82 protein-coding genes and 5 pseudogenes (2 of these 87 running past the window's edge) are annotated in these 115343 nt (G+C 42.8%); 36 read left to right on the top strand and 51 right to left on the bottom strand.

Features of this window, described 5'->3' with window-relative positions; genetic code table 11:
- The 7 genes from leuS to FD716_RS02880 form a co-directional block, all read left to right on the top strand.
- Nucleotides 1–1875: the 3' portion of a leucine--tRNA ligase gene (gene leuS / locus FD716_RS02910; protein WP_139850872.1), read on the top strand. It extends 750 nt beyond the left edge of the window; 1875 of the gene's 2625 nt are visible here — the last part of the coding sequence; its start codon lies off the left edge, out of view; it ends in the stop codon at nt 1873–1875.
- Between the two features lie 59 nt (nt 1876–1934).
- Nucleotides 1935–2471, top strand: a complete 537-nt coding sequence (locus tag FD716_RS02905) for an LPS-assembly lipoprotein LptE (RefSeq protein WP_139850871.1) — start codon at nt 1935–1937, stop codon at nt 2469–2471.
- A gap of 56 nt (nt 2472–2527) precedes the next feature.
- Nucleotides 2528–3526, top strand: coding sequence for a DNA polymerase III subunit delta (holA, locus tag FD716_RS02900; RefSeq protein WP_139850870.1), 999 nt, complete (start codon nt 2528–2530; stop codon nt 3524–3526).
- Between the two features lie 110 nt (nt 3527–3636).
- Nucleotides 3637–4989 (top strand): efflux RND transporter periplasmic adaptor subunit, encoded by a 1353-nt coding sequence (locus tag FD716_RS02895; RefSeq protein WP_139850869.1) that lies wholly within the window; start codon nt 3637–3639, stop codon nt 4987–4989.
- Between the two features lie 2 nt (nt 4990–4991).
- Entirely contained in the window at nt 4992–6968 is a 1977-nt protein-coding gene (locus FD716_RS02890; RefSeq protein WP_139850868.1) for a MacB family efflux pump subunit, read from the top strand.
- Nucleotides 6969–6990: 22 nt separating this feature from the next.
- Nucleotides 6991–8424, top strand: coding sequence for an efflux transporter outer membrane subunit (locus FD716_RS02885; protein WP_139850867.1), 1434 nt, complete (start codon nt 6991–6993; stop codon nt 8422–8424).
- A 70-nt stretch (nt 8425–8494) separates the two neighbouring features.
- Entirely contained in the window at nt 8495–9403 is a 909-nt protein-coding gene (locus FD716_RS02880) for a polysaccharide deacetylase family protein (protein ID WP_139850866.1), read from the top strand.
- Nucleotides 9404–9480: 77 nt separating this feature from the next.
- Here FD716_RS02880 and FD716_RS19020 read toward each other — a convergent pair.
- The 3 pseudogenes from FD716_RS19020 to FD716_RS19390 all read right to left on the bottom strand — a co-directional run.
- Nucleotides 9481–9858 (bottom strand): annotated as a pseudogene (locus FD716_RS19020) (YadA-like family protein); the annotation flags it as partial.
- Nucleotides 9859–10592: 734 nt separating this feature from the next.
- Nucleotides 10593–11723, bottom strand: a pseudogene (locus FD716_RS19395) (YadA-like family protein); the annotation flags it as partial.
- 402 nt (nt 11724–12125) lie between these two features.
- Nucleotides 12126–14141 (bottom strand): annotated as a pseudogene (locus FD716_RS19390) (ESPR-type extended signal peptide-containing protein); the annotation flags it as partial.
- Between the two features lie 885 nt (nt 14142–15026).
- Between FD716_RS19390 and putP the strand changes: the two are divergent.
- Nucleotides 15027–16526 carry a sodium/proline symporter PutP gene (gene putP / locus FD716_RS02865; RefSeq protein WP_139850863.1) on the top strand — a complete coding sequence of 500 codons (1500 nt, stop codon included), beginning with the start codon at nt 15027–15029 and terminating at the stop codon, nt 16524–16526.
- Between the two features lie 108 nt (nt 16527–16634).
- Here the strand turns inward: putP and FD716_RS02860 are convergent, their stop codons facing one another.
- Entirely contained in the window at nt 16635–17123 is a 489-nt protein-coding gene (locus FD716_RS02860; protein ID WP_139850862.1) for an Lrp/AsnC ligand binding domain-containing protein, read from the bottom strand.
- A 120-nt stretch (nt 17124–17243) separates the two neighbouring features.
- Here FD716_RS02860 and putA point away from each other — a divergent pair, with 120 nt between their 5' ends.
- The gene (putA, locus tag FD716_RS02855; RefSeq protein WP_139850861.1) at nt 17244–20990 is read left to right on the top strand and encodes a trifunctional transcriptional regulator/proline dehydrogenase/L-glutamate gamma-semialdehyde dehydrogenase; all 3747 of its coding nucleotides are present in this window, start codon (nt 17244–17246) and stop codon (nt 20988–20990) included.
- Between the two features lie 239 nt (nt 20991–21229).
- On the opposite strand, the gene FD716_RS02850 is transcribed toward putA, so the two are convergent.
- Complete coding sequence (locus FD716_RS02850) at nt 21230–21970, bottom strand: hypothetical protein (protein ID WP_139853595.1); 741 nt, start codon at nt 21968–21970, stop codon at nt 21230–21232.
- Between the two features lie 636 nt (nt 21971–22606).
- Between FD716_RS02850 and FD716_RS02845 the strand changes: the two genes are divergently transcribed.
- A complete protein-coding gene (locus FD716_RS02845; protein WP_139850860.1) occupies nt 22607–23815 on the top strand; it encodes a coiled-coil domain-containing protein in 1209 nt (402 codons plus the stop codon).
- Nucleotides 23816–23933: 118 nt separating this feature from the next.
- Here FD716_RS02845 and FD716_RS02840 read toward each other — a convergent pair whose 3' ends face one another.
- The 3 genes from FD716_RS02840 to orn all read right to left on the bottom strand — a co-directional run bounded on the left by FD716_RS02840 (nt 23934) and on the right by orn (nt 26400).
- Nucleotides 23934–24737, bottom strand: coding sequence for an enoyl-ACP reductase FabI (locus tag FD716_RS02840; RefSeq protein ID WP_139850859.1), 804 nt, complete (start codon nt 24735–24737; stop codon nt 23934–23936).
- Between the two features lie 180 nt (nt 24738–24917).
- Entirely contained in the window at nt 24918–25649 is a 732-nt protein-coding gene (locus FD716_RS02835) for a Bax inhibitor-1/YccA family protein (RefSeq protein ID WP_139850858.1), read from the bottom strand.
- Nucleotides 25650–25842: 193 nt separating this feature from the next.
- On the bottom strand, nt 25843–26400 hold the full coding sequence (gene orn, locus FD716_RS02830; RefSeq protein ID WP_139850857.1) for an oligoribonuclease: 558 nt from the start codon (nt 26398–26400) through the stop codon (nt 25843–25845).
- Nucleotides 26401–26534: 134 nt separating this feature from the next.
- Here orn and rsgA point away from each other — a divergent pair, with 134 nt between their 5' ends.
- The 4 genes from rsgA (at nt 26535) to secB (ending at nt 28859) form a co-directional block, all read left to right on the top strand.
- The gene (gene rsgA / locus FD716_RS02825; protein ID WP_139850856.1) at nt 26535–27593 is read left to right on the top strand and encodes a ribosome small subunit-dependent GTPase A; all 1059 of its coding nucleotides are present in this window, start codon (nt 26535–26537) and stop codon (nt 27591–27593) included.
- 92 nt (nt 27594–27685) lie between these two features.
- Nucleotides 27686–28099: a rhodanese-like domain-containing protein gene (locus FD716_RS02820; protein ID WP_139850855.1), complete on the top strand. Its 414-nt coding sequence runs from the start codon at nt 27686–27688 to the stop codon at nt 28097–28099.
- Between the two features lie 12 nt (nt 28100–28111).
- Nucleotides 28112–28366, top strand: a complete 255-nt coding sequence (gene grxC, locus FD716_RS02815; protein WP_139850854.1) for a glutaredoxin 3 — start codon at nt 28112–28114, stop codon at nt 28364–28366.
- 37 nt (nt 28367–28403) lie between these two features.
- Nucleotides 28404–28859, top strand: coding sequence for a protein-export chaperone SecB (gene secB, locus FD716_RS02810; protein WP_139850853.1), 456 nt, complete (start codon nt 28404–28406; stop codon nt 28857–28859).
- A 137-nt stretch (nt 28860–28996) separates the two neighbouring features.
- Here secB and FD716_RS02805 read toward each other — a convergent pair whose 3' ends face one another.
- The 3 genes from FD716_RS02805 to coaBC form a co-directional block, all read right to left on the bottom strand.
- Nucleotides 28997–29629, bottom strand: a complete 633-nt coding sequence (locus tag FD716_RS02805; protein WP_139850852.1) for an alpha-ketoglutarate-dependent dioxygenase AlkB family protein — start codon at nt 29627–29629, stop codon at nt 28997–28999.
- Nucleotides 29630–29648: 19 nt separating this feature from the next.
- Nucleotides 29649–30521 (bottom strand): bifunctional transcriptional activator/DNA repair enzyme AdaA, encoded by an 873-nt coding sequence (locus tag FD716_RS02800; RefSeq protein ID WP_139850851.1) that lies wholly within the window; start codon nt 30519–30521, stop codon nt 29649–29651.
- Nucleotides 30522–30936: 415 nt separating this feature from the next.
- Entirely contained in the window at nt 30937–32202 is a 1266-nt protein-coding gene (coaBC, locus tag FD716_RS02795) for a bifunctional phosphopantothenoylcysteine decarboxylase/phosphopantothenate--cysteine ligase CoaBC (protein WP_139850850.1), read from the bottom strand.
- Nucleotides 32203–32481: 279 nt separating this feature from the next.
- Here coaBC and FD716_RS02790 point away from each other — a divergent pair, with 279 nt between their 5' ends.
- Nucleotides 32482–33393, top strand: a complete 912-nt coding sequence (locus FD716_RS02790; protein ID WP_139850849.1) for a bestrophin family protein — start codon at nt 32482–32484, stop codon at nt 33391–33393.
- 10 nt (nt 33394–33403) lie between these two features.
- Here the strand turns inward: FD716_RS02790 and FD716_RS02785 are convergent, their stop codons facing one another.
- The gene (locus FD716_RS02785; protein ID WP_139850848.1) at nt 33404–34255 is read right to left on the bottom strand and encodes a PHP domain-containing protein; all 852 of its coding nucleotides are present in this window, start codon (nt 34253–34255) and stop codon (nt 33404–33406) included.
- 45 nt (nt 34256–34300) lie between these two features.
- Here FD716_RS02785 and FD716_RS02780 point away from each other — a divergent pair, with 45 nt between their 5' ends.
- From FD716_RS02780 to FD716_RS02740, 9 genes are all read left to right on the top strand, one after another.
- A complete protein-coding gene (locus FD716_RS02780) occupies nt 34301–34912 on the top strand; it encodes an inner membrane-spanning protein YciB (protein ID WP_139850847.1) in 612 nt (203 codons plus the stop codon).
- Between the two features lie 22 nt (nt 34913–34934).
- A complete protein-coding gene (locus FD716_RS02775; RefSeq protein WP_139850846.1) occupies nt 34935–35237 on the top strand; it encodes a YciI family protein in 303 nt (100 codons plus the stop codon).
- A 4-nt stretch (nt 35238–35241) separates the two neighbouring features.
- Nucleotides 35242–35694: a hypothetical protein gene (locus FD716_RS02770; RefSeq protein ID WP_139850845.1), complete on the top strand. Its 453-nt coding sequence runs from the start codon at nt 35242–35244 to the stop codon at nt 35692–35694.
- Between the two features lie 34 nt (nt 35695–35728).
- On the top strand, nt 35729–37744 hold the full coding sequence (mnmC, locus tag FD716_RS02765; protein WP_139850844.1) for an FAD-dependent 5-carboxymethylaminomethyl-2-thiouridine(34) oxidoreductase MnmC: 2016 nt from the start codon (nt 35729–35731) through the stop codon (nt 37742–37744).
- Between the two features lie 284 nt (nt 37745–38028).
- Complete coding sequence (gene tgt / locus FD716_RS02760) at nt 38029–39156, top strand: tRNA guanosine(34) transglycosylase Tgt (RefSeq protein ID WP_139850843.1); 1128 nt, start codon at nt 38029–38031, stop codon at nt 39154–39156.
- Between the two features lie 104 nt (nt 39157–39260).
- Complete coding sequence (yajC, locus tag FD716_RS02755) at nt 39261–39593, top strand: preprotein translocase subunit YajC (RefSeq protein ID WP_139850842.1); 333 nt, start codon at nt 39261–39263, stop codon at nt 39591–39593.
- Between the two features lie 53 nt (nt 39594–39646).
- Nucleotides 39647–41542 carry a protein translocase subunit SecD gene (gene secD, locus FD716_RS02750; protein ID WP_139850841.1) on the top strand — a complete coding sequence of 632 codons (1896 nt, stop codon included), beginning with the start codon at nt 39647–39649 and terminating at the stop codon, nt 41540–41542.
- 10 nt (nt 41543–41552) lie between these two features.
- Complete coding sequence (gene secF, locus FD716_RS02745) at nt 41553–42515, top strand: protein translocase subunit SecF (protein WP_139850840.1); 963 nt, start codon at nt 41553–41555, stop codon at nt 42513–42515.
- Between the two features lie 205 nt (nt 42516–42720).
- Entirely contained in the window at nt 42721–43137 is a 417-nt protein-coding gene (locus FD716_RS02740; RefSeq protein WP_139850839.1) for a hypothetical protein, read from the top strand.
- A 41-nt stretch (nt 43138–43178) separates the two neighbouring features.
- On the opposite strand, the gene FD716_RS02735 is transcribed toward FD716_RS02740, so the two are convergent.
- The 21 genes from FD716_RS02735 to FD716_RS02635 all read right to left on the bottom strand — a co-directional run bounded on the left by FD716_RS02735 (nt 43179) and on the right by FD716_RS02635 (nt 66281).
- On the bottom strand, nt 43179–43826 hold the full coding sequence (locus tag FD716_RS02735; RefSeq protein ID WP_139850838.1) for a 4'-phosphopantetheinyl transferase family protein: 648 nt from the start codon (nt 43824–43826) through the stop codon (nt 43179–43181).
- A gap of 95 nt (nt 43827–43921) precedes the next feature.
- Entirely contained in the window at nt 43922–45331 is a 1410-nt protein-coding gene (gene der / locus FD716_RS02730) for a ribosome biogenesis GTPase Der (protein ID WP_139850837.1), read from the bottom strand.
- 437 nt (nt 45332–45768) lie between these two features.
- A complete protein-coding gene (bamB, locus tag FD716_RS02725) occupies nt 45769–46917 on the bottom strand; it encodes an outer membrane protein assembly factor BamB (RefSeq protein ID WP_139850836.1) in 1149 nt (382 codons plus the stop codon).
- A complete protein-coding gene (locus FD716_RS02720) occupies nt 46917–47618 on the bottom strand; it encodes a YfgM family protein (protein WP_139850835.1) in 702 nt (233 codons plus the stop codon). Before FD716_RS02720 ends, bamB begins: the two co-directional genes overlap by 1 nt.
- Before the next feature lie 30 nt (nt 47619–47648).
- Entirely contained in the window at nt 47649–48944 is a 1296-nt protein-coding gene (gene hisS / locus FD716_RS02715) for a histidine--tRNA ligase (protein ID WP_139850834.1), read from the bottom strand.
- Nucleotides 48941–50056: a flavodoxin-dependent (E)-4-hydroxy-3-methylbut-2-enyl-diphosphate synthase gene (gene ispG / locus FD716_RS02710; protein WP_139850833.1), complete on the bottom strand. Its 1116-nt coding sequence runs from the start codon at nt 50054–50056 to the stop codon at nt 48941–48943. Before ispG ends, hisS begins: the two co-directional genes overlap by 4 nt.
- Before the next feature lie 22 nt (nt 50057–50078).
- The gene (locus FD716_RS02705; RefSeq protein WP_139850832.1) at nt 50079–50870 is read right to left on the bottom strand and encodes a helix-turn-helix domain-containing protein; all 792 of its coding nucleotides are present in this window, start codon (nt 50868–50870) and stop codon (nt 50079–50081) included.
- Nucleotides 50861–51664 carry a type IV pilus biogenesis/stability protein PilW gene (pilW, locus tag FD716_RS02700; protein ID WP_139853594.1) on the bottom strand — a complete coding sequence of 268 codons (804 nt, stop codon included), beginning with the start codon at nt 51662–51664 and terminating at the stop codon, nt 50861–50863. Before pilW ends, FD716_RS02705 begins: the two co-directional genes overlap by 10 nt.
- 22 nt (nt 51665–51686) lie before the next feature.
- Nucleotides 51687–52931 carry a 23S rRNA (adenine(2503)-C(2))-methyltransferase RlmN gene (gene rlmN / locus FD716_RS02695; RefSeq protein ID WP_139850831.1) on the bottom strand — a complete coding sequence of 415 codons (1245 nt, stop codon included), beginning with the start codon at nt 52929–52931 and terminating at the stop codon, nt 51687–51689.
- A 145-nt stretch (nt 52932–53076) separates the two neighbouring features.
- Nucleotides 53077–53508 carry a nucleoside-diphosphate kinase gene (gene ndk, locus FD716_RS02690; protein WP_139850830.1) on the bottom strand — a complete coding sequence of 144 codons (432 nt, stop codon included), beginning with the start codon at nt 53506–53508 and terminating at the stop codon, nt 53077–53079.
- 104 nt (nt 53509–53612) lie between these two features.
- A complete protein-coding gene (gene iscX / locus FD716_RS02685; RefSeq protein ID WP_139850829.1) occupies nt 53613–53813 on the bottom strand; it encodes a Fe-S cluster assembly protein IscX in 201 nt (66 codons plus the stop codon).
- A gap of 137 nt (nt 53814–53950) precedes the next feature.
- Nucleotides 53951–54502, bottom strand: a complete 552-nt coding sequence (locus FD716_RS02680; RefSeq protein WP_139850828.1) for a phosphatase PAP2 family protein — start codon at nt 54500–54502, stop codon at nt 53951–53953.
- A 30-nt stretch (nt 54503–54532) separates the two neighbouring features.
- Entirely contained in the window at nt 54533–55816 is a 1284-nt protein-coding gene (locus FD716_RS02675; RefSeq protein ID WP_139850827.1) for a glycosyltransferase family 4 protein, read from the bottom strand.
- 277 nt (nt 55817–56093) lie between these two features.
- Nucleotides 56094–56876: a hypothetical protein gene (locus tag FD716_RS02670; protein WP_139850826.1), complete on the bottom strand. Its 783-nt coding sequence runs from the start codon at nt 56874–56876 to the stop codon at nt 56094–56096.
- Nucleotides 56848–57645: a tRNA threonylcarbamoyladenosine dehydratase gene (locus FD716_RS02665; RefSeq protein ID WP_139850825.1), complete on the bottom strand. Its 798-nt coding sequence runs from the start codon at nt 57643–57645 to the stop codon at nt 56848–56850. The genes FD716_RS02670 and FD716_RS02665 overlap by 29 nt, the downstream gene beginning before the upstream one ends.
- 211 nt (nt 57646–57856) lie before the next feature.
- A complete protein-coding gene (locus tag FD716_RS02660) occupies nt 57857–58639 on the bottom strand; it encodes a hypothetical protein (RefSeq protein WP_139850824.1) in 783 nt (260 codons plus the stop codon).
- A 161-nt stretch (nt 58640–58800) separates the two neighbouring features.
- Nucleotides 58801–61554: an aconitate hydratase AcnA gene (acnA, locus tag FD716_RS02655; protein ID WP_139850823.1), complete on the bottom strand. Its 2754-nt coding sequence runs from the start codon at nt 61552–61554 to the stop codon at nt 58801–58803.
- A 138-nt stretch (nt 61555–61692) separates the two neighbouring features.
- Complete coding sequence (locus FD716_RS02650; RefSeq protein WP_139850822.1) at nt 61693–62517, bottom strand: TatD family hydrolase; 825 nt, start codon at nt 62515–62517, stop codon at nt 61693–61695.
- A gap of 61 nt (nt 62518–62578) precedes the next feature.
- On the bottom strand, nt 62579–63550 hold the full coding sequence (locus FD716_RS02645) for an RsiV family protein (RefSeq protein WP_139850821.1): 972 nt from the start codon (nt 63548–63550) through the stop codon (nt 62579–62581).
- Between the two features lie 104 nt (nt 63551–63654).
- Nucleotides 63655–64524 (bottom strand): hypothetical protein, encoded by an 870-nt coding sequence (locus tag FD716_RS02640; RefSeq protein WP_139850820.1) that lies wholly within the window; start codon nt 64522–64524, stop codon nt 63655–63657.
- A gap of 167 nt (nt 64525–64691) precedes the next feature.
- Entirely contained in the window at nt 64692–66281 is a 1590-nt protein-coding gene (locus FD716_RS02635; protein WP_139850819.1) for a peptide chain release factor 3, read from the bottom strand.
- 203 nt (nt 66282–66484) lie between these two features.
- Here FD716_RS02635 and FD716_RS02630 point away from each other — a divergent pair, with 203 nt between their 5' ends.
- Nucleotides 66485–68128, top strand: coding sequence for a purine-cytosine permease family protein (locus FD716_RS02630; RefSeq protein ID WP_228714899.1), 1644 nt, complete (start codon nt 66485–66487; stop codon nt 68126–68128).
- Between the two features lie 95 nt (nt 68129–68223).
- Here FD716_RS02630 and FD716_RS19475 read toward each other — a convergent pair.
- Both FD716_RS19475 and FD716_RS02620 read right to left on the bottom strand, forming a co-directional pair.
- A pseudogene (locus FD716_RS19475) lies at nt 68224–78675 on the bottom strand (Ig-like domain-containing protein); the annotation flags it as partial.
- Between the two features lie 1146 nt (nt 78676–79821).
- Nucleotides 79822–82020 carry a carboxy terminal-processing peptidase gene (locus FD716_RS02620; RefSeq protein ID WP_139850817.1) on the bottom strand — a complete coding sequence of 733 codons (2199 nt, stop codon included), beginning with the start codon at nt 82018–82020 and terminating at the stop codon, nt 79822–79824.
- A 200-nt stretch (nt 82021–82220) separates the two neighbouring features.
- Here FD716_RS02620 and nagZ point away from each other — a divergent pair, with 200 nt between their 5' ends.
- The gene (nagZ, locus tag FD716_RS02615; protein WP_139850816.1) at nt 82221–83249 is read left to right on the top strand and encodes a beta-N-acetylhexosaminidase; all 1029 of its coding nucleotides are present in this window, start codon (nt 82221–82223) and stop codon (nt 83247–83249) included.
- Between the two features lie 108 nt (nt 83250–83357).
- Here nagZ and FD716_RS02610 read toward each other — a convergent pair whose 3' ends face one another.
- Entirely contained in the window at nt 83358–84680 is a 1323-nt protein-coding gene (locus tag FD716_RS02610) for an alpha/beta fold hydrolase (RefSeq protein WP_139850815.1), read from the bottom strand.
- Nucleotides 84681–84985: 305 nt separating this feature from the next.
- Here FD716_RS02610 and FD716_RS02605 point away from each other — a divergent pair, with 305 nt between their 5' ends.
- From FD716_RS02605 to pta, 3 genes are all read left to right on the top strand, one after another.
- Nucleotides 84986–86266: a glutamate-5-semialdehyde dehydrogenase gene (locus tag FD716_RS02605; RefSeq protein WP_139850814.1), complete on the top strand. Its 1281-nt coding sequence runs from the start codon at nt 84986–84988 to the stop codon at nt 86264–86266.
- 414 nt (nt 86267–86680) lie between these two features.
- Complete coding sequence (locus tag FD716_RS02600; protein WP_139850813.1) at nt 86681–87862, top strand: acetate/propionate family kinase; 1182 nt, start codon at nt 86681–86683, stop codon at nt 87860–87862.
- Nucleotides 87863–87967: 105 nt separating this feature from the next.
- Nucleotides 87968–90109, top strand: a complete 2142-nt coding sequence (gene pta / locus FD716_RS02595) for a phosphate acetyltransferase (protein ID WP_139850812.1) — start codon at nt 87968–87970, stop codon at nt 90107–90109.
- Nucleotides 90110–90245: 136 nt separating this feature from the next.
- Here pta and FD716_RS02590 read toward each other — a convergent pair whose 3' ends face one another.
- The gene (locus FD716_RS02590; protein ID WP_139850811.1) at nt 90246–91016 is read right to left on the bottom strand and encodes an AraC family transcriptional regulator; all 771 of its coding nucleotides are present in this window, start codon (nt 91014–91016) and stop codon (nt 90246–90248) included.
- A gap of 107 nt (nt 91017–91123) precedes the next feature.
- Here FD716_RS02590 and FD716_RS02585 point away from each other — a divergent pair, with 107 nt between their 5' ends.
- The 4 genes from FD716_RS02585 to FD716_RS02570 all read left to right on the top strand — a co-directional run bounded on the left by FD716_RS02585 (nt 91124) and on the right by FD716_RS02570 (nt 96453).
- Nucleotides 91124–92341 (top strand): MFS transporter, encoded by a 1218-nt coding sequence (locus FD716_RS02585; protein ID WP_139850810.1) that lies wholly within the window; start codon nt 91124–91126, stop codon nt 92339–92341.
- Nucleotides 92342–92568: 227 nt separating this feature from the next.
- A complete protein-coding gene (locus FD716_RS02580) occupies nt 92569–94056 on the top strand; it encodes an MBOAT family O-acyltransferase (protein ID WP_323808185.1) in 1488 nt (495 codons plus the stop codon).
- Nucleotides 94043–95143 (top strand): SGNH/GDSL hydrolase family protein, encoded by a 1101-nt coding sequence (locus FD716_RS02575; protein ID WP_139850808.1) that lies wholly within the window; start codon nt 94043–94045, stop codon nt 95141–95143. Before FD716_RS02580 ends, FD716_RS02575 begins: the two co-directional genes overlap by 14 nt.
- A 23-nt stretch (nt 95144–95166) precedes the next feature.
- Nucleotides 95167–96453 (top strand): SGNH/GDSL hydrolase family protein, encoded by a 1287-nt coding sequence (locus tag FD716_RS02570; protein WP_139850807.1) that lies wholly within the window; start codon nt 95167–95169, stop codon nt 96451–96453.
- 117 nt (nt 96454–96570) lie between these two features.
- Here FD716_RS02570 and FD716_RS02565 read toward each other — a convergent pair whose 3' ends face one another.
- From FD716_RS02565 to FD716_RS02550, 4 genes and pseudogenes are all read right to left on the bottom strand, one after another.
- Nucleotides 96571–97944, bottom strand: a complete 1374-nt coding sequence (locus FD716_RS02565; protein WP_139850806.1) for a GntP family permease — start codon at nt 97942–97944, stop codon at nt 96571–96573.
- 118 nt (nt 97945–98062) lie between these two features.
- Nucleotides 98063–98239, bottom strand: a complete 177-nt coding sequence (locus tag FD716_RS02560) for a DUF1302 family protein (RefSeq protein WP_267285301.1) — start codon at nt 98237–98239, stop codon at nt 98063–98065.
- Between the two features lie 70 nt (nt 98240–98309).
- Nucleotides 98310–99401 (bottom strand): annotated as a pseudogene (locus tag FD716_RS02555) (IS4-like element ISAba1 family transposase).
- A 46-nt stretch (nt 99402–99447) separates the two neighbouring features.
- Entirely contained in the window at nt 99448–101058 is a 1611-nt protein-coding gene (locus tag FD716_RS02550) for a DUF1302 domain-containing protein (RefSeq protein WP_171476982.1), read from the bottom strand.
- A gap of 108 nt (nt 101059–101166) precedes the next feature.
- Here FD716_RS02550 and FD716_RS02545 point away from each other — a divergent pair, with 108 nt between their 5' ends.
- Nucleotides 101167–102126: a LysR family transcriptional regulator gene (locus FD716_RS02545; protein WP_171476981.1), complete on the top strand. Its 960-nt coding sequence runs from the start codon at nt 101167–101169 to the stop codon at nt 102124–102126.
- Nucleotides 102127–102224: 98 nt separating this feature from the next.
- Here the strand turns inward: FD716_RS02545 and FD716_RS02540 are convergent, their stop codons facing one another.
- The 7 genes from FD716_RS02540 to FD716_RS02510 form a co-directional block, all read right to left on the bottom strand.
- On the bottom strand, nt 102225–104159 hold the full coding sequence (locus FD716_RS02540) for an amidohydrolase (RefSeq protein WP_139850802.1): 1935 nt from the start codon (nt 104157–104159) through the stop codon (nt 102225–102227).
- A 43-nt stretch (nt 104160–104202) separates the two neighbouring features.
- Nucleotides 104203–106098, bottom strand: a complete 1896-nt coding sequence (locus FD716_RS02535; protein WP_139850801.1) for an acyl-CoA synthetase — start codon at nt 106096–106098, stop codon at nt 104203–104205.
- Nucleotides 106099–106473: 375 nt separating this feature from the next.
- Entirely contained in the window at nt 106474–107256 is a 783-nt protein-coding gene (locus tag FD716_RS02530; RefSeq protein ID WP_139850800.1) for a tetratricopeptide repeat protein, read from the bottom strand.
- Between the two features lie 23 nt (nt 107257–107279).
- Nucleotides 107280–108173, bottom strand: a complete 894-nt coding sequence (locus FD716_RS02525) for a tetratricopeptide repeat protein (protein WP_139850799.1) — start codon at nt 108171–108173, stop codon at nt 107280–107282.
- A 93-nt stretch (nt 108174–108266) separates the two neighbouring features.
- Nucleotides 108267–108689 (bottom strand): hypothetical protein, encoded by a 423-nt coding sequence (locus FD716_RS02520; RefSeq protein ID WP_228714898.1) that lies wholly within the window; start codon nt 108687–108689, stop codon nt 108267–108269.
- A gap of 2 nt (nt 108690–108691) precedes the next feature.
- Nucleotides 108692–110095, bottom strand: a complete 1404-nt coding sequence (locus FD716_RS02515) for a hypothetical protein (protein ID WP_139850798.1) — start codon at nt 110093–110095, stop codon at nt 108692–108694.
- Between the two features lie 3 nt (nt 110096–110098).
- Nucleotides 110099–110464, bottom strand: coding sequence for a hypothetical protein (locus FD716_RS02510; RefSeq protein ID WP_139850797.1), 366 nt, complete (start codon nt 110462–110464; stop codon nt 110099–110101).
- A gap of 67 nt (nt 110465–110531) precedes the next feature.
- Here FD716_RS02510 and FD716_RS02505 point away from each other — a divergent pair, with 67 nt between their 5' ends.
- Nucleotides 110532–111185, top strand: coding sequence for a hypothetical protein (locus FD716_RS02505; RefSeq protein ID WP_139850796.1), 654 nt, complete (start codon nt 110532–110534; stop codon nt 111183–111185).
- A 31-nt stretch (nt 111186–111216) separates the two neighbouring features.
- Here FD716_RS02505 and FD716_RS02500 read toward each other — a convergent pair whose 3' ends face one another.
- Nucleotides 111217–111828, bottom strand: coding sequence for a class I SAM-dependent methyltransferase (locus FD716_RS02500; protein ID WP_139850795.1), 612 nt, complete (start codon nt 111826–111828; stop codon nt 111217–111219).
- A gap of 226 nt (nt 111829–112054) precedes the next feature.
- On the opposite strand from FD716_RS02500, the gene FD716_RS02495 reads away from it, so the two are divergent.
- The gene (locus tag FD716_RS02495; protein ID WP_139850794.1) at nt 112055–113581 is read left to right on the top strand and encodes a fumarate hydratase; all 1527 of its coding nucleotides are present in this window, start codon (nt 112055–112057) and stop codon (nt 113579–113581) included.
- Between the two features lie 172 nt (nt 113582–113753).
- Here the strand turns inward: FD716_RS02495 and FD716_RS02490 are convergent, their stop codons facing one another.
- Nucleotides 113754–114530, bottom strand: a complete 777-nt coding sequence (locus FD716_RS02490; protein ID WP_139850793.1) for a hypothetical protein — start codon at nt 114528–114530, stop codon at nt 113754–113756.
- A 166-nt stretch (nt 114531–114696) separates the two neighbouring features.
- On the bottom strand, nt 114697–115343 hold the 3' portion of the coding sequence (locus tag FD716_RS02485; protein ID WP_139850792.1) for a hypothetical protein. 28 nt of this gene lie beyond the right edge of the window; only the last 647 of its 675 coding nucleotides appear in the window; its start codon lies beyond the right edge, outside the window — the gene reads right to left on this strand; it ends in the stop codon at nt 114697–114699.

Raw genomic sequence — 115343 nt, 5'->3', positions numbered from 1 at the left:
GACTTAACGGTTTATACCACACGTGGCGATACCCTTATGGGCGCAACTTATGTGGCGGTTGCAGCGGAACATCCAATGGCCATGAAAGCGGCCGAAAGCAATAGCACACTTAAAGCCTTTATCGAAGAGTGCCGCATGGGCTCGGTGGCTGAGGCTGATTTAGCCACCACTGAGAAAAAAGGCATGGCCACTGGCCTGTTTGTGAAACATCCAATCACTGGTGCTGAGTTACCGGTTTGGATCGCCAACTACGTTCTTATGTCTTATGGTTCTGGTGCGGTCATGGCAGTACCTGCACATGACGAACGTGATTTTGAGTTTGCCAATAAATATGGCCTCACCATCCAACAAGTGATTGATGCGAAAGGTGCTGATGACAGCGACTTTGACAGCAGCACTTGGCAAGAATGGTATGGTTCAAAACAAGGTAAATTGGTCAACTCTGCTGAATTTGACGGCCTCGATTTTGAAGCGGCTTATGCTGCGATCTTGGCCAAACTTGAAGCCAACAATGTCGGCAACAGCAAAGTCCAATTCCGCCTACGCGACTGGGGTGTTTCACGTCAGCGCTATTGGGGCTGTCCAATTCCAATGATCAACTGTGAAAAATGTGGCCAAGTGCCTGTTCCAGAAGATCAACTTCCAGTAATTTTACCGACCGATGTAGTGCCAGATGGTTCAGGCAATCCATTGAACAAAATGCCTGAGTTCTATGAAACTCAGTGCCCAAGTTGTGGTGGCGATGCCCGTCGTGAAACCGATACACTCGATACCTTTGTTGAATCCTCTTGGTACTATGCACGCTTTGCATCTCCAGACTTCCAAGGAGGTTTGGTTAAACCAGAAGCAGTACAAAGCTGGTTACCAGTCAACCAATATATTGGTGGTGTAGAACACGCTATCTTGCATTTACTGTATGCACGCTTCTTCCATAAACTGATGCGCGACGAAGGTGTGGTGCAAGGCAATGAACCATTTACCAACCTGCTAACCCAAGGCATGGTTTTAGCAGATACTTTCTACCGTGAAGAAGCGTCAGGTAAAAAGACGTGGTTCAACCCAGCAGATATCGACCTTGAGCGCGATGAAAAAGGCCGTAGTCTTTCTGCACGTTACATCCCAGATGGTCAACCAGTGGTAATTGGTGGCCAAGAGAAAATGTCGAAATCCAAAAATAACGGCATTGATCCACAATCCATTATTGAACAATACGGTGCAGATACCGCACGTGTCTTTATGATGTTTGCCGCACCACCGGATCAATCTTTAGAATGGTCAGATGCTGGGGTTGAAGGCTCAAACCGTTTCTTAAAACGCGTTTGGCGTCTTGTAACAGGCTTCTTGGCGAAAAACTCAGATGCGACCGTGATTGACATTGCGAACCTGTCTAAAGATGCGCAAGATTTACGTCGTAAAACCCATGAAACCATTCATAAAGTGGGTGATGATATTGAACGTCGTTATGCGTTTAATACCGCGATCGCAGCACAAATGGAATTGCTCAACAGCATCAATAAATTTGAAGCAAAAACTGAGCAAGATCTTGCTGTTACACGTGAATCAATCATAAGTTTACTGGTAATGCTTGCCCCATTTGCGCCGCATATGGCACAAGTGCTCTTGGCAGAATTTGGCCAAGACCTAACCCAAGTTCTGTTCCCAACGGTAGATGAGCGTGCGCTTACCCGCAATACGCAAACCATCGTGGTGCAAGTTAATGGTAAACTTCGCGGTAAATTAGAAGTGGCTGTTGATATCAGTAAAGATGAATTGCTGGCCTTGGCCAAAGCCTTGCCAGAAGTTCAACAATTTTTGACTGGGCCGAGCAAAAAAGAAATTGTAGTCCCAAATAAATTAGTTAATTTAGTGGTTTAATCGATTGGCTTAAGCCATCGAAATCACTTTTTTGCTAAATTTACTCAAGAGGAAATAGTATGCACTTGGTTCAACGTATTGCGGCAATCGTGTTAACGCTCGGACTAAGTGCAGGCTTGGTCGGCTGTGGCTTCCATTTACAAGGAACCAATCCAGCGGCCACCCCTTTGGTCTACACTAAATTGCAGTTGGTGTTACCCGCGAACGCCACAGCACTCGAAAATAAACTCAGCGTGTATTTAACGGCTGCTGGGGTACAAATGAGCAATTCCAATGATGCTTATATACTGCGCGTATTGGACTATACCCCGCGTCGTATAGAGCTCAATGGTAAATTGGTTGAAACACTATTACGTCTCTCTGTAACCTTTCAAATTGAAGATCGTGAAGGTCATCCAATTACTGAGCCACGGACTTTGAATGCATCACGTAGCTACCAATACGATGTGGCAACGGTCAATACCGATGATCAAGAAAATCGTTATTTAAATCAGATTTTAGTCGATGATATTGCCCAGCAAATCACCCGACAAATTTCTGCCAATCGCCTGCCAAAAGCCAGCACCAGCAATACTAAACAACCTGCTAGCCAGTAAGTAACAGTCAGTCTCGTCTGTTGTCGTGAAACCTGTTTTGTCTCAAGGGCATCTGTATGAAAATTGATTATGTACAAGCACTCAAACGCGTTGAAGCTGCGCATGGTGCTTGGATCATACACGGTCAAGAACCGCTGCTTGAACAAAATTTACTCCAACTGTTTCGCGAATACTGGCAACAACAGAATATCGAGCGACAACGCTTTGATTTACACAATGCCAGTGACTGGAAAAATGTTTTTTCAGCACTGAATAGCTTGTCTTTATTTTCTGAAAAATTGGCAATTGAAGTACATGGCAACATCAAGCCAGATGCCAATGGCATTAAGCAACTCAAGCATTTTTTACAACAAGATGAGCAGAACTTACTGCTGATTGTGATGCCGAAACAAGATGCCAGCAGCCTCAAATCCAACTTTATACAAGTGGTTGAAGCCAATGGCATGCTTGTTACCCTAGCAGCCAACTATCCGCAAGACCGTCAACGTATTCTGGGGATTGAAGCTGAAAAACTGAATATTCAGCTTGATCAAGATGCATGGCTGTGGCTTGAGCAGCATCATGAACACAACTTATTGGCGGCTAAAAATAGTTTAATGCGCGCTGCTGACACCTTCCCTGATGAAAAAAAAATTACGATTGAGCATTTATTACAGTGTTCACAAGATCAATCTCGCTATAGCAGTTTTGATTTAAGCGATGCTTTTATTGCTGGTCATTTAGCCCAATCCATTAAAATCCTACAGTACTTAATTGAATCTGGTGAAGCACCCAGTTTAATTTTATGGACCATTAGCAAAGATATGCGCATTTTAATGCAGCTCTACGAACAGCCACACAATGCTGTGCAACTTGGGCTATGGAAAAACAAAATTTCACAGTACCAACAAGCACTTAGAAGATTTAACCCACAGAGTTTTTTGGCTTGGCCAAGTCTATTACTACGGGTTGATGCTGCGATTAAGGGCATGAGTGAAGAAAACCCAGAACACCTCTTACAACAATGTATTGCCGCACTGTGTGGGCAGCCCTTATTTATCACTGAAACCCTTTAGAGCCTTTGATATCAAGCCCTTGTTTATATATTAAAAAATTCACGCTTTATCCTTAATTCAACTCTATAATTTGATCAATTTTTCAATTTGAATGAACAATCATACCCACTATGCCAAAAATAAAACCAATCAAAATCGCCATTATAACGGTCTGCATTGTCATTGTGGCTGCGGTAGCTTGGGCAATATTCAAACCTACAGACCAACAGCCTGCATATATTACGGCCGAAGTAACCCGAGGTGATATTGAAAACTCAGTGCTTGCAACCGGTGGCTTACAAGCCACCAAAATTGTTAGTGTTGGTGCGCAGGTCTCTGGGCAGGTCAAAAAAATGTATGTCCAATTGGGTGAGCAAGTTAAACAAGGTCAGTTAATTGCTCAAATTGATTCAATCCCACAACAAAATGATTTAAAAAAGGCCGAAGCCAATATTAAAAATCAACAAGCACAATTGATGGTAAAAAAAGCCAACTTAGCCAAAGTTGCGGCTGAATATAATCGTCAAAAAAATATGTTTGCCCAAGATGCCACCTCTCGTGCTGAATATGAAAGTGCACTCGCTGCTTTTAAAACAGCAGAAGCGGATATCGCTGCGATGAATGCGCTGATTGATCAATCTTATTTAAGTATGGCAACGACCAAAGAGAACTTAGGCTATACCAGTATCGTGGCCCCGATGAATGGAACCGTGGTTGCGATTGTGACTGAAGAAGGTCAAACCGTGAACGCCAATCAAAGTGCACCAACCATTGTGAAATTAGCACAATTGGACACCATGACCATTAAGGCACAAATTTCTGAAGCCGATGTGATGAAAGTGCATGAAGGACAAAAAGTTTATTTCACCACTTTGGGGGATAGTGAAAAGAAACGTTATGCGACTTTACGTCAAGTTGAACCAGCCCCTGAATCGATTAAAACAGAAACTGGCAACACTTCAACCAGCGCTTCGTCAAATGCAGCGATTTACTACAATGCTTTATTTGATGTGCCCAATGAAGATGGAAAATTACGCATCAATATGACAGCGCAAGTCTATATTATTTTGGCCGAAGCCAAAAATGTATTGATGGTTCCTTCTGCCTCGCTTCAAAAAACCAATCGTGGACAACGCGGTGGAAACGCGGGTGCTGCTCCAAATAAAGCAGCAAATCCAAGCGCAGCATCTGGCTCGGCACCTTCCGATAAAAATGAAAATGCACAAGATCGTCCAGTGCGCATCGAACTGACAGCTGCAGAAAAAGCCTTAGTTGATCAAGGTCTTGCATCTGTCGCAATGGTTCGTGTTTTACAGGATGATGGCACAGCTCAACGTGTGCAAATTTTGGTTGGTCTAAACAATCGGATCAATGCACAAGTATTACGTGGTTTAAAACAAGGTCAAAAAGTGATTATTGCGGATGGTTCTGACTCATCCAATGATGCAGCAAAACGTAGCCGCGGTGGCTCAGTGAGACTTTAAGCATGAATCAGCAAAATCAACCTCTACTTGAGGTCAGTCAACTGGTTCGTGAATTCCCTGCGGGTGAGTCTACGATTCAGATTTTAAAAGGCATTGATCTAAAAATTTATGCGGGTGAATTGGTGGCGATTGTTGGCCAATCTGGTTCTGGTAAATCGACCCTCATGAATATTTTAGGCTGTTTAGACAGACCTACATCGGGTAGTTATCAAGTGAATGGTCGTGAGACCCGCGAACTTGAACCCGATGAGTTGGCACATTTACGTCGCGAATATTTTGGTTTTATTTTCCAGCGCTATCACTTACTCGGTGACTTAAGTGCTGCTGGAAACGTTGAGGTTCCCGCCATTTATGCTGGAATTGATGCGACGGAACGTCATCAACGTTCTCGCCAAATCTTAACTGATCTTGGTCTAGCAGATAAAACTCAAAACCGCCCGAATCAACTTTCTGGTGGACAGCAACAGCGGGTATCTATTGCCCGAGCTTTGATGAATGGTGGTGATGTTATTTTAGCCGATGAGCCTACAGGGGCATTGGATAAAAACAGCGGCTTTGAAGTGATGCGTATTTTACGTGAACTCAATGCCAAGGGACATACCATTATCTTGGTGACCCATGATATGAATGTGGCCAAAAATGCCACGCGTATCATCGAGATCAGCGATGGGAATATCATCTCAGACCAACCCAACACGCCTGACCATCAAGCCCCCATTGAGGTTGCAGCCGATGCGTTACCAGGCAAACAGAAAAAAGCCTCCGCTTGGCGCTCTTTTATCGATCGTTTTAGTGAAGCATTTCGGATGGCGCTATTAGCCATGAATGCGCATCGGATGCGTACCTTCCTGACCATGCTGGGGATTATTATTGGGATCGCTTCGGTGGTTTCTGTGGTGGCGCTCGGCAATGGCTCTCAAAAGAAAATTTTAGAAGATATTAGTAGCTTAGGCACCAACACCATCACCATTTTCCAAGGCCGCGGCTTTGGTGATAACTCCAAAACGGCTCAAGCCAAAACCCTCATTCCCGCAGATGCAGAAGCCTTGGCGGAACAACCCTATGTGGAGGGTGTCAGTCCAGCAGTCAATAGTTCTGCCACTGCACGCTATAAGGAAATTGAAGCAGCGACCACCATCAATGGGGTCAGTGAAGACTTTTTCTATGTCCGTGGACTACAGTTCACCTCTGGGCAAGGATTTGATAAACAAAGTATTCGTGAACGCGCACAAGATGTGGTGATTGATTCCAATACCAAAGCGACGTTCTTCCCCGATGGCAGTGATCCTGTTGGACAAGTAATTTTACTGGGGAGCGTACCGAGTCGCGTGATTGGTGTATTAGATGCACAGAAAGGAATGTTTAACTCAGACAGCCTAAATGTGTATTTACCCTACTCAACGGTGATGAGTCGTATGCTTGGACAGTCCAATGTTCGCAGTATCATTGTGCGGGTCAAAGATCAATATTCGAGTGCGGCAGCAGAAAATGCGATTATCTCGCTATTAGAGCAACGTCATGGTGCCCAAGATGTTTTCACCCAAAACTCAGACAGTATTCGTGAAACCATTGAGCAAACCACCGCAACGCTGACGCTATTGGTTTCTGCAATTGCAGTGATTTCGTTGGTGGTGGGTGGAATTGGGGTGATGAATATTATGCTGGTCTCCGTGACCGAGCGTACCCAAGAAATTGGGGTCCGTATGGCAGTCGGTGCGCGACAAAGCGATATTTTGCAGCAGTTTCTGATCGAAGCCATTTTGGTGTGTATTTTAGGTGGGGTCTTAGGAGTGCTGTTATCACTGGGGATTGGTCAACTGATTAATCACCTTGCGCAAGGCAGTTTCCAAATGGCCTACTCCACCACATCGATTGTGACAGCCTTTGTCTGTTCAACCTTGATTGGTATTGTCTTCGGATTTATTCCAGCACGTAACGCAGCGCAACTTGATCCTGTAGATGCACTATCCAGAGAATAAGCGAGAGAATAAGGAATTGAATATGCGACATCAGATGACCAAACTGGCCAGTGCCTTGCTCCTCACGCAAGTCTTGGTCGGCTGTGCTGCAATGGTAAAAACGCCTTATCAAGCACCGCAACTCACCGTACCAGAACAATTTGCCTTTGATCGTACACACGCTGCGGCCTTAAAAGATCAAACGTATGCTGATCAATGGTGGACCTTATTTAACGATCCAGAACTGAATGCTTTGGTGCAACAAGTCATTGAGCGCAATGCAGACCTCGTTGTTGCAGGAATTAATTTGCAACAAGCTTGGCTCAAAGCAGGATTGGCCAAAAACCAACAAGGCATTCGAGTCGGCAATGCAACTTTCTCTACAGGTCATCAATTTGAACTAGATGGCGGTGGCCATCAAGATACTGGTTTTAATATTGGTTATCCTGGCCTGAGCTATCAGATTGATCTATTTGGTAAATTAGCGCGACAAACCGAATCAGCCAAATGGGCAGCTGAAGCCACAGCGGAAGATTTACAAGCCACGGGTCAGACCTTAATTGCCACCACTGCAAACTTATATTGGCAGTTGGGCTATTTAAACGAAAGCTACCGCACTGCCCAACAAAGCCTTGCAACCACTGAACGACTCTATCAATTGGTGAATACGCAATACACAGCTGGTGCAGTGTCAGGTTTAGAAATGACCCAAGCGGCGCAAGCCGTACAAAGCCAAAAAGCCAATTTAAGCCAGATTCAACAAAAACGGGTTGAAACTCGAACCGGCTTGGCGGTGTTGTTGCAGATTCCAGTGCAACAGTTGAATATCAAAGAACCACAAAACCTACCGCAAGTCAGCCTACCGCAAATTGCAGCGGGCTTACCGGCTGAGATTTTGTCCCGTCGTCCAGACTTACGCGCAGCTGAATCGCGCTTAAAAGGCACTTTGGCTGATAAAGATGCCACCAAAGCCAGTTATTATCCTTCAATCTCACTTACAGGTAACTTAACTACCGGTGTTGGGATTGGCAGCAGTAGTTCTTTATCGAATATCATTAAAAACCCAGTAGCGACCTTAGGCGCAGGTTTAACCCTGCCCTTTTTTCAATACAATGATATGAAAAAGAACATCAAGATTAGCAACTTAGAGTACGAAAAAGCCATCGCACGCTATCGTCAGACTTTATATCAAGCCTTTGCCGATACTGAAAATGCCTTATCTGCACGTACCGAACTCGACAAACAAGTCGGCTTGCAGCAGCGCAATGTCGAGTTGGCGGAAAAAACCGAACGCCTAACCGATGTCCGTTATCGCAATGGTGCAATTCCGTTAAAAAATCTACTTGATGCACAAACCACCACCCGTAATGCACGACTGGCCTTGGTACAAACCAAGCAAAATCAATATACAGCCTATGTAACCTTAATGCAGGCCTTAGGGGGCAGCCCAATTAAGCAACTCCCCAAGCCCGTCTAAAGAAAAAAGCCCAGCCGATAGACTGGGCTTTTAGTAAGATATCGAATGATTTTTTAAATAGAGCAACTTTATGCTTAAGCAAATAATCCTGAGTCTCTGTCTCAGTATCTCGAATTTAGCGATCGCAAAAAGCCTCGCTTTAAGCTTTGATGATGGCTTAGATCCAACCGTGAACATGGCCGCCAGACAAATAAACAATGATATTTTGAGCGCTTTAAAACAAAATAAAATATCTGCAATTGTTTATCCGAGTGTGAGTAAAATCGGTGGGCAAGCAGGACTAGATATTATTGCGGAATGGGGTAAACAAGGTCACCGCATTGGTAATCACAGCAATCTTCACCAAAGCCTCAATAAAGATGAGGTCACGTTGCCGAATTATTTAAACGATATGCAACAAGCACATCAAACCTTTTCCAGCTTAAAGGGCTTTGTCCCACGTTATCGTTTTCCTTTTCTAAAAGAAGGCAATACCCAAGCCAAACGAGATGGGGTACGCCAGTGGCTCAGCACGCATCATTATCAACCTGGTGCGGTTAGCATTGATGCCAGTGATTGGTATTACAACCAACTCTTTTTGAAATATCAGCAAGCAAATGATCAAGAAAGCCTAAATAAACTCAAACAGGCTTATATTGCACATTTACTGGATCGAGCTAATTATTATGATCAGTTGGCTTTAAAAACACTGGGGCGATCACCACAGCATGTCTTACTTCTGCATGTCAGAGCAATGAATGCGGCATGGTTAGATGAGGTTATTCAAGCCTTTCAACAACAGGGCTGGAACTTTATTGACAGTGATACTGCCTATCAAGATCCAGTTTATAAGCTACAACTCCAAGTATTACCCGCCGGTGAAAGTATACTCTGGAGTATTGCCAAGGTTTATGGCGTTGAAAACCTACGATACCCTGCTGAAGATGCACCCTATGAATACGCAAATTTGCAGAAATTCGGTTTAAATATCGAACAATAATGAGTGTTAAAAAAACAGTGTTTTAAAAAAGCCCTTAAGGGCTTTTTTTACAGACAATACTCACGCTCGATCCTCCTTTAATCAATCACCCCACTCACCCCGATCCGCACACTTGGATCACCTTGTGATGCTGTGGCAACCCCACCGCTGATCGACCACATCCCATTGTCTGAAGTTTTGCGTAATGTCATACCGACTGCACGACCATTGTCATGATAAGCCGTCCCAGCTGAATAAGTGTACTTGCCTGCAACAAATGGGGCAGCCTCTAGCGCCAAGGCGGCCGCAATCCCCGCATTCGTCTTTTGCGCTACATCATGAATATGCGCATTGCTACGTCGAAAAGCACGGTCTAAACCATCACTGACCGTATCCACTTTTTGATTTAAAGCGAAGTTCGCTTGATCTAGCGCATAGGTTGTCGTGCCAACCTGCTCATACTTATCCGAACCAATGCGCTCATTTGATCCATTGCGTATTCCATTACCCACAGCACTTACAAGTGTGGTATTCCTATGCGTTGATTCTGCAAAACTCTCGGTAACACTCAAGAATATTGCAGCCAACAACAGCACAAGTTTCGTAACACAGCTTACTCTCCCTTTTTCTAATGAAATTAAACAACTACGCTCAGCTTGAGTCTTTATTAAAATATTTTGAGATGTTTTTATTTGATATGAAGTCAGCTTAAAAATAGCAATCTTGATATCGATCACTCGATTTAAAATTATTTTATAAATTGTATTCACTTATTCTCGCCCTCTCTTTAATTGTTATTTAAGAAAATGAAGCGAACCAAACGATGAAGAAGCACATAAATTAAGCTAAGTGAATCGATCTACATTGTCTATAAATCAGGTCAATAAAACCTATATTTAGCACAAAATAAATACAATCCATTTTATTCAAAATAGATAATCACAACCGTATAAATTTTCAAAATAGGATTATCTCGCACGATAAGCAGTAGTGTTATTTAAAATTATTACGCATTAAAAATGCTATTTAAATTATTCTAAAAGGGCTTATTAAATAACAATGATGGACATAGATTCATATGTCCAACAAACCAACGACTTCTCTGCACGGGCCAATAAAAAGCCGCTCCAGTAGATAAATGGAGCGGCTTTTTATTATCAAATAAATAAAGTAACGGCTTACTTCATTTATAACTGAGTGGGTTTAGGGTTTAGTTAATTACACCACTGACACCAATACGTACACTTGCATCCCCTTGTGTTGCAGCCGCAATACCACCTGTGACTGACCAACGACCATTATTCGAAGTCTTACGCAAGGTCACACCAATGGCACTTTCACCGCCATGATAAGCAGCGCCAGCAGAATAAGTATATTTACCCGCAATAAATGGTGCCGATTCTAAAGCCATCGCAGCAGCAATACCTGCATTGGCCTTTTTCTCGACACTATCAATACGGTCATTGGTACTACGAAATGCGTTTTCTAAACGGTCACTAACGTTGTCAATCTTACTATTTAGACCTTGATTTGCTTGATCTAATGCAGAAATTGCAGAGCCAACATCCTTATGTTTATCTGCGCCAACTTGATAGGTTGGTGCATTAAACTCACCTGTTGTGCTATCAAAACTCGCACCACCACCAAGTGAGCTCATAATTGCCTGATTGGTTGTATTCAATTGACTACCGTTCACAGCATCCTTCGAATCCTTCTGCACCGCACCATTGGCAACACCCGTTACGACTCGGTCGCCCGCAGTTCCAGACATATCAACTTTATTGCCGCCAGTCTCTTTTCCGACGGTAATCGTTGCATCTTTATCTGCTTGCTGTACAACCCCCAATTTACCACTGGCAAGGTCTTGCTTGATACCACCAATATCATTTTGCATCGTACCAAGGTCTTTCTGAATATCACCAATCGCAGAAGTATTCCCGTCAATCTTCGCTTGTAGATCATCTCGAATCCCAGCAACTTGACTACCATTTACCGCATCTTTTGATCCAGCTTCAACTTTACCTTCAGCAACATTGCTGATTAAAGTGCCGTCACCACCGTTGTCCGCGAGGGTTACCTTGCCATCTTTGTCATAAGTCACAGCATTGATTGATTCACCTGTATCATCAACCAAACCAGAATCGGTGAGGAGTTTGTCTAACTGACCTTTATTCACCGCGTCATGATCGGCTACACCATCTTTGAGATTACTAATAATCGTATTATTGGCATTAATGCCTGTTGCACTAATACTTGGGCCACCATTTGCAAAAGATAAACCTGCTGAAGTAATTAAAGTATTACCAACCGTTAATCCAGCTGCATTTAGCGTATTGGCACCAATCGTCAAGCCACTATTATCAGCCAACGTTACTTTGCCATCTTTGTCATAAGTCACAGCATTGATTGATTCACCTGCATCATCAACCAAACCAGAATCGGTGAGGAGTTTATCTAACTGACCTTTGTTCACTGCTTCATGAGCGGCTTCACCATCTTTGAGATTGCTAATAACCGTATTATTGGCATTAATGCCTGTTGCACTAATACTTGGGCCACCATTTGCAAAAGATAAACCTGCTGAAGTAATTAAAGTATTACCAACCGTTAATCCAGCTGCATTTAGCGTATTGGCACCAATCGTCAAGCCACTATTATCAGCCAACGTTACTTTGCCATCTTTGTCATAAGTCACAGCATTAATTGATTCACCTGTATCACCAACCAAACCAGAGTCAGTGAGGAGTTTGTCTAACTGACCTTTATTCACCGCGTCATGAGCGGCTTCACCATCTTTGAGATTGCTAATAACCGTATTATTGGCATTAATGCCTGTTGCACTAATACTTGGGCCACCATTTGCAAAAGACAAACCAGCTGAAGTAATTAAAGTATTACCAACCGTTAATCCAGCTGCATTTAGCGTATTGGCACCAATCGTCAAGCCACTATTATTAGCCAACGTTACTTTGCCATCTTTGTCATAAGTCACAGCATTGATTGATTCACCTGTATCACCAACCAAACCAGAATCGGTGAGGAGTTTATCTAACTGACCTTTGTTCACTGCTTCATGAGCGGCTTCACCATCTTTGAGATTACTAATAACCGTATTATTGGCATTAATGCCTGTTGCACTAATACTTGGGCCACCAGCAATTGATAAGCCATTACTGCTCAATGTACTCTCACCGACCACTATGCTGTTTTTAACATTCAGATTATTTGCAAGATCAAATTTAAAGTTAGTACCATCTTGAGTAATCACGATATTTTTATCGGTATTGCTGTAATCAATTACGGCATCTTTGGCAACTTTGGCAGCACCAATAGCATTAGCTGAAACGCTAAATACACCATCGTTCACATTTTGGTTCAGCTTAGAAATATCAGCGGTATTGGTCGTTACACGAGCACCCACCGCGGTAATATCTTCAGCATTTTTGCCAATTGCTGTTTTATTATTTGCGATATCCGTCTCATTGGTCGTTACACGAGCACCCACCGCAGTAATATCTTCAGCATTTTTGCCAATTGCTGTTTTATTGTTTGCGATATCCGTCTCATTGGTCGTTACACGAGCACCCACCGCAGTAATATCTTCAGAATTTTTGCCAATTGCTGTTTTATTGCTTGCGATATCCGTCTCATTGGTCGTTACACGAGCACCCACCGCGGTAATATCATCAGCATTTTTGCCGATTGCTGTTTTATTGCTTGCAATATCCGTCTCATTGGTCGTTACACGAGCACCCACCGCAGTAATATCTTCAGCATTTTTGCCAATTGCTGTTTTATTGTTTGCGATATCCGTCTCATTGGTCGTTGCCCGCGTATCAAGTGCGGTAACTGCATCCTCGACACCCACGACTTCTTTTCCACCAACACTATACTTTGGCGCAGTTATCTGACCATCGGCAAGCACTACTGCACCACCGCCTAAAGCAGCAGCAACGTTTTTATTGGCTTGGAATAATTGTTGACCTGTCATTGCATCCGTTGAATTTTCATTCACTGAACCACTCGCAATATTGGTAATCTTACGTTGAAGTGTCGCATTACCAAAAGATACTGAGTTTTCTGCTGTTGCTACCGAAGCATTACCAATCGCGATACTATTATTTCCATTCGCAACTGCAGAGCGCCCAATTGCAATTGCAGAACTTCCAACCCCTTGTGCACCGCGACCAATTGCAACGCCTTCGTCATTTGCCAGCGCATTACGACCAAGAGCGACTGCATTTTTTCCTCCAGTCGCAAGCAAACCAAGTACAGTTGCACCCAAATTGGCATAAGATGAGTTACCAATAGCAATCGCTCCTACAGTACCGCCATCAACAGATAGTGCACCACTACCAATCGCAATACCTGCACCTCCCGCGCTTGCATTAGTACCTAACCAAAGTGGGCCTCCAACAGTAACTCTATTATCGCTGTCTACTCCCAAATGATTATTTGTGAGTTGTTGCCAGAATTCTATATTTTCAACAAAAAAAGTACCTGTTTTGGCTGTATCTGTAGAAGCAGCAATAGTCTCAGGTGCTGCAAAGCTCTGCACAGAAATCAGTGCAAATGCAGCGAATAAAGCCGTCGTTTTGGCAATAGAGCCTATTTTTTCTTTTTGTATTGATTGATTGTTTATTTCAGCAAGGCTGACAACAGTAGAACGCGAAGATTTCACTTTACCTTTGGCTAATTCAGAAACAGCAAGCCACGTACCTAATGCAACATTCCAAATTACTTTGTATACTTTATTCATGAATATTCACCTATTTTTATAAAAACCTAAGACTAAAATATTGAGAATTACTTCACAATAATAAATATAATGTAGTAAAGGTTAACATAAAAAGCACAAAAATAAAGTCTACCTCTCAGCAAAAAAAAGTAGATGCAGAAGAAAATTCAGCGCTATACAAAAAAATATTCAGTTTTTTTTGCTTATCATTATCATTGAGCAACAACAAAAAAATAAAACCAACTTAATATTTTTATCTAATATTCAATTAATTAAACTGGATCTATTGCTCCATTTTTCCCATTTCTATCTAAATTTTTAAAAAGTTTCGTTGTTCTTTTTTTTCAAAAATTCTCGCTATTCCTGTTACAAAACTTTTTCATTTGATTTTGAGGAATACGCCCCAAACGGAAGCTGTTATAAAATATTTTTCATCTAAATTTATATAAATTTGTTCTAGAAAAAAACCACATCACTCATTCTCAGTAAAAGCCTACTGCATTTTATTTTTCACCTTAGGCGCTACATTCCCCCACATCTCTGGATCAATTCAAAATGGCCTCATGCTCGCGCACTGTTTTTCAAGCGACGCACAAAATAATGCAGCGAGATTCACACGCTTAAACACTCAACCTAAATTACTGCACTGATTTTTTTCTTGGTGATGCTACTTAAAAAAAGAACTAACGTTTCATGCAATAGTAATAATCTATTAATTCAATCTCTTATTTGTTGTACACTCTGCCAATGTAACCAATTGTACAAAAAGCTACAAAAGTAGTGATTAATCATCTAACAAAAATCACATCTTTTTTTTTGGATAATGTGGTTGAATCGCCCCCTTAACCCACTGAACATAAAAATAAAATCTCGCCGAATAGATTTAAATGGATACAAGGATTTTTTATGGACTATCTCAACCCGACCGTTGTAACGTTCTTATTTTATATCGTTGCGATGGTCTGCATCGGTTTATATGCCTATCAAAGAACCACCAACTTCTCTGATTATATTTTAGGGGGACGAAGCTTAGGAAGTTTCGTCACAGCACTTTCAGCAGGTGCATCTGACATGAGTGGTTGGTTGCTCATGGGCTTACCAGGTGCAATCTTTATTACGGGTTTATCTGAATCTTGGATTGCGATTGGTTTAATTGTTGGTGCATGGCTGAACTGGTATTTGGTCGCTGGACGTCTACGCGTACATACTGAAATTCAAAACAATGCACTAACCCTGCCGGATTATTTTACGGGTCGTTTTGGTGATAAGAAAAAGATCTTACGCATCATTTCGGCACTGGTCATCTTGATCTTCTTTGCGATTTACTGTGCTTCTGGCATGGTCGCAGGTGCACGCTTATTTGAAAGTATTTTCGGTATGTCCTACACCACGGCATTATGGGTGAGTGCAATTGCAACCATGAGCTATGTCTGTATTGGTGGATTTTTAGCAATTAGTTGGACGGATACCTTCCAAGCTGGCTTAATGATTTTTGCCCTACTGCTCGCGCCAATTATGACTTATCTTGCACTAGGCGATACAGGACAAGTTACGCAAATCATTGAAGTTGCTCGTCCACATGCATCGAATATGTTTACAGGGATTAGCACTATTGCCATTATTTCGTCATTGGCATGGGGCCTTGGTTATTTTGGCCAACCGCATATTCTCATTCGTTTCATGGCGGCTGATTCAGTCCGTTCAATTCCGAATGCACGACGCATTGGTATGGCATGGATGATTCTTTGCCTCGGTGGTGCTGTCGCTGTGGGATATATCGGGATTGCCTATTTCCAACTGCATCCTGAACTGGCTGCAGCAGTGACACAAAACCCAGAAACGGTGTTTATGGAACTGACCAAAATCCTGTTTAATCCATGGATTGCAGGTGTGGTTCTCGCGGCTATTTTAGCCGCAGTAATGAGTACCTTAAGCTGCCAATTATTGGTCTGCTCAACCACCCTTACCGAAGATTTATACAAGGCCTTTTTACGTAAAGATGCCTCACAAAATGAATTGGTTTGGGTCGGTCGCTTGATGGTATTGGCAATTGCTGTTCTTGCCATTAGCTTAGCCATGAATCCAGAAAGTAAAGTTCTAGGCTTGGTTTCTTATGCTTGGGCAGGCTTTGGTGCTGCATTTGGACCACTGATCTTGCTTTCATTGTTCTGGAAACGCATGACCTTAAACGGTGCTTTGGTTGGGATGATCGTTGGTGCTTTAACCGTGATCATCTGGAAAAACACCATGTCAGCTGTCGGTCTTTATGAAATTGTTCCTGGTTTTATTTTATCGTTCATCAGCATCATTGTGGTGAGTTTGATGGATAAAGCACCAAGTGAAGAAGTGACTGAACGCTTTGAAACTGCTGAACAGCTTTATGATCATGAAATGAAAAATCTATAACGAATAATGTCTTAAAACCCATAACAACAAAGGCGCTGAATGCGCCTTTGTTGTATCTGTAGGTGCTATCGACCATCTAACACCCGATCAACGCATCGGTTAAAACGCTTATTTCAGCTTGGTCGGTAAACTCAATTGCCCGCTGTCTTTGATCATTTCCATGACAGGATAACTGCGTGTTTCCTTAATTCCAGGCAATTTCCATAAGATCTGCCCTGAAATACGGCGAAAGGCTTCCATATTTTCACAACGAATTTTAACTAAAAAATCAAAGCCACCGCTCACCATATGACAGGCCATGATCTCAGGAAAATGCAGCACGGCATCTGAAAATGACTCCAAAATATTCGGTGTGGTTTTATCTAAGAGTATTTCCACAAAAACCACAAAACTTGCATTCAACAGCTCTGGATTTAACTTGGCTTCATAACCCAAAATATAGCCTTCATTGGTCAGCTTTTGTACGCGTGCCAACACGGCGGTTGCCGAGAGATTCACTTCTCCAGCAAGTTTTAAATTAGAAATTTTTCCATCTTTCTGCAAGATGTCTAAAATTTTTAAATCGGTTCGATCTAACGTTGAAATCTGGCTACTCATACGAATTATTCTCTAAAAATCACTCAAATTATAGTGAGTTATTCGGCATTATTTCTGTGATGATAAATTATATAAGGTTGAAACCTCAACAAAAATATTTGCCCGTCACAGGACGTTGACATGAATATGACCGATACCCTCCCCCAGCCCGTTTCAGCACCATGCTATGACTACATCACTGAATTTAAAGAAAAATCAGATTATGAGGTTGCCATAAATACCGCATGGCGACGTGCTGAACCTGAATGCGTTGAAAATTTACTTGAACAAACCGTGATTGATGAGGCGCTGAGTCAGAAAATTTATGATTTAGCCTTTAATTTGGCACATGGCTTACGGGAACGTAAAAGTTCTGCGGGTAAAGCAGGGATCGTTCAAGGTTTGCTGCAAGAGTTTTCCTTGTCCTCTCAGGAAGGAATTGCCCTAATGTGTCTTGCGGAAGCGTTATTACGAATTCCAGACCGCGCAACACGTGACTTATTGATTCGAGACAAAATTAATCAGGGCAGTTGGAAAGAACATTTGGGTCAAAGTCACTTGATGTTCGTCAATGCTGCCGCTTGGGGCTTAATGCTTACTGGCAAACTGATGGAAACCCCAAAGCAAACCAGTCTGACCAGTATTTTAACCTCGCTTTTGGCACGTACCAGCAAGGGTATTATTCGTAAAGCCGTCGATGTGGCAATGCGTATGATGGGTGAGCAATTTGTGACAGGCGAAACCATTGCAGAAGCCTTAAACAATGCCAAAACCTTAGAAAATAAAGGCTTTCGCTACTCTTACGATATGCTGGGCGAAGCTGCGTTGACAGCATATGATGCTGATCGCTACTTTGACGATTACACCCAAGCCATCCATGCAATTGGCAAAGCCGCACAAGACAAAGATATTTATAGTGGTCCGGGTATTTCCATCAAGCTTTCTGCACTGCATCCGCGTTATCAACGTGCACAAATTGCGCGTGTACACGATGAACTGTATGGAAAAATTTTAGAATTGGCGATCTTAGCCAAAGACTACAATATTGGTTTAAATATTGATGCAGAAGAAGCAGATCGCCTTGAACTGTCTTTAGAACTGCTCGAACGTCTATGTTTTGAACCTGCATTGGCAGATTGGAAAGGCATTGGTTTTGTAATCCAGTCCTATCAAAAACGTTGTTTCTATGTGGTTGATTATATAGTTGATCTAGCAAAACGCAGCCAAAAACGCTTGATGATTCGCCTTGTCAAAGGTGCTTATTGGGATAGCGAAATTAAAAAAGCTCAAATCGATGGCATGACGGATTATCCCGTGTTTACCCGTAAGGTACATACTGATTTATCTTATATTGCCTGTGCGAAAAAACTGTTGGCAGCACCAGAACAGATCTACCCACAATTTGCTACACACAATGCGCAAACGCTGGCGACGATTTATCAACTTGCTCAACCACAACACTATTATGAAGGGCAATACGAATTCCAATGTCTACATGGCATGGGAGAACCTTTGTATGAACAAGTGGTTGGAAAGATTACAGATCAAAAACTAGGAGTTCCGTGTCGTATTTATGCCCCTGTGGGTAATCACGAAACACTACTGGCTTATTTGGTGCGTCGCCTTTTGGAAAATGGTGCCAATACCTCTTTCGTCAATCGGATTGCAGACAAAACCTTAAAAATTGAAGATCTAATCGAAGATCCGATTCATGAAATTCTGCAGACGGCGGAAATCACAGGAAAAATTGGCGAGAAACACCATGCAATTCCATTACCACAAGATCTGATTGAGCCCGTGCGGGAAAACTCATCTGGGATTGACCTTGCCGATGACACCGCATTAGCACAGCTCAATCAACTGGCGATCTCATTATCCCAACAGCAATGGCAGAGTCAGCCACTGCTTGGTCATACCGATCCAATTGATTTGTCAAACTTAACCGCACAAACCATTATCAATCCTGCAAGTCAGTACGATATTGTCGGTATTGTGCATGAAGCTGAAACACAGCATGTCGATATCGCACTCGATCAAGCTGCGAGTGCATTGCAAAGCTGGCAATTAACTTCAAATCTAGAACGTGCCAATAAATTATTGAATGCTGCGGATCTCATGGAAGCCCGTATGCCAAACTTGATGGTACTCCTATGCCGAGAAGCAGGGAAAACCTTTTCAAACGGTATTGCAGAAGTCCGAGAAGCAGTTGATTTCCTGCGTTACTATGCAGAACAGATAAAAACGATTGAAAACTCAAGCATTCATGCTTTGGGAACGGTGCTGTGTATCAGCCCGTGGAATTTCCCTTTGGCAATTTTCTCTGGGCAAATTGCCGCAGCGTTGGCAGCAGGAAACTGCGTAATTGCCAAACCTGCTGAACAAACTCCGCTGATTGCAGCCGAAGCTGTGAAAATTTTGTGGGAAGCTGGTATTCCAAAATCAGTGCTGCAACTTTTACCCGGTCGTGGGGAAACCGTTGGTGCACAATTAAGCCAAGATGACCGTATTCAAGCGATTATGTTTACAGGTTCAACTGAAGTTGCCAAGATTCTACAAAAAACCGTCGCACAACGTTTAAGCCCAAGTGGTCAGCCTATTCCGCTCATTGCAGAAACGGGTGGGCAAAATGCCATGATCGTGGACTCCTCTGCACTCACCGAACAAGCGGTGATTGATGCGGTTAGCTCGGCCTTTGATAGTGCGGGACAGCGTTGTTCAGCACTGCGTATTTTATGTGTTCAAGAAGACAATGCCGAGCATTTGATTAACATGCTCAAAGGGGCGATGCAACAGCTCACCCTTGGCAATCCAATTCACTTGACCACCGATGTTGGCCCAGTGATAGACCTCGAAGCACAAAGCAATATCGCCAAACATATCGAACAGATGCGAGCCAAAGGCTATCCTGTACATCAATTAATGCACAACCAAGATAATCAAGCACTTACATCAGGTACCTTTATTCAGCCAACACTGATTGAGCTTCCAAACCTCAAGGATTTGAAACGCGAAGTGTTTGGGCCTGTCTTGCATATTATCCGCTATAAATATGGTGAGTTAGAGCAGCTGATTGCGCAAATTAATCAAACAGGTTATGGCCTCACCATGGGGCTACATACCCGTATTGATGAAACCATTCAGACCGTGATTAGCCAATCGGAAGTCGGCAATTTATATATCAACCGCAACATTGTTGGTGCGGTGGTCGGTGTACAACCCTTTGGTGGTGAAGGCCTTTCTGGTACGGGTCCTAAAGCCGGTGGCCCAATGTATCTGTATCGCCTGATGCAGCACAATCCATCTGCTTTACAGTCTCCTTTTGGCAGTGTGCAAGATTTAGCTGTAGAACCAAGCCCAGCTCCACTTTATCAAAGCTTTATGAAATGGGCCGCGCAGCATTATCCTCAGCATCCACTGACTAAGTTATCTGCGCCATTGGGTATTTATGAATTGCCTGGCCCAACGGGAGAAAGTAATCAATATGCCGTTGTCCCACGTAAAATCACTCTCTCGATTGCAACCGATGCGAATGCGCAACTGCAACAATTGGCCGCCATCTATGCCGTTGGTAGCCAACCCGTCGTTATGCACGATAACTCATTCATCTTGAAGAACATTCAGAGCATGCCTGAAGCCCTACGTCAAAGCTTGCAGGTCATCAAAGACCTTGAAACCGGTGATTTTGACGCAGTACTGTTTCAAGGTGAACAAGCCGAGTTATTCGCCCTGCAACAGCAGATCGCACAACGTAAAGGTGCGATTGTGGGTATTACTCGGCTAGAAGTCGGTCAGCATATTCCTTTAGAGCGACTGTTGATTGAACGTGCGATTAGTATCAATACTGCTGCTGCGGGTGGTAATGCCAGTTTGATGACGTTGCAAAGTTAATCGTTAGAGTATAAAGAGTAGCTTTAAAAAATCGGTGCAATGGCATCGATTTTTTTGCCTTTGAATCTTAATGATGTATGAGGGGTATGACTGGATAAATTGATAGCTTAAATGGTAATGCTCCCCTTAAATAGTTAACTTAAAAGTAGAAAATTAAATTCGAAATTTGATTTAATACAAAATCTCTTATGCGAAGTCTGGCCCTTTAAAGGATTGGTCACATTTAGTTAAAAATAAATTTAAAATAGAAACCAAGCTTTTTGGGGAATAGTCCCAGTGTATGCAGGACTAACGTTAATTGATCCTTGACCTTTTTCGCATTCTTGTACACGCCATTCACTAGGATGAAAACGTGCATTAGGCCCATCTGGTTCAGGTTTACCGAATTCTTTACTAATATCATAATCAATCAATGGAATTTCAAGTAGTACTAAGTCACTACGAGAACAAGCTATTGTAGGATTTTCTGTGTCGTAAACCCATTCACCATAACCATTGTTTCCATCAGGTTCAAAGCGTACTACCGGGCCTATATGCTGATCTCGCGCTAATTCCATCCTAGGAGGTTTCATCGCATTTACCCAAATACCTGCGACTTTTACTGGATGAGGAAAACGTACTGCCTCTAACCCTCTTAAACTTAGCGGTAATTGTGACTCACCGTTATCAAAGGGATCATAACGACTAATCAAACTTCCTTTAGGAATCAATAGTTCTCCATATTGAGTATCGTGAGATAAGACGAAATGCCTGCGGCTCTCCTTATAATGTTGCTTAACTTCAAACTCATAATCTATTGATGCAAACATATAAAATAAATAACCAGTCCAAAGATCACAGATCAATGCCAATAGCGTAATCACTAAAGTCTTTTTCGAAAAAAATTTTACAGCGTTTTTCCTACTTTCTAGCCAAAAGAATAGAACGCTCATCAAAAGCCATAATGTCAGTAAAACACCAATAAATGGAGTAATAAACAACAAAAAAAATTGAAAAAAAGAGAATAGCGGTACTGGTATCATAATTTTTTTAAACCTTCAACCTCATATTTTTCAAGGACTTCCCGCTAAGAAAATCACATATGTGTATATTCTAAGAGTGGTCATTTATACTTGGGAATAACATAGAAATACATTACCAATAAGCTAAATTATTTTTAATGTACTCGGAATTTTCCTCATTATCGATGATCAAGTTATCCTTATAGATCTCTTGCATTACTTTTAATAATTGTTGCTTCTCTGGTAATGCTCCCCTTAAATAGTTAACTTGAAAGTAGAAAATTAAATTCGAAATCTGATTTAACTTAAAATCTCTTATGCGGAACGATTCTGTAAGTCCAAAGTAAAAATTTCTGTTTTAGAATTCGAATATAGCAGCATATACCAAACGTATTTCACAGCGTAGCGCTTTTTAACAGGCTGAGCTAAAAGAGATAACGCTAAGCGTTGCCTAATAGTGAAGCTTGCCGAATGAGAACATAGCGAAAGCCCTCCTCCATCTGAATTTAGAATATATTCCGCACATAGGATGAGGGTAAGTGGCTTAAAAGGCAGCTCTGATCGGATGCAGCTTTGTTATACTGACAAGCTGATTGATAGGCCAATTGACTCAAAATGAAATTGCAAAAAAGTATCATTGAAACAGAAGAAAAAATTTCACCTCAGCAGAAAAAATTCCAGCGTCTAAGCCAAAAAATAGTGCAACAAAAAGCACATTTAGCAGAATGGTTGCTTGCTCAAAAAACCATTCAAGCACGTGCTCAAGCGGAACTACTACCCGCCTATCAACAGTTACGCCAAATTATCTTTCAACAAATCGAGCAACTGCTAAAGCAAAAAAAACAAAAAATGACCAAAGCTCAACTTGCCAAACTAGATGCAAAAATTGAACAACTCGCCTTACCACTTTGGCAATCCCAGCAAATGTCTGAACAGCAAAATAGCTTTTTATCTGCGCTGTTAAAAGCCTACGGTCATGATGTTGAAATGTATCAAGAAAAGGCTGATGCTGAGCAAGGTTTTGCACATGACGCTGAGTACAGTTTTGAGCAAGACGTTGAGCAAGATATTGAAAACCTGAGTGAAGCTGAATTCTTTCAATTAGAAATTGCCGAACTCAAAATATCACTCTGTGCTGAATATGATTTGGAAATAGATTTTTTTGATTTTGATGCAGATGATCTCGATGATTTTATGCAAAAATTTCTGGATAAACTGCAACAGCAAGAACAACTCGAGTTCTTAAAGCATTTTGATGCTCAAGAACGTCAACAGCTTGAACGAGAAATGCAGCGTGAAAAAGCCAAAGCTGAAAAAATTGTACAACAGCGGGCACAAGCCAAAAAAAATGCAGTGCAGTCAATGAAAGGCATCTATTTAAAAATAGTCGCCTTGATTCACCCTGACCGTGAGCAAGATCAACACAAGAAACAAGAAAAGACCTCGTTATTACAACAGGTCAATCAAGCCTATGAAGGCCGTGATTTATTGGCCTTATTGGCCTTCCAAGTCGAACTAGGACAGCAACAAAATCAGCTTTTAGCCAATCAGCAGCTAAAAGCCTACAACTTGGTTTTAGAAGAGCAACTTGAAAAACTAAGCATAGACATTGAGGATGTGATTGACTCTTTTAATTGGAGTAATCATCGAAGTATGCGTTCGAACTGTAAGCCTAAAGTCAATGATCTCTATGAAAACTATGAGCAAAACTGGTTGGCGGTCCGCGAGGAAATAAAAAGAACAGAACATGTTTTAGCTGTGTACAAGGATATCAACATCTTAAAAGAACTGATGCGGAGTCGAGATCTCTGGGAGATGCATTAAGTTATTGTTGTCATTTCAACTTGATTGTTTGCAAACCATGACGAGATATTCCCACCTTTTAGATATAAAAAATCGATACCTAAGCATCGATTTTTTTAATCAAAAAACTAAACTGCGTTTAGTCTTCGAACATCAGTTCGGCGCTCATACCAACAGTGTTGAAACCAGAATCAACGTACATGATTTCACCAGTGATCCCATTTGCCCATGGTGAGCAGAGGAACAATGCCGCATTACCGACATCTTCAATGGTCACGTTGCGTTTCAGTGGTGAAACTTTTTCGTTTACATCTAACATTTTACGGAATGATTTAATCCCAGAAGCTGCCAAAGTACGGATTGGGCCAGCAGAAATTGCATTTACACGAATACCTTCAGCACCCAAGCTCGACGCCAAATAGCGAACGCTGGCTTCAAGTGAAGCTTTGGCCATACCCATCACGTTATAGTTCGGCATAACACGCTCAGAACCTTGATACGTCAGGGTTAATAAGCAACCTTGGCGTGCAAGTAGCAATGGTTTTGCGGCACGCGCCATCGCGACAAAGCTATACGCGCTGATATCGTGTGCAATACGAAAACCGTCACGATCGGTTACGTCAGTAAAGTCGCCATCTAAAGTATGTGCAGGTGCGAAGCCAATTGAATGAACAACGCCATCTAAGCCATCCCAGTGCTGTGCAAGATCAACAAAAGTTTGTTCAATTTCAGCATCAACTGCAACATCACACGCAAAAACTAAGGTCGAATTAAACTGAGCGGCAAAATCGTCTACACGTTTTTTTAATTTTTCATTCGGGTAAGTAAAGGCAAGCTCTGCCCCTTCACGATGCAACGCTTGTGCAATACCAAAAGCAATTGAAAGTTTACTTGCAACGCCCGCGATGAGGAATCGTTTTCCAGCTAAAAGACCTTGTGCCATATTTTATTTACTCAAATTCGTTTTAAAGCATCATGCCAAGTTTATGCGCATTTCTAAATTGCATAATGCACCTTTTTTCAATTCTTTCGGATTTTCTTTGAAAAACATGAAAATTGTTGCTGCAAAAAAAAATCGCACTCAGAAGAAGCGCGATTTGATCAGCTGTTGCAAATGCCAAGCTTAGTCATCTGAAAGCAAGCTAAGCAAACGTAGGAATGAATAATACATCCATACCAATGTTGCCAATAATGCAATACCACATAACCATTCAAAAGCTTTCGGTGCACGTTGTGCAGCGGCAGTTTCAATCATATCAAAATCTAAAATTAGATTTAAAGATGCAATCACAGCAACAAAAGCCGCGAAGCCAATGCCTAACCAGTTACTTTCAAAAAGAAAAGGGATGCTTGAAGAAAAAGCCAAGCTCATTACAAATTGCACCACAAAAACCAGCGCAATCGCAATCGTTGCAGACATCACGACCGCTTTAAATTTCTCAGTAGCACGAATGATTTTGAATCGGTATAGACCAAACATCACCAACGTTGTCACAAAGGTTGCCAACAGTGCTTGTAAAGGAATACCTGGATATTTCACTTGGAAAATCACCGAAATACCACCTAAAAAAGCACCTTCAAACAACGCATAAGGAATCGCGAGCATACGGGCTGTATTGGGTTTAAACGTCGCAATAAGCGCTAAAATTAAACCACCAATTGCGCCAACCATTGCACCAGCATAAGCCAATGAAATATTCATGGTGAGGAAGCTATATACAAATAAACCGAGTCCAACCACAGCAGCAATTACCGTTAAGAGTACTGATTTTTGAATTGCCCCCTGGACTGTCATCGGTTGACTGATATCACTGTAGGTTTCAACGCGCGTTAAAATTGGATTTTGACTTTGCATAATTTCTCTCAATTAATCATTTAAGAATGTCTAATAAGGTATACATAGTTGTTTTAAAACTGATTGCGGATCATTTTTTTGTTATCACCGAATCCAACACGGATTCGGCTTGAGTATAACGCAAAACTGCCGAACAAAAAGGATGCCAATGTATTACGCGTATTGGCATTAGCCTTTTAGTAATGACGTAGGCTTAGTCATTATTTGTAATAAAGAAATACTGACGATAGTATTTTAATTCTACAATTGAGTCACGAATGTCATCCATCGCCAAGTGCGATGCATTTTTCTTTAAACCATCCATAATTTCTGGGCGCCAGCGCTTTGCCAACTCTTTGACAGAAGAGACATCTAAGTTACGGTAATGGAAAAATTGTTCAAGCTCAGGCATTAAGCGATGCATGAAACGACGATCTTGGCAAATGGAGTTACCGCACATTGGCGATTTTTTTGGATTGACCCATTTTTTTAGAAAATCTAAGGTTTGTTGCTCTGCATCTTGCGCGGTTAATTTACTGCGGCGGACGCGCTCAACCAGACCAGACTGCCCGTGCTGACGTGTATTCCATTCATCCATTGCGTTTAACACAATGCCCGATTGATGAACGGCAAGTACAGGACCTTCAGCCAGAATATTTAGCTGCTCATCGGTCACAATAGTGGCAATTTCAATAATAACATCATTGTCTGTATCTAGCCCCGTCATTTCGAGGTCGATCCAAATTAAACGGGTATCTGGCGTGCTGCTCATAGATCTATAATCTTTATTGGGCTAAAACCAAATATACTAGCAAATTTATAAGATATTCGCTGTAAATACTCGACTGAGCATGCTATTTTTGCGGATATCATCAATGGGGCCATGAGGGCTTAATTAGGATATGAATGGCTTTAATTCGTAAACGACGTCTCACTGAACAGCAGCAACGCCGTATTCAGAAACAGCAAAAAACACGTCAAGAAGACATCGACACGTCAAGTGATCTAGAAGGTTTGGTGGTTCAGCATTATGGGCGCCAACTCGAAGTACAAGCACTTTCTATTCCCGATTCTCCCCCAATACAACCACCCAGTAAAGAGGGTGACGCAGCCTCATTTTGGAAAAATATCGATTTAGGCAGCGTCTGGCGTTGCCATACTCGCACCAATCTCGATCTACTGGTAACAGGTGATCGCGTTAAATGGCAAGCCGACCCAAACACAGGCCTCGGCATTATCACCGCGATTCATCCGCGACGTTCTTTGCTTACCCGTCCTGATCGCTACCATAAAGTTAAACCGGTTGCCGCAAATATCAGTTTGATTGTGATTGTGATTGCACCTTTGCCAGAACCTGCGCCAAGTCTAATCGACCGTTACTTGGTGGCCTGTGCTGATGCGGACATTCCTGCACTGATCTTATTAAATAAAACAGATCTACTGATTGAAAATGATCCTCGACTTGAACTGCTCAATGAATATCAAAGTTTGGGCTATGAAATTATGCAATGTCAGTCTTTGGGTGATTTGTCTGCATTACGACATCGACTTGATACCGAAACCGTGGCCTTTGTGGGTCAATCCGGGGTTGGGAAAAGCTCGATTATTAACAGCATTCTTCCAGATGCTGCGCAAAAGACCAATATCATTTCCGAGAACTCAGCTTTAGGGCAACACACCACCACCTCGACACGCTTAATTGCCTTTGGTGAAAACGGTGCATTGATTGATTCTCCGGGCATCCGTGAGTTTGGTTTATGGCATTTAACCCTAGACAAAATTGACAGTGGATTCCCTGAGATTTCAAACCGTCTTGGGCACTGTCAGTATCGCAACTGCACCCATACGCACGAGAAACAATGTGCTTTAAAACAGGCAGTTGAAAACAAGGAAATTCTACCTAGACGCCTTGAGAGTTATTTACGTTTAGTGGCTGAGATTACTGAGCTGCAACAAAAAAATTAATTTTCTCATGTACATGTCTTGAAGCGGTGATTTTGATCACCATATATATACGTTATACTCTACGCAAATTTTGATTTGGAATAAGGTGACTTGTGGAACGTTGGTTCGAGTTTATGGGGAATCACCCGTTTTTATTTGGTATTTTAGCGGCGCTGATTGTGTTGTTCTTCGTTTTTGAAGGTCAACGTAATGGTCGTAAAATATCTCCACAATCGTTAGGGATCTTGGTTAAAGCAAAAAATGCCATGCTCATCGATTTACGAGATGCCAAAGATTTTCGGGAAGGACATATTAGTGGTAGCCGCAATATTCCATTCAGTCAAATTGCCAATCATGCAGATGAGCTAAAATCTGCAGATCGCCCTTTGGTTTACATCTGTAATCTTGGCCAAGTTGCTGGGAGTGCATTACAGAAAGTTGGTCACTCTGACAGCTATCGTCTCGATGGTGGAATCAGCAACTGGAAAGCCCAAGGCTTACCCCTGATCAAAGCGAAAAAAGCTTAAGGAACCATAGGTATGACCGCAAATATTAAAATATACTCAACCAATTCTTGTCCGTATTGTGTTCGTGCAAAACAATTGTTAGAGCGCAAAGGCATTGCATTTACTGAAGTAAATTTATCAGTTGAAGCACCAGAGGTTCGTCTTGAATTGATGGAAAAAACCAACCATCGCACCGTTCCTCAAATTTTTATTAATGATGACTTTATCGGTGGTTTTGATCAACTTTACGCATTAGAACGTGAAGGCAAACTTGATCAATTGATTTAAACATTACTCTTAGCAATTAAATTTAAGGAATTATAGAATGAGTGAAGAACAACAAGCTCAACTCGCTTTAGAACGTATTTATACTAAAGACTTATCTTTTGAAGTACCTGGGGCAGGCGTATTTACCAAAGAATGGCAACCAGAGCTCAACATCAATTTATCTTCTGCTGCTGAAAAAATTGATGCAACCCACTACGAAGTATCTTTGAAAGTGGTTGTTCAAGCCAACAATGCTGGTGAAACTGCATTTATCGTTGATGCAACACAATCTGGTATTTTCTTGGTTGATGGCGTTGAAGAAGACCGCCTTCCATACATCCTTGGTGCTTACTGCCCAAATATCTTGTTCCCATTCCTACGTGAAGCAGTGAATGATCTTGTGACCAAAGGTAGCTTCCCGCAATTATTGCTTACGCCAATCAACTTTGATGCAGAGTTTGAAGCCAATATGCAACGCGTTCAAGAAGAAGCTGCAGCTGAAGGCCAAGCATAAGACTCCAAACTATTGCAGGCAAAACTGCAACGGTAAAAAAAAGGGACTGATATTAATCAGTCCCTTTTTTTATGCGTTTTTGATGAGACTGGTTTCACTCTGGTGTGTAAACACTTTGTTGCGGAAAGAAGCCTAATCTACAGGTCATTCTCGGTATCAGCTTCAATCATTCTAAAAGTCAGATTAATTCGCGGTGTCAGTCGCTGCTTGGTCGGTGGTAAGCGATGCAGCCAATGCGATTGGGTCGTGCCCTTCATCACCAACAAACTACCATGTGCCAAATTAAAATCTATTTTCTCTTGACTGCGTTTGTGCTTAAAACAAAATTTCCGCTGCGCACCAAAACTCAAGGAGGCAATGGCAGCATGTCGTTTCAGATCCTGCTCCGCATCACTATGCCACGCCATCCCCTCCTCACCACTGTGATAGAGGTTAAGCAAACAGGAATTGTATTTTTCTTGGGTGAGCTGCTCGACGAAGACTTTGAGTTCAAGCAAGACCTCAGTCCATGGCAAAGCCGTTTTGGTGATATTTGAATATGTATAAGAAAATGCCTGATCTGCATACCAAGCCACTTTACGTTTGGTGGTGAGCTGTTTGCCAAAAATCATAGCTTGATCATGCTGCCATGCAATCTGTGTCAGTAAAGCCTGATAATATTCATTCGCAAGCGCATGCTCGATCACTTGCCCAAAATAATTTACGGTTCCATCAAAAGGCAAATAATTGTGCATTGGATCAAAACCCAATAAATCATCAAACAGATCCATACCTTAAATCCTCCATCGACTATACCGCTGTTGCAGGAGTAGGATCAGTTTGTGCCCCTTCCCATGCAATCATGGCTTTTTTACGGGTTTCCCCCCAGCGGTAACCACCGAGGTGTCCTGACGCTTGAATCACGCGATGGCATGGAATCAGAAATGCAATTGGGTTGCGACCAATCGCGGTTCCGACCGCACGTGACGCTTTGGGCTGACCAATCTGCTGAGCAATTTCGCCATAACTGGTCAACTGTCCCATCGGGATTTTAAGTAGGCTTTGCCAAACTTTGAGTTGAAAATCACTGCCTTTTAGATGCAGCTTAATCTGTGATAACTGGTCCCAGTCATGATTAAAAATCGCCAGCGCACTTTGCTGTAACGGATCGACACGTTCGATTAAAACCGCCTGTGGAAACTTCTGTTGTAACGTTTGCACCGCAAGGCCCTGATCATGCTCAAAAGACATCGCACAAATGCCCTGAGTCGTTGATGCCACCAACACGCTTCCAAACAAAGTTTCAGCAAAACAATAGGAAATTTCGAGGTCTAAGCCGCCATTTTTATATTGTGCTGGGGTCATCCCCTCAATTTGAACGAATAAATCGTGCAAACGGCTGGTACTCGATAGTCCAGTATCCAAACTGGTTTGCATCAAACTAAAGCTTTGATCTTGTTTCAATAAGCTTTTAGCATGCTCAATACTGAGATATTGCAGAAATTTCTTGGGGCTGGTGCCCGCCCATTCACTAAACAGTCTTTGAAAATGCGCTGGACTTAAATGAATATGTTCCGCGATCTGATTGAGACTGGGCTGTTCTCGAAAATGTTGTTGCAGATAATCAATTGCTTGTGCAATCCGATCATACTGCTGTTGTGTCTGTCTTTCGCGGCTACTCATCAGCAACAATCTCATCCCGAGGCTTAGTGATTACCTTAACAATTTGTTTGCTTAAATAAAATCCGAATCTTGCGCAGTTGAGTGGCGATATTCGTCCTGAAACAGCAGAAAATAAACTTAAAACGGTGTCCAGTATTTGTTGAGCGCTACATACTGCTTAGCTTTTTCAAGACAATCCCTCCCAACCTCCCTTTTTCAAAGGGAGGAGCGTTGTGTCGCATATACGAGGCTTTGAATTCTCCAAAAAAGTCCCCCTCTTTGGAAAAGATGAGCCATATATGGCGTAAGAGGGGAGATTGGGTATTTCTAAAATTCGAGGAATTTCTTTTTTCTCGTTTCACTATTACACAGTGAAATGCAGAGATAAAAAATCAGTCCGAAGACTGATTTTTTGAAATGAGAGAGCAGCCACGCATTACATCGGGCTTTTCTCTTGCTGCAAGGCATCATGAATCGCTTCAATCAGTTGCTGTGCAATTTCTTGTTTTGATGCTTTTTCAAGATCACGTTTATCCATTTGGTATTTTTGCGCAAAGAACACGGTCATGGCATTTTCATCCGAAGCAAAACCGATATCTGGGCGTGAGACATCATTACAGGCAATCATGTCTAATTTCTTGGCCACCAGTTTTTCAGCAGCATAGACTTCAACATTGCGTGTTTCAGCAGCAAAACCCACCATAAACGGACGTTGTTGTTGCTGTGCAATCGTCGCGACAATATCTGGGTTTTTAATCAATGCAACTGCGAGTTCATCGCCTGCTTTTTTGATTTTATGCTCGGCAACTTCAGCAACACGATAATCGGCTACAGCCGCAGTCGCAATAAACACATCACAGCCAACATCTAACTGTTGCATGCTTTCATCGAGCATTTGACAAGCCGAGCTCACATTAATACGACGTACGCCATTCGGGGTTTCTAAACTAACGGGACCTGCCAACAAGGTGACTTTTGCACCAGCCGCATAGCAAGCTGCGGCAATCGAAAAGCCCATTTTCCCCGTGCTGTGATTTGAGATATAACGTACTGGATCAATGGCTTCTCGGGTTGGCCCTGCGGTAATCACCACGCGTTTTCCAGCCAACAATCCAAATTTTTCCGCAATCGCACGTTCAGCTTGATGAAAATATTGCTTAACTTGTAATGCAATCTCTTCTGGTTCTGGCATACGGCCTAAACCCACATCACCACAGGCTTGTGAACCTGCACTTGGCATAATCACATGCACGCCATCTTCAACCAAAGTATTTAAATTACGTTGGGTTGCTTTGGCGGCCCACATTTGTTGATTCATGGCAGGTGCAACCCAAACAGGGGCTTTGGTTGCCAAATACAAAGTACTGAGTAAATCGTCAGCCAGTCCAGCTGCAAATTTTGCCATACTATCGCAACTTGCAGGTGCGACCAAAACTAAATCAGCCCAACGCGCCAACTCAATGTGTCCCATGCCCGCTTCGGCTTCGGTATCGAGTAATTCAGTATGTACGGGATTGCCAGACAGCGCTTGAAAGGTCAAAGGCGTAATAAAGGCCTGTGCGCCATGCGTCATTACCACGCGTACCTCAAAACCATAATCTTTTAAACGACGAACTAAAATGGCACTTTTATAGGCCGCTATGCCGCCTGTTACAGCAAGAATTATGTTTTTACTAGAAATCACACTAAGGTCAAAACTCACAAGTTACTCACCGTTAAATTGCAGTGGCGCTCACAATAGCATTAAACATTCTGAGTCCCAAGTGGATTTTAACTGCAAAGTTGAAGCTAAGTTACAAAACAAAAATCCAGACCAGCCCCAAGTAAAATGATCTAAGCTGATCATTTTATAATAAAAATACTCCTTATTTTCTCTACACTTCCACCCTTCTCGTTACAATCTGTAGAGCAATCCACTATTGATATTGACAAGTGTTCGGGAACTAGCGAAGATCAACTTAAAATTAATGATTAGATTCACATGATTGTTCGTGAACAAAACGATACTTTAAAAACTTTATTGTCATGGCGCGGTACCATTTTACCTAAGATCCTGCCACCACTCGGTGTGGTGATGCTGATCTCTGCAATTGTGGGTGGGATTGAATATACCAATCTCTATCGCTTTCCCGAACTTCCTCTAGTTGGCTTCACCTTAATTGGTGTGGTGCTCTCGATTTTTCTCGGCTTTAAAAACTCGGCCTGCTACGACCGTTGGTGGGAAGCACGCAAACTTTGGGGTGGACTAATTGCTGTGGCCAGACACTTTGACCGTGACTGTCGCATCTTGCCGCAAGGTCGTCGTGAACGTGTAATTCAGCATGTGATTGTATTTGCAAATGTATTGCGCGATCGTTTGCGCCATCAAACCATTAGCCCAGATGTATTGACCCAAACCAGCGGCATGTCGCCACAAGCCCTCACCCAGCTGTATCAACAAGCCAATGCACCGCAATACACACTTAGCTTGATTCAATGGGAACTGATGCAAGCCTTAAAGCAAGGTGAAATTTCAGACATTATTTACACCCAAATGAACCAATATGTGACCGAACTAAGCTTGGTACAAACAGGTTGTGACCGTATTGCGACAACGCCACTGCCTTTTGCCTATTCCGTATTATTAAACCGCACCGTTTATTTTTTCTGTTTTATGTTGCCGTTTAGTTTAGGTTCACTTTTGGGTTTGGCCACACCGCTGTTGGTCGGTATTTTGGCCTATACCTTTTTAGGCCTCGATGCACTGAGCTCTGAGATAGAAGAACCGTTTGGTACTCAAAGCAATGACTTGCCTTTAGATTCAATGGTGAGAACCATTGAGATTGAACTGCTCAGCACTTTGGGTAAACCGACACCACCACCGATTTTGGCCCAAGACCAAAATTTACTTTAAAGAAATGGTGTTAAACGAAGCTTTCCCAAATACCAACTTGGCCTTCCTTCACTTGTGGAACATTCCCCAAGTGAATCCAAGGCATATGATCGCCATGAAAGTCACTGCCGATCGACACTTTTAATTGATGTAGCGTAACCATGCGATCAATCATTTGCCGTGTTCCTGCTGGCTCAGCACGTTGTGGCAGTTCTACCGCATCACCGCCCTGCTGGGCAAACAATTCAACTAAATAACGAATATTGGTTGCCGACAGGCCATAACGAGTCGGGTGCGCCAATACGGCAAAGCCCTGACTGGCATGAATCACATCAATTGTTTCAGCTAAGCCAATGCCCTCAAATTTGACATAGGCTTTTTTGCCTTCTTTTAAATAGGCATCAAAGGCTTGTTGCGCACGTTTAACCACACCGTGCTCAACCAAAGTTTGTGCAATATGGGTTCGAGTAATCCGGTCAGCGATACCATCAACTTTAGCAACCACATCGGCATAAAGGTCTAGCCCTGTGCACGATTGCAGTAATTGACAAATTTCAATCGCACGGGCAGCACGGGTTTTTTGTTGTTGTCGCAACACCTGTTGTAAAGGCTCTGGATCTTGCATATTTAAAGCGATGATATGCACACCATACGTTTTTTTGGTTGATGGTCGCGACCATTGGCTGGAAATTTCCACCCCTGAAATAATTTTTATTGGAAATTCTGCAGCTGTTTTTTCAGCCAGACTCAAACCGTCCATGCTGTCATGATCCGTTAAAGCCAAGGTATGTATACCTTTTTCAACAGCTGCACGCACCAACATTTCTGGGCTATGACTTCCATCTGAGATATTACTGTGTGTATGTAAATCGACACCATTCATGGTTTGTATTATGCTACGCCATCACTCTTATGACCGTAATGTAGCATGAAAGCGCTATTCGATTATCTACCGATTATTATTTTCTTTTACTTTTACAAAACCACTGATCCAAAGGACAACACACATCCTTTGCTTGAGTTGGTCGGTAGTACTGGAAACCTAGATCAAAATCACATCTTGGTCGCCACCTGTGCACTGCTTATTTCGACGCTGGTGGTTTATGGCGTGTTGTTCTTTGCACAGAAATTTAGATTAGAAAAGATGCAATGGTTCATTGTCATCATGTCTGTTGTATTTGGTGGAATCACCCTTATTTTCAGTGATGTTACCTACATCAAACTTAAAGCAGTCATTATCAATATTGGAATCGGCCTAGGCTTCTTATTAACCCCGCTGTTTAATAAAGAACGCACACCGATTATTAAAAAGCTATTGGGTTCGATGCTTGAACTCAGCCCCCAAGGTTGGCATCGTCTCAACTGGGCATGGTGTGGTCAATTCTTCTTGCTCGCGGCCTTGCACGGTTTCTTTGGCTTCTTATATATGAATGGCAAATACTGGGGCGAATTCACTGCCTTTGGCGACATTATTGTCTCCTTAACATATCTTGCTGTTATACTCTTTTGTCTTCGCAAGCACTTTAAAAATACTGACTAAATACGGACGATGAGTTAAGCACATGCCCTTGTTTCTGATTACGTGTACCGACCATGAAAACTCACTCGAAAAACGCCTTGCAGTGCGACCAAAACACTTAGAACGTCTACAGGCACTTGATGCACAAGGACGTTTAATTGTTGCGGGCGCGATGCCAAAACAACACGGCAACCCTCAAGCCGGTTTTGATGGCAGCACACTGATTGTTGACTTTGATAGCCGCGAAGAACTGGATGCATGGCTGGCTTTAGAACCATTCTGGTTAGAAGGCGTCTACGCACAGATTGATGTGAAACCATTTAACAAAGCATTTCCTCAAGGATAATTTTATGCAGGCTTTTGTTAAAAGTTTCGCACTCATCACCTGCCTAAGCACCAGTGCTTGGGCTGTATCTCCGCAGACAACAACAGTCGTGGCAGCAACGGCGACCACAACCGCAGCAACCAATCCAGCACCACCCAGTACCGTGGTTGAGCCAGCTCAGCCATTAACAGCAGAACAAATTGCCAAAGAAAAACTGCTCCAAGAAGCCAAAGTTAAGGCGATGGTCAAAGACCAAAGCTCACGCTTAGCACAACTCGAAAAAGCCAATTTAGATGCTTTAGCACAAAACCAAGAGTTGCAACTCAAAAGCGACAATCTGGCCGTGCAAGTCCAAGTGCTACAAAGTGAAAGTAGTGCACAGATGTTTTTATACGGCGCTGCAACGCTTGCAGTAGGCGTATTATTGGGCTTTTTAATTGCCAGTTATATTTATACCAAACGTCGTCGTCAGTGGTAAATTGACGCCGACCCCGTTTTAAGGTCATTGACTTGTGTCACAACGTATCATCACCGCAGATTTAGATTGGCAATGTATTGATGGCATTGATGTTCCTATTTCCAAACAGTTTGGTGATGTGTACTTCTCCAAAGACAATGGTCTACTCGAATCACGCCATGTATTTTTAGCCGGCAATGATTTGGCAGCGCGTTTTGCCGCACTACCCGATTATGGCTATTTTTCAGTGGCTGAAACTGGTTTTGGCACAGGCCTCAATATTTTGGCCCTATGGCAGTTGTGGCAACAACATCGTCCAGACAATCACAGTCATTTACATGCCATCAGTGTTGAAAAATATCCCCTGACCCATGCGGATTTAACCCGTGCCTTGGCCGCTTGGCCTGAACTTGCACCTTTGGCCGAACAACTTTTAGCAAACTATCCCCGACCACTGGCGGGCTGCCATCGTCTTTACTTTGCCACAGAACGCTTTTCGCTTGATCTCTGGTTCGGCGATGCCCAAACCATTTTCTCCAATATGCATGCAACCAAAGCAATTGATGCTTGGTTTTTAGATGGCTTTGCGCCTGCTTGTAATCCGGATATGTGGCAAGAACACGTGCTAGATGCCATTGTCTCGCATTCGGCTGAAGGTACGACCTTTGCATCCTTTAGTGTGGCTGGAATTTTAAAACGTGGCTTAAGCAAACATGGTATTACCATTACCCGACCACGTGGTTTTGGTCATAAACGCGAAATGCTCAAAGCCTTTTGGCCAACAAATGCCGATACTGAGACCCAGATAGCGCCTTTGACAACCGTCGTATCCCAACCTGCACATAGCCCTGAACAGATCACAGGTCAACGTCAGATTGCCGTGATTGGTGCAGGTATTGCCGGACTCAGTTGTGCATGGGCTTTGGCACAACGTGGTCATCAAGTACAGATTTTTGATCGAATTGCACCATTAAGCGGTGCTTCGGGCAATCCCTTGGCCTTACTCAATCCGCTGTTTTCTCAGATTGAAAGCAGTACTGAGCAGCTGATGACAGCAGCATGGCAATATGCCATGCCCTATTATGTACAGTTCACAGCTTTTCAAGCACTGAGCATTGATCAAATTCCACAACGACATGCGGAAGCCTATCTTGCCCTTGCTGATCAATATCCTGTAGGGCTGTTACAACATCAAAGCCCAGATCAACTTGCACTCGATACCACATTTGACAGTTTGAAATTGACCCAAGCTGGCACTGTGCGCCCGCATGAATTGTGTGCACAGATCTTGGCACATCCCAATATTAAGTTTGACGTTGCCGCAATCGATTCGATTCGGCAGTGGCAACAACAACATCAACATCAATCAGCTGAACAATATTCTGAAAATAATCAGCCCAAAAATGATCAGGCCAAAAAATACCAGCTTAAATTGAAAAGCACCGCAGATCATGCGACCTCACTGTATCCCCAACAATTTGATCATGTGGTGCTGTGCTGTGCATCTGCCAGTCAACAGCTCATTGAGAAGCATCCACCACTGCGCTCCATTCGTGGACAGGTTAGTTGGCTCAATAACCAAATGGCTCCGCTTTCACCAAAGCAAGCCTACAGTTATGGCGGTTATTGTATGCAACTTGATGCTGAGCATTTAATTTTAGGTGCCAGTTTTCATCCGGATTGTGAGGATACTCAGGTCACGCTCGCTGACCATGTGCATAACTATGAACTTATCCACAATACATTTCCAAACTATGCACAACAGCTCGCCCTAATCGACACATGGCAAGGCCGTGCTTCTATTCGTGCACAAAGTTTAGACTATTTACCTTTGCTGGGAAAAGTTGCCTTAGATACTGAAATCTATACTTTTTCAGGACTCGGCTCCAGAGGTTTCTTATACGCCCCCTTATGCAGTGAATTACTGGCAGCATTGATGTTGGCGGAACATTCTCCAGTGTCACAACCGCTGTTCAACAAACTCAATGTGCAACGTTTTATTAAACAACCCCGTATCAAAAAACCTTATTATCAAGGGCCCTATGCCCAGCAAAAACCACCAACAACTTAATCGTCAGTCGGTCACCGCAGCATAAGTGCAAAATATTTAGATCTTTCTATTTAACGATGGATATTGAATCCATTTTTTTAATCCCAATGTAAGCAGAGTCTTGTATGCTCCAGCGCGATGATCAGCAATAGCGCCCAACGCTTGCTTGAGTAGATTAATAACGCAACTGCTTATTTCTACGTAAAAAAGTAACTTAACTGGCTTTCAGCGTTGAAATCGACGAAAATACTCTCTTTTTAAAGCACTCATCAGCGAACTGTTTTTCGCCACGATTTGGATACTGTATGAAGTTTGAAAAACTCGCTCAGTCGGGCCGTGCTCGACGTGGTCGTTTAACCTTAGAACACGGTGTAGTTGAAACACCTATTTTTATGCCTGTCGGTACCTATGGTACGGTCAAAGGCATGTTGCCACGTGATCTTGAAGAAATTAAAGCGCAAATTATTTTAGGCAATACCTTTCACCTCTATTTGCGTCCGGGGCTTGAGGTCATTAAAGAGCACGGTGGTTTACACGGGTTTATGAAATGGGATAAGCCTATTTTGACGGACTCAGGTGGCTTCCAAGTGTTCAGCCTAGGTGCGATGCGTAAAATCAAAGAAGAAGGCGTCACTTTCCGTTCTCCTATTGATGGTTCAAAAGTATTTTTGTCACCTGAGATTTCAATGGAAATTCAACAGGTGCTCAATTCTGACATCGTGATGATTTTTGATGAATGCACGCCCTATCCAGCGACGCATACTGAAGCACAAAGCTCATTACAACTGTCTTTACGCTGGGCGAAACGCTGCAAGACCGCGCATGAAGAAAATGCCAATCCCAATGCCTTATTTGGCATTATTCAAGGTGGGATGTACGAAGATTTGCGTGGCGAATCTTTAAAAGGCTTACTTGATATCGGCTTTGATGGTTATGCCATTGGCGGTCTCTCTGTCGGTGAACCGAAAGAAGAAATGCTGAAAGTCTTGGATTATCTCCCTGTTCAAATGCCGGAAGATAAACCTCGCTACTTGATGGGCGTCGGTAAACCTGAAGATATCGTCGAAGCAGTACGTCGCGGTGTCGATATGTTTGACTGTGTGATGCCTACTCGAAATGCGCGTAACGGCCATTATTTTGTGACTGATGGCTTGGTGCGTATTCGTAATAGTCAATATCGTCATGATCAAGGTCCACTTGATCCACATTGTGATTGCTATACCTGTACCAATTTCAGCCGTGCCTATTTATTCCACTTAGAAAAATGTGGCGAAATGTTGGCATCAATGTTGGGTACCATTCACAATTTACGTTATTACCAACGCTTTACCCAAGATATTCGCGATGCCTTAGATAATGGGACTTTCGATGACTTTGTGACTGATTTTTATCAGCGTCGTGGTTTAGAAGTCCCACCTTGTCCAGAAGATTGAGCCTTCCACAATTGCGCTCACCGCACAGACAAGGTAAATTGCAAAACAAATTAATTTAAATGTCATCTTGTATGACACCCATGATTTAACTTTAGGAAATGACAATGAGCTTATTTATTACTGCTGCACATGCTGATGTCGCTGGCGCTGCACAAGGTCCAGGTATGATGGCAAACTTATTGATGATTGCTGTATTTATTGCAATTTTCTACTTCCTCATCTGGCGTCCACAAGCAAAACGTTCAAAAGAGCATCGTACTCTGGTTGAAAGTTTAGGCGTTGGCAGTGAGGTTGTTTTTGCTGGTGGTCTCATGGGTCGCATTACTAAACTTGAAGGTGATTTCGCTGTAATTGAGTTAAGTCGTGGAAATGAAGTTAAAATTCAACGCGCTAGCGTAATTTCGGTGTTACCTGAAGGTACCCTGAACAACCTTTAATCATAAAAATAGTCGTGTGAGAGCACGACTTTTTCATTTTAAGAAGAAAGCAAATGCGTTATCCAGCATGGAAATATTTACTGATTCTAGTTGTCCTAGTTGTCAGTACTTTATACGCGCTGCCAAGTTTGTATCCAGATGAGCCTGCAGTTCAGATCTCTGGCGCTAATGCCGGTACGGTCATTGACCAAACCGTGATACAAAAAGCAGAGCAAATATTAAAAAGTGAGAACATCACTTCTCACAATAATAGTTTTAACAACAATGCCGCCCTCCTTCGTTTAGATTCCAATGCTGCGCAGCTTAAAGCGCAAGACGCACTGCGTGTAGGTTTAGGCGATAGCTATGTGGTTGCATTGAACTTGGCGCCAACAACGCCGGAATGGTTGCAAAAAATTGGGGCTAAACCGATGAAACTCGGTTTGGACTTGCGTGGTGGTGTGCACTTCTTACTTGAAGTAGACATGGATAAAGCGATCGCGCAACGCATGGATACCTCAGCAGCAGATATTCGTCGCCAATTACGTGAAGCTAAAATCAAATTTAACAGCTTAGTGCTGAACGACAATGTGATCACGCTGCAATTTGCCAATAATGATGACCGTGCAGCAGCGATGGATTTCTTACGTCGTGATGGCAATAAATATACCCAACAAGCGCTCGCAACAACGGATGGCTCAACCCTTAAGTTAAGCTATAACGAAGTTACGCGCCAAGAAATTCAGTCCAATGCCCTCTCTCAAAACTTAATTACTTTACGTAAGCGTATTAATGAGTTGGGTGTAGCGGAAGCCTTAGTACAAACCCAAGGTAACAACCGTATCGTGGTTGAACTACCAGGGGTACAAGATACCGCTGCGGCAAAACGTGTTTTGGGCCGTACTGCAAATCTTGAATTCCGTCTCGTTTCTGATTTAAATGATCAAGTGATTGATCCATATACCGGTCAAGCACCTGCAGTATTACCACCTGGCACTGAAGCCTTTGCTTTTGAGTCTTTGGACAGTGGTCGTCAAATCCTGTTGAATCGTAATCGCATCTTAACTGGTGAACGTATTCAAGGGGCTTCGACTTCATTTGATCCTAAAACCAATACACCACAAGTTGCGGTCAGCCTTGACACAGCCGGTGGTAAGCTCATGACCGAAGCCACGCGTGCCGCAAAAGGCAAGCCAATGGCGGTGTTGTTTATTGAAAGTAAACAACGAATTAGCAACATCACCGACCCTGTGACTGGTGAGCAAACTGAAGTTCGTACCCCATACACCGAATCTGTGGTGATTAGTGCGCCGCGTATTAACGATGTACTCGGTTCTAGCTTTGTCATCACTGGTGTTTCTGCACAAGAAGCTGGTGAGTTGGCGTTGATGCTTCGTGCGGGTGCACTTGCAGCGCCAATGTACTTCGTTGAAGAACGTGTGGTTGGACCAAGTTTAGGTCAAGAAAATATCGATAAAGGGCTCTTATCAACCCAAGTAGGTTTTCTCTTGGTTGCGATTTGGATGGTGGTGTTCTTCCGTCTATTTGGCGTGATTGCCGATATCGCATTGGTACTCAACTTGGCGATGATCTTAACCATTATGTCTTGGTTAGGCGCTTCACTGACCTTACCGGGGATCGCGGGGATCGTCATCACGATCGGGATGGCAGTCGATGCCAACGTTCTGATCTGTGAGCGAATACGAGAAGAGATCAAATGGGGGGCATCACCGAAACAGGCCATTGTTGCCGGTTACGAACGTGCTTTTAACACCATTTTGGACTCAAACTTGACCACGCTACTGGTTGCTGCAATTTTGTTCCTCATCGGAACAGGCCCAATTAAAGGCTTTGCAGTGACATTGATGATCGGGATCCTCTGCTCAATGTTTACCGCAATTACGGTGACACGTGCAGTCGTTCAATTGGTTTATGCCAAAAAACGTAACTTGAAAAAGTTGAGCATATAGGAGATCTCGCATGACTGATATGACTCAACCACCGAAGCAATACGGACGCCCAGATAACGAACGCGTCATTCGATTTATGAAGGTTGCCACACCTGCGGCGATTTTCTCAATCATTCTGACCATTGCAAGTATTTTCTTTATTGCAACCAAGGGACTTAATCTCGGTCTTGATTTTACCGGTGGTATTTCTGCGGAGCTAAATTATCAGCACGCAGCCAATCAAGGTGAAGTGGTTAAAGCCTTGGAAAAAGCTGGTTTTAAAGATGCAGTGGTACAAACCTTAGGTTCTGAAAAAGACCTGATCATCCGCATGCCAGCCCAAGATGATCTGGCGGTGGAAGACCTAAACAAAACCATCAACCAAGCAGTTCAGTTGCCAAACAACCCTGTCAAAGTGGACAAAGTTGATGCGGTTGGCGGCCAAGTGGGTAACGAGCTGTATTTACGTTCAGCTGGTGCCGTGGCTTTGTCACTGATCCTGATGTTGGTTTATGTGACCATTCGCTTCGAGTTCAAACTCGCGATGGGTGCGGTGATTTCGTTATTTCACGATATCATTGTCATTCTCGGTGTGTTTGCCATGATGCAATGGCCATTTGACTTAACGGTTTTGGCCGCATTACTGGCGATCATTGGTTTCTCGCTCAACGATAACATCGTAGTCTCGGATCGTATCCGTGAGAACTTCCGTAAAATTCGTGGTGCAACCCCTGTCGAAGTGGTTGATATTGCATTGACGGAGACCTTACGTCGTACCATCCATACGTCCATGACCCTGTTATTGGTTGTGGTCGCTATGCTGATTTTAGGCGGTGATGGCTTAAAATGGTTCTCGATCACCATGTGTGTTGGGGTATTTGTCGGTACTTATTCTTCGATTTATATCGGTACTGCCTTTGCCTTATGGCGTGGTCTCAATCGTCAAGATTTCATCGTACAAGTGAAGCCTGAGTTTGAGGATGAAATTCCTTAATTCAGCAAATCACTTCAACATGCTTGAAGTCTTCGATGAATAAAATGCCAGTCTTATGACTGGCATTTTTTATGGTGGCACTGCAATATTTTATAGCTATCTTGCGGAAATTTAAGTTAATCTTCTAGATCTTCAACGATTAATATTTTCTTATACGTCTCACCCAATTCACTTTCCTCGCATCATAGATGCAAAGAGTCATCGAATGAATCTAATTTCTATACCGGCACTGTACCTTGCCTCAGTACTAACGCTCTGCGCTGCTTTATTACACTATGCCTGTATATTTTGGGGAGCTGGCTTTCGTCTGCTTGGTGCAGGAGAGTCAATCGTTAAACAGTCTGAAGCAGGTCACTGCTATCCCAAACTTATGGCGATGGCGATCGGTTCGGCCTTACTGCTTTGCGCGGTCTATACCTACTGTGCCGCAAGTGGCACAGCACAATTACCTTTTAGCAAAGCACTATTTTTAATCATGGCGACGGTTCTACTCGCACGTGCTATGGCATTTCCATGGTTAAAGTCTAGATTTGCTGGTAACAGTAATACGTTTTGGTATGTGAGTTCATTTTTCTGTTTAGTACTCAGTAGCCTATATGCGCTTGGTAGCCTTTCCGTCTAAATAGGCTGTTCCCTGCGATTCTCTGCAAAAAGCCAGCGTTATCATTTCTCCACAAGTTCAATCTTTGGAAAGTCTAAATCCTCTCCCACCGCTTCGATCCGCCAAGCCACCGTCAGCATGGCATGCGCAAAATATAAATGTTGATAGGCAAACACGCCTAAGTCTGGGTGCTGACAAATACCCCGATCCTGCGTTGGATCACACTGCGTTTGTAATTGATTTAGACTCATGCGAATACCAAGACCAGACGCTTTAAGTACCGCTTCTTTACAGGTCCAGACTTTAAACCAATAGTTCGGGTCTTCATCGCAGGCTTGCCATTGCTGATATTCCTCAGCATGAAAAGCATGTTGTGCCAAGGCATCAAAACGGACTTTACGCCCCAAGTCTTCAATATCCACCCCAAGGTCTTTGACCTGTCGGGACAACCCCAAGGCATAATGCTGTTGGCTATGTGAGTGATTAAATGCGATATCTGGGAAATTGGGCAAATAAGGTTTACCAAAATCTGTTCGTGCAAAATCGCTAGGCTGTAAGCCTGTCGCCAAATAGGTACTGATCAGGTCTAATCGATGCTGATGAATGGTCTGTTTTTTATAATGATTAAATTCGCTAAATACCGCAAAATCCTGTCGAGATTGCGGCAGCAATTGAGTCAATGGCTGTACAAAAATTTGAATACTGTTCATATTGCTCAGCTTAGCTTAAAGCACACTCCATTTGAATATAAAAAACCCAAAACAATGTTTGGGCTCTTTATTCACTTATCAGTTACGGCAGAAAATTAACGCTTAAATTTCTTCTCAGCTTTCTTGAATTTCTGTACATAGCGACGACGACGCGCAGCCACACGTTCGTTAAGTTCTGTTTTACGCCCTTCAAATGGGTTCTCAGAGGTCTTAAAGTCAATTCGAACAGGCGTACCTTCGAGCTTATACACTTTACGGAATACGTTTTCTAAGTAACGACGATAATCAGCTGAAACTTTATCTACTTTATTACCATGTACCACGATCGTCGGTGGATTCTGTCCGCCCATATGCGCATAACGCATTTTAATACGACGACCATTCACCATTGGTGGTTGATGTGCTTCAGTCGCATCACTTAAGATCTGGGTTAACTTCGATGGTGACACTTTTAAGTTAGATGACTCATAGGCGCGGTGGATTGAAGGATAAAGATCACCCACACCCGTGCCGTGTAATGCCGAAATCAAATGCACTTTAGCCCAAGGAATAAAGTCAAAACGACGCTCAATATCAAGTTTACATTGGGCACGGTCATATTCAGTCATGTTGTCCCATTTGTTAATGGCGATCACCATGGCACGCCCAGCTTCAAGCGCATAACCAATTAAATGTAAATCTTGCTCAACCACGCCTTCACGTGCATCAAGTACCACCACCACAACATGCGCATCTTTAATCGCTTGTAAAGTTTTCACGATTGAGAACTTCTCAATCATTTCATCAACTTTACCTTTACGACGCACACCTGCGGTATCAATGAGCGTGTATTTACGCTCATTTCGTTCAAACGGAATATAAATTGAGTCGCGTGTGGTTCCTGGCATATCAAAGACCACCACCCGATCTTCACCCAATAAACGGTTCACCAAAGTTGATTTACCGACGTTGGGGCGACCAATGATCGCCATACGTAAACCACTGTTTTTATCAAGTTCAGATTGATCTTCGTCTTCTGGAATGTCGGCCAATACATCTTCGAGCATCTGTGCAATACCACGACCATGACTTGCAGCAACATGCATCGGCTCACCAAAACCAAGTTGGTAAAACTCAACGACGGCTGCTTCAGCGTGTACGCCATCAACCTTGTTGGCAACAAGATAAACTTTCTTACCAAGCGTTCTGATTTCACGTGCAATTTGTTCATCAGAAGCCAACAGTCCAGCACGCGCATCGACAACAAATACAATGATATCTGCTTCGTGAATCGCGGTTTTTGACTGCTCTGCCATATAGGCATCAATGCCAGCTTCACTTTCACCAATACCGCCAGTGTCGACCACGATAAAAGATTTATTTTGAAAAACCGCATCACCATATTTACGGTCACGGGTTAGACCAGCAAAGTCAGCAACAAGCGCATCACGACTCTTGGTAATCTGGTTAAATATTGTTGATTTTCCGACGTTGGGGCGACCAATGAGCGCAATAACGGGTTTCATAGAATAACCTTTATTCAAGATCAGCCATCTGATATGGCATGAGCATCAAAAATAATAGAGATGGGGTAGGTTTACTGATCTTTCAAAATGCTTGTCGTCGTGTTGACGCCAGTCACATCATAAAAATCTAAAGGGGATGAGCGATGCTCAGCCACTGATTTTAGGTCTGATAACTTCAGAAAGCGCTGCGTGCAGAAGAGCGTGTATTTTCTCAGCATCTAACATAAAACCTTCAATCGCCAAGCGTTTGATCATCTACGTACTGCCGACTCAAATATAACTCGTCACCGTCTTTTTTCTGAAAGATCAATAAACCATCATTTGATCAAAGTAACCAATAAAAAATTTCGGGGCTTTGAATATATTTTATTCAAAAACCCCGATCATTTTAAGAATCTGTTTTAAGCTCGGCTAGTTTAGCACAAAGCTCGGCAAAATTAACGGTTTTGCCAGACGCTCAAAGCACCTTTGCGTGTTGCAACATAAAGTTGTCCATCAATCACACGTAAAGAGCGCACATCACCACTGGTACTTGAGCGACCCACAAGCAAGCCTGAGTTTGGATCAACCAGATGTAACACACCATCTAAATCGCCAACCACCAAAGTAGAACCCAATATCACTGGATTACTCAGATTGCGGTTCAACAACTGGTCATTTTCCCAAAGGGTTTGGCCACTCATTAAATCATAAGCAACCAAAGTCCCATTGGTTTTGGAGACAAAGACTTTGTTGTCATAGACAGCTGGGCCAACAATACTGCTGGCATCTTCACTCCAAACCACCATTTGCTGGTTCAGGTCCATGGCTGTGACTTGTCCTTGGAAACTTGTGGTCACCAAGAATTGTCCTGCAACCACAGGGTCACCAGTAATATCCAACAAACGCTGAATATCTGAACGGCCTTCGGTCACAGCAACACGACGTTGCATCCGCGGCACACCCGTTAAACTGTCAATCGCATAGATATAGCCGTTGGCTGTACCAATCGCGACAGTTCCTGCATCGATTACAATCGGTGCTGCTTGTCCACGCAAACTAAACTGCACACTCGGCAATTTATAGGTCCATGCTTGTTGACCTGTTTGAACATCATAAGCAAAAACAGTCCCATCATTGGCAACCACAATGGCACGTCCAGTATGAATCAACGCTGGACTAATCAGGGCACCCGATAACTGTGCAGTCCACTTTTGCTCACCTGTCGTTTGATCAAGTGCGAAAAGCTGGCCTTTTCTGTTCCCAACAACGACAACCCCTTCTGCTGCCGAAACACCAGAACTGAGCTCTTGTTTAGTAACGCGCTTTTCCCAAAGACGTTGCTTACCTTTATAAGCAGACACGCTACCATTGGGATTCAGTAGAAAAATCACACCCTGATCTGCAGCAAGTTGCAAACGCAGTGGATCTTCTTTACTGGTCGATGCCACACTTTGACTAAATACTGGAACCAAACTGGTGGCTTGAGCCAATTTTGGTAATGGATTTGGTTTAATCTTTTCTTGTTTGACCTTATTGCCTGAACAACCGATAAGCGCTGCTGACAATATTGCTAAGGCAAAAGGAATTGTATATTTTTTATCCATTAAGACTCATCCACCTGTGATTGTAAGATTGGGCGTTCAAGATCAGGATCATCGACTAATACGCCAACACTTTCGAGTTTAATTTGTAAAATTTGACGCTCTTGTTTGCGTTCAACTAACGTATCCCATGCGCTCTGATAAGCTTTTTTTGCATTTTCAGTATCGTTCTTCGCGACATATACATCACCGCGCGCTTCTTCTACTGTTGCTTTAAAAGCAGGTACCGTCACTGTAGACAACGTTTGTAACGCAGCATCATATTTCTTTTGCGCCAACTGACTGTCTGCCAAGCCAATATTCACAATGGCCAACAAACCTTCATCCTTAATTTTACTTTGTGCAACCTTATTGAGCTCTCGCTCAGCCGTGGCATAATCGGCTTTGTCATAGGCAACCCGTGCCATTACAAGTTGTGATTGCAACGCTTGCACAGAGTCTGGATCCGCTTTCACAATTTGATCAGCAGTCGCCACCAATGCACCAAATGCATTTGGATCTTGCTGCATTGCGCCCGCTTGTTCCATGAGCTGTTGTATTTTTGCGGTTTGGATTTGTTCTTGAGCGTAGTTCTTTTTCTGCCAATACTGCCAGCCGAAAAAAGCAATCAGCGCAATTAAAACACCACTCACCGCGGTAGAGCCATATTTTTTAAAAGACGACTTCAAACGATCAAGTTGTTCTTCTTCCGTCATTGCGCTCATAAGACTACCCTTTTGTTTATGATTTTTAAATTATTGTGAAGCAAATTTCTCAATTAAAAATGGCACAATCGCTGTAATCGCCACTTCACCTTGCTCAGCAGTCGCCAAAGTTTTGACCGAAAGCTGCTGCATTTCCCATTCACGCTCACCCAAAATCAAGGCATATACCGCCCCTGATTGATCGGCTTTTTTCATTTGGCTTTTCATCGAACCCAATGAACCAACTTTCACCCGAATCTCAGACTGTGCCTGCTCCAATTGATCGCGAATTTGCTCGGCCAAAATCAACGTTTTGGCTTGTAATGCAGGATCGGAGAGTAAAAATACTTCACAGTCACGGACAGTATGGTTGTTTTCAAGCAACTCAAGTAACAGCAATAAACGCTCAATACCCATTGCAAAACCAACTGCGGGTACAGTCTGCTCAGGCTTACCTTTCAGCTGTCCAACCAAACCATCATAACGGCCACCCGCACAAACTGTGCCTTGTGAGCCTAAATGGGTGGTGGTCCATTCAAATACCGTTTTATTATAATAATCTAAACCGCGAACCAGTTTTTGATTAATCACAAATTCGATGCCAGCATCCATTAAGTACTGCTGCAACTGTGCAAAATGCTGCATGGTGTCTTGTTGCATAAAGTCATGCAACTTCGGTGCATTTTCTAGAATCTGCTGAGTTTTGGCATCTTTAGAGTCTAAAATACGCAGTGGATTGGTACTCAAACGACGCTTAGAATCTTCATCAAGGTCATCTTGATGCGCAGTTAAAAACTCAACCAAGGCACTACGATAAGCATTACGCTCATCCAACTCACCTAACGTATTAATTTCCAAACGGACTTTATCTGAAACGCCCAAACGCTTCCACAGACGCGCTGTTAATAAAATCAGTTCAGCATCCATATCTGGGGTTGCCACACCAAAGGTTTCCACACCAAATTGGTGGAACTGACGATAACGGCCCTTTTGTGGTTTTTCATAACGGAACATTGGCCCGATATACCACACACGGGGTGTTGCACCGCGCAGTAAATTATGTTCAAGCATGGCACGCACACAACCCGCTGTTCCTTCAGGACGCAGCGTCAAAGACTCAGGCGGTGTGCCGCGGTCTAAGAAAGTGTACATTTCTTTTTCAACAATATCCGTTGCATCGCCAATTGTGCGCTTGAACAGATGCGTCTGCTCAACGATTGGCAAACGAATTTGTTGATAGCCATAAGCATCCATAAGCGATGCTAAATGCTGCTCTACACGTCTCCACGCTGCAGTTTGTGCAGGGAGAATGTCATTAAAACCTTTGATTGCGACAATTGAACTCATGATGAACTACGAATAATCTCTTTAGATTTAGCTTCTTCAAGCGTTTTCACTCGTTGACGAACCATGGTTTCAATCTCTTCAACCAACTGATCCGTATCAATTAAGTGGCTCTTTTCGCCGTTATGATACACCAGTGAACGTGGGCTCGCACCTACCACACCAATGTCGGCTTCTTTGGCCTCACCGGGACCATTCACCTTACAACCAATCACCGAGACATCCATAGGTGTACGAACATCTTCTAAACGCTCTTCAAGTTGTTGCATCACTTTAATCACATTAAATTCTTGACGTGAACAACTTGGACAGGCAATAAAATTAATGCCATTTGAGCGCAAACCCAGTGATTTTAAAATATCGAAACCAACTTTTACTTCATCTTCTGGTTCAGCAGCCAATGAAATACGCATGGTGTCACCAATGCCTTCCATCAATAGACCACCAAGCGCCACAGCCGATTTTACCGTACCAGTACGATAGATCCCTGCTTCGGTCACGCCTAAATGCAAGGGATTATCGATTTGCGCGGACAGTAAACGATACGCATCCATGGTCAAAAACACATTCGATGCTTTCACCGACACTTTATATTCGTGATAATTCAAACGGTCTAAAATATCGATATGACGCAGTGCAGAGTCAAGTAAGGCTTGCCCTGTTGGCTCGCCATATTTGAGTTGTAAGTCTTTTTCGAGTGAACCGGCATTCACCCCAATTCGCATCGAAATATCATGATGTTTGGCCGCTGCGACCACTTCGCGAATTTTGGCTTCCGAACCAATATTACCGGGATTGATGCGTAAACAATCAATACCTAAGTCGGCAACTTTAAGTGCAATTTTATAATCAAAATGAATATCCGCAACCAGTGGAACAGTCACACGTTTACGAATTTCACCCATTGCTTCAGCAGCTTGCATGGTTGGAACAGAAACACGCATGATATCTACGCCAGCATCGGCACAGCGTTGGATTTGCGCCACCGTTGCATCGATATCACAAGTTTCTGTGTTGGTCATACTTTGGATGCTAATTGGCGCATCCCCACCCACATAGACCGATCCAACTCGAATTTTTCGGGTTGGGCGACGTTTAATCGGATTCTCAATCATGATCCTACTCGACTTAAGCTAATTAACGCGATAAACGAAATTCTGCTTTTCCATTTACCGTATATGAAGACAATGAAATCTGTTCATTATTCAAACTTAATGAAACCGCTTTGGCATCATCAAGTCGAATTTGGAAAGGTGAACTGCCATGCAACGTCAACGTTTCAGCTTTACGGCCTGTTGAAAGCACCTTGCCAGTCCCATCAACAATATGGACAGAGGTTGGACGACTAAAGTTCAGCACCAACTCATCTCCCAGTGACGAACTTGCAGCACCATTTAAAGGCAACACTTGAACATCGGTATTTTGTACAGGAACATCAATATCTTTGCTCTTTTTAGCTGACCATTTCTGCACACCCAAAACCAAAAGCAGAATCACCAATAAGGCAACGGCAGCCACCACCAAGCGTTTTCCCCACTTTTTGTTGCGACCACCCGTCGAGCCTGGTAATTTCCCCATAATTTTGATTGGAGAATCATTCAATGCATGACTAGACAATAAGCCTGTGTCATTTTCATAAATTTCGTCAAAGCGTTGAATAATTTCACTGGCATCAACATTTAAATATTTCGCATAAGAGCGATAGTAGCCCTTAATAAATGTCGCTTCAGGCAGCAAGGTATATTGATCTTGCTCAAGTGCTTCTATGCTTTTCTGTGGGATTCGTAATTCCGCAGCAACGTCTTCAATATCACGTGCAAGTGAAATTCGGATTTGGCGCAAGTACTCACCAGGACGCTGAACATCTCCTAAAGCCTTAGGTGCTACGTTTGAACCAGTAGGTTGCTGTGAATTAGGATTTACTTCCATACGGCCTCAGTACTGTACTGTAATTGCAAAAAACGTTGATATTCTTGACTGTCAGGGAAAAGCGCACGCAATTGATTTATCAACACTTGCATTCCCATCTCATCACCATTGGCACGCGCAAGGCGTATGCCGAGCCAAAGTGCAGCAGCACTTTGATTTTTCACCCCTGTTAAACGCACAAACTGCGTATAAAAAGGGCCAGCTTCGCTAAATTTCTGCTGTAAATACAGAAGCTCAGCTAACTGTAACATTGAAATGCTCGAATCGCGATTCACTTGCAATGCCTGTTTAAAGGTTTTTTCTGCAAGTGTCACATCATCTAAGCTTAAATAAACTCGACCTAAATTTTCAAGTGCAACATAGCGCTGATCATATCCGAGTGCTGCACCTGCGATTTTAAACTGTGCAATTGCTTCCGGATAACGCTGCTGTTGAAACAAATAGGTTCCATAATTATTACGGGCTTGGGCATTCTTTGGATCAGATCCAATCGCACGTTTAAAGTAGCGATCCGCTTGTTCCAAACTGGTTGGACTGCCCTCTTGCTGCAACAAGACACCCATCATCATATTGGCGCCAGAGTCTTTTGAGTCGGCAGTAAATGCCTGATCTAAAGCACGTTTTGCAGCATCAAGATCACCTGCACGAATATATTCTGCAGCGAGTTGGGTCCGCACTTTTACTGCTTTCTCTGGGTCTCTTTTGACCAAGGTATTGGCAGCTGAACTGTGGCAGCCTTGAATCGACCATGTAAAAAAACCAATTACAGCAAGTGTAATCATTTTTGCATACATTGGTTTATTCAAAGTTTACTCCCTAGTCGATCTCACTTGAGCTACGTAAAATCACCTGACCTTCTTCAACTTTCTTTTTCCATTGCGCAGCGCGACGTGTTCTGTCAGCCACTTGCCCAACCAATTGTCCACACGCAGCATCGATATCATCACCACGCGTTTGTCGAATCGTACACACAAATCCAGCATCAGACAAAGTTTTTTGAAAAGAAATAGTCCGATTACGACTAGAACGTTCATATGGCGCATGCGGAAATGGGTTAAATGGAATTAAATTAATTTTACTTGGTAAATTTTTCAAGAGCTTAATCAGCTGTTGTGCATGTTCTGGTTTATCGTTGACACCATCAAGCATCACATATTCGATGGTGACATGTTTACGTGTGCTTTCATTGCCATTTTTAGCAATATAACGCTGACAAGCACTAATGAGTTGTGCCAATGGATATTTTTTATTGATTGGAACCAATTCATCACGTAATGCATCATTCGGTGCATGCAGTGAAATTGCCAATGCAACATCAATGTCTTGCCCCAATTGATCAATTTTTGGCACCACACCTGAGGTCGACAAGGTCACACGGCGTTTAGACATGCCATAGGCAAAGTCATCGAGCATCAAATACATCGAGCTCAGTACCGCATCGTAGTTGAGTAGCGGCTCGCCCATCCCCATCATCACCACGTTGGTGACCGTACGTTCGCGCTCTGCAACAGCAACCTCTTCCATATAAGAGTAGTTCGCCATCCACAACTGACCAATAATTTCGTCGGGGCTCAAGTCACGCTGAAAGCCTTGCTTTCCGGTTGAGCAGAACGAACAATCCAGTGCACAGCCAACTTGTGATGAAATACACAAGGTTTTACGCGCGCCAGTTTTATCATCAGCAGGAATAAGTACGGTTTCAACCAAAGAACCTGCGCCATCACCGACACGGAACACCCACTTACGGGTACCGTCTTTGGAGTAATGGCGATGCACCACTTCGGGCGCTTTAATTTCACAAATTTGTTCAAGTTTCTCACGCAATTTTCCAGAGATGTTGCTCATCTCTGCAAAGTCAGTCACGAAGAATTGGTGGACCCATTTCATCACCTGACCTGCGCGAAATTTTTTCTCGCCGATACTTTCAAAAAACTGTTCCAATTGCGCACGCGACATGCCCATCAAGTTGAGTTTCTTTGTGTTTTCAGGCTGTGTTCGCGGGGCTTTAACAGCTTGCTGTTCATCTAAATTAGCGGATGAAACGCCCACTTCAACGTTCATGAGGATTACCTAAACTCTGTCTATCAAGGGAGGGGTTTTGTGCGGATTTCAAACAATTTTCAATACAGTTGATCAAAAACAGTTTTATTAAAGGAGAAAAAAAAACCAAATAAGTATAGCACTTATTTGGTTAATCGACTGCGAATTAACGAGTACGTGGGCAAAGCTCTGTTTGAGCGAAGAAGTAGTTTACTTCGCGATCAGCTGACGCTACAGAATCTGAACCATGTGCTGCATTTTCATCGATGCTTACAGCGAAATCAGCGCGGATAGTACCAGCAGCTGCTTCTTTAGGGTTAGTTGCACCCAAGATATCGCGGTGAGCAAGAACAGCGTTTTCGCCTTCAAGTACAGATACAACAACAGGACCTGAAGTCATGAATGCAACGAGGTCAGCAAAGAAACCGCGTTCGCTGTGTTCAGCATAGAAGCCTTGCGCTTCAGCTTGTGACAAATGTTTCATTTTAGTCGCAACGATTTTAAGACCCGCTTTTTCAAAACGAGCAAAAATATCACCGATGTGGTTTTTAGCAACTGCATCTGGTTTTACGATAGAGAGAGTACGTTCGATCGCCATGATTGGCTCCTTATATTGCAACGACAAAATTTGGCGCATTATACAGCGTAAATGCACCACGATGAGCTTCTGATGTGTAAAAGTTTCGGTTTTTTTAACGATTATTAACGAACTTCATCAATCCAAGCCATTTGAATCCCTTCTAGCAGGCCTTCAGTTGACTTGGTTGGGTCATCGCTAAAGGTGGGGAGTGCACAAACCCAAGCATGTAAATCGGTAAATCGAATCCATTGTGGATCAACTTCAGGATGTGCTTCACTGAGTTCAATCGCAATATCATTTGTATCTGTCCAACGTAATCCCATGATGAATCCTTTTTTCAAGCAGCTGAGTCGCGCTTACTCTAACAAAAATCCAAGACCGAGACTATATGAAACACCGTAAATTAAGCCTCAAGACTGCCCGCATTCGCCTGCTGGTGAATATGATTTGATTCAATGAATTACAGCATAATTTCTAGCTTTGTTGCCATCAACACAATCCCACTGGCCACCCCTGCACCAATCACTGCACCGACAATCACATCACTCGGATAATGCAGACCGAGCACCATCCGTGACAAGGCGACCATCACCGTAAATGGCACCATCACCACCAATAACGCAGGGACCGCATTCCCCAACACCACTGTGGCCATCACTGCATGTAAAGTATGCCCCGATGGAAAGCTAAAATGATCCAATGGGCGTTCACCCAGCACAATCACTTGATGAACTTGATAGGGTCTAGGCCGTGTGGTTTTGTGTTTTAAAATCTTATAGATCAGTGTGCCGATGGCACCACCGAACATCACATAAAGTAGCGTTGAACCATATGCCCAGCCCTTATAAATCCAGACCAACAGCAACATCGCATACCAAAATCCGCCATCCCCTAAGCGGCTTACCACTTTAAAAAACCAAGCGACTTTTTGAGAGTGCGACAGGCTGTTGAGGTATACACAGCCTTTGAGGTCGAGGTTAAGCATTTTTATTTTAGTATTCTGAAAATTCATCGTTGTACTCCGCAGATGTACTGATCGTATTTAGCTCACAAACACAGACTCCTGAGCGACTTGGTATAAAGCATTTTCGAGTTGTTGGACCGGTTTTTGCCAGCCTGCACGTTGTGTTGCATAAGCCGCTTGCTCCCCCATTTTATTGAGTTGATAACGGCTCGGTAGGGTCATTAAATCTTGAATGAATTGTGCTGCTTGTCCGCGAGGTGATAACCACCCGGTTTGTTGTTGTTTAACGTATTGTTGTGCGCACGCATAATTGTAGGCCACAATCGGAAGACCACTGGCCATGGCTTCAAGCACCACATTACCAAACGTTTCGACTTGACTGGCAAATACAAAAACATCCGCGCTGGCATAGGCCACGGCCAAGTCTTGTCCTGTTAAGCTTCCCATAAAGATGGTTTGTTCCGCACCTTGAAACTGTTTCAGTCGACTCAAATCAGGACCATCTCCTACGATCACCAATTGTACATTTTTCTGCGCTGAGCGTTGAGCATCAAAGGTTTCAATAATCAGCTCAATTTCTTTTTCAGGAGACAATCGCCCCACATAGAGCATCACAGTGGTGTCCGCATTGACTCCCCAGCGCTCACGTAATGCTTCAGAACGATGGGTTGGTGAAAAGCGCTGGATATCAACACCACGCCCCACAATATGTAAATCACAGGTCACACCAAACTGACGTAAAGCTTTTTCGGTATCGACACTGGGTACGCAAGTGAGTTGAGTATTGTTGTGGAACCAACGTAAATAATGCTGAATGGGTTTTACTAAAAACGCCAAATCAAAGAAGCGACTAAAATCTTGGAATGGTGAGTGAAAGCCACTGGTAATAGGAATTTTTTGTGCTTTGGCGGCCTGTAAAGCGGTGAGACCCAGCGGCCCCTCCGTCACGATATGCACAATATCTGGTGCAAAATCGCTCAGTGCTTGGCTGACTTTTATATATTGTGGCCAACCAAACTGTAAGCTTGGATATCTTGGAATGGTCTGCGCTTTCACCAGACATTCTTTGTTTGGTTTAAAGTCGGCACAGACTTCTCGCTGTTCAGGACGAATCAGTAGAATCTTGTGCCCCAGTTGTTGCAGCCCTTTACAGAGCTGAAGTAAAGATAATGCAACGCCATTGATTTCAGGCGGCCAGGTCTCAGTCACAATTGCAATTTTTAGACGGGGACGAACTAAATCTCTTAAATCATAAAGGGCGGTATCGTGGTTGTTTTTATGATTTTGTTTAAAATAAAATTTAATCGGATCGCGAAAATGCTGTTGTTTTCCAAAAAAGGCTTCTGCATACGGATGTGACATACAAGCACCCAATAAGCTAATTTTAAACTCAGCCTAAACTAGCTTTCTTTCAATTTAATGTGTTTTAGATGACAGTTTGCTTAAAGGCGGTCTGAGCGCGTTAAAACAGCAAATTTCCCCTAGCCTCTCTTTTCCAAAGCATAGGTATCTACACATCTTTTGATATGCTGTTTACGATCCAAAGTAATCCAGCGTTGCTGCGCAAGGAGAGATTGCTTTTGAATCGCCCACTCATTCCACTGCTTTGCGGTGGAAGCTGAAAAGTAAACAAGGGCTTTTATTCTGCCAATGCTTCCGTATAACTTAAAATCAAATAATCTTGCTGTGATAGATGTTCAGCTAAAGCTTTTTGATGCTGTTCATCAAAATGATAAACCACACAGAGATCAGCAATTAACGCTGGGATATTGGTTGGATTAAAACTTGGCATTTTCACAAAGCCCAATAACGCTGCACCAATGCCCATAAACTCCAAAGCATATTGCTGTTCGAGGTGTTGAATTAGAGCAAAATTTTCAAATGGATTTAGGTCACAATCAAAGTAACCATTTGGCATCGCTGCAAGCTTAAGTGCGTCACTCGGTGCATCAAATAACTTTACTTGAATTTCTTGATCCATCATTGGCAATGGATTTGCATTCATCTCACACAAAACCTGCCAGTCCGCAGCATCATAAACCAGCTTCGTTGCGAATGCGGTTAGGTCTTGTTGAAGCGCTGGTTTTTGCAACTGTTGCAGCCTAAAGTTAAATGCATACAACTCAAAATCTTGTTCTACAAGTACACGTTCATCTGCACTGAGGTTTTGAAAGTCCTGACTTTCATCAAAGTCAAAGTATAGGTCATCCCCCATCCCCGCATGCATCGCGGTATAAGCGCATTGACCTGCATCGTCCAAAACCAATAAAACCTTTTGCTGGGGATGCGCTTGTTTCAGTGCAGCATAATGCGTTAATACTTCAGACCAAGCTTGAATATCCGTAATATTTGCAAAGTGCTCAAGCTGTTGGCGGGCTAAATTTTGCTTAGGATCAAGTTGAAGATATTGTCGCTGTGCCATGTTTTTGACTTCCAAGCTTATCGAGTTTTTTAAAGACTTCTGCGACTGCAATCATGGCGAAACTTGACGTTACCACCACAGCAGAACCATAGCCACCACAACGCAGACCTGCACTTGGGCAAACCTCTGCACTGGAAAAAGGATTGTCGATGGAATACACACAGGTAATCCCAAATTTTTCTTTTGGTTTTTTACAAATGCCTTTACCACGCAACTGACTACGCAGTTTGGCCAGCATTGGGTCTTGTTCTGTTTTAGATAAATCGGCAACGCGGATTTTTAAAGGATCAAGTTTTCCACCTGCCCCACCCGATACAATCAATTGCATTTTATTAAAACGGCAATACAGCATCAGCGCGAATTTGGCTTTGACGTCATCGATGCAATCTAAAATCACATCAGGTTGGCTTGCCAATAGTTCTGCAATATTTTCAGGGGTGAGATAGTCATCGATCAAATTGATTTTGATGCGTGGGTTGATCTGTTTGCAACGCTCCGCCATCACTGCAATTTTCTCATGCCCCAAAGTTGAACTCATGGCAGGCAATTGGCGATTAATATTCGATGCAGCGACCACATCCATATCCACCAAAGTGAGTTCACCGACACCACTACGTGCCAAGGCTTCAACTGCCCATGACCCAACCCCACCAATCCCAATCACCATGACATGACTACGTTCGTAGTGTGCAAACGCATCTTCGCCATAAACTTTGGCCACGCCTGCAAAACGGCGGTCATATTCATCATTTTCAGGAAAATCAGTCATAAACAGGTCGGATATTAAAAAAATCAGGCTATTTTAACAAATTCAATCATACAAGCGGTAATTAAGTCTGGCCGCAGAAATGGCGAATCAATAGCAATCATATCAGTCACTAAACAACATATTCCTCAATATTACTCACGATTCGATCCGTTCTATCTTCGCGAAAACGACAAGACCACAAAGTAAATAAGCTTATTCTGGTGAACGCTGCTTAATATTCATGCCATGCAGTGGGCAATTGGATCGGTTTAAACTGCTTGGCTTGCACCACATAACGTGCACGACCATTGGCTGGCTTCTGATCTGAAACGGCTGATAACACACGGGTATAGCGATAGTTTAACTGCCATTGATAGGGCTTTTGATAACGAATATTCAGCAGCATATTTTCATTATCATGGCATCCCACATCACCTGCCCGCTCATAATCTTCTTGGCTAAAACAGGCACGAATCATTCGCGTCACATAAAAAGGCAGATTACTAAACATCAATTCAGCTTTGCTATTGGCTTTTAACTCAAAGAAATCCGCCACTTCTTCGGTCATCCCTCCACCTGAGTACATTTCATTAAAACGTTGAATCAATCCAATGGCATAACTTTGCTCAGAGACCCGAAACAAGGCTGGATATAAATGCCGTTCATCTGATGGTTTGGATGCTTCTTCCACCGTCCAATGGGTGTTTACTTGTTTCGGTTGATAATCAGAAAAATCCCATTGATTCAGCAAACGGAATGTTTTATTTGTTTGCGTCAATTGAAATAATTGCAACTGTGCAATCACATAATACTGTTCGGGCTGCTCAGACACTCGATACAGTTGCCAAGCCGCAGATTTATCACAGGTCAGTGCAATCTGTTGGCATAAGCTTTGCGCCTGTTGTGCCGTGGCCTCTAGCTGCTTTAATGCGAACGTATCCGATGCGGCATAACTCTGCCCATGAATAAATAAACCCAAAAGTACACTGCACAACACGCGATATTTTTTATTCATGCTTTTGATTTCATCCAAAGTGTTTAATGGCAATACATCCATTAAAATATCAGCTTACTCTAACCACAATCTCAGTATTAAGCATTAAAAAGCCCAGATCAATCAATCTGGGCTTTTGCTCAATCACAGTGCATTACATTCAACTGACGACATTGCAATACTCAGGCTGCAATCAGATTCCGCAGCACATAATGCAAAATACCGCCTGCTTTAAAATATTCGACTTCATTTAAAGTATCGATGCGGCACAATACCTGAAAGTGATCAACCGAGCCGTCCGCACGTTGTACCTCGACCTCCAATAACTGTTGCGGTTGAATCTCGTCAGACAGTCCAAGAATTGAAAGTTGCTCATGGCCCGTTAGATTTAAGCTCTGCCGCGTTTGACCATCGATAAACTGCAACGCCAAAACGCCCATGCCAATTAAGTTAGAACGATGAATTCGCTCAAAACTTTCCGCAATCACGGCTTTAACCCCCAGCAAATTGGTGCCTTTGGCCGCCCAATCGCGTGAAGAACCAGTGCCATATTCCTTACCTGCAATAATCAGTAAGGGCGTGTGATCCTGTTGATAGAGCATTGCAGCATCATAGATCGACATTTTTTTGCCATTGGGAATGTACAGCGTATTACCGCCTTCTTCCCCGCCCAACATTTCATTTTTAATCCGGATATTGGCAAAAGTCCCACGCATCATCACCTCATGATTACCACGGCGTGAACCATAGGAATTAAAGTCTGATGCTGCCACACCTTGTTGTTGCAAATAACGTCCTGCGGGACTTTCCTTTTTAATATTACCTGCGGGTGAAATGTGGTCGGTGGTGACCGAATCTCCGAGCACTGCCAAAATACGTGCCTGTTCAATATCTTGAATCGGTGCTGGCGGTTGATCAATCCCATCAAAAAAAGGTGGATGCCGAATATAGGTTGAGTCAGCCACCCATTGATAGGTTTGCGTGTCGGGGATTTGAATCGCCTGCCAACGTGCATCGCCATCAAAGACTGCGGCATATTCCTTATGAAACATTGCTGTATCGACTTTTTTTAAGACTTCATCAATTTCCGCCTGCGATGGCCAAATATCCTTTAAGTAGACATTTTTACCGGCTTGATCAACACCTAAGGCCTCACTGCTGATATCGATACAAATGCTGCCAGCCAAACCAAAAGCCACCACCAAAGGTGGTGAGGCCAACCAATTGGTTTTGACCAAGGGATGCACTCGCCCTTCAAAGTTACGATTGCCTGAAAGTACAGAAGCCACGTTTAAATCAAAGGCTTGAATCGCATCTTCAATTGGCCTCTCCAAAGGCCCAGAGTTACCAATACAGGTGGTACAGCCATAACCCACCAAGTTATAACCCAATTGGTCTAAGTAGGGCATCAAACCTGAAGCTTCTAAATAGTCCGTCACCACCTTAGAGCCTGGTGCCAAAGAACTTTTTACCCACGGTTTGCGCTGTAAACCATGCTCAATAGCTTTTTTAGCCAGCAAGCCTGCAGCCAGCATCACACTTGGATTTGAAGTGTTGGTACAAGAGGTAATCGCAGAAATCACCACATCACCATGTTGTAGCGGATAACGCTGCCCACCAATTTCACAATAGGCTGACTCGCTTTGCACCGCAGCATGTTTGGCATCAATGGCAGTGCCACCGCCTTCATCGAGCATGCGTTCACGTTCATCTTTGGCTGGCTTTAATTCGATCTCCATTAAGGCCTGAAAGGTTTTGGCAATATCTGGCAATAGTACGCGATCTTGTGGCCGTTTTGGTCCAGCCACACTGGCCATAACCGTATGCATATCCAAGCTCAGTCGATCGGTGAAGATCGGCTCATCGCCAACATGTCGCCACAGGCCTTGTTCTTTACAATAGGCTTCGGTTAGGGCAATTCGATCTGCCGCACGTCCGGTAAGTTGCATATACCCTAAAGTAATCTCATCAATTGGGAAGAAGCCACAGGTTGCGCCATATTCAGGCGCCATATTGGCAATGGTGGCACGGTCTGCCAGTGGTAGATCTGCCAAGCCATCACCATAAAATTCAACAAACTTACCGACCACACCTTTTTGCCGTAGCATCTGGGTAATGGTCAAAACCAAGTCAGTTGCGGTGATCCCTTCACGTAATTTGCCTGTCAGTTTAAAACCGATGACTTCAGGAATCAGCATCGAAATCGGTTGCCCCAGCATGGCCGCTTCCGCCTCAATCCCACCAACACCCCAGCCCAGTACGCCTAAGCCATTGATCATGGTGGTATGTGAATCTGTACCGACCAAAGTGTCTGGAAAGGCATAGGTCAGCCCTTCACTCTCGCCCAACCACACGGTCTGCGCCAAGTACTCCAAATTAACTTGATGGCAAATACCCGTGCCAGGTGGCACGACACTAAAATTATTAAAAGCCGATTGTCCCCAACGTAAGAACTGGTAACGTTCACCATTGCGCTGCATTTCAATATCGACATTTTCAGCAAAGGCCTGTTGGGTCGCAAAGTGATCGACCATCACCGAATGATCAATGACTAAGTCGACAGGTGACAGTGGATTAATTTGCTCAGGATCACCACCTGCTTTTTCCACCGCAGCGCGCATGGCCGCCAGATCGACTACAGCGGGAACACCGGTAAAATCTTGCATTAATACCCGTGCTGGGCGGTACTGAATTTCTTGATCCGAACGTTGAGTGTCCTGCCATTCGACCAAGGCTTGAATGTGCTGTTTTTTTACAGTTTTATCATCTTCAAAACGAAGTAGATTTTCTAACAGCACTTTTAACGATTTGGGAAGTTTAGAAAGATCGCCTAGCTGTTGTTGCGCGGCGCTTAAGCTATAGATTTGATAGGATTGTGAGTCGACGTTAAGTGTTTTTAAAGTATTAAAGCTATTGATATGACTGTATTTTGCCATTGTTCAATTCTCCATCCGAGAATGATTTGAGGTCAGGTTTTTTAATAAGTACCAACACCCAATTTATGCCAAAAAAACAGTCACACTGTTATCACTTGGTTAATATTTAACAAAATAGCAATATAACGCTTTAATCCGCTAGTGATTTAGCCCAAATGACGCTAACCCCAATGCCGTCAATGAATTATGCCAAAGCTGTGGCGCGAGCTGTTCAATCGGTTGGTCTAAACTGTCTGCCAAACCAGCCAAAACAAAGGGTAAATTCGCAGGGGTATTGCGGGTGCGCGTTTCCGAAGAGGTTTGACAGCATAACGGTGTCATATCGGGGCAGTCTGTTTCAATCACCAGATGTTCAGCCCCCAATGCCCGTACCACCTGATGTAATTTTTTGGCATTTGGATTGGTAATCTGTCCAGTCACCCCAATTTTAAAGCCCAACTTCACCAAGGCTTTGGCTTCTTCTACCCCGCCACTAAAGGCATGTGCAATGCCGCCCAAGTTAAAATGATGTTGTTTGAGCTGCGCCAGTGCTTCGGCATGTGCCTTGCGAATATGCAATAAAATCGGTTTGTTCAACTGCTGCGCCAAGTCAATTTGGGCGGCAAAAAATTGTTGCTGTTTTTGGAAAATCGCGGGCTGTTTATGCTGTTTTAAGAAAGTATCCAGTCCGATTTCCCCAATTGCCACGCAATCCTGTTGTTGGAGAAATAACGCCAATTGCTGTAGATGATCGGAATGATGTTGTTCGATATAAAAAGGGTGTAAACCTGGTGCTAAAAAACTTTTCGGTGCATGGTCAAGCGCATTTAATTGTTGATGGGTTCGCAATAAGGCATCAAAGCGCTCTGCCAAAAAGCCGATTAAAACCAAGGCATCCACCCCAGCCGCTTTGGCCTGATGTGCCAATTGTTGCCGATCTAAATCAAAATCGGCAACATCAAAATGGGTGTGGGTATCAAACATAAGACTGACTCAAACGCTAATCGAGCTGGTTTGAACACGTCGCCAAGTCGCGTTCCGCAACTTAACTTGCCTGTTTTTTGCCGGTCACTGCCAAAGCATTACTCACAGGCTCTGGCGGTTGTGCTGCGGGTAAATATTCAGGTTTGATGATCTGCTGCAACTGATCATAAGGAATGACTAATCGTGGCAAACCAACCGCAAAAGGTCCAATTTCATATTCGCCATACTGTAAAATTAAACCTTGTTTGCCTAAGTAGAAATTGTCAGAAAGTTTAAATTTCCAGACTTGCTCATATTCAGCCATATTGTTGGCTAGTTTGGATTCAATCACCCAGGTTTTAAAGGCCGCATAGGCCAATTTATTCAGTTGTTCCTGTTGATTCGGTTGTAAAATATCTTTCAGTCGAATGTGCTTTTGCTTGATCAAATCAAAATTATAATATTGCTGTGCTGAAGCGCCGTGTGCACCGCCCAAATAACTAGAGCTGTTAATCACCACCGTAGCCAGAGGCGGTTCCGAATTTAAAATACGTGGGCTAATGCTTAAACTAATTTTATGACTCGCACCCAAGTCTTTTAGTTCTTTATCGACTTCTAAAAAGTGGGCTAAATATGGCTGAACCTGTTCAGCCAACAGCTGTGCAGCCGTTTTTGAAGCACGATCTGCAATCACCTCACTTGCCGCAGTTTTCTCAGTCTTCTCCGTTTTTCCAGCGAGCTCTTCATGTTGTACTGGTGACAACATCTGTTCTAAATTACTTAAAATCGCCTGATCAATCAGACCATCTAAAACAAACTGATTGCTCTGCAAACGCTCTACACTAAATTCGGGGCAATTTTTGCCTTCACATTCAGGTAAATTAAGCACTAACTTTTCAGTCTGCCCCTGAAGCGTCAGTTGTGCCTCAGCCAAGGCGGCTGAACTTGATTGTTCTGCATCCAATGCTTGTTCTGATTGTTTTGGGGTACACGCACTCAGCGCAATTGAAATTAAAGCGATGTTCAAGGCCAATGCCGTTTTATTTTTTAACATCTTCAAAACCTAATATTTGCGTTCAAATGAATGATTCTTCAATAGCTTAGCCTGCAACAATCCGTTGCTCAATCTTGTTTTGTATCTAAATAAGATTGACTCAATCAGGATACTGCTTCAAACATTTGTTTGAATATCGCAGGTTGCAAAACTTTTTGCGTTTGTTGCTTATCTAAATAGATTGAAAGTGCGGCACCATTTGCGCTGATATCATTGGCACGAAAATGTAGACCAATTCCTTCTGTATCAAAAAACCAATTGGCCTGCTGCCAATCCAGTTGCTTGGGGGCAAACGATTGTAGCGCTGAGTCTTGTGCCTGTAACCATGCTCGATATTTCACTTGAATCATTTTATTCAAGGCTTTGTGCTGCTTGGGCTGAATTACCTCTAAAAGCGTTAAGTTTTTTTGTTGTGCTCGATCTGCCACATAAAAATATTGGCGCTCTTGCACATTGGTGTCGCCCTGCTGGCTATCGACTGAAATATTTAACAGTACATATTGATGATGTTGTGTCGCAATCTGGGTACTGAGGTTCAGTTGATAAGCTTTATTTTTATTAAATTCATGCTGCCATGCAATTGATTTTTTTACATAGGCATCAACCGCTTGTTGTAACGTTAAAGTGGGTTTTTCACCCGTTTGCTGTTCCAGCACACGGGCCACTTGCTGTTCAATCCATTGATTGATCCACGGGTCTTGGGTCTGAATACTTTGTAATTTCAGTTCAGTGCAGTCTTTCACTTTACAGGCTGGCAGTTGATAAGCCGCAAGCTGTTGCTGAATCACTAAAGCAGGAAGTTGGCTTGCGGTCGTCTCAACTTGCTGCTGATGTTCAGGTGCTGGACTGCAGGCACTGAGACTGGTCAACAGCAGACTCAACAAGATCGCTTTCGAGCCATGAGTTATTTTTGCTGTCGTTATTGCTTGGGCTTGGGGTTGAATCGGCAGACCGGGCTTAATCTTATTGTTCATGTTGTGCATCAGCTCCGAAGCTCCAATTGATTGAATTTAAACATAACAATAAACAAGAAATTCTGACAGAAAAACAGCTTCACCAGGAAGCTGTTTTTGATTTATTTCAAACTTGAACGACTGGGGCCATTCAAGCCCATCAATCACAATGCTCGCGCATCTGCAACTTAGTGCTCACGCGTAGAACGGAATTCGATATCTGGATAACGTTCTTGCATCAACTGTAAGTTCACGCGACTAGGTGCCAAATAGGTTAAATGACCACCGCCATCCAGTGACAATTGATCATGTGCTTTCTTTTTAAATTCATTGAATTTCTTTTCATCGCTACAAGTCACCCAACGCACGGTATTAATGTTGACTGGCTCGTAAATACAATCGACTTTGTATTCTTCTTTCAAACGATAGGCGACCACATCAAACTGGAGTACCCCAACCGCACCCACAATTAAATCATTGCTGATTTGTGGCATAAACACTTGGGTTGCGCCTTCTTCTGAAAGCTCTTTTAAGCCTTTCTGGAGTTGCTTCGATTTCAGTGGATCACGTAAACGTACCCGACGGAACATTTCTGGCGCAAAGTGTGGAATCCCTGTGAAATGCAGATTCTCACCTGAGGTAAAGGTATCACCAATCTGAATGGTGCCGTGGTTATGCAAACCAATGATATCGCCTGGCCATGCTTGTTCAAGTTGCTCACGCTCACCCGCCAAGAAGGTCAGTGCATCACTGATGCGTACTTCTTTTCCAATACGCACATGGTTCATTTTCAGGCCTTTTTCATATTTGCCTGAACAGATGCGCATAAAGGCAATACGGTCACGATGTTTCGGGTCCATATTGGCTTGAATTTTAAATACAAAACCAGAAAAACCAGCTTCAGTTGCAGCAACTTCACGCTCTTTGGTCGGATGCGCTTTCGGCTCTGGCGCCCATTTTAGGAAGGCATCAAGCACGTGATCGACTGCAAAGTTCCCCAAGGCTGTACCAAACAGTACAGGGGTTTGTTTACCCTGTAAAAATTCTGCATGATCAAGCGGTTCATTGGCCATTTGCACCAACTCAAGCGATTCTTCAAACGCTGCAAAAGCCAAATCACCCACTTTTTCACGGATATCTGGATAGTCATAACCATCACGAACTTCAATGTCAGTAATGGTTGAACCAAAACCGGGCTTGTACATATACAGTTTATTTTCAGTCAGGTGATAGACCCCAACGAAGTCACGTCCCATACCAAGCGGCCAAGTAATTGGCACACAGCGGATTTTTAGGACATTTTCAATTTCATCAAGCAATTCTAATGGCTCACGAATTTCGCGGTCCATTTTGTTGACAAAGGAGATGATCGGCGTATCGCGCATACGACACACTTCCATCAATTTAATGGTACGGTCCTCGACCCCTTTGGCACCATCAATCACCATCAATGCAGAATCTACCGCGGTTAGGGTGCGATAAGTATCTTCAGAGAAATCTTCATGCCCTGGGGTATCGAGCAAGTTCACCACGTGTTTTTTATAAGGGAACTGCATCACCGAGGTGGTGATCGAAATCCCACGCTCTTTTTCCATTTCCATCCAGTCGGAAGTCGCACCACGATCCGATTTACGGCTTTTTACCATTCCAGCGACCTGAATCGCCTTACCCCATAACAATAATTTCTCTGTCATGGTGGTCTTACCCGCATCGGGATGCGAAATGATAGCAAAGGTTCTACGTGCCTTTACCTCTGCCGCTAATTCATTTTCAAACATAGTTAAAGTCTGCAATTTGTACACACATGAAGACACCAAGCATAAGGTGAGTGATTTCGTGTGAAGGGAAAATTCTAAAATTGGCGCAATTGTATATGAAGATGCGTTTGGCTTCTATGCTTTCTAAGCAAACACCTGTGGGATCACTGGCATGAGATTTGCAATTTAGCCAGTCTAAAAATAATGATTTTGGAGCACAAGGCATGCGTGACACCACTGTAACGGATTCTTCAAATTTTCCAGATCCGACCAATCCCGATATCGGCACCCAAAGTAATGGCAATCAAGCCGCCAATGAAACCCTCGAAGATTACACCCTGCGCTATGCCCCGCACAGCTTCAGACGTTGGAGCCCCAAAGTGGTTGCGATTACGGCCCTTGGTGGTATTGCCTATTTAGCTGACTTTTCGATTGGTGCCAGCATTGCCATGAGTTACGGCACCCTCAATGCAATTTTCTCGATCTTATTTGCCGCACTGATTATCTTTATGACCGGCATTCCCCTCGCCTACTATGCTGCGCGCTATAACATTGACCTCGACCTGATCACTCGTAGTGCAGGCTTTGGCTACTACGGCTCAGTCATAACCAGTATTATTTTTGCCAGTTTTACCTTTATTTTCTTTGCACTCGAAGGCGCGATTATGGCGCAAGGGCTGCTGGTCGGACTCGGCATCCCGCTGTGGTTGGGATATATGATCTCGACCTTTATGGTGATTCCTTTGGTCATTTATGGCATGAAAGCCCTAAGTACCTTACAAGTTTGGACCACCCCAATCTGGCTAATCCTGATGTTTGGCCCAGTGCTTTACTTGTTCTATCAACAACCCGATTTAATCACTCACTTCATTGGCTATAGTGGCCAAAATGCTTATCTGCCCATGGATATGGCTGCGATTATGCTCGGTGCTGGTATTTGCTTGGCCTTAATTATGCAAATCGGCGAACAAATTGATTATTTACGTTTTATGCCTGCAAAGACCAAAGAAAATCGTAAAGCGTGGTGGATTGCGGTGATTGCAGCCGGTCCAGGTTGGGTCATTTTAGGAGCCATCAAACAAATTATTGGTGCATTCTTGGGCTTTTATTTACTCACCAAAATTCCGGGGGTGAATGCAACGGAGCCTGTTCTACAATTTAACGTGGTCTTTCATGACATGCTACCCGACTGGTTGGCACTGACCTTGGCTGTGATTTTAGTGGTCATTTCACAAATTAAAATTAATGTCACCAATGCCTATTCGGGTTCCTTGGCGTGGACCAGCGCCTATGCGCGGGTAAGTAAACATTATCCGGGGCGCACCATTTTCGTATTGGTCAATCTTGCGATTGCCTTGGCGTTAATGGAAGGCAATATGTTTGCAGTATTGGGTAAAATTTTAGGCTTCTATTCTAACTTTGCCATTGCTTGGATTGTGGTGGTCGCAACCGATATTGTAATCAACAAGTACCTGCTCAAGCTCTCACCGAAACATCCCGAATACCGTCGCGATATGCTGTATAACTTCAACCCAGTCGGCCTAGTTTCATTTATTGCCGCAGCAGGTCTGTCGATTGCCGCCTTCTTCGGTCTACTCGGTGACTTTCTTGCAGCCTATTCACCACTGATTGCACTGCTCGTTGGTCTGGTGTTGACCCCATTGATGGGCATATTGACCCGTGGAAAATACTATCTAAAACAACCTAATGATGGCATTAAACAACCACGTTTTGATGTGGAAGGCACGCCAGTTGGCACGCTTTATTTTTGTGTGGCCTGCGAACAAGATTATGAACGTCCAGACGTGATGTATTCACACCAACATCAAGGCGTGATTTGCTCATTGTGTAAGACCTTGCAGAAGTAGGTTCAACTAATTCAACCCATTACTCCTCATAAAAATACCCCAATACGTATATTGGGGTAATTTTTATAACTTATTTAAAAGGTAAGAATAGCGCTTTAGCCAATCACAGCTATATTATTCTGTACCCATAAACTAGCGGTATCACTATTACTATTGGCGAAGACATTATAGAGTTGACCATGATAATACTGACTGCCCAACGTCGACCATGTAGTCAAATCAATCGAGACTGAGTCGGTCACTCCACCTTCAACAATCAATACATCAGTAGTGGTGGAAATATCCAAGACATCCTGTAAAGTCACCGTCAGTTTATTTGCATTATTGTCACCTAAATGAATCGCTTCAATATCAGTGATTTTAGCCATTATATCGGCCAGCATTAAATCGCCCGTCGCATCCCAAATCAGCGTATCGGTACCTGCACCACCTTTCACCGAATTAAAATTGGTGTCTTTAATAATAAAGTAGTCATTGGCACTACCACCGATCAGATCCGTTGCACCATTTCGACCATCTAGCGTAGTCACACCATTGGTCGCAGTAAGTACGCCGGTACCATTCAGATAATCAGCCGTTATTGGAGGTGCTTCTCCATCGCCACGAATCGTACCATCAGCATTAACAATGACCATTTTCACGTCTGCAGTGGTTGAGTTGATCGCATAATCTGAGGTGCTCGCATTAGACCAAGTGACTACATAGCCCCCATCTTTTAATGCCGTGACACTTGGTAATAAGTCGACCCCCCCTGTGCCATCAACAGTCTGAGTTGAAACCAATGTTTCACCACCGATTTTATTACCTGCAGCATCATAGGCTTGGCTATAGACTTCACTCGATGAAATAGAGAGCATCTTAACCCATACAACCACATAACCACCTTGCAACAAAGCTGCACCACTAAAACCGCCAGTTGACATAGTATTAAAACCCATGCCATTGACACCATTGGTAGTGGTATTGACCATTTTCTCAGTTGCATCTAATGGTACTAGGAGATTATTTATTGCGTCATAGTTAAAACGTTTTGAATAGACATCAAAGCCATCCATTGTGCCTCCATTTGTAATAGATGTTGCACTTAGATGGTTTGACAACCATAGATTAACAAAACCACCTTCCTTTAAAGTAAAAGCTTTGGCGCCAATCTGCCAACCATTGTCAAAAGAGTTAGCATCTGTTTTCACTAATAGTTGAGAGCTATATTTCCCAGTGCCGTCTAATGCATAATCATAAATCGCGATAACTTGTTTAGAAGGGCCACCACCTACAGTATTGTTTTGGGCATATTGCACTAAATATTGACTACCACCTAAACTAACAGCGCTTAGACTCTCCGAGTTACCAGAAATTAAGCCTCCTCGATTACCTGTAGGTCGGTTATATTGGTCATAAATATAACCAGCAGCATAATCCCCAATCAAATTGGTTATATTTTGTGCGGTTGAAAATGGTGTTGCTTGATTTTCCCCAGCAGCAAAAACGTTATAATTATGGATCGCTCCCGTAGTAAAAACAGCTACTTTACCATTGCTAGTTTCTACAAAGTTATAGCCAAATTTATACTCGCCACCACCATTAATTTGCACTTTAGATTGGAGTGTGCCGTCTAAAGCATACTTAGTGATAAATGCATTTCTACTCTCGTATGTCGTGTAAGACACCGTCAGTGTATTATCTGCATTAACAATAACCCCTAGGCTCCCTTTGTTATTCCACATATCATTTCGATCAGCATAACCTTCTGAATATAGTATTCCTCCTGTTGGGGTATTGGTCAGATTAACTAAGCCCCCGATCGCATTTCCTTTTTGATCATAATGTTGCATGACAATATCGTAATTTGAAGCACTACTTCCCGTTTGTTTATTTTGATTCTGTGCCCATACCAGCACATAGCCACCATCGGGCAAGCCCACTACTTGGGCATTGATATCACTATCATCACTTTTGTTCGCAACAGTCACAACTTTCGGTTGGATGACGGTAATCGGATCAAGTGTAGAAATCTGACCACCCGTACTTCCATCTGCAGGAACGACATTACTTTGTACGGTATAGTTACCAGCACTGAGTTGATTGGTTCCCCAGTTAATGGCATTAATTTTCCAAGCATTATTGGCACTATCAATTGTAAGACCATTTAGTCCATTCGGCCCATTGGCACTGCTAAAGGTTCCAACCAAAACCCCTAAGCTATCATAAATTTTTAAAACTAAGTTCTCACCACTTCCCAGTTTCGCCGTACCAAAGAAAAGTGGCTGCTGTGACATATAAGTCGGTGTTGGGCCTGTATTTATCGTCACATCACGAAGTACTGTAAGTTCATTTGTGGTCGAGTCACTAATAAAGTTACCAGCGGCATTTACTTTTTGTGCCAGAACATCATAACTTACATCTGTTTTCCCATCGAAATTGAGCGCATTAGCATTTGGAATAATTAAAGACCATGTTCCCGCAGCGACATTGACCGTCAAGTTGCCATCACCTTGCTTATAAACAATACCATTAACAGTCACTTGAATATAATTACCCGCAGCCAAGCCGCCCGTAAATGTACCTATGATCGTTGGAGTAGTATCAGCTGTGCTTGATGCAGTGACATTGATAGAACCAGTAGGTAAGGTTGTGTCTACCGTAAAACTAAAGTTTGGACTATTACTACCACCATTGCCTGCTGCGTCAATCACTTTTGCATAATAACTATACGCACCATTTGCCAGACTACTAAGTTGATAGGTCCATGTCAGATCGGCTGCAACCGTTGCCGTACCGATTAAGACATTGCTTGAATTATAAATTGCAACTTGTTCACCAGCCTTCAGTGCAACGTCAAGATGACCATTTAAAAGAGGATTTACTTCATCTGTCGTTGTACCTGAAAGATTATTTCCTTTAAGTACTCCTGTATCATCTTTATAGCTATCTATACTGGCAAGCTGAGTTGGCGCAAGCGTATCGTAATCCTGACTACCCGTTGCAGCATTGTTTCCATTACCGGCTGAATCTTTTACAATTCCTTGAGCAACACTAACCGTAATGTTTCCCTCACTATTTGCTGTTGGTGTGACTATAAGCGTATAGGTCCTGTTATCGACCTTGACCAGTGTTGTAGCAGTACCGCCTGTAAATTGAATTTGCTCAATGGCGAAATTAGTAACGTCTTTATCAAAACTAAAGGTAAACGTTACAGGTCCATTGGTCACACTCGATGAAATATCATCTGTAATCGTTAAATTCAACGGTACTAGATCTGCCGTGAAGTTACCATTGCTGGCATCTAAAGTCGCACCCTTACCATTGTTGCCTGCCAAATCGGTATAGCTGTTGTCGGCCACACTGATGCTTGGTTGCGCTGTTCCTTGTTGAGTGAAGGTGGCTGTCCATAACGTATTTGTAACTTTAATAAAGTTCGTCAGTGTTCCACCAGCGATCACAACATCACTGCCATCAAAGCCTGTAACCCCTTCGCTGAAAGTGAAACGGATCGTCGTCGCCTCACCGATTGAAAGTTGTACATCATCAGCCGTAATCACCAAGGTTGGAGGCGTCGTATCACTGGTGAAGCCACCATTGCTGGCATCTAAAGTCGCACCTTTACCGTTATTTCCTGCCAAATCGGTATAGCTGTTGTCCGCTACACTGATGCTTGGCTGCGCTGTCCCTTGTTGGGTGAAGGTTGCTGTCCAAACGATATTGTCGGTGGTGGTTAAGTTGCTAATCACCCCACCCGCAGCCACGATATCACTGACATCAAAGCCTTTCACCGCTTCACTAAAGATGAAGGTCACCGTCACGGCTTCGCCTGCTGAAAGAGCAACATCGCTGGCGGTAATGGCCAAAGTCGGAGGCGTATTATCACTGGTGAAGCCACCATTGCTGGCATCTAAGATCGCACCTTTACCGTTATTTCCTGCCAAATCGGTATAGCTGTTGTCCGCTACGTTAATACTTGGTTGCGCTGTGCCTTGTTGAGTAAAGGTGGCGGTCCAAACGATATTGTCGGTGGTGGTTAAATTGCTAATCACCCCACCCGCAGCCAAGATATCACTGACATCAAAGCCTTTCACCGCTTCACTAAAGGTGAAGGTCACCGTCACGGCTTCGCCTGCTGAAAGAACAACATCACTGGCGGTAATAGCCAAGGTCGGAGGTGTATTATCACTGGTGAAGCCACCATTGCTGGCGTCTAAGATCGCACCTTTACCGTTATTTCCAGCCAAATCAGTATAGCTGTTGTCTGCCACACTGATGCTTGGCTGTGCTGTGCCTTGTTGAGTGAAGGTTGCCGTCCAAACAATATTGTCCGTCGTGGTTAAGTTGCTAATCACCCCACCCGCAGCCACGATATCACTGACATCAAAGCCTTTCACCGCTTCACTAAAGGTAAAGGTTACCGTCACGGCTTCGCCTACTGAAAGATCAACATCACTGGCGGTAATGGCCAAAGTCGGAGGCGTCGTATCACTGGTGAAGCCACCATTGCTGGCATCTAAAGTCGCACCTTTACCGTTATTTCCTGCCAAATCGGTATAGCTGTTGTCTGCCACACTAATACTTGGCTGTGCTGTGCCTTGTTGAGTAAAGGTGGCGGTCCAAACGATATTGTCGGTGGTGGTTAAATTGCTAATCACCCCACCCGCAGCCACGATATCACTGATGTCAAAGCCTTTCACCGCTTCACTAAAGGTGAAGGTTACCGTCACGGCTTCGCCTACTGAAAGATCTACATCACTGGCGGTAATGGCCAAAGTCGGAGGCGTCGTATCACTGGTGAAGCCACCATTGCTGGCATCTAAAGTCGCACCTTTACCGTTATTTCCTGCCAAATCGGTATAGCTGTTGTCTGCCACACTAATACTTGGCTGTGCTGTGCCTTGTTGAGTAAAGGTGGCGGTCCAAACGATATTGTCGGTGGTGGTTAAATTGCTAATCACCCCACCCGCAGCCACGATATCACTGATGTCAAAGCCTTTCACCGCTTCACTAAAGGTGAAGGTTACCGTCACGGCTTCGCCTACTGAAAGATCTACATCACTGGCGGTAATGGCCAAAGTCGGAGGCGTATTATCACTGGTGAAGCCGCCATTGCTGGCATCTAAGATCGCACCTTTACCGTTATTTCCTGCCAAATCGGTATAGCTGTTGTCCGCTACGTTAATACTTGGTTGCGCTGTGCCTTGTTGAGTAAAGGTGGCGGTCCAAACGATATTGTCGGTGGTGGTTAAGTTGCTAATCACCCCACCCGCAGCCAAGATATCACTGACATCAAAGCCTTTCACCGCCTCACTAAAGGTAAAGGTCACCGTCACGGCTTCGCCTGCTGAAAGAACAACATCACTGGCAGTAATAGCCAAGGTCGGAGGTGTATTATCACTGGTGAAGCCACCATTGCTGGCGTCTAAAGTCGCACCTTTACCGTTATTTCCTGCCAAATCGGTATAACTGTTGTCTGCCACACTGATGCTTGGTTGCGCTGTGCCTTGTTGAGTAAAGGTGGCGGTCCAAACGATATTGTCCGTCGTGGTTAAGTTGCTAATCACACCGCCCGCAGCCAAGATATCACTGACATCAAAGCCTTTCACCGCTTCACTAAAGGTAAAGGTTACCGTCACGGCTTCGCCTACTGAAAGATCAACATCACTGGCGGTAATGGCCAAAGTCGGAGGCGTATTATCACTGGTGAAGCCACCATTGCTGGCGTCTAAGATCGCACCTTTACCGTTATTTCCTGCCAAATCGGTATAGCTGTTGTCTGCCACACTGATGCTTGGTTGTGCTGTGCCTTGTTGAGTAAAGGTTGCCGTCCAAACAATATTGTCCGTCGTGGTTAAATTGCTAATCACCCCGCCCGCAGCCAAGATATCACTGACATCAAAGCCTTTCACCGCTTCACTAAAGGTAAAGGTCACCGTCACGGCTTCGCCTGCTGAAAGAACAACATCACTGGCAGTAATAGCCAAGGTCGGAGGTGTATTATCACTGGTGAAGCCACCATTGCTGGCGTCTAGGATCGCACCTTTACCGTTATTTCCAGCCAAATCGGTATAGCTGTTGTCTGCCACACTGATGCTTGGTTGTGCTGTGCCTTGTTGAGTGAAGGTTGCCGTCCAAACAATATTGTCGGTGGTGGTTAAATTGCTAATCACCCCACCCGCAGCCACGATATCACTGACATCAAAGCCTTTCACCGCTTCACTAAAGGTAAAGGTTACCGTCACGGCTTCGCCTGCTGAAAGATCAACATCACTGGCGGTAATGGCCAAAGTCGGAGGCGTCGTATCACTGGTGAAGCCACCATTGCTGGCGTCTAAAGTCGCACCTTTACCGTTATTTCCAGCCAAATCGGTATAGCTGTTGTCTGCCACACTGATGCTTGGTTGTGCTGTGCCTTGTTGAGTGAAGGTTGCCGTCCAAACAATATTGTCGGTGGTGGTTAAATTGCTAATCACCCCACCCGCGGCCACGATATCACTGACATCAAAGCCTTTCACCGCTTCACTAAAGGTAAAGGTTACCGTCACGGCTTCGCCTACTGAAAGATCAACATCACTGGCAGTAATGGCCAAGGTCGGAGGTGTATTATCACTGGTGAAGCCACCATTGCTGGCGTCTAAGATCGCACCTTTACCGTTATTTCCTGCCAAATCGGTATAGCTGTTGTCTGCCACACTGATGCTTGGCTGTGCTGTGCCTTGTTGAGTGAAGGTTGCCGTCCAAACAATATTATCGGTGGTAGTTAAGTTGCTAATCACCCCACCCGCAGCCACGATATCACTGACGTCAAAGCCTTTCACCGCTTCACTAAAGGTGAAGGTTACCGTCACGGCTTCGCCTACTGAAAGATCAACATCACTGGCGGTAATGGCCAAGGTCGGAGGCGTCGTATCACTGGTGAAGCCACCATTGCTGGCATCTAAAGTCGCACCTTTACCGTTATTTCCTGCCAAATCGGTATAGCTGTTGTCCGCCACACTGATGCTTGGCTGCGCTGTGCCTTGTTGGGTGAAGGTGGCGGTCCAAACGATATTATCGGTGGTGGTTAAATTGCTAATCACCCCACCCGCAGCCACGATATCACTGACATCAAAGCCTTTCACCGCTTCATTAAAGGTAAAGGTTACCGTCACGGCTTCGCCTACTGAAAGATCAACATCACTGGCGGTAATGGCCAAGGTCGGCACAGCTGTATCAACGGTCGCATTGGTTTCTGGTGAAGTATTGCCTGCGGCATCTGTCGCAGTCACTTTGATTTGATCACCATCTGTTAAACCTGGATTTGGTATCGTCCAGTTACCGTTTGCATCTGCTGTAGTACTTACTACCGTGCCATCGGGTAGGGTCACTTTGACGGTACTGCCTGCTTCTGCACTGCCTGTAATCGGTGAACTTCCATTTGGTGGATTGACCACAGGTGCTGTTGGTGCTGTCGCGTCAACGGTCGCATTGGTTTCTGGTGAAGTATTGCCTGCGGCATCTGTCGCAGTCACTTTGATTTGATCACCATCTGTTAAACCTGGATTTGGTATCGTCCAGTTACCGTTTGCATCTGCTGTAGTACTTACTACCGTGCCATCGGGTAGGGTCACTTTGACGGTACTGCCTGCTTCTGCACTGCCTGTAATCGGTGAACTTCCATTTGGTGGATTGACCACAGGTGCTGTTGGTGCTGTCGCGTCAACGGTCGCATTGGTTTCTGGTGAAGTATTGCCTGCGGCATCTGTCGCAGTCACTTTGATTTGATCACCATCTGTTAAACCTGGATTTGGTATCGTCCAGTTACCGTTTGCATCTGCTGTAGTACTTACTACCGTGCCATCGGGTAGGGTCACTTTGACGGTACTGCCTGCTTCTGCACTGCCTGTAATCGGTGAACTTCCATTTGGTGGATTGACCACAGGTGCTGTTGGTGCTGTCGCGTCAACGGTCGCATTGGTTTCTGGTGAAGTATTGCCTGCGGCATCTGTCGCAGTCACTTTGATTTGATCACCATCTGTTAAACCTGGATTTGGTATCGTCCAGTTACCGTTTGCATCTGCTGTAGTACTTACTACCGTGCCATCGGGTAGGGTCACTTTGACGGTACTGCCTGCTTCTGCACTGCCTGTAATCGGTGAACTTCCATTTGGTGGATTGACCACAGGTGCTGTTGGTGCTGTCGCATCAACGGTCGCACTGGTTTCTGGTGAAGTATTGCCTGCGGCATCTGTCGCAGTCACTTTGAGTTCATCACCGTCTTTTAACCCTGGATTTGGGGCTGTCCATTTACCATCAGGACCTGCAATCACTTCTTCGGTTGTGCCATCAGGATAGGTCACTGTAACCGTACTGCCTGCTTCAGCTTCTCCAGTAATTGGGCTATCCCCATTCGGTGGATTTACTTTAGGTGGGTTTGGAGCAATCGTATCAACGGTCGCACTAGTTTCTGGTGAGGTGTTCCCTGCGCCATCGGTCGCAGTCACTTTGAGTTCATCACCATCTTTTAACCCTGGATTTGGAGCTGTCCATTTACCATCAGGACCTGCAATCACTTCTTCGGTTGTACCATCAGGATAGGTGACTGTAACCGTGCTGCCTGCTTCAGCTTCTCCAGTAATTGGGCTATCCCCATTCGGTGGATTTACTTTAGGTGGGTTTGGAGCAATCGCATCAACGGTCGCACTGGTTTCTGGTGAGGTGTTCCCTGCGCCATCGGTCGCAGTCACTTTGAGTTCATCACCATCTTTTAACCCTGGATTTGGAGCTGTCCATTTACCATCAGGACCTGCAATCACTTCTTCGGTTGTACCATCAGGATAGGTCACTGTAACCGTACTGCCTGCTTCAGCTTCTCCAGTAATTGGGCTATCCCCATTCGGTGGATTTACTTTAGGTGGGTTTGGAGCAATCGCATCAACGGTCGCACTGGTTTCTGGTGAGGTGTTCCCTGCGCCATCGGTCGCAGTCACTTTGAGTTCATCACCATCTTTTAACCCTGGATTTGGGGCTGTCCATTTACCATCAGGACCTGCAATCACTTCTTCGGTTGTGCCATCAGGATAGGTGACTGTAACCGTGCTGCCTGCTTCAGCTTCTCCAGTAATTGGGCTATCCCCATTCGGTGGATTTACTTTAGGTGGGTTTGGAGCAATCGCATCAACGGTCGCACTGGTTTCTGGTGAGGTGTTCCCTGCGCCATCGGTCGCAGTCACTTTGAGTTCATCACCATCTTTTAACCCTGGATTTGGGGCTGTCCATTTACCATCAGGACCTGCAATCACTTCTTCGGTTGTGCCATCAGGATAGGTGACTGTAACCGTGCTGCCTGCTTCAGCTTCTCCAGTAATTGGGCTATCCCCATTCGGTGGATTTACTTTAGGTGGGTTTGGAGCAATCGCATCAACGGTCGCATTGGTTTCTGGTGAGGTGTTCCCTGCGCTATCGGTCGCAGTCACTTTGAGCTCATCACCGTCTTTTAACCCTGGATTTGGGGCTGTCCATTTACCATCAGAATCTGCGACCACTTCTTTGGTTGTGCCATCAGGATAGGTGACTGTAACCGTGCTGCCTGCTTCAGCTTCTCCAGTAATTGGGCTATCCCCATTCGGTGGATTTACTTTAGGTGGGTTTGGAGCAATTGCATCAACGGTCGCATTGGTTTCTGGTGAGGTATTGCCTGCCGCATCCTTGGCCGTGACTTTGAGCTCATCACCGTCTTTTAACCCTGGATTTGGGGCTGTCCATTTACCATCAGAATCTGCGACCACTTCTTTGGTTGTGCCATCAGGATAGGTGACTGTAACCGTACTGCCTGCTTCAGCTTCTCCAGTAATTGGGCTATCCCCATTCGGTGGATTTACTTTAGGTGGGTTTGGAGCAATCGCATCAACGGTCGCATTGGTTTCTGGTGAGGTATTGCCTGCGGCATCGGTCGCAGTCACTTTGAGTTCATCACCATCTTTTAAACCTGGATTTGGCAAAGTCCATTTGCCATCAGACCCTACGATCGCCGTATCTGTGCTGCCATCAGGATATGTCACTTTGACTGTACTTCCAGGTTCCGCTGTACCTGTGATTGGATCTTTAGCATTCGGCGGATTGACTACAGGTGCATTTGGTGCCGTCGTATCTTTATCTGGCGTAGAGTCTTTATTATCATGCGATGCTATCGCAATACCAGCCGCTACCGCTGGTATTGCAAGCCAAGCCCAAGGATTCATCGAGTCTGCGCTAAATAGTAATGGCTCAATACTTTCTATAGTCGTTAATGTAATATTCTCAAGTGATACACCATTGGCATCAATAAATTGCGCCCATTTTAATTGATGTTGCTCATCCTCAAAGACCAAGCTGTTTTCAGTATCATCCTTTCCATTTGGAAAAAAGTTAACGATGACAATCTGCTCTCCAGATTTTAAAGTGATTACTGCATTATTCCCATCTCTTTTTACTTGCTGAATATCTTCAGCATTTGCTTTTACAATAACAACAGATGCTTCAGACAACGTTACATTGCCATCAACATTATCTTGCAATACATTATGGGATTCTTTAGATACTATTTTTAATTGGGACATATTTTTCATCCTCTGGATTACATGTCATTTTATATTTAACGTTTCTCAATATCATTTAATATATAAATAAACATTAACTAACTTATTAGTGTAGAACCCCACAAACTAGCATACAAAAAAAAAATCGAAAGCATCCTACTCCAAAATATTTAAATCCACTAAATCAAATAACCACAAACAATTGTTTATAAAGAAATTAAAAGGAAAATACAGATAAATAAACTTAAGAAATTAGTATTCAATTATTGCAGCTCTTAAAAACCCAATATAATACATCCTAGAAAATTACAAATATTAAAAGATGGCAACAACAACATGAAACTAAAAAAAATCACCCAGTAATGATGAAATAAAATAAAATCAACAAAAATATTAAAACTAGTTATTATATTAAAAACAACCACCCAAGATTACAATTCAATTCAAATAACCACTTAACATGAGAAATAAAATATAATAAAAAATTCAATAAAATCCAATAGATCTAAATAACAAATCTTTTATTGTCGCCTTATAAATAAATAGGTTTATTCTTTAATAGTATGCATCCAAGGTAATAAATATATTCGCTATGATTAATACCCCTCATAGCGCACTGTCATATTTTTGTATACACGTGCCCTCGGATGAAAATTACAATTAAGGGTGTGCTTAATTATGCTACACCTAAAAATACTGATCATGATCTATGTTACTGTGCTAACAATCACATGCTTCGTCACATAGAACCTACACAAGAATACATTTCGATCTGCTCAACTGTAACGACAAATAACTCATGTTTGCACTTACTCGTATTAGTCGAACCAAAGTAACATTCTAGATCATTGGATCTGCACGCCCAGATCTGACGTAAGCTTCAGAGTTTGCATATTATTTTTTCAATCATGAATCCGAATTAAATATTTTCTTGCTTGAGAACAACATGAAAAATACGATAGCCTCCCCCAAAGCATCTACGTCCGTTTTTAAAATGGAACTTAAAATTTCAGGAAGGTAAATCTAACAACGAAGGTCATCAGCACTAAAATAATAAAGTGCGTTGGCTTCGCCAATTGAAAAATGAAGAGCTGAATAACAGAAAGCCAGCATCTCTGCTGGCTTTCTAGGGGATCAGGTTAAGTAACGTGGTATTTAGTGTTGTTGAACCATTTTTTTATTAGACTGACTATAATCTAATAAAATATTAGCAGCTTCAGTTACAAAGGTTTCTTCTTCAGGCAAGGCAGGACGAAGATTGGCTTTGATCTTACTGCGCGACTCAGCCAAACCATCTAAAGAAGCTTGATAACTTTCCCAATTTTGGAATGGTTTTTGTCCCGTTAAACCACGACGCTTATTTTCTGCTGCAAGCGTTCTTTGTTCTAACGCAACCAATTCAGCTTTGCGTTGATCAATATCAAGCACCACTTTTTTCTGATCTTTACTTTCTTTGGCAATGGCCATTCGTGTTGCTAAATAATTAAATTGCGGATCAAGTGCAACACGCTGTTTGGAAGCTTCGGTCAGCTGTGGAATATAACTTTTCACATCACCTTCACGTTTGAACGGTGCTGTCGGAATCGTATCCCATTTCAAGGCATTTTTGGCTTTACGTTCACCAAACTCCTCGTCGTAAATATCAACCAATTTAATGTCCGGAATCACCCCTTTGTTTTGGGTACTTCCACCTGTAATTCGGTAGAACTTACGTTGAGTTAGGGTCGCCTGACCATAAGCGAGGTTGTCGAGTTGAACTTGTGCCGTTCCTTTACCTGTGGTGGTGCTACCAATCACAATCCCACGATCATAGTCTTGAATTGCTGCTGAAAAAATTTCACTCGCAGAAGCGGAAGCTAAGTTAATCAATACAGCAAGCGGTCCTGCATACGTTTGGGCACCAGCATCTGTATCATTAAATACGTTAACGTTACCATTACCGTCACGAATTTGAACGACTGGACCTTCTTTAATCACTTGTCCCAACATCTTCGCAACTTCTTCTAAAGAGCCACCTGGATTGTTACGTAAATCGATAATCACTCCATCGATATTTTGTGCAGCCAATGATTTTAAGGCATTGTTGGTATCTTCAGCGACTGAGCGGTAGTCATTACCAGCACGGCGTGCGCGATAATTTAAATAGAAAGATGGGATTTCAAGCACACCAAAACGATGCTTCTTACCATCGCGCGTGATATCAACAATACGTGATTTCACACCCGCATCTTCTTCTTGAATTACATCACGGGTCAATGTGACTGCACGTGCTTGATTCATTGAGGCGCCAGCACCAAGCAACTTAATCGTCACTTTCGTACCACGCTTACCACGAATAAGCCCCACAATTTCAGAACTTGGCCAACCAATCACATCAACCATTTTCTCGCCATTTTGTGCCACACCAATAATGCGATCCCCTGACTTAATCTGGCCAGACTTACTGGCTGGACCACCATCAACAATCGATTCAATTTTGGTATAGTCTTCATTGCCACGGTCTGGGCGAATGGCGACCCCAATCCCTTCAAGCTGCAAGGTGGTTTGGCGGTTCAACTCCATCGCATCAACAGGTGGGAAATAATTACTGTGTGGATCGTAAGTTGCCAACATTGCATTTAAGGTTTTATCAAGAACATCATCACTTTTCACTCGGCTAATTCGTTCAAGTTGACGGGTATAGCGTTTGGTCAAAGTTTGTGCTGGCGTTAAATCTTCTGATGCGGTGAGATCCTGACCATTGGCCAACGATGGATCTGCTTTCAATGCCTTTTGTTTGGCATTTTCTTCTTCTTTGATGATGGTCAAATTGATCAGCTGTGAAACCAGTGTTTTTTTCCACTGGGCATGTAATTCAGCTTCAGTATTAAAATAAGGCGCTTTTTCGCGATCTGTTTCCAAATACACGTCTGGCTGATTTAGGTTTTGTGGGGTTTTAAGCTCCATCAACATATATTGATAAAATGCTTTTAAACGATTGCGATACTGTTCATGAATCGCATAAGGCCCAGCTAAGTCACCGGCTTTTAAGGCAGCACCAAATGTAGAACCATATTGTTTTTTATATTGCTCGACTTCAGAAGCCAGAAAAAGCGTGTGATCTGGATCAAGACTATCTAAATACATGCTTAAGATACGATTAGATGTCTCTGCATCTAAACGCATATTCAAATAATGTTGTCGATCAACCAAAGTCGCCAATTGGCGAGAAACTAAAGCTTGTTCTTGTGAGGGTCTAATCAATGAAGAAGTTGAAGCAGGTTCTGTTGCAGCAATAGCTTCATTCATAGTGTGATTAAAGAACAATCCACCAGTCGCAATAGCAACTGCGCAAGCGATTATTTGAAGTTTCATAAATACGGTTTACTTCCTCGGGTTTTCCAATTTCAACGCTGTTTTTTGTGCTGAATTGATTAGAATCAGAATCTTAAACAACTTTATCTGTTTATGATGCGTAGTTTTATCATAATATGCATCGATAAAATGTAGCAAATCATTGCAAGTTTCAGTTATGGTTTGCCTGTCTAAAAAAAGCAACGCTACGGATTTAAATTATGATTGGCGCCTTAATGCTCGATATTGCAGCGACCACACTGACTCAAGAAGATATTGAATTATTACGCACTCCGCAAGTCGGTGGTGTGATTTTATTTGCACGAAATATAGAATCACCAAAACAAGTTCGTGCTTTAACGGATCATATGCGCGCTATTCGTGCCGATTTACTCATTGCAGTCGATCAGGAAGGTGGCCGTGTACAACGTCTTCGAACAGGTTTCACTTTACTTCCAGCAATGGGTCGTTTCGGTGAGCTTTATAGCAGTGATCCTGCACAAGCCATTTTACTTGCGGAACAATGTGGCTGGCTTATGGCGACCGAAGTCTTGGCCGTTGGTATCGATTTTAGTTTTGCTCCCGTTTTAGATATCAATGACATTAGTGATGTGATTGGCGATCGTGCTTTTGCAAACAATCAAGCAGATATCATTGTGCTTGCACGTGCCTTTATGCAGGGGATGCAACGTGCAGGAATGGCAACAACGGGGAAACATTTTCCTGGTCACGGCTCAGTAAAGGCAGACTCCCATGTTGCTGCTGCAATTGATAGTCGTCCTTATGAAGCGATTTTCGAAAAAGATATGCAAAGTTTTATCCAGTTACAGCCACAACTCGATGCCCTGATGCCGGCGCATGTTATTTATGATCAGGTTGACCCAAATCCAGCGGGCTTTTCTCCATTCTGGATTCAAAATATCCTAAGACAACAACTTAAATTTGATGGCGTCCTCTTCTCAGACGATTTGAGTATGCAAGCCGCGGGGGTTGCTGGGGGTGCAGATGCACGGATTCTTGCTGCACTAAATGCAGGTTGCGATATGGGCTTGGTCTGTAATGATCGTGCTGCCGCACAACTTGCTTTGGCAGCAATTGAAAATCTAGACTTGCCAGATCAAGCTCGACTCGAACGAATGCGCGGCAAGATTCCTTCGCTGCAGATTGGCGCACAATTTGATTTAGGTGATGCATGGCAAGCAACCAAACAACGCATCGAAGCCTTTAAAGAGTCATATTCAAACCACTAAGTACTTATTGAGCAGTATAAAAAAGCATAGGCAATATAATATTGCCTATGCTTGCCAAAGACGCTTTAACCCGCTAATCCCAATGCCACACAAACATCGACCAAATGACTAAGCATCTGAAACTGGACTGGCTTGCGTTTGAATAAATGCGAGGAGACGTTCAGAAATGTCAAAAGACCCGTGTTTAAAAATGGCCCGTACTTGTGACAGTTCAAGCGCAAAGATCAGGCATTCCACCTTAAACTCGCCTACAGCATCTTGAAAAAACAAAGACAAATCACGCGGATATTGTGCAGCCTCAGCAGCCAATTGCGTATCTGAAAACTGCAATAACACCTCGAAATAATTGAGATCTACAATTTCAACTGGCAGTTCAAGTGTGGTCTGCCGATGCTGCAACTTGGTTTGCGGATGCGCTACTTTGACGCGTGCTTCAGGGTGATGCTCAAGTTGCTGCATCTGTTCACGTGTCAGTGTCATAATCCCCTCCACCTGATCAATCGATTCATCTTTAAGAAAACGCACAAATAAATCTAAAGTCTCTTTACGACGTTGTAACTGAGGCAGATGGTCAGCATTGGCAATCAATGCAAACTGCACATTGGGGCATTGCAACGCAAAATTGGCATTCTCATAAGGCAAGGTAAAGCTATCGTATTGACCACATGCCACCAGCGTTTTGCAGCGGGGTACGGGCACATGACTGAGCCGCAGTAACCGATTACAGTTAATTTCATAGCGATGCTGTTCTGTTTGACCAAACTCCGCCATTTGTTGAAAGAACAAGCGTTTGGCTGTCGGTGACATTCTGGTTTTATCTAGTTTCGCGTGATTGACCAAATATAAAATGACCGCCTGTCCAAATTCGGTCATACGCTGTTCCTGCATCAACAATAAAGATTCTTCGAGCAACATCCGCCAACTTTTACGGGTTTCCTGCATAACCCCCATCAACACCACACGATCAAGTAACTCAGGACGTTGATGGGCAAAATATGAGGCCACCACAGAGCCCAAGGACATCCCCATCATTGAAACTTTTGTAATACCAATTAGATCCAACCAGGCACCAAGCATTCGAGACAAATCGGGGAGTTCCAGCGTTGCAGCAGATTGGCCACATTCTTGATTATAGATTTGTTGATTGGCACCCAAAGAAGGTAAATCGATTAAGATGACTGGGCCTTTTTCAAAGAGTTGTTCGACACAATATTTATAGGAACTAAAGTTTTGAAAGGCACCACCGACGATGACGATGGGGGTATTAAAACGAGTGGCAGGCGCTGCGATTGCCATATATTCGATTTTCCAGCCATTGATCCAGGTTTCTCTAGGAGGCTGTTTAAAGCAGTTTTTATTGTAAATCTCAAAAAAATCATCGCCCAGATTAACTTGCTGGCGTTTTTTTTCCATATAGATCATGGAATTCATGCATTGCCTCCATTCTTGCGTTATTGTTTTTTTGCAAGATCATTTTTATTTAAAATCAACCAAAATAACTAAAACTTAAATTACATCAACCTCCTAGGCTGAATTTTATACAGATAAAATCAACAATCGCAATCGGAAATCACACCGTTCATCTAATTTCATCGGTCACCCATCTAAAAATGAATCACCCACATCGACCCAATGCATTTTATAAAGAAGTTTTATCAATAAGCATGGAATGTTATTGCACTGACTGCTAGTATCGAAAGTCATCTCAGCATTTTAAACGTCATTCGAATATCACCATGCAAGATTCAATTGAGCTCAATTCCATTGCGGAATACATGCAACGGGTAGGTCAACAAGCACGCCAAGCTTCGGCTGTACTTGCAAGTGCCTCTACCCTTGTCAAAAATAATGCTTTATCTGCGATTTACACTGCACTGCAGCAGAGTGAAAAACAGATTTTAGCCGCCAATCAAATGGATATGACCCAAGGCCGTGCACAACAACTTGATGATGCCCTGCTTGATCGCTTAGAACTAACGCCCGCACGCTTTCAAGCCATGCTGCAAGGTCTAAATGATGTCACAAGCTTGCTTGATCCCATTGGTGAAATTACAGATTTGGCCTATCGCCCCTCCGGCATTCAGGTCGGCAAAATGCGGGTGCCTTTGGGTGTGGTCGGCATGATTTATGAATCGCGTCCGAATGTCACCCTTGAAGCCGCTTCGTTGGCACTAAAATCGAGCAATGCCATTATTTTGCGTGGCGGTTCTGAGGCAATCAACTCGAATCAAGCGATTGCCAATGCAATTCAACATGGGCTAAAAGTTGCGGGCTTACCAGAAACCTGTGTGCAAGTCATCAACACCACCGATCGTGCAGCAGTGGGTCAACTGATTACGATGCCTGAATATGTCGATGTGATTGTGCCACGTGGTGGTAAAAGCTTGATTGAGCGTGTCAGCCAAGATGCGACGATTCCGGTGATTAAACATCTCGATGGCAACTGTCACATTTTTGTTGAAGCACAAGCTGACTTGCAAAAAGCATTGCCAATTGTACTCAACGCCAAAACGCATCGCTATGGTGTCTGTAATGCCATGGAAAGTTTATTGGTCGATGAAAAAATTGCAGAAACTTTTTTACCACGCATTGCTGAACTGTTGGCTGAAAAGCAGGTTGAGCTAAGAGGCTGTAGACAAACGCAAGCGATTTTGGGCAGTCTGGTCAAAGCAGCCAGTGAAGAAGATTGGTATGAAGAATATCTCGGTCCAATTTTAGCGATCAAAGTAATGAGTGGCATCGAAGAAGCGATTGTCCATATTAATAAATATGGCTCACATCATACCGATGCGATTATTACTGAAAACTATAGTTTATCGCGCCAGTTCCTAACGCGTGTTGATTCAAGCTCTGTGGTCATTAACGCATCTACCCGTTTTGCCGATGGTTTCGAATATGGTCTCGGTGCCGAAATTGGTATTTCAACCGATAAAATTCATGCGCGTGGTCCAGTCGGTCTAGAAGGCCTTACCTCACAGAAGTGGATTGTATTGGGTGATGGACAAATTCGTCACTAAAAAATACCAATCTCAGATTAAGTCATCTTAATCGCTGAAAAACATCAATTAAAGCCCAGTATTTCATGTGAAATGCTGGGTTATTTACATTTAGCCACAACAAAAATCACAAGCAAATTTGAAGTAACTGTTTTTAGTTGTTAAATTGTTTTTTAACCGATAAATATTAATTGTTCATTTTTTTTTGGTCGATAGTGCTTAAGTCTAATCACCTAAAGTCTATCTAGGATCAACATTTTTCACGTGCTAAAACATACATCTTGATTTTGATTACAATATTATTAAATTTGGTTTTTTTTTCAAACTACTTTTTAAAAACACTTTTTTGAAAAAATAGTTTAACAACCACTTATTAAAAATATAGTCAAATCAACAAGGACGATTCACCACATATACAAAATTGGGTAATTCAACGTGTCTACATCAGTATTAGTTATCAACTGCGGTTCTTCTTCAATTAAATATGCACTCGTTTCCGATCGTCGTGAAGACCGAATCTTTGGTCTCGCGGAAAATTTGGGCGCTGCTGATGCACGTATCAAAGGAATTACTGGTGGTGGCGTACCATTAGAGCTGTCAATTCCATTCGCTGATCATGAAAAAGCATTGGAAACTATTTTAACGCGCTTATCCGAATACCACCCTCAAGCCATTGGTCACCGTGTGGTACATGGGGGGACATTAACCAAAGCAGAACGCTTGAATCCTGAAATTATTCAAAAAATTCGTGATGCAACCCCACTCGCACCCTTGCACAATCCTGCACATTTAGTCGGTATTGATGCGACCATGCGTTTGTTCCCAGAATTACCTCAAGTTGCAGTATTTGATACCGCATTCCACCAAACCATGCCAGCATACGCCTACCGTTATGCGGTGCCTAAATTTTTATATACCGAACATAATGTGCGTCGCTATGGTTTCCATGGCACCAGTCATGCCTATGTTTCAGACCGTGGTTCTGAGCTTGCCGGTAATTTTAGAAAAGGCGGCTGGCTCACTGCACACTTGGGTAACGGCAGTTCGACTTGCGCAGTTTGGAATGGTCAAAGTATTGATACCTCAATGGGTCTTACCCCGCTAGAAGGCGTGGTGATGGGTACCCGTAGTGGCGATATTGATCCAAGTATTCACAGTTTTCTTGCCAACAACCTCGGCTGGGATCTGACTAAGATTGATAAAATGCTCAACAGCGAAAGTGGCTTACTCGGTCTTTCACAGCTTTCCAATGATATGCGCACCTTGATCGAAGCTTCAGAACAGGGCAATCAAGATGCAACGCTTGCAATTGAAGTATTTTGCTACCGTTTGGCCAAATCACTGGCAGGTATCAGCTGTGGCCTACCACAAATTAATGGCTTGATCTTTACTGGTGGTATTGGTGAAAACTCAGCCTATATCCGTGAAAAAACCATGTCGTACTTACCGCATTTTGGTTTCCAATTGGGTCAATCAGAAAACAATGATTTAGCCCGTGGCACAGAAGGTCGTATTGATACAGGGACAGGTCCAGAAATTTGGGTGATTCCAACAGATGAAGAAGGTCGCATTGCACAAGAAACACGTTCTGTGGTTGATGTTGCGTTATCTGCATAACGCAACCATACTGAAATGATGCATAAATCGCCTAATTTTGCTTAATCCTATGCAAGCTTAGGCCTTTCGATACTACTGTCACCATTTAGAGTTTAACAATCATTTATGAAAACGATTTTATTGGTTCCAACTGGGGAAGGCGTAGGTTTAAATTCTGCGTGTTTGGGTTTAATTTATGCTTTGGAGTGCCAAGGCCTAAAAGCTGGTTTTCTCAAGCCATTCTCGCAGGATAGTAGCGCTGAAATAGATCGAAGTACGGCTTTATTTCGCCATTTATCGAACTCAACGACTGTTGAACCGATTGGTTATACCCGATTAATCCAATTGATCAATGCCGGTGAAAATGATGAACTGCTGGAACAGGCGGTTCATCTGCATCGTCAAATTTCTAAAGAACACGATCTGATTATTGTTGAAGGTCTGGTACCAAATGCACGCGATAGCTTTGCAGGTGAAATGAATGCAGCTTTAGCTCAAGCACTTGATGCCCATGTCATTATTGTTAGCAATGCCGATATTGGTAATGCCGAACACAGCGCTGAGAAAGTGGAAACGCAACTGCGTAATTTTGGTGGTGCATCTTGCCCACGTACTGCGGGTGTACTGTTCATGCGTACCCGTGGTCTACCAGAAGAGTGCGCGCAAATCCCGGTCACCATGGACCCAAGCTTACGCCTAGACAAAGAAAGTCAAAAGTTTGCTGAAGCCATTCAAAAGACCCACCCACATATCGGCAGTGCGCAACTTCCAATCATTGCGATGGTGCCCTTTAGTAATACGCTAAGTGTGCCACGCGTATCGGATTTAAGTGCGCAAATTCAAGCCGCTTGGATTAATAAAGGTGAAGCAGCTCAACGTCGTGTACTCCACAACAGCTTGATCTCTGCCAACATCCAATATGAATTAGACAAGTTTGTTGCTGGTGAGCTGATCATCAGTTCTTCTGACCGTGTTGATGTGTTATTAGCCAGCAGCATTGCCAGTAGTCAAGGTATTCCGCTTGCCGGTTTGGTCTTAACGGAACATCATGCACCAAATGCATTGGTGCTCGATTTCTGCCAAGCATCTATCAAAAATGGTTTACCGATTTTATATACGCCACTGAGCGCCTTTGAAACTGCACAGAAATTGGCAAGTTTAAGCAATGAAATTCCAATTGATGACACTGAGCGTGCTGAACAAGTCACTCGCTTTGTTTCAAGTCATTTGAACTTAGCCATGTTGGCACCTCTGCTCAATGGCGATTTCCAAGCACGTTTGTCCCCTTCTGCGTTCCGCCACGAATTGGTACAGAAATCAATTGCAGCGAAAAAACGCATTATCTTACCTGAAGGTGATGAACCGCGTACCATTCAAGCGGCTGCAATCTGTCAAGCACGTGGCATTGCACAATGTATTTTATTGGCAAAACCAGAAGCGGTACTTGAAGTTGCCAAAGCACGTAATATCGAATTGCCACAAGATTTAGAAATTGTTGACCCAGATCTGATTATCGACCAATACGTTCAGTCTATGGTTGAGATGCGTAAAGGCAAACTCACCGAAGCTCAAGCCAAAGAGCAACTGCAAGATACCGTTGTGCTTGGCACCATGATGCTGGCACTTGATCAAGTCGATGGTTTGGTTTCGGGTGCAGTACATACCACCGCCAATACCGTTCGTCCTGCATTCCAGTTGATTAAAACCGCACCTGAGTATTCTTTGGTGTCGTCCATCTTCTTTATGCTGTTACCCGATGAAGTCTATGTGTATGGTGACTGTGCGATTAATCCAGATCCAGATGCTGCGCAACTGGCTGAAATCGCAATTCAATCTGCTGACTCTGCCAAAGCCTTTGGCATTGACCCACGCATTGCCATGATCTCTTATTCAACAGGGTCATCGGGTACTGGCGCAGATGTCGATAAAGTTCGTGAAGCCACTGAAATTGCGCGTCAACGTCGCCCTGATCTATTGATTGATGGCCCATTACAATATGACGCTGCATCGGTTGAAAGTGTCGGTCGCTCAAAAGCGCCAGACTCTCAAGTTGCAGGTCGCGCCAATGTGTTTATCTTCCCAGACCTCAATACCGGTAACACCACCTACAAAGCCGTGCAACGTGCTGCCAATGTGGTGAGTGTTGGTCCAATGTTGCAAGGTCTCAATAAACCCGTCAATGACTTGTCACGTGGTGCATTGGTTGACGATATTGTATTTACCATTGCATTAACCGCCATTCAGGCAGAACAACAAGCCAGTCGTTAATATCGCTATGCAAATCTCATTCGATTCAGTATGAGAATGACAAAAGCCCTTTGCTTGAATGAGTAAAGGGCTTTTTTGGGGAGATCAAATGCCAGTATTCATCTTAACTGACTGACATTCCCCCCGATTCAAAAAACTACTTCTTCATAAACTGCTGTGGTGCTTGACCTAAATGCCGTTTAAACATGGCACTAAATGCGCTTGGACTGTGATAACCCAACGCATCTGCTACACGTGCAACGGATTCACCCTGCGCTAATTTCTCCATAGCCAAGGCAATATGCATTTGCTGAATCCACGCCCGATAAGTCAAACCAGTTTGTTTCTGAAACAATCGCATCAGGGTTCTGGCACTGGTGCCAATTTGATCTGCCCAAGCATCTAAATTTTTGGTCTGTTGTGGATTGGCCAATAAGCTTTCACAAATGGAAATCAACCGCGCATCATTCGGCCAAGGCAATTCTAAAGGCAAGGCAGCCGCCTGATGAATTTCATTTAAAATCAGGGTTTGAATTGCTTTAATCAGCTCAAGTGTATTTGCACCTTGATTGGGGTGTGCACGTTCAACCTGATTAATACGTAAAATCAGTGCGCTGAGTAAACCCGTCATTTGTATAAACAAACACTCAGTGCCTAAGCTGCTGGTGACCTCAGTTTCAACCAATGCGGTACTAAGCTGTACTTGGCTAAGCGCCACCACACTATGTTCAATACCAGCCGGAATCCATAATGCGCTTTGCGCAGAAACAATCCAAACATGTTTTTGGGTATGAACGCGAATCGCGCCTTCAGATGGATAAAGCAACTGCGCACGGTTATGCATATGCGGGGCAATCACTGCCCGATAAGCATATTGTGATTGCCTCCCAATCACCAGTTCTGGCACGTTTTCAAAGATTTGAAGCATTATCTTGCTCTATTTTTGTCACTTGTACGATGATTATTGGAACATGTGCGTTGATATGACAAATTATACTCTCCTGCTTGGATATTCAAGTCATGGAACCTATAGACATGTCGTCATCGAATCAGCTCCCGCCCATTGCCCCTATGGCCGCTTCTGCACAGCCCCAGAAAATGGTGACGCGCATTGTCGCTGCCGTGGCGATTGCACATTTACTTAATGACTTGATTCAAGCCGTGGTTCCCGCAATTTATCCCATGCTAAAAACCAATTTCTCTTTAAGCTTTACTGAAATTGGGATTTTGTCTTTTGTTTATCAAATAACTGCATCGTTGCTACAACCGTGGATTGGCTTTTATACCGACAAACATCCACTACCCTATTTACTGCCTTTTGGCATGCTGGTGACCTTATGTGGGATCGGGTTATTGGCCTTTGCGCCAAGTTTTAGCATGTTGCTGATTGCTGCCGCCATTATTGGTGTTGGTTCTTCCACCTTTCATCCCGAAGCCTCACGCGTGGCGCGAATGGCATCCGGTGGGCGTTTTGGCACGGCGCAATCGAGCTTCCAAGTGGGTGGCAATACCGGTTCTGCGATTGGTCCCTTATTGGCCGCGCTGATTATTGTACCCAATGGTCAAGCCTCTGCCGCGTGGTGCATGCTGTTTGCTGTGTTGGCGATTTGGGTGCTCTACAAAGTTAGTCGTTGGACGGTACAGCATGGGCAAAAAATGGTGATGGTGCATCGCCAAAACAATCCAAGTCAATTACATGGTCGAACCCTCACTCGCGCACTCAGTGTCATTGCACTATTGATGTTCGCTAAATTCACCTACATTGCCAGTCTAACCAACTATTACACCTTCTATTTAATCGAACATTTTGGTCTAAGTATTCGAGATGCACAGCTATGTCTATTCGCCTTTTTAGCTGCGGTAGCCGTGGGTACTTTTGCAGGCGGCCCGATTGGTGATCGCATTGGTCGTAAGGCCGTGATTTGGGTGTCTTTTCTGGGCATGGCGCCCTTTGCGCTCCTCATGCCTTATGCCAATTTATTTTGGACGCCCATTTTAGCGGTGATCGTTGGTTTAGTGATGTCTTCGGCATTCTCGGCCATGGTGGTTTATGCCCAAGAAGCAGTGCCCGGCCGTGTGGGCATGGTGTCAGGTCTAATGTTTGGTTTGATGTTTGGGGTCAGTGGAATTGCAGCTGCAGGATTGGGCTATCTTGCCGATCATCAAGGAATTACTTGGGTCTATACGCTGTGCTCATATTTACCTTTACTCGGCTTTGCAACGCTATTTTTACCGAGTACCAAAAAAGCATAATTGAGCCTAAGCCTGTCTAAATAAACGTTAAATTAAGGCTTAAAACGTCAATCCAAACAAGGTCATAACATCAACTCAACAACAAGATTAAAATGCTGATCTGAGCTTCGGCTCAGCTCACATTTAATCAATAAAAAATGCATTTTATCTAAGTCGTTTCAAGATGGAAATATGCTAGAATCCGCCACCTAATTAATCATCGATTTAACACAACAATGTTCTCGTTTTTGTCCATAGAATTCAGTTTATTATTTATACTATTTTTCTGTATCTATTGGTCATTTAGGGCAAAACCACAACTACAAAACTTACTCTTGTTGGTTGCAAGTTACAGCATTATTTATTTGATGGCGGGCGGATTTGCGACCACCATTTTGCTGGGCTTTAGTAGTGTCATTTTTGCTTTATCCGTGGCGATGGATCGCTATGCATCTTATAAAAAGACGCTGATGCTCACCGGTATCGCTGTGACCTTAATCCAACTTAGTTGGTTTAAATATTATGACTTCTTTAAAAGCAATATCTCAGTCTTCATGGAGCAGTTACAACTCGACAGCTCAGGTCTCGTTGCCAACCTGCTGTTACCACTGGGGATTTCATATTACTCCTTTCAATCGATTAGCTATTTAGTCAGTCGCTATCGTAATGAAGTCGAAGTTCCGCGCTTTAGCTTTACCCAATTGTTGATGCACTTTTCATTTTTTGCCACCATTACTGCAGGTCCTATTGCACGTGCGCAAAGTGCCAAAGGCTTGACCGATATTGAGGGGAATTTGTGTGGCATGAGCCCGCAAATTCGTACCCAACAACCGCGTCGCATTTTAATGCCCAGTGTCGCCTTAAGTTTATTGTGCTTGGCACTGATTAAAAAATGGTGGATTGCAGGTTGGTTGGCTGATGTCTGGGTCAATCCGGTATTTTCCAATCCGATGCAATATCACAGTCTCGAAGTACTGGCTGCAATTTATGGCTATACCTTACAGTTATTTTTAGACTTTTCTGGCTATAGTGAAATGATGGTCGCCTTTGGTTTACTGCTCGGCTTTCGCCTTCCAGTCAACTTTAGAGCGCCTTTGTTGGCACATAACATTCGAGATTTTTGGGACAAATGGCATATCAGTTTATCGACTTGGATTCGTGACTATATCTATATCCCCTTAGGCGGAAGTCGCGGTGGATTTGTTCTCACCCAGTTGAACCTATTGATTGCCATGGTCTTGTCTGGCATTTGGCATGGTTCAGGTTGGAACTTCTTTTTGTGGGGGCTATTCCACGGCTTGGCTCTAGTGCTGCTCAATTGCACCGATAAACTTTATGAAAAACTGTTTAAAGTCACAGCCAAAGAGGCCAGAGATGCACTGTATAAATCCAGCTTGATTGGTAAAATGCTTGGAATCTTTGTCACCGTCAATTTTGTCTGCTTGTGTTTTGTATTTTTCCGCGCCAAAAGCTTTGATGAAGCCATGCAGGTATTTCAAGCATTATTCAGCAATTACACCAATGTCGAGTGGAATAATAATCCACTCTATTTACTGTATTTCTTACTGATTGCTTGGTGTCTGTATCCTTGGGTACGTCGCCTCTTTAAGGCCGCCAAACTCAATTTAAATCGTTTGCCGCAATATGCGCTCATTATTCCATTGTTGATTATTTTTATGCTGATCGTGATATGCGCACCTTCAGGAATTCCGGGCTTCATTTATGCAAACTTCTAATTTACCCGACCCAATTGAAACAAAATCAGTCGCAGAGCAATCGACCGAAGCGACGGCTTCCGAGCTCGATTATCGCGACAACCATTGGCAGCAGTTTAGCTATGCCCTGTTTACCTTGATGTTTTTCTCTGTGCTCAGCATTTGGATTATGCAAAATTCAGTCAATGCTTATTTTCAGCAGACCTATCATCAAGCCAGCCCATTGGCGGTATTGGATGACTATCCCGTATGGACTTCGGGTGCAACAATCGGTCAAGCGTTGTATCAGCAGCATGATCAAATCAAAGCCGCTATTTCAGCCTTCAATAGCACCCAAGTTGAAAATTTTAATTCAGGCTATGCATATACCCCTGAATACAAAATTATTCTCGCAGAAAAAAGACGGGTTGAACAACAACGCCAAGCCGTTGAAGCCAAAGCACGTGCGCAGGAAGCCTTACGCAATCAATTTAGCTTAAATAAAAATCAGCAAGTCTTTTTTGCGGGTGATTCACTGATGCAGGGTGTTGCACCCTTTGTGCAGAAATCATTACTTGAAAACTACGAAGTCAAAAGTGTCAATCTCAGTAAACAAAGTACTGGCCTGTCTTATCCAGGTTTCTTTAATTGGCCACAAACCATTAAAGACACCATTGAAAGTAATCCACAGATTAAAATTTTGGTGGTGTTTTTAGGCCCCAACGATCCATGGGATATGCCCAATCCACAAGGCGGCGGACACTATTTAAAATTCCAGTCACCTGAATGGGAAAGTCTATACCGTTCACGGATTGCAGCGATTATTCAAACTGCAAAACAACATCAAGTCAGTGTGATGTGGCTGACCCCACCGAATATGCGCAAAGAAAGTTTAAACAATCAAATGATTTACTTAAATCAGGTCATTCGTGATGAAGTACAAAAAAATCAGGCACTGTTTCTCGATTCTCGCGCTATCCTAGGCACAGCAAATAATGTTTATAGTGATTATCTGGTCAAAGATGGTCTCTCCATTAAGATGAGAAGCGCTGATGGAATTCATTTTTCCTCAGATGGCCAAAAAGTCCTTGCGCAAAGTATTGCACAACATATTCAAGTGGCGCCTTAATCCGTGCTCACCAAAGGTAAATTATGAAGAACTTAAAAAGTTTGATCTCCCTGTCAGTTTTGGCAGTTACGTTCAATACCAGCATCAATGCTAGTCATTTAAGCAATTTTAATGAACCGAATAGTCAAAAGCTCATCACAGCGATTCAAGACAAAAAGCTGCATGTGGTACAACTGGGCGATTCGCATACTGCCGCAGATGAAATGACTGACAATATGCGTCAGCAACTACAAGCTACGCTTGGCAATGGCGGTATGGGTTGGGGCATGCCGATGTATTTTACTGGCAACCGCCTCGTTCGCTACGGCTATGACAAAAATGGTTGGCAACCAATCAGCAGTCGCACGCAACAAAATGAAAACTATAGCTTAGGTGGACTAATCGCCATACCGCAATACAGTGGCGCCAGCCTCACCATCAAAGCCAAACGTAGCGAAGCACTGCAAAAATTTAAAGTCAGCATTCGTCAGTCAGCCAATGATGAGGCTTTAATTGGAAATGATGCACAAGGTCGCCCAATCCGTATTGAAGCACCAATTAAAAATGGCACCTGGCAGATCGCTGAATTTGAAGCACAAATGCCCTTCTCCATTCGTGCCCAACAGGTACAGAAAACTGCACTTGGCGGTTGGTGGGGACAAAATGCCCAAGGCAATGGTGCAATTGTTTCTGCTATCGGGATCAATGGTGCGCAACTCTCCTATTGGGAGCGTTGGAATAGCAAAGGCTGGCAAGATGAACTCAAGGCTGTTGCACCTGATTTATTAATTTTGGCCTACGGCACCAATGAAGCCTATGGCGACAATCTCGATGTGGGCCGCGCTCGACAAATTCTCGTTGAACAAATTCAAGGGATTCGTGCAGCCAGCCCCAGCACGGCGATTATGATTATGTCGGCGCCTGAGAGTTTAAAAGGCATTGGCGGATCGTGTGGTACACGTCCAGTCAAACTCACCGCTGTTCAACAAATGCAACGTGAAGTGGCACAGCAACAACGCACCCTATTTTGGGATTGGCAACAAGCCATGGGCGGTGCCTGTTCAATGCGTTCGTGGATTAACCAAGGGCTCGCACGTCGTGATGGTGTGCATTTTTCGGCAACTGGTTATCAACGCTTAGGCCAGCAAGTGGCACAAGATATTCTGTCTTTTAATCCCAAAGCCAACAGTAATCAAGACCGACAGCCAGTCAATAGTAGCAACTCAGCTATTCATTCAAACAGCAATCATTATCCAAGCAGCAATAACTATGGCTATGCCAAAATTTGTTTAGAAGGTGCTGCAGAATGTAAAAGTATCGGGAAGCAATAAAAATCTAAAAGTTAAATTGTAAATGTCTGCAAAGTAGCAAAAGCCAACGTCAAAACGCGTTGGCTTTTGTTGCTTCACTTAGAATTAAGCAAGACTTAGTAATTTTCATTGGCGGATTTAAATCCAACTCAACGCTGCCACACTGACCAGTACAGCAATGATTGGAATGACCACTGTGACCACAAAAACATCTTTATAAGCTTGTTTATGCGTAAGTCCCATGACCATAAGCATGGCAATGATGGCACCACAATGCGGCAATGAATCGAGTCCACCTGCTGCAATATTCGCAAGTCGATGCAGGATTTCTGGCTCCACCCCTCTTTCGAGATAAACGGGCGCAAAAGTCTGCATAAAAATTTGTAATCCGCCCGATGATGACCCCACGATACCAGAGACAACGCTGACAGAAACGACAACAGATAATAGTGGTGGTAAGTCTAAACCTAATATCCAGGTAGAGAATTGAGCAAACCCAGCCGTCTGAATGACGACGCCACCAAAACCAATCACAGCAGCGGTACTCAGCAAAGGCATAATCGAATCATCCGCCCCTTGCCCGATAATACTCACAAATTTTCTTCTTAAGATCGGGAACAATAAAATACTGATGACTGTACCCACGACCAAAGCAAAACTCGGCCAAATAATCGGTTGTTGCAAGCTATACCCGACTATTTTACCGAGTACCCCATCATCTACACCGACACCCATCATCATGAATAAACGTGGCATGAGTATCATCCCAAATACAGCAAGTATTGGAATACAAGCAACCCTGAAACTTGGGACATTGGTCAAGTTATCTGCGATCTTCTCCATACTCAGGTCTTGGGCATTTGCTTCAAACCCTTCGCCCTTTAATTTGGCCAACGTCCATTCGCGTTGTAAGTACGCCATTCCAAGCACCACCATAATGACACTTGCCAAAATCCCAATCCATGCGCCAGCAAATAGATCCGTGCCCAAAGCCGTAGACGCAATCACGTTATGTATTGAAGGACTGCCCGGTAAGGCAGTCATGGTGAAGGTTCCCGCACCTAAAGCAACGGCTGAACCAAAAAGTCTTTTGGGCAGATTGGCTTCTCGCATTAAAGTGACACCCAGCGGATACATGGTAAAGATCACCACAAACGTCACCACACCACCGTAAGTCAGGAGTGCGCAAACGATCATCGTAATCCAAATCACCCGTTGACTGCCCAAGCGTTGGGTAATGACTTGAGCAATGCTATTGGCTGCCATACTGACCCCCATCACCTTGCCAAAAATAGCGCCACATAAGAATAATAAGAAAAACTTACCAGCAAAGGTAAACGCACCAAGTGGCCCAAACGGGAAATACTCAAGCAATGTTTTAGATACGACTAAGTCATTACTGAACGCAATGATCAATGAACAGAACAAGGCTGCAACGACAACATTAAATCCTCGCATCGCCATCCAAATTAAGACAGCAATCGCAACAAACAACCCAATATTCCCTATCATAAAAACCTTCTTTTCAATTTATGAATCTCTCAATTTAGAGGCATACCGCTGCAATGTGGATTGATGCACTTCGTGATAAATACGTATTGCAACGAATTAGTTTCAATATTTCTAAGCTTTAAAAATTCCAACCCAGGCTGAGGCTGGCAAAGTCGCGATCGACCAAGGTATTGAAATCACCGCCAAAAAAGTCGGTATAAGCAACATTTAAAGTATAGGAATTTCGATAAGTGACATCGGCACTTAGGCTGACCGCTTTACTTCCTTGATTAAAGTTAGGTCCATAACCGGCCACATCATGCGACCAATACGCGGCATATTTAATATCGGTATTTTTTAAAATATTTCTCTGTACACGACAAATTTCACAGAACCCTTATCCTATCAGGGTTCTGCCTTCTTAAAATTGCCAAAATTTCCTTAAACTCTTCTTTTTTCCCCAAAACCAATTAAACGCTGAATCGCCATTTGAACATAGTCTAAACCATAGCGAAATAAACTCATTGAGAGTCGTCCATGCTTCTTTATTTTTATCACTTTTTTTTGATCATGTTGCCATTCACCCGTTAAGTAACACCAACAGAAGCTTATAGCTAACACCGCAATCAATTTTTTCACTCGTCTAGGGTCTGTCAAGCGCGTATTTTCAAGATTAAACCCGCGTCCTTTGAGACAACTGAATAAGGTTTCAATTTCCCAGCGTAATGCATAATCCTGAATAGCATTGGCATTAAACTGAGGAGAAACGACGAGTAAAAGCTCTCCATTTTCTAACTGTAGTGCACTTATATATAGTTTCACCCGACCAACCAAAATCCGTCGTTTACGACATTCAATTTGACCAACTTTAAGATGGCGAAATAAATCACTAATTTTATGATTCTTTCCTAAATGATTGGTGACAATGAAGTTTTTTTAACACGAATGCAGAAGTTGATGTCTTGTTCAATTAACCATGTAAACCACTGCTCACCGATAAACTCTCTGTCTGCGAACACATTCACAATACGGTCTTTACCAAAAATGGCTATAAAGCGTTGAATCAAAGCAATACGCTCTTTCGTATCTGAATTTCCACGTTTATTAAGCAATGTCCAAAGGATAGGTATCGCTATTCCACGATAAACGATTGCGAGCATCAGGATATTAATATTTCGTTTTCCCCATTTCCAATTGGTTCTATCTAAAGTCAGTTGCACTTGGTCGAATGAAAACATATTGAAAATCAACTGAGAAATTTGACGATAATCAAAATACTGACCTGCAAAGAAGCGCTGCATACGTCGATAAAATGATTGTGGTAAGCACTTGATGGGCAAGGCTTTAGATGCAGAAGAAAGATTACATGTTTGCTTTAAAATAATCACAAGCATGATGAGCGCAAAGCACTTTAAATGTGACTTGTTCCATTTTAGATATTTGTTTAAGATAAGATATAACTCATTGAGATGTGTCATAGTATTCGTCGTTAGAAAACAATTATTATGACATTATTTCAATGAGTTATCTATTTTTGTCGTGTACAGAGAAAATATTTTTATATTCTACGGATGCACGTGCGCGGTACCCCCACGAATTCTGGGTATAAAAACCGTCATCGTGACAGTACTGGGGATTAATCGGATTGAGTAAGGCCGTACAAGAAATATTCTCGCTTAGAAAATCACCATTAAAAGGATTATTCCCCGTTGGCATACTGCCATTGCCATAGTTGCCATCACGGCCAAAGCGCAAAGCATTTTTATTAATATCTGTAATATGGTTATAACCCGCTTCGGCAACAAGCATGACGTTATCCGCATTCCAGATCGGCCCGAATGGATGAATGACTTTGAGTTGTAACTGGCTCACAGGGCGACGGGCATAACCTTTAATTATCTCGTCTGGATTGGCTTTTGAGTGACCGCTACTAAAGATTGGAGAGTTCACATCCTCGATCATATTGCCAAAATAAGCCGCGGTTGTCAGATCAACCCCGTTAATTTGCAGGGGCATATTGGGTCTATAACTCAACTCACCTGATACGCTAGTTTTCCCCAAGAGCGTTGAAAAACTGGCCCCCCAAAGCTGAATATTTTCAGGATAATCCAAAAAGTATTTTCCATTTGAAATCAGTTTTTGCTGACCGGCAACAGCATTATTTTCAATCGTAGCCAAAGCCCCATTGACTGCAATACCGCTCAAATAGGGTAGTCGGCTATGATAGTTTATAAAATACAATCCCAGTTTATGTTGGTTGGAGTCACCAAAGGTCGGCTTAAAGGCCAGACCGAATTGCCCAGCATTTTTAGCTTCGTTATCGTCGGCTCGCGGCAAATACACTGGAGAATTAAAACCAGGTAAAATTGCCTCAAGTCGATCCCCACAGCCATCCGCCAAGGCATCCACTGCAAAAAATGTCCCGCACTGATCGACAATGGTCTTACGCCATTCCAACTGATAAAACAGTTCCATTGACAGCTTGGGATTGATCGTGATTGCTGAATACAGCATATTTACAGGAATCGTTCTTTCTTTTAAATGCGCACCAGGCCGTCGCAATGCAGGTAGATCAAGCGGGTTAATGATGTTAATCCCATTGCCAATAAATGCGCTTTCGCCCCAATTGATTGTCTGTCGCCCGAGTCGTATGGTTTTGAGATGGGCGGCATCTGGAAAATTCTTGTATATATAGGCATCTGCCAAAGTAATTCCAGTAGGTTTTGCTGCTTTATTAGCATCCCGATCCTTAATACGGTAAAAGTGCTGTTCACCATTTTCTAATTCAAAGTCATACCAATATTTCCCTCGCAGAAACACGCCCGCATTGGCATACTTCAACTCAAGATCACTCACCCCTTTAATCACTTTAGAAAAAGCCTCACCTTTACGAAAGTTTAGCCGCCCATCATCGTGGGTATTATTCGAGGCGATCCCTCCTGAAGTAATCCCAATTTGCCTTTGATCAGGATTTCTCGTCGCCCAATTGGCTCCCATTGACAGTGAACTTTTGAACTGACCATCAACCTCTCCCCATTGAAAGCTGGTTGCATATATGTCTTCACATAAAATGTGCGTCAAACCAATCGTTGCAGAAAACAATATTATATTTTTAAGGCGAATTAATTTTACCACTTGGCACTCCTTGGCAGTCCCCACCCTCATCCTGATAGTGGTTGATCATTTGGAAATGAAAATTTATAACGGTGGATAAATTATCTAGTAATGACATATGATCGTCTAATGCATAACACATGGAGTATTCATGCATTGAACAGAACAATAGATCTAAAAAGGATTCAACATTTCGCATTGCTTGGGGAAAGCTTGCATTTTTCTCGTGCAGCTGAGCGAGCAAATTTATCGCAGACTGCATTTAGTCGAAGTATCAAGGCCTTAGAAGATGATTTTCAACTTCAATTATTTGACCGAGATACCCGTACAGTTGAACTCACCTATGCGGGTAAACAATTATTAACGCTTGCGCGCGATCTTTTGCATACAGCCAACAATCTTAAAATCGAAGCGGCCCATATTGCAAAAACAGAAGGCGGTGAGCTGAGTTTTGGTGCAAGTTTCATGCTGATGAACCAAACAACCTCCTTGGTCTTAGAAGAGTTAAGGCGTATTAATCCTAGGCTAAAACTAAATATTGAATTCAACCATGGTGAAGCACTCAATCTCAATCTACTGGCTGAAAACATTGAATTCTATGTGGCCAATGCAGACAGTTTTATCGGTGATCCACGCTTTACGATCACCCCTTTATTTTCGGTTGCATCTTCTTTTTTTTGTCATAGCCAACACCCCTTAGCACAACAAACCACACCGATTAGTCGCGAACAATTACTCAGTTACCCTTGGAGTTCTGTACACATTCATAATTCAGTGCTGCGCATGTTGACCATGTTGTGTAATGTGTCCTCAAGTAAACAATTACCGATTGTCCTCAACTGTAATAATCTAGATTTGCTCCGGCAAACGTTGATGAATAGTCACACCTTGCTGCTTACATGGCGTAATTGGTTAGAGGAAGATATCAAACGAGGAGATGTCATTGATCTAGTGCCGTTGGTTCAACCACCGCTGCGTGATGAACCCATGATGATGGATTGTTGCGTTGTGCAACTCGCAGGACGTACCCTTTCACCACTGGCAAGACATACCATTCAAAAAATACGCGAATTAAATAACCAGACTTAATTGGATTATTCATATAAATGAAGGCAAAGTAATGTCTCACTTTGCCTTCAACGAAATTACTCTCTCGCCCACTTGCAGTTTGGACTTAAACGACTGGCTTAACTATTTTTATGGCTCAACATATTTTTAGCCTGTTCCTTACGATTCCATTGATCTTGAATAAGTACTGCCATCTTATGAGAAACCTCACAAATATCGCCCTTCGCATGACTATGATCATGTGCAAGAACACTGACTCGCTCTTCATCCTCAATCACAGCATGTGGCAGAGCAGCCGAACTTAACACTGTTTTTGCAGGATTTTCAAAAACTTTGCCTTCATATACCGTCCCCCATATTGGAATATTCTTCAGTTCTATTGGCTTGACGGTATAAGGGTTAGCTTCAAGTACGGTAAAGTTCGCAATTTTCCCTGGTGCAATACTGCCTAATTCCTTTTCTTTGCCCCAAGAATAAGCACTCTCAATCGTAATTGCCCGCATCGCGTCATGCACTGAAATTTGTTGTTCTGGCGCAACGACATTACCTTCAATGGTTTTACGATTGACTGCACTCCATGCCAAGAACAATGGATCGGCGCTTGCAACAGGCATATCCGAATGGAATGAGAGTGGGATGCTATGTTTTAGGACAAAACCGTTCGGTGCTAAAGCATGAGCCCGTTTCGGTCCTAGGCCATACTGAGCAAACTTATTTGCAAAAGCAATTGGATAGTACGGATTGGTACTCACGATCGCACCAACGCGAGCAATACGATCAATTTGTGCTTCATCTGCAACAGGGAAGTGAACCAAAACCGTACGATGGTCCGGTCGCGGATTTTCAGCCATACGTTTTTCAAGCATATTAAGAACAGTCTCTAGCCCTAAATCACCCGTCACATGAATATGTAATTGATAGCCAGCATCCCAATACATTTTACTCCAAGTATCCAATAGCTCAGGGGTCATCATCCATTGCCCGTCATGACCATCTAGATAACCATCTTTCATTTGCATGGCTTGGCTAATAATGGCACCATCTGCAAAAAATTTAATATGCTTGGGTAGCATGGCAACTTTACCCTCAGTCCCCAGTGCGACCAGTTTTTGCGTTTCTGCCATGCCTTGTTCAAGTGTCATCCCCGATACCGCAGAGGTACGTGTTTCTGGAAAAAAATAGCCCGTTAGTGGAACTTCTTTTTTACCTAGGGTGTCTTGCAGAATTTTCCAATAACCTGGCACCAATAAAACACCTGGGTCAGCAAAGGCGGTAACCCCTTTCATTTGTAGGTGATCAGCCATCATCTGCGTTCCAGCAGTTAAACGTTCTGGCGTTGCAAAATACGTTAATAACTTTGGAGCAAGTAGCTCAATTGCACCATTTTCAAACCAATGCCCTTTTTCCCAATCCACCTGAGTACTGGCAAGTCCGTGGCCTTCCATGGCTTTTTTATCTAACTTCAGCGCTTTAATCGCAGCGGTATTTAAATAAAAATCATGACATGAACGGTCCCAAATAATAATCGGTCGGGTACTGCTGATTTTATCTAAATACTCACGATTAATTTGACCATGCCAAAGTGGATGATATCCCCAAGAATATAACCATTCTTCTGAATTACCTTTTTCAGCATTGATCTGCATCAATCGTTGCTTATATTCAGCTGGTGTTTTTGCTGCCTTAAATTGTTGATGAGGAAGATCCCAATCCTCCATCGAAACCACATCTGTGGTTAAGGTCAAGGCCGTCATCATCGGATGTATATGCTGTTCAATAAATCCTGGCATAATGACTTTATTTTTAAAAGTCTCATCAATCTTATAGCTTTGCTGACCTAAAGCCGCTTTTACACTATCTACCGTACCCACAGAGACAATACGATTATTCGAAACCGCAACAGCTTGCGCTTCTGGATTCCGTTCTTCCATCGTATAAATGTTCTTCGCGAGAAAAACGGTGACAGGTTCTTGGGCATTTGCATAAGCCGCACCAATCAATAACAACGCAGTAGTCAAGACGTTAAATGGACGCATCCATGTTTTTTTTATCACTGTTCATTTTCCTTAATTTACTTTAAATCAATAGCACTTCGCGTTAGGCACAAGTCGCTACAGTCGAAAAGGTATATCCCGCTAGAACATCCGCGAGTTTCCCTTCTTTATCGTCACAGTTATAGGTCGCAACAATTCCTTTACTTACCACTTGTTCAACTTCAAGCCTATTTAGTTTCAAACCTAAATCATGGGCTTCTTTCAGCACAATATTTTTAGTTTCTCGCATGACCAGTTCAGGTTTAAAAATTTTCCCTACACTGGTTAATGGCAAGCGCTCAATGAGATGAACAGCCTTAGGCACTGCTGCCCGCTCCGGTATTTTCAATGTGGCATAGGTCAATATTTCATGACTGGTGACAGTACTTCCTACTTGAAGTTGCACATAAACCACAGGTACTTCACCTGCATAAACATCAGGCCGCCCCACTGCTGCACACATCGCAACATCTGGATGTGTCGCAATTATTTCTTCAATATTTTTAGGATCAATATTGTGCCCTCCTCGAATAATCATTTCTTTTTCCCGCCCCGTGAGCCAAAAATAGCCCTCTTCGTCACAACGACCTAAATCTCCTGTGTTGAACCAAGCCTGCTGCACGCCATTTTCATTGGGCCGCTCGACCCACGCATCTTGATTATGATGTTCATTTAAATAGCCCTGAAAAACATTCGGCCCCCGAATACACACTGAGCCAGCTTCGCCGCACTCTGCATCGCGTTGCCACATATTCTGTTCATCTAAAATCATCACCCTCATGGCTTGCCAAGGTAATCGCAAGCCAATTGAACCGACACGTGCAATATTTTTGACTGGATTCATTGACGATGCACAAGTCCCTTCAGTCAGACCATACCCCTCCAATATCCGTAAACCACTTTGCTTTTCAAATTTATGAAGCAACTCCACAGGCATTGGCGCTGCTCCACAAATTGCAGCAGTTAATGAGCTGACATCCACTGTGCATGGCTCATTTAATAAACTTGCAAAAATGGTCGGTACTGCCGAAAAAGAGTTCACTTGATGGGTTGCAACGATTTTCCAGAAATTTTGTAATAAACCAGGTTCACGATATCCAGCTGGAGGCCCTAACAGCACATGCCCCCCTTGGGCAAAAACAGCTAAGCCAGTACCAAACAATGCGTTTACATGAAACAGTGGCAAGGCGGTGAAAACCGTCCGTCCATGACGTAAAACAGGTGCTCCAACAACAGCATCAAGTTGAATACAAAAGGCGACGTTATTGCCTTGGCTATGACATGTGAGTTTAGGGAGTCCTGTCGTACCACCCGTACAAAAATAGGCTGCAAGATCATCGAGCGCAGCAGGTGGACATAGCAGTTTAGTCCCGACTTCCCCCTTTATTTGCGTATTAAAGTCGATAACTTTAATACCGGATACGTCTTGAATAGAGGCTGTCGATTGAGACTTTTCGGACTGATACACTGCAGCATCAACCGTCAATATTGCTTTTAAATTCGTAACATTCGCGATGGTATGCTCTAGTCGCTGCCATATTTCTGCATCTGTTTCAGGGGCTACGGTTACGATCCATTGAGCATTTGTTGTATTTAAAAGTTCCGCCATTTGAGCAGGATCAAGCATCGGGTTAATGGCAAAAGAAACACCGACTGCTTGTATTCCCCAGAGTGCAATATGCGCTTCAGGAAGATTTGGGAGAATAAGCGCAACAACATCCCCTCGCTTCACACCGAGATGATGAAACATATTGGCGGCTTTGGTAATATCCGCCAACAGTTCAGCATATGTCCATGTCGTCGGACTTGCATAATCTTCTGTTTTTAGAAAAAAACTTAAGGCCAATGCATCTGGATATTTCTGAGCACTACGTTCTATTAACGCATACGTATTCTCTAAATTTTGATAAGAAAATGCTGAGCGTTCAATATTCAGAATATCCTGATACTCATAAATCATAGTTAACTCCATTAACATTCTTTTAGTTTTAGCCTAAAGCCAAATCACCTTTCCAATTACAAAGCCAGAAAGTCAACCAAAGTATGTCAATGGATTAAGCACTTAACAAATGCAATAATTGGTTATAATTCATGTATTTCATGCATAGGTTTATTTTGAGCCATCGCGACATTGCATCGTTATACCCAAAGTGCTTATTACATTTTTTTTGAAAAAAATAATTTTTTAAATAGATACAGTGCAACCTATTTGTTCTTTTACTTCTATTTTTTAATATTTAGGATTTCTCACCAAAAAATAATTGGAACAAAATTAAAGGGAAAATAAAAGCAAACACTCCCATAGGCATTTTTTCTAATATTAAACTGAATTTGGTCATGACTTGAATCGTTCCAATGCATTTTTAGCCTGCTCAATGCCATTCTTCGATGCAATTTCATACCAATATTTGGCTTTTTCTTTATTATTAAAAGTATATTCATAGAGATTAGCTAAATTATATTGGGCTTCCGGAAGGTCTTGCTCCGCGGCTTTAGTGTATAACTCCAAAGCTTTTTGCTCATCCTTAGTAACCCCAACACCATCTATATAAGCATTAGCTAAATTAAACTGTGCTTTAGCAAGATTCTGATCAGCTGCTTTGCGATATAAATCAAATGCCTTTTTTTCATCTTTAACAACACCATTGCCCTCTGCATAGGCATTGCCTAAATTAAATTGCGCGAGTGCAAAATTCTGATTTGCAGCTTTGGAAAATAATGCTAGCGCCTGAACACGATCTTTAGCGATAAAAAAACCTTCATTGTACATGACGCCCAAATTGTACTGCGCTTCGGCAAAGTTTTGTGCAGCAGCTTTGGTCAGCCATTTAAAGGCCTGTTCATCATTCTTTTTAGTTCCTAAGCCTTTAAGATACATCGCACCAAGATTATTTTCTGCAATCGCTGAACCCCTATTCGCTGCTTGTTCAAAAAGTTTAAATGCCTTCTGATAATCTTGTGGAATCTCTTCACCTAAATAATAGCGTTCACCTTGTGCATATAAAAGCTCAGCTTCACTTGTTGCAAGCTGCTGTTGATTAACAGGTTTATTACATGCCACAAGGCCAAACGTATTTAAGCTAAGTAAGCTATAGAGGAGTAGGTTTTTTAGTTTCATTTTTTTATTATTTTCTCAAAAAATTACTTATTATTTAGCTCTTCTAATGCCTGTGTTGCATCGGCATAACCATTCTCAGATGCTTTTTCAAACCAATATTTGGCTTTAACTTTATCATTTAAAATATTGACGTAAATATAACCTAGATTATTTTGAGCTTCAGGAAGATCTTGCTCCGCCGCTTTGTAGTACAACGCTAGTGCTTTATTTTGATCCTTTTGAACACCTTCACCATACTGATACATATAGGCTAAATTAAATTGGGCTTGCGCAAAGTTTTGATCAGCAGCTTTTACATATAAATCAAATGCCTTTTTTTTATCTTTAATAATACCAGTACCATTTGCATAGAAATTTGCTAAATTAAATTGGGCTTGAGCAAAATTCTGATCTGCAGCTTTAGTATATAAATCAAATGCCTTTTTTTCATCTTGAGTAACACCATCACCGTTCGCATAAGCAGTTCCTAGATTAAATTGTGCGAGCGCAAAATTCTGATCTGCTGCTTTTGAAAATAACGCGATGGCTTTTGTTTTATCTTTAGCAATAAAAAAACCTTCATTGTACATCACGCCTAAATTGTACTGCGCTTCAGCAAAGTTTTGCGCAGCAGCTTTCGTTAGCCACTTAAATGCCAGCTCATCATTTTTTTCTGTTCCTAACCCTTTAAAATACATCGCACCAAGATTATTCTGTGCAATCGCTGAGCCTTTATTTGCAGCCTGTTCAAAAAGCTTAAATGCCTTCTGATAATCTTGTGGGGCCGATTCACCTAAATAATAGCGTTCACCTTGTGCATATAAAAGCTCGGCTTCACTTGTTGCAAGCTGCTGTTGATTAACAGGTTTATTACATGCCACAAGGCCAAGTGTATTTAAGCTGAGTAAGCTATAGAGGAGGAGTTTTTTTAGTTTCATTTTTTATTATTCCTTTATTAATCCGTACCTATAAATTGATTGACTCCAAAATATCAACACCTTCTTTTACAAAGAAGATTTTATTCAAAAAAATTAAAAATACTTATCTGCAACATATGCATATGACAAGAAGGTAATTCCAAATGTTGTTGATATAAATATTGCATATTGAAGTAAAAAATAACCTTTATAATTACTTAGCAATTCAATGAGTTGTTCTCGATCTAAAGGATAGTAAAAATCTTTCCCATACAGCTTTTTAAAGTTCACCTGATATTTAATATTTAAAGTTTCCCGCCAAAAAGTGGTTGGAAGTAAACTAAGAAAAATAAAATTAAAAGGCTCAAGTGGCCTTCTATACTTTCTCTCATCTTTAAAAATAATTTTAGAGATATCTTTTAAATTAATATTCATGTAAATATAAAAAATGATATATAAAATCACAGAAACAGCAAAAAAGAAAAAACCCAAGACAATAAGTGGAAGCGTTTTAAGTAGAAAAATAATAATATCCATGATCAATTACTCGTATTATTCTCTATAGAATCGTAAATTTTCCCTACACCCCAACCAGCAATTTCACTTACAGCCTTTCCCGCCATCGGTGCTGATATAGCAACAATACCAATAACTACAAGGCCAGCCCCACCTGTGGCCAAACCAATAATTAATGCGCTAGCGTATACACCAGAAACTAATGCTGTTCCAGTCTTAACTGTTTCCACAACAGTTGTTCGCGCTTTATCTTCAGGAGCAGCTTCATATACAGCAACACCTGAGTTAGCAACATCTATGGCTACAGATAAATATCCAACTCCCTTTAAATATTTACTAAATTTTCCAACCTCTCCCATTTTCTTGGCATATTCTTTTATGCCACCTTTATAGTTATTGTCTCTAGAAAGTACGGATTGATTCAGCATTTTACGCATATTACTAGTTTTAATATTCTGATCCCATCTGAAAAATTTTTTTACAGACTCTTGATTAAATTCTTTGTAGATCTTGATATTTTGCTCTCGGAATGCGCCAAATTTTGTAGAAGCATTCGGAGTGCCCTTTATATTTGCTTCAGCATATTTAACTGTTAATTCACCATGAAGTTTATATATGCGATGTACTTGAGCTTCTATCATCAATAAGGCGGCATCAGGAGTCATCTTCTGTTCAAAAAAACCATCATCCTTTTTATCTCTATTGAATTTAACCGTTAAAGGATGATCATTTTCAAAAATATCTTTTTTTACTAGTCTCGTATTTTTATTTTTTAATACATCATAAAAAAACTCATAGTTTTGAGCGAAAAACAAAGCATCAAAATCTTTGTCCTTTTGCATTTCTTCTAAATTTTTAAACGCTGCTTTGGCATGTTTTTTATATTCTGGGAGCGCTTTAGCGGTTGTCGAGTTTGATAAAATTATAATCCAACCTGGTTTCAATACCCCAACAGATACTAGACTCGATAAATGTGGATTATTGGCTCGAAGGGTATCCCAATCTGAAGGAGCTAATGGTTTTTTAAAAACTCTATTTGACCAAGCAAGTACAGTTTCAGGCTTTTTAATCAAATACCAAGCAACCTCCCCATCATTAAGATGAATTTCTCTAATATTTTCTTTTACTTTTTTGGTTAATTCACTTGTTGTTTTAAAATCAAAAAAACTCCAGTTATTCATGTTAGGGTAGGCTTTTGCAGATATCCGTTGAATCACATCGCCTCGATAAAGTACCTCATAGATTAAAGAACGGTTTGGTTGAAAAATATGAATCCATTTGGTAAAACCATTTTTATCAAACGCCCCCTCATAGCTAAAAACGGTTTTCTTGGTTGCACTATTTGTCAGCGTAACTTTGAAAGTTAAATCTTTTATTTTTAGAGGAGCATGGACTTTAAGTTGTAATCGAGAATATTGAGTCGCCACTTTTTATTCCTCTATATTATTTGCATCTTGTGCTTCTTCTATGTCATTAACCATTATCCGAGTCACAATATTTTGAGCAGATGAGGTTGTATTTAACTTCATAAATCCATCATTATCAGTCATCCCTTTTTGTAGACTTCCCTCTTCATCAATAATCAAATAGGGCCGATTTGCCAGTGGTTGGTTGTCTTTATTTTTAACGAGATACTGCAAAATATAAGGATTGTCTGCATCTGGTAGCACTGGAAGTTTCGGAGATATCTGTTCACCCCCCTTAAAAATATGCTGCCCTGCTTTTGCTTCAAATTTTCTCGGTGTAATAATAGTAATACCGTCTTTATTGATAATAATTTGCGAACCACCTGCCATAGTAAATTCCTTTTTTATGTCATAGACTGACTTTTATTATTTGATCAATATTATAATTATAAAAAATATGACCTTTATTCTCGCGATCCAATTCCAAGACAGCATCATTGTCGCAGCTGACAATCGAAGTCTCACGCCAAACCACAAAGATAGATCATTCTTTAGCCAAGATCAAACCACTAAACTTCACACATGGCCAAACGGTATGATCACGGGTGCTGGGGAAGAATATGTGATCTCGAACGCGGTTAAATTATTTAAAAAATATAAAAAATTTGAAATGGCCGATCTGGTCGATTGTCTAAGAATATCGAGGCATCTACGCATACAAGATGTTGGACAACATCAGCAGATTCAAGGGACTAAACTGCTCTGTTCACGCTATTGCAATGATGGTGCGCAGCTTTATAGCATTAGCCCTGAGGATGATCAGCACGATCGCATCACTGCATTAAAACCCTATGATTTTATTCTGTGGTTGGTTAATACCGATTTGCAGCACATTTCGGCTGAATTACAAAAGCTTTATGCCAATTTAAAAGATTTTTCAGCCTTTACTGATGAGCAACAGTGGCTGGATTTTTATCAAATGCCGCTCTCAAAGATTTTTTACCAACAAAGTTTATATGACTGCACCATGAGCCGTAGCTTTGATATTTTCTTTCAAAATAAAAACCAATGCATTTGTCTGCATATTGAGAATAACGCTGCACCATTTTAATCAATATACTGCTTTATACGCTTTAACTCGGTCAAAGCTTCTGGGCTAACCAAACTGTGTGCCCTGTGCATTCTGGGTCTTCAGCACGCATCTCCACCACCCTAAAACCATGCCGATGTAACAAAGCTTGGTATTCGTTTGGCGCTAAACTGGCATGAAACAATGCCTCGCCTTGCATCTCCCCGATGGCAATCCCATGACTTGGCCCACTGCTAAACATCAGTGCAGTTCCTGATTTCGCATGTTGTTCAAATACCTTAAACATATGACGTTGATCGTCATGGGTTAAATGAAAAAAACTATCCCATGCCAATATGCCGCCAAAGCGTTGATTTAAATGCAACTGACGCATATCTGCTTGTAACCACTGTTGCGTTGGAAAGCGTTGCGCCGCCAATTCAAGCATGGCCGGTGAACTATCTATACCCGTGACCGCATGTCTCTGCAAAATACAATATTCAGCCACGGGGACTGCTGCGCCACAGCCTAAATCGAGAATCTGTGAAGACGGTGGGATTAACGTTAAAAAGCGCTCTAACCAAATCCGATCGGCAAAATGATGACGACGTTGCTGATCCCATTGTTTGGCATATTTCTTATAAATTTCAATAATATTTGCCGCAAACTGTTGTTGTTCTAACATGGCCATTTACCGCAGTATGGATTGCATTGATTATAAGCATCTTTCCGCTTTTTTTATCGAGGAAGTTGTTGATGTGGCAAAGCTAAATCACCTTAGTCATGCCGTCTAGATTTCAAACAAATAGAAAAGACAATAAAAGACTTAAAATCAAGCAAATCACCAAAATGGTCACGTTATCCAGTATAATTTAGCCCGCTAGCTAACAGCCCGCTCAAGAGATTTTGATATGACAACTATCATCAAGCAAGATGACTTGATCACTTCGGTCAAGGATGCACTGCAGTTTATTTCCTACTATCACCCTCAGGACTTTATTCAAGCCATGAGTCGTGCTTACGACCGTGAAGAAAATAAAGCCGCGAAGGATGCCATTGCGCAGATTTTGATTAACTCACGTATGTGTGCAGAAGGTCATCGTCCAATCTGTCAAGATACCGGAATTGTCAACGTCATGGTTGACGTCGGTCTCGATGTTAAATTCGATTTAACCATGAGCTTAGATGACGCCATCAATGAAGGCGTGCGTCAGGGCTATTTAGAAAATTCGAATGTACTCCGTGCATCCGTTTTGGCTGATCCTGCTTTTGGTCGTAAAAACACCAAAGACAACACCCCTGCTGTGATTCACTACAAACTAGTACCGGGTAATAAAGTCGATATTACCGTTGCAGCCAAAGGTGGTGGTTCTGAAAATAAATCTAAATTGGCAATGTTGAATCCTTCTGATTCGATTGTTGATTGGGTGCTTAAAACTGTTCCGACTATGGGTGCAGGCTGGTGTCCACCAGGTATGCTCGGTCTTGGGATCGGTGGTACTGCTGAGAAAGCCATGATGCTTGCAAAAGAAGCATTGATGGAAGAGCTCAACATGGATGAATTACTTCGTCGTGGACCAGAAAACAAAATTGAAGAACTTCGTATCGAAATCTTCGAAAAAGTAAATGCACTCGGTATTGGTGCTCAAGGCCTAGGTGGTTTAACCACAGTCTTGGATATTAAAATTAAAGATTATCCTTGTCATGCTGCAGGCAAACCAGTCGGTATGATTCCGAACTGTGCTGCGACTCGCCATGCACATTTCCAATTGGATGGTAACGGTCCTGCGCATATTCAAGCACCGAAACTTTCTGATTATCCTGAAGTGACTTGGGATGCTTCACAGTCTAAACGTGTTGATCTTGATAACATCACCCAAGAAGAAATGAATTCTTGGAAACCAGGCGATACGTTATTGCTCAATGGTACGATCTACACCGGTCGTGATGCAGCACATAAACGTATGTGTGAAATGATCGACAATGGTGAAGAACTTCCAGTTGATCTTAAAGGTAAATTTATCTATTACGTGGGTCCAGTCGATCCAGTCGGTGATGAAGTGGTTGGCCCTGCTGGTCCAACAACAGCAACCCGTATGGACAAATTCACCCGTCAAGTGATCGAAAATACTGGCCTATTCGGTATGATCGGTAAAGCTGAACGTGGCCCAACAGCCATTGCTGCAATTAAAGACAACAAAGCGACCTATTTGATGGCGGTTGGTGGTGCAGCGTACTTGGTGTCTAAAGCGGTACGTGAAGCTGAAGTTGTAGCATTTGCTGACCTGGGTATGGAAGCAATCTACAAATTCAACGTTGAAGATATGCCTGTTTCAGTTGCGGTTGACGTTGAAGGCACTTCAATTCACGCGATTGCGCCAAAAATCTGGCAAGCGAAAATCGGCAAAATTCCAGTGGTTGATGCTGCTGCGGTTTAAGCCTGACTAATGTGTTGATATAAATTGATGATAAGAGGCCCTCTAAATTGAGGGCCTTTTTTATGGCTGAAAATTACGTTTAAGACGACGTGTGTATAAGTGCGGTGTTATCCACATTCGGGGCAGTATCTATAACTAAATATCTTATTCTTAGTTATACGGTGGAAATCGATTAGCTTTTATCTATTTGCAACGCCTGTATATTCGGCATATTTTCATAAGCGCGTAAAATTGTTTCATATGCAGTTGTGGTATGTCCCTGATCCCAGTAGACGATTTTGAGCCAGGTGGCAGCATGACTATAAAGTCCCATTCTAAGCCAAGGTTCTTCTAAGTATTTACTTAGCATTACTCTACCCGCTGCTAATAACTCATTTACATTATATTTAGGTTCAAAATGGTTTCTACAAAGGACATAACCATATTCTCGTGCGCTCATTTTTTTCTTTATTGAAATTTCTTTTTTTCCATAATAGTGCTCAAAACGCTCAATACCAGCTTGATGTTGCCTACTTTGTACACATAGCTGCATAAAGTCATCTAAAAAATCTGTTTTTAATGAATTTTTTGCATACATCTTATATTTAGAATCAAAATCACTCCATAATTCGAATGCTTTCTGCCAATAGGCTGTTGCATTAATATGATCTGACATCCAAATCGCTAAAGCTTTACTTTTAAATAGGTTGGCATGATGAAAGATAAGGTCATCCCCTTCACCAAATATTTCTTTTCTTTCAATCGCTATATCTAACCATTCATGTACTGTCGGTAAATATATATCGACCTCATCTTTAAAGTTAACCAAATAACCTGAAATAATATCTTCCAGCATGAATATTGCATAATTCCCCACAGGTTTTTTAAGATCAAATGAGCTCAACGTATGCTGCATATAGTCAAAAGTGAATTCATGAAAAACTTCTCTATTTCTTTTGGGATCAAACATTACAAGTGCTCCATATTATTAACATACACGATTTATAATTAAATAAACAACACAACCGAATTTTTAAACCAATAAAAAGTTCAAAATCATTTATTCAAATAAAAAATTTTAATCTAATTTTTTATGATTTCCAAACCTTCATATTCAATAAGTCTATTTTTTAAAATTATTTTATTTGGACTTCCCATGTATCTAAGAATATTTTTATTTGTTGAGCAATTTCAGGAAAGTCTCCAGCAATAATCATATTGCTACTGATTAAACTCTCTATATATAAATTTTTAGCAGAATAATCTAAATAATAATGACAAATTTGATCTTTTTCCATTACGCTACTTTGGGTTGGGCAGGTTATTGCGAACGCCCCCATTTGATGAACTTCTCCAAGAAAAGTATAGATACCTGTCATATCTGCATACTGACATTTTTTAGTCCCAGACCAATTACAATCAAATCCGCGATTAAACCTAAATGCTTTATGATCACTCATATTTTTTACTATATTCTGAGCGATAACTGTAATAGGTTGTTGATCTAGTAAGTACCATTGTATTTGTATAATATCGTGGTTAAATCGACCAAAGCGTTGTTGATTATCTGACTCACTTAAACCAGCTAAACTCGGCCAATTAAAATATGCAATCATACTGCCGCTCCGATCAAAGACCAGTGGGCTTTCAACTGGCTGAGAAGGGCTATCAATATACTTCTTCGGTACTGCAAAGTTTCGATCTGCAATAACAACCTGCACATTTTGTTCGCCCTCATAAACTTGCTCTAGTTGTGGCGAACAACCCGTTATAAAAATTAATA

It is taken from the genome of Acinetobacter pullicarnis, from assembly GCF_006352475.1.
GTDB lineage: Bacteria > Pseudomonadota > Gammaproteobacteria > Pseudomonadales > Moraxellaceae > Acinetobacter > Acinetobacter pullicarnis.
The sequence above is the reverse complement of the archived record's forward strand: the minus strand, read 5'-3'. Positions and strand labels throughout refer to the sequence as shown.

Excerpts from the sequence above, each read along its gene's own strand:
- FD716_RS02905 (WP_139850871.1), top strand. The coding sequence starts at position 1,935 with ATGCACTTGGTTCAACGTATTGCGGCAATCGTGTTAACGCTCGGACTA.
- holA (WP_139850870.1), top strand. The coding sequence starts at position 2,528 with ATGAAAATTGATTATGTACAAGCACTCAAACGCGTTGAAGCTGCGCAT.
- FD716_RS02895 (WP_139850869.1), top strand. The coding sequence starts at position 3,637 with ATGCCAAAAATAAAACCAATCAAAATCGCCATTATAACGGTCTGCATT.
- FD716_RS02890 (WP_139850868.1), top strand. The coding sequence starts at position 4,992 with ATGAATCAGCAAAATCAACCTCTACTTGAGGTCAGTCAACTGGTTCGT.
- FD716_RS02885 (WP_139850867.1), top strand. The coding sequence starts at position 6,991 with ATGCGACATCAGATGACCAAACTGGCCAGTGCCTTGCTCCTCACGCAA.
- FD716_RS02880 (WP_139850866.1), top strand. The coding sequence starts at position 8,495 with ATGCTTAAGCAAATAATCCTGAGTCTCTGTCTCAGTATCTCGAATTTA.
- putP (WP_139850863.1), top strand. The coding sequence starts at position 15,027 with ATGGACTATCTCAACCCGACCGTTGTAACGTTCTTATTTTATATCGTT.
- FD716_RS02860 (WP_139850862.1), bottom strand. The coding sequence starts at position 17,123 with ATGAGTAGCCAGATTTCAACGTTAGATCGAACCGATTTAAAAATTTTA.
- putA (WP_139850861.1), top strand. The coding sequence starts at position 17,244 with ATGAATATGACCGATACCCTCCCCCAGCCCGTTTCAGCACCATGCTAT.
- FD716_RS02845 (WP_139850860.1), top strand. The coding sequence starts at position 22,607 with ATGAAATTGCAAAAAAGTATCATTGAAACAGAAGAAAAAATTTCACCT.
- FD716_RS02840 (WP_139850859.1), bottom strand. The coding sequence starts at position 24,737 with ATGGCACAAGGTCTTTTAGCTGGAAAACGATTCCTCATCGCGGGCGTT.
- FD716_RS02835 (WP_139850858.1), bottom strand. The coding sequence starts at position 25,649 with ATGCAAAGTCAAAATCCAATTTTAACGCGCGTTGAAACCTACAGTGAT.
- orn (WP_139850857.1), bottom strand. The coding sequence starts at position 26,400 with ATGAGCAGCACGCCAGATACCCGTTTAATTTGGATCGACCTCGAAATG.
- rsgA (WP_139850856.1), top strand. The coding sequence starts at position 26,535 with ATGGCTTTAATTCGTAAACGACGTCTCACTGAACAGCAGCAACGCCGT.
- grxC (WP_139850854.1), top strand. The coding sequence starts at position 28,112 with ATGACCGCAAATATTAAAATATACTCAACCAATTCTTGTCCGTATTGT.
- secB (WP_139850853.1), top strand. The coding sequence starts at position 28,404 with ATGAGTGAAGAACAACAAGCTCAACTCGCTTTAGAACGTATTTATACT.
- FD716_RS02805 (WP_139850852.1), bottom strand. The coding sequence starts at position 29,629 with ATGGATCTGTTTGATGATTTATTGGGTTTTGATCCAATGCACAATTAT.
- FD716_RS02800 (WP_139850851.1), bottom strand. The coding sequence starts at position 30,521 with ATGAGTAGCCGCGAAAGACAGACACAACAGCAGTATGATCGGATTGCA.
- FD716_RS02790 (WP_139850849.1), top strand. The coding sequence starts at position 32,482 with ATGATTGTTCGTGAACAAAACGATACTTTAAAAACTTTATTGTCATGG.
- FD716_RS02785 (WP_139850848.1), bottom strand. The coding sequence starts at position 34,255 with ATGAATGGTGTCGATTTACATACACACAGTAATATCTCAGATGGAAGT.
- FD716_RS02780 (WP_139850847.1), top strand. The coding sequence starts at position 34,301 with ATGAAAGCGCTATTCGATTATCTACCGATTATTATTTTCTTTTACTTT.
- FD716_RS02775 (WP_139850846.1), top strand. The coding sequence starts at position 34,935 with ATGCCCTTGTTTCTGATTACGTGTACCGACCATGAAAACTCACTCGAA.
- FD716_RS02770 (WP_139850845.1), top strand. The coding sequence starts at position 35,242 with ATGCAGGCTTTTGTTAAAAGTTTCGCACTCATCACCTGCCTAAGCACC.
- tgt (WP_139850843.1), top strand. The coding sequence starts at position 38,029 with ATGAAGTTTGAAAAACTCGCTCAGTCGGGCCGTGCTCGACGTGGTCGT.
- yajC (WP_139850842.1), top strand. The coding sequence starts at position 39,261 with ATGAGCTTATTTATTACTGCTGCACATGCTGATGTCGCTGGCGCTGCA.
- secD (WP_139850841.1), top strand. The coding sequence starts at position 39,647 with ATGCGTTATCCAGCATGGAAATATTTACTGATTCTAGTTGTCCTAGTT.
- secF (WP_139850840.1), top strand. The coding sequence starts at position 41,553 with ATGACTGATATGACTCAACCACCGAAGCAATACGGACGCCCAGATAAC.
- FD716_RS02740 (WP_139850839.1), top strand. The coding sequence starts at position 42,721 with ATGAATCTAATTTCTATACCGGCACTGTACCTTGCCTCAGTACTAACG.
- FD716_RS02735 (WP_139850838.1), bottom strand. The coding sequence starts at position 43,826 with ATGAACAGTATTCAAATTTTTGTACAGCCATTGACTCAATTGCTGCCG.
- der (WP_139850837.1), bottom strand. The coding sequence starts at position 45,331 with ATGAAACCCGTTATTGCGCTCATTGGTCGCCCCAACGTCGGAAAATCA.
- bamB (WP_139850836.1), bottom strand. The coding sequence starts at position 46,917 with ATGGATAAAAAATATACAATTCCTTTTGCCTTAGCAATATTGTCAGCA.
- FD716_RS02720 (WP_139850835.1), bottom strand. The coding sequence starts at position 47,618 with ATGAGCGCAATGACGGAAGAAGAACAACTTGATCGTTTGAAGTCGTCT.
- hisS (WP_139850834.1), bottom strand. The coding sequence starts at position 48,944 with ATGAGTTCAATTGTCGCAATCAAAGGTTTTAATGACATTCTCCCTGCA.
- ispG (WP_139850833.1), bottom strand. The coding sequence starts at position 50,056 with ATGATTGAGAATCCGATTAAACGTCGCCCAACCCGAAAAATTCGAGTT.
- FD716_RS02705 (WP_139850832.1), bottom strand. The coding sequence starts at position 50,870 with ATGGAAGTAAATCCTAATTCACAGCAACCTACTGGTTCAAACGTAGCA.
- pilW (WP_139853594.1), bottom strand. The coding sequence starts at position 51,664 with ATGTATGCAAAAATGATTACACTTGCTGTAATTGGTTTTTTTACATGG.
- rlmN (WP_139850831.1), bottom strand. The coding sequence starts at position 52,931 with ATGAACGTTGAAGTGGGCGTTTCATCCGCTAATTTAGATGAACAGCAA.
- ndk (WP_139850830.1), bottom strand. The coding sequence starts at position 53,508 with ATGGCGATCGAACGTACTCTCTCTATCGTAAAACCAGATGCAGTTGCT.
- iscX (WP_139850829.1), bottom strand. The coding sequence starts at position 53,813 with ATGGGATTACGTTGGACAGATACAAATGATATTGCGATTGAACTCAGT.
- FD716_RS02680 (WP_139850828.1), bottom strand. The coding sequence starts at position 54,502 with ATGAATTTTCAGAATACTAAAATAAAAATGCTTAACCTCGACCTCAAA.
- FD716_RS02675 (WP_139850827.1), bottom strand. The coding sequence starts at position 55,816 with ATGTCACATCCGTATGCAGAAGCCTTTTTTGGAAAACAACAGCATTTT.
- FD716_RS02670 (WP_139850826.1), bottom strand. The coding sequence starts at position 56,876 with ATGGCACAGCGACAATATCTTCAACTTGATCCTAAGCAAAATTTAGCC.
- FD716_RS02665 (WP_139850825.1), bottom strand. The coding sequence starts at position 57,645 with ATGACTGATTTTCCTGAAAATGATGAATATGACCGCCGTTTTGCAGGC.
- FD716_RS02660 (WP_139850824.1), bottom strand. The coding sequence starts at position 58,639 with ATGAATAAAAAATATCGCGTGTTGTGCAGTGTACTTTTGGGTTTATTT.
- acnA (WP_139850823.1), bottom strand. The coding sequence starts at position 61,554 with ATGGCAAAATACAGTCATATCAATAGCTTTAATACTTTAAAAACACTT.
- FD716_RS02650 (WP_139850822.1), bottom strand. The coding sequence starts at position 62,517 with ATGTTTGATACCCACACCCATTTTGATGTTGCCGATTTTGATTTAGAT.
- FD716_RS02645 (WP_139850821.1), bottom strand. The coding sequence starts at position 63,550 with ATGTTAAAAAATAAAACGGCATTGGCCTTGAACATCGCTTTAATTTCA.
- FD716_RS02640 (WP_139850820.1), bottom strand. The coding sequence starts at position 64,524 with ATGAACAATAAGATTAAGCCCGGTCTGCCGATTCAACCCCAAGCCCAA.
- FD716_RS02635 (WP_139850819.1), bottom strand. The coding sequence starts at position 66,281 with ATGTTTGAAAATGAATTAGCGGCAGAGGTAAAGGCACGTAGAACCTTT.
- FD716_RS02630 (WP_228714899.1), top strand. The coding sequence starts at position 66,485 with ATGCGTGACACCACTGTAACGGATTCTTCAAATTTTCCAGATCCGACC.
- FD716_RS02620 (WP_139850817.1), bottom strand. The coding sequence starts at position 82,020 with ATGAAACTTCAAATAATCGCTTGCGCAGTTGCTATTGCGACTGGTGGA.
- nagZ (WP_139850816.1), top strand. The coding sequence starts at position 82,221 with ATGATTGGCGCCTTAATGCTCGATATTGCAGCGACCACACTGACTCAA.
- FD716_RS02610 (WP_139850815.1), bottom strand. The coding sequence starts at position 84,680 with ATGAATTCCATGATCTATATGGAAAAAAAACGCCAGCAAGTTAATCTG.
- FD716_RS02605 (WP_139850814.1), top strand. The coding sequence starts at position 84,986 with ATGCAAGATTCAATTGAGCTCAATTCCATTGCGGAATACATGCAACGG.
- pta (WP_139850812.1), top strand. The coding sequence starts at position 87,968 with ATGAAAACGATTTTATTGGTTCCAACTGGGGAAGGCGTAGGTTTAAAT.
- FD716_RS02590 (WP_139850811.1), bottom strand. The coding sequence starts at position 91,016 with ATGCTTCAAATCTTTGAAAACGTGCCAGAACTGGTGATTGGGAGGCAA.
- FD716_RS02585 (WP_139850810.1), top strand. The coding sequence starts at position 91,124 with ATGTCGTCATCGAATCAGCTCCCGCCCATTGCCCCTATGGCCGCTTCT.
- FD716_RS02575 (WP_139850808.1), top strand. The coding sequence starts at position 94,043 with ATGCAAACTTCTAATTTACCCGACCCAATTGAAACAAAATCAGTCGCA.
- FD716_RS02570 (WP_139850807.1), top strand. The coding sequence starts at position 95,167 with ATGAAGAACTTAAAAAGTTTGATCTCCCTGTCAGTTTTGGCAGTTACG.
- FD716_RS02565 (WP_139850806.1), bottom strand. The coding sequence starts at position 97,944 with ATGATAGGGAATATTGGGTTGTTTGTTGCGATTGCTGTCTTAATTTGG.
- FD716_RS02545 (WP_171476981.1), top strand. The coding sequence starts at position 101,167 with ATGCATAACACATGGAGTATTCATGCATTGAACAGAACAATAGATCTA.
- FD716_RS02535 (WP_139850801.1), bottom strand. The coding sequence starts at position 106,098 with ATGATTTATGAGTATCAGGATATTCTGAATATTGAACGCTCAGCATTT.
- FD716_RS02530 (WP_139850800.1), bottom strand. The coding sequence starts at position 107,256 with ATGAAACTAAAAAACCTACTCCTCTATAGCTTACTTAGCTTAAATACG.
- FD716_RS02525 (WP_139850799.1), bottom strand. The coding sequence starts at position 108,173 with ATGAAACTAAAAAAACTCCTCCTCTATAGCTTACTCAGCTTAAATACA.
- FD716_RS02520 (WP_228714898.1), bottom strand. The coding sequence starts at position 108,689 with ATGGATATTATTATTTTTCTACTTAAAACGCTTCCACTTATTGTCTTG.
- FD716_RS02510 (WP_139850797.1), bottom strand. The coding sequence starts at position 110,464 with ATGGCAGGTGGTTCGCAAATTATTATCAATAAAGACGGTATTACTATT.
- FD716_RS02505 (WP_139850796.1), top strand. The coding sequence starts at position 110,532 with ATGACCTTTATTCTCGCGATCCAATTCCAAGACAGCATCATTGTCGCA.
- FD716_RS02500 (WP_139850795.1), bottom strand. The coding sequence starts at position 111,828 with ATGTTAGAACAACAACAGTTTGCGGCAAATATTATTGAAATTTATAAG.
- FD716_RS02495 (WP_139850794.1), top strand. The coding sequence starts at position 112,055 with ATGACAACTATCATCAAGCAAGATGACTTGATCACTTCGGTCAAGGAT.
- FD716_RS02490 (WP_139850793.1), bottom strand. The coding sequence starts at position 114,530 with ATGTTTGATCCCAAAAGAAATAGAGAAGTTTTTCATGAATTCACTTTT.